The sequence below is a fragment of the Aeromonas sp. genome (assembly GCF_050252055.1).
Taxonomy (GTDB): Bacteria; Pseudomonadota; Gammaproteobacteria; order Enterobacterales; family Aeromonadaceae; genus Aeromonas; species Aeromonas caviae.
Genome location: NZ_JBFWLQ010000002.1, coordinates 457,855 through 540,425 on the forward strand (window position 1 = coordinate 457,855; position 82,571 = coordinate 540,425).

An 82,571-nucleotide genomic window follows, 5' to 3' on the forward strand; every position below is an offset into this window, starting at 1 on the left:
GCCATCAAGCAAGCCTTGGTGCGTCAGCTGTTCAGCCCGGTTCGCTGGACTGAAACGGTAGAGCGCATGGCAAACGACGGTGTTACCCTCGAGATCGAGATGGGCCCGGGCAAGGTATTGACCGGCCTGGCCAAGCGTATCGATGCGCGAGTGGAAGGTATTCACGCCAACGACGCCGCCTCGTTCGAGCAGGCGCTGGCCCAGATCAAGTAAACAGGAGCAAGTCATGAGTTTTACCGATAAGGTTGTGTTGGTCACTGGCGCCAGCCGTGGCATTGGTCGTGCGATTGCGGAGATGTTTGCTGCTCGTGGCGCCAAAGTCGTGGGGACCGCGACCAGCGAGAGCGGTGCCGAGGCGATCAGTGCTTACCTGGGTGAACAAGGCTGCGGCATGGCACTGAACGTGACCAGTCAGGAATCTATCGAAACCGTCTTCGCCGCCATCAAGGCGCGTTTTGGCGACATCGACATCCTGATCAACAACGCCGGCATCACCCGCGACAACCTGCTGATGCGGATGAAGGATGACGAGTGGAACGAGATCATCGACACCAATCTCACCTCCCTGTACCGTCTGAGCAAGCCGGCATTGCGTGCCATGATGAAGAAGCGTAACGGTCGCATCATCAGCATCGGTTCCGTGGTCGGCACCATGGGCAACGCCGGTCAGGTCAACTATGCTGCTGCCAAGGCTGGTCTGGTTGGCTTTACCAAGTCGCTGGCCCGTGAAGTGGCATCCCGTGGCATCACGGTGAATGCGGTTGCTCCCGGTTTCATCGAGACCGACATGACCAAGGCGCTCAATGAAGAGCAGCGCGCCGGCATCATGAATCAGGTGCCTGCCGCCCGTTTGGGCGATCCGAAAGAAATTGCTGCCGCTGTGGTATTCTTGGCATCGGATGATGCCGCCTATATTACCGGCGAAACCCTGCATGTTAATGGCGGGATGTACATGGTGTAATCAATTTGTCGTGAGTTCTGTTCAAATTTGCGATAATACGCCGAAGTTTGGCGAATTTCGTGGTTTGACCAGCGGCAAGTCACTTGCAAACTCACGTCAATTGAATACACTACCCCAACCAGACGCAATAGCGTATTTTTAAAGGAAAATTCAGGTCATGAGCAACATCGAAGAACGCGTAAAGAAAATCATCATCGAACAACTGGGTGTTAAAGAAGAAGACGTGAAGAACGCTGCCTCCTTCGTCGACGACCTGGGCGCTGACTCTTTGGATACCGTTGAACTGGTAATGGCGCTGGAAGAAGAATTCGATACCGAAATTCCTGATGAAGAAGCCGAGAAGATCACCACTGTTCAAGCGGCTATCGACTACATCACCGCTAATCAGGAATAAGTTCCTGTTCTGAAAGAAGCGGCCCAAGGGCCGCTTCTTTTATGTTTACCCCTTTCAAAACACCTCTCGGAGACTACCTCAGTGTCAAAACGCAGAGTCGTGGTGACCGGCTTGGGGATGCTTTCCCCGGTAGGCAACACTGCCGAATCCAGCTGGCAAGCCTTGCTTAAAGGGCAGAGCGGCATTTCCCTCATCGACCACTTTGATGCAAGCGAGTTCGCAACCCGTTTCGCAGGCCTGGTCAAGGATTTCGACCCCGAAGAGTTCGGCATTAACCGCAAAGAAGCCCGCAAGATGGATCTCTTCATCCAGTACGGCGTGGCGGCGGGTGTCCAGGCCCTGGAAGATTCCGGCCTGGTCATCAACGAAGAGAACGCGGAGCGGGTAGGCGTTGCCATCGGCTCCGGTATCGGCGGTCTGGGGCTGATTGAGCAAAACCACAGCAGCCTCATCAACGGCGGCCCCCGCAAGCTGAGCCCTTTCTTCGTTCCGTCCACCATCATCAATATGGTGTCCGGTCATCTTTCCATCATGAAAGGCATGCAGGGGCCGAACATCGCCGTGACTACCGCCTGTACCACGGGTACCCATGCCATCGGCATGGCTGGCCGGATGATTGCCTATGGCGATGCGGACGTGATGGTCGCCGGTGGTGCCGAGAAAGCCTCCACCCCCATGGGCATGGGCGGCTTTGCCGCTGCCAAGGCGCTCTCCACCCGAAATGACGAACCACAGAAGGCGAGCCGCCCCTGGGACAAGGATCGCGACGGTTTCGTGCTGGGCGACGGTGCCGGCGTGCTGGTGCTGGAAGAGTATGAACATGCCAAGGCCCGCGGCGCCAAGATCTATGCCGAGCTGGTCGGCTTTGGCATGAGCGGGGATGCCTATCACATGACGGCTCCTCCCTCGGACGGCGATGGTGGCGCACGCGCCATGAAGAACGCCATCAAGGATGCTGGCATCGCACCCGAGCAGATCGGTTACATAAATGCCCACGGTACCTCTACCCCCCTTGGGGATGTGGCAGAGCTGCGCGGCATGAAGAAGGTGTTTGGTGACCATGCCAGCGCCCTGATGGTCAGCTCCACCAAGTCCATGACAGGCCACCTGTTGGGTGCGGCTGGCGCCATCGAGGCGATCATCACCGTGCTCTCTCTACGTGACCAGATGGTGCCTCCCACCATCAACCTGGACAACCCGGATGATGAGTGCGACCTGGATCTAGTGCCGCATGTTGCCAAGGCCGGCAGCTTCGAATATGCCCTCTCCAATTCCTTCGGTTTTGGCGGCACCAATGGCTCCCTGATCTTCAAACGCGTATAATTCGCTCTGGGCGAATGATAAGGCCCGATACGGCAGTATCGGGCCTTTTTTATCGGAGGGATCCCCTTGCTGATTAATGGAATACCCACAGAAACACTGTCAGCCAGGGATCGTGGACTGGCATACGGTGATGGTCATTTCACCACCATGCTGGTGAGGGAAGGGAAGGTACTCTGGTGGCAGGACCATCTGGCCCGGCTGCAACATGCCAACGCCCGGCTTGGTTTTGGCGAGCACTCCTGGGACCTGCTTGCCGACGAGGCGGCGCAGCTGGCTTCTGGGCAGACACAGGCTGTCGTCAAGATAATGCTGACCCGGGGCGCCGGTGGGCGGGGATATGACGGCGCAGGCTGTGACACGCCCACTCGCATCGTCTCTTTGGCACCTTATCCTGAGCATTATCATGATTGGCAGCAAACCGGCATCAATGCCCTGGTATGCCAGCAGCAGCTTGGGGACAGTCCCATGCTCGCCGGTCTCAAGACGCTGGGGCGCCTCGAACAAGTGATGCTGAAGCGCGAACTTGCTGCGCGCGGCGGGGTCGAAGGTATAGTCTTGAACAGCCGGGGATTTCTGGTAGAAGGGGTCAGCGCCAATCTGTTTTGGCGTCGCGGCAGGACGGTGTTCACACCGGATCTCACCCGCGCCGGGATCGATGGCATCATGCGCAAGCGCGTGATGACGATGCTTAAACAGATGGGCATTGAACTGCGTGTCGTCGAGGCTCCATTGGAGTCACTCTGGCAGGCGGAAGAAGTCTGGCTGACCAATACCCTGATGGGCATAGTCCCGGTCACCCGCATCGGGGATATGCACTATCCCAGCCCGGTATTGATCCGCCGTTTACAGGAGCGCTTGGTCATTGAAGTTTAATCGGCTTTACACCCTGCTCGCGGGGGCGGCACTCTCTGTCGCCGTTGCCGGAGGGTACGTGTATCACAAGTGGCAACAGGTGGAGACGCTCACCAACAAGGGGCCAACCCGCCTCTTTACCGTCGAAAAAGGCGCCCATGCGGCGCGCCTGATTGCCGAACTGGGGGAGGGGGAAACCAGCCCCTGGGCGGTGCGCCTCTGGTTGCGCGGTCATCCCGAACTGGTGGCCATCAAGTCCGGTACCTATGAAATCAAGGAAGGGGCGCCGCTCAAGGAGACTCTCTCTCTCTTTGCTTCCGGCAAGGAGTTTCACTTCAGCCTGACCTTTGTCGAAGGGTCCCGATTTGAGGATTGGCTGAAGCAACTTTCCAGCGCCCCCTATCTGGAGCGCCTGACTCTGGAGCAGAGCGAAACCGAGCTGGCTCAGGAACTCGGCATCGAAAATGGCAAGCTGGAGGGGTGGTTCCTGCCAGAAACCTACGCCTATACCACTCATGCCAGCGATCTTTCCATTCTGCGCCGCGCCTATCAGGACATGAAAACGTTCCTGGAGGCTTCCTGGGAGAAGCGTCAGGCCAATCTGCCCTACAAGACACCCTATGAGGCGCTCATCATGGCCTCCATCATCGAAAAAGAGACGGGCCAACCGGATGAACGGGCCCAGATTGCTTCTGTGTTCGTCAACCGTCTACGCCTTGGCATGAAGTTGCAGACCGACCCTACCGTCATCTACGGGGTGAAGGACAGATACGATGGCAACATTCGCCGCAGCGATTTGACCGACGTGAACCCCTACAACACCTATGTGATCGACGGTCTGCCTCCGACGCCCATCGCCATGCCGGGCAAGGCCTCCATCGAGGCGGCGCTCAACCCCAAATCGACCGACTATCTCTACTTCGTTGCCAAGGGGGGCGGTGCCCACTACTTCTCCAAGACCCTCGATGAACACAATCGGGCGGTGCGTGAATACATATTGAAGAAACCCTAATGTCTAAATTTATCGTGATTGAAGGATTGGAAGGGGCAGGGAAGAGCTCTGCGGTGCGCTATGTCACCGACTATCTGCAAGCCCACGGAGTGGCGCGGATCGAGTGCACCCGGGAACCGGGCGGCACGCCGCTGGCGGAACGCATGCGGGCCATCGTCAAGGAAGTACACGACGAGCGCCTGACCGTCGAGGCCGAGCTGCTGTTGATGTACGCCTCCCGGGTACAACTGGTGGAGACCCGGATCAAGCCGGCCCTGGCAGACGGCATCTGGGTAGTGGGCGATCGCCACGATCTTTCCTCTCAGGCCTATCAGGGGGGTGGCCGCGGCATCGATGCGAACCTCATCGGCGCCATCAAACGGGCGGTCCTCGGGGATTTCAAGCCGGATCTGACGCTCTATCTGGACATTGATCCTGCCATCGGCCTGCAGCGGGCCCGCCATCGCGGCGAGCTGGACAGGATTGAGCTGGAGCAGATCGGCTTCTTTGAACGTACCCGCCTGCGTTACCTCGAGTTGGCGGCCGCCGATGATTCCATCCAGGTCATCGATGCCGGATTGCCCCCGGCGCAAGTCAAAGCCGCCATCGAGGCAGCCCTTGAGCATTATCTGGCAAGCGAGGGGCTATGTATCCCTGGCTGATCCCGGATTGGCATGCCTTGAGCGAGACGGCCCGGGCCGGACGGCTCGGCCACGCCTGGTTGCTGCTAGGAGATCCTGGTCTTGGCAAGGAGCAGCTTGCAGAACGACTGGCGCGACTGCACCTGTGTCAGCATCCACAACGAGGTGAGCCCTGCGGTCAGTGCCACTCCTGCCAGCTTTTTGAGAAGGGGCATCACCCGGATCTTGGCACCCTGGGGCCCGAGGGCAAGACCATAGGTGTCGAAGCCATCCGGGAGATTTGCAGCCGTCTCCAGAGCACGTCCCAGCTCGGTCGCGGCAAGGTGGTGATCATTCAGGAGGCGGAGCGCATGACAGAGTCTGCCGCCAATGCTTTGCTGAAGACGCTGGAAGAGCCGGCTGGCGACAGTCTGTTGCTGCTCATCGCATCCCGGGTATCTCGCCTGCTCCCCACCATCTTGAGCCGTTGTCACAAGCATGTCTGCCAGCTCCCCTCTGAGGGGGAGACCCTTGCCTGGCTCGCCGAGCAGGGCCATCAGGCCACCCAGGCCCAGGTGCGGATCTGCCAGGGTGCGCCGCTGCGGGTGCTGAGCTACATCGAAGCACAGCAAGATGATGCCAGACGGGCATTGCTCGACGGATTTGTCTCGCTAGCATCGGCCCCCACCCGTGCGGCGAATGTCTGCGCCCAGTTGGCCGAGGATAATCAGGTCCGGCTGCACTGGTTGCAGCTCTTCCTGTGCGATGCCCTCAAGCTTCAGGCTGGCTGCGGTCATCATCAACTGGCGATGCCGGATCTTGCATCACTCAGCCAGCAACTGGCAGAGAAACACTCCAGCGAACGGCTCCTGGAAGCTGAACAGCAGCTGGTTGTGCTGAAAGAGGCTTGTCAGCCAGGACAGCTTTCCAATCCCACCATCCATTTGATGAACTGGCTCAATCGCTGGTTATAAACAAGGTTGTCTATGTTACTCGTTGATTCCCATTGCCATCTCGATCGCTTGAGTTATGGCACCAAGCAGACCGACATGGCCGATGTGCTGGCCAAGGCGGCGCAGCAGAGCGTGGGATATTTTCTCTGCGTGAGTGTGACCCAGGCCCAATTCCCGACCATGATGGAGGCCATCGCCCCCCATCCCCAGGTGTTTGCCTCCTGCGGTGTCCACCCGCTCAATCAGGATCCCGGGGTGGATGCTGCCTTGCTGCTGACTCAGGCGGCCGATGAGAGAGTGGTGGCCATCGGCGAAACCGGGCTCGACTACTTCTATTCACCGGAAAACAAGGATGTACAGCAAGCCTCTTTCCGCGAACATATTCGTGTAGCCCGGGCACTGAACAAACCGCTCATCATCCACACCCGGGATGCCCAGGAAGACACGCTGCGGATCATGCGAGAGGAGGGGGCCGAACAGGTGGGCGGAGTGCTGCACTGCTTCACCGAGTCCCTCGAAATGGCCGAGGCCGCGATGGCAATGGGGTTCTATATTTCCATCTCGGGGATAGCCACTTTCAAAAACGCCTCAGCCCTGCAGGCAGTGGTCAAGGCGTTGCCCCTGGAGCGACTGCTGGTTGAAACCGACTCTCCCTATCTGGCACCGGTTCCGCACCGGGGGAGGGAGAACGAGCCGGCCTTTGTTCGCGACGTTGCCCAATTTATCGCGGATCTTCGCCAGATATCGCTCGCTGAATTGGCGGAGGCCACCAGCCACAATTTCTTCGAATTGTTCAAGTTGGCAAAGCGATAACAGACAACGCCCCGCATAGCGGGGCGTTTTACTATGACAATCAGCACTATCATTCCATCCAAAAACAATCATGCCAGGTTGTTATCTCTCACTATTTTTGCGGTGGATACTGATGAGATTAAAGCCACAATCCTGATAAAACGGAGCAGGGATGACAGGGTACTTGAGAAATAAATGAGGGAGCTGAGATGGGTTAAAAGCACTCTTCCTAAGTATCGATAATATTCATTATCGATACTTGATAGATCTGGAAGATCCTGTAAGATCCATCGAAACTCCGCTTTAAATCATAGAGTTAAGTGAACTACCCACGCCTTCAAAACCCAGTTCAGCAATCCTTGCAAAGCGTCTTCGATCCTCAGCTGAACAGCCGGGCAAGACGCTTTCTGCGTAGCGCCAAAGCCGACTCCACCCTCAATGCCTATCAGGCAGATACCCGTATCTTTGTCTCCTGGTGCCAGCTCCACGGGCTGGATCCCTTGCAGACGACACACCACGACATCATGAATTTTCTGGCGGATCAGGCCGACGGCATCCTGGCCAACTGGGTCTGGCTGGACAAAGAAGAAGGGAAGGGGGAGCTTCGCAACGGGGAACCTCGCAAACCGGCCACCCTGGTAAGACGGCTTGCCGGCATTCGCTATGCCTTCAAGCAGAAGGGGATCCACCCCATGCCGACCAAGCATGCGGAGATAAAGGAGATGATGCGGGGCATAGTACGGCTCGGTGATAACCGCAAACGCAAAACGGGGGCGCTGACCCTGAAACCATTGGCCTGCGTGCTGGACGAGATAGATACCAGCAACCTGGCGGGACTTCGGGATTACACCCTGTTGCTCCTGATGTTCAGTGGCGCCTTGCGTCGATCGGAAGCGGCCAGGATCGAGGTGAATGACGTGCAGTTTGTGGGGCAGGGGATACGCCTTCGTCTCAAACCAAGCAAACATCAGCTCCATGAATCGGAGATAGCACTCATTCCAGGTACCCGGTATTGCCCAGTGTCTGCACTGCAACAATGGCTGAAAAAAAGCCGAATTGCTGAGGGCCCCCTGTTTCGCCGGATGAATCGCTGGGGCCAGCTGATGGCAGATCCCCTGGGGCCGCAAGGTATCAACCTGATGATCAAGCGGCGAACCGGTCAGGCCATCGACGATCTCCACGTCAGTGGCCACAGTTTGCGGCGGGGGTTCATCACCTCTGCAGTGACGGCGGGCAAGCCGATGAACAAGATCATCGAGGTGACCCGACACAAGGACATGCGCACCTTGCAGGAGTATTTCGATGATGCCCACAAGTTCTCGGATCACGCCCTGGATGGGTTGTTATAGATAACCGCGTCTCTCCATTTTTTATGTTAAATGATATCCTGTTGATCTGATGGTATATTCAATCCGTCCTCCACAGACATCATGACGGTGGGGGAGTCGTAATCCGATTTACTTTCGTAGAAGATGCCAACGAAAAATGAGAGATAACATTCGCGACAATGATGTGTCAGAGGGTCATGGCAGCCAGGAATTGAAGAAAAGCGCCGCGCAAGAGAATGCCGAACGGCAGCGCCAGCACGTGAAGCGCAAGCAGGAAACCCACAGCCGGTTGCAATGCTGGATAAGCAATCGTCATGCAGAGCGGTTGGCCATGCTGGGGCAACAACTGGAAGACAGTCAGGCCTCCATCATCGAGCAGGCAATCGATCTGCTCTATCAGCACGAACTGCAACAAACGACCAACGCGCAGCAGAGCGATGTCCCCGAGTCGGCAGACATGCTCGAATAGACGATGGTATCGTGCCGGCATGGTTGAAAAAGGAAGACAAAAAAAGCCAGGTACGAATTCCTTGTACCTGGCATAGGGGAATTGGCTCCTTGCAGAGCCGTGCGCTAACTGGTATGCGGATAGCCTTAAGCTTAGACAAGGCTCTAGGCATTTCAAGAACCGGATAAAAGTTCAACCAGAGTGGGGGTTTTTCAGACTCGAACAGGCGCTGTTTTTGCTCGAGCGACCCCACTCTCACGCATTGAACAGGTTGTTGTCCCGTACCAGCTCCCGGGGCAGGGCATTCTTGATGCGACTCCCCACCCATTTCCCCATGCCGAGCGGGTGCCCCTGGTAACGAACGATCACTTCCCCAGTCCCGGCATCCTGCTCTGGCCAGACATCTCGTCCCATCATGAATTCACGGGCATTGGCGGCATCCAGCTCGACGCATCCCTTGCTCGCCTCATGGCCGTAAGCCAGAGCCCATTCATGGGTCAATCGATATCCCTTCTTGAAGGTCTCAGCCAGCTTGATGCCGATGCGATCGAAACGTAGCTTCCCCTGTACCAGCTCGAAGGCGTGAGGGAAGAGCCAGATCTCGTCATTGCGGCCAAACAGTTGGCCATGGGGCACGATGCCAAAATTCCCTTCAATCTCCCGCAACATGGGGCCGGCCTCTTTCTCTGGCAGCGGCGAGAAGGGGAACTTGCCGAGCTTGCCCGGTTTGAACATGGTGTTGGGCACGGAGTGATGCTTGCGCAACCGGGCGACGAAAAAGCCTTCACTGTCGAAGATCTGGGGCCAAACGTGCAAGTATCCCTCCGGTGTACAGGCTTTCTCCGCCCCCGGAAAGAGATCGGCCAACGAGTCAAAGCTGAAGGCATCACCGAACTTCTCCTGCAACGACTGACAGACGGCCTGATTCTCTTGCAGGCTCAGGGTGCAGGTGGAGTAGACCAGTACGCCGCCGGGTTTGAGGGCGTGAAAAGCGCTCTCCAGCAGGCCACGCTGCACCTCGGCAATCTCGTCGATGCTCTCGAGACTCCAGTTGCGCAGCGCGTCTTCATCTTTTCGCACCGTCCCCTCGCCGGAGCAGGGGGCGTCGAGCAGGATGGCGTCGAAGGTTTCAGGCAGCCATTGGCCAAAGACCTTGGCATCGAAATGGGTCATGCCGACGTTGGTCACACCGCAGCGCTGGATATTGGCGCTCAGCACTTTCAACCTGCTGCTGGAAAACTCGTTGGCGATCAGCATGCCGCGGTTTTCCATCAGCGCCGCGATCTGGGTAGTCTTGGAGCCAGGGGCGGCGGCCGCATCCAGCCACATGCCATCCCCTCGGGTTTGCTCACTGGCAAAGAGCGCCGTCACCGGCAACATGGAGCTCGCTTCCTGAATATAGAAGAGGCCGCACAGATGCTCGGCTGTGTTGCCAAGGGGGACGCTCTCATCGCTGCGGGTGAGCCAGAAGCCGGTTTCACACCAGGGCACGGGATCCAGCTGCCAACCAAGCGGCGCCATACGGGCGACAAACTCGGATACCGTGATCTTGAGGGTGTTGACCCTGATGCTGCGCCGCAGCGGCTGCCGGCAACTCGCCACGAATGCCTCCATGGAGAGATGGGATGGCATGAACTCCGCAATGTGACGCAGGAAGTGATCGGGGAGGTAGGTGTTGTCGTGCACGGCGCAATCTCGCTGACCCAAAATAAGGGGCGACATCTTACCACAGTGCGCGGCCCTTCTTGATGGGGGAGTCCATGAGGCCATAAAAAAACCGGCACAAGGCCGGTTTTTGACGAGCAGGGGAATAACTCAGGGCAAGATGCGGGGGCTCCACTCCAGCCACTCTTTCTCTGCCTTGGCATGAAGCGGATAACGATGGCCCGCCTTGACGGTCGCGCCCATTTCCCGCTCCGGCGTATTGAAGGCAATCCCGCCTGCCAGCAGGCTTTGCACCGTTTCGACCTCGATGGTGCCACCGGTCAGCCCGATATCGGCCTTGACCCCGGAGACATTCCAGAAGCGGCTATTGGCGCGTATCAGATGGGCGTACTGTCCATCCACATTCACATCGATCAGTACCTCACTGCCATCCCGGGCCAGGGTCACGCCGGTGACGCTGCCCACGACCATCTTGCGAAACAGCAGGGGGCTGCCCACGCTGATGCCATCGACGGAGGGGCTCTTGAGGGTCAGGGCAAGACCGGCGGGGCCACTCTGGCTCAAGGGGAAGGTCTCCTTGCCAGCCCCCCGGCCCGGTGTCGCCTCCACAAAGGCCCCCTTGATCAGGGTATCGAGGTGGGCAACCCCCCCCAGCCCGACCTTGGCCTGCACCAGGGCATAGCGTGCCCCGGATTGCAGGAAACGCGCGGCATATTGCTCATTCAGCTCGGCCTTGAAGCTTACCTGGCCCAGGGTTGGGTCCAGTTCCACCTGCTCTACTTTGCCGATGTCCACTCCGCGATAGCGGATGGGGCTGCCAACCCCGAGACCCGGGTTGTGATCCGCCGTGAGCGTGAGGGTACGCACCTGGGAGCTTGCCTGCTCCTTGCTGTCAAAGAGCTGATGACTGCTGCGACCTGTCCCCAGCTTGTCGAATTCGATGGCACCACGCAGCAGGGTGGCGAGGTTCCCCATCTTGACCTGCACGCCATCGAGCCGGATCTTGCCGTCGATGGCGGCCTTCTTCCAGAACTGGGGTTGCTGCTTGAGCAAAGGAGCATAGATGGCATCGATCTCCAGGGTGATGGCCACACCGCGATCATCGGCATCCAGCGCCTTGACCTTGCCCGCTTCCAGTCCCAGGTAGAGGACGGGGGAGCCCACACCGATACCATCAGCCTGAGCGGCACGCAGCGTCCAGCTGACCGCTTTGGCATGGCGGCTCCCAAGCAGGGCTAGCTCCTGGCTGGGGTAGAGGCGGTCAATCCTGTCACCCTTCGCAGCCTGTACCAGCTTGATGCCCCCCGCCAACCAGGCACTGGCCGGGCTGGTCTCCACCTTGATACCGCTGAGATCCGCCTCCACCTGCAAGGGGGCGGCGCGATAGAAGCGAGCCCGTTGCAGCAGATGGCGATAACGCTCGTTCACCAGCAACTCGACACTGGCATTGCCGCCGGCATCCAGGGTCAGTGCCCCGAGCTGACCTATCTGCAACCCCTTGAACCAGAGCGGAGCCCCTTCGCTCAAACCGGCGAGATCCTCTGCCTGCAGGGTCAGCTTGATGCCGCCGCGCTGTGCCTGGCTCTCCAGGGTCATGGTGTTGACCCGTTTACCGGGTTCATAGTCCAGACGAATGGCGGGCCCGGCCAGCAGGCGATCCGCATGCTTGATCCCGGCAGGGGAGAGAGAGACCGTCTCCCACACCAGACGACTCTTGCCGGTCACCCGGAACGCCTGTTCGGGGTTGATGAGGGCCGTCACGCTCCGTCCCTGTTCGGTGAGGCGAATAGGGTCGACTCGTCCAATCTCGATGCCCTCATAGAGGATGGGCATCCCTTCCTTGATGGGCAGAGTCCCAGCCTGGATGGTGATGCGCTCACCCCGGGCGGCCTCGGCCAACCCCTTGTAGAGGATGAAGTTGACCCCCTTTTGCGCCACGGGAGAATCCTTGGGGGAGTCAAACGCAATGCCGCCGCTCAGAATGGAGGTGAGACTGCCCGCTTCCACGCTGACGCCAGCCAGGCTGAAGGAGCCCTTGATGCCGCTGATGTTCCAGAATCGGGTATCCGCCTTGACGAGGTGCTCGAAGCGCGGCTCGATCACCAGATCCAGGATCACGTTCTGGTTCTCTTCCCCAAGACGGGTGTTGATGACACTGCCCACCTCCAGCCCGCGGAAATAGATCTTGGCGCCGATGCCCACCGACCCCAGAGAATCGGCTGTCAGGTGCAGGGTTCGCCCCTGGGCCTGATAACCGGGGGGAGGGCCATCCAGGGCATCGAACTCATCCTCCAGCGGGTTGTTCTCCCGTCCGGGTTGCAGGTTGATGTAGTTGCCTGACACCAGGGTGTCCAGGCCGGAGATCTCGGTCAGTGACGCCTTCGGACTCACCAGCCAGAAGTCGGAGCCCTTGCGTATGAGGGAGCGGGCACGGCTGTCCACCTTGGCCAGCACCGCAATCTTGCGACCATCCTGTGCCAGTTCCAGCTCCTGGACCACGCCGATGGCGACCCCCTGATAGCGCAACTGGGTCTTGCCCGGCAAGATACCGTTGCCCTGGGCAAAGTTGATGCGAATGAGTTGACCACTGCTCGTCCACTGCTGGTAGAGAAAGCCTCCCGCCAGCAAGAGGGCGATGAAGGGCAGCAACCAGACCGGTGATAACCAGCGGTGCTTCTCAATGACGGGCTCAGCCCCGACCATACCGACTCCTTACATTGGCTGTGATGCACAGCGCGTTCGACACAAAAAACATTAACGGGCCGCCTTGTCCCACAACAGGCGGGTATCGAGCATCCTGGCCGACATCATGGTGAGCACCACCACGCCGGCGAACGCCGTCGCCCCGGGGCCGGCACGCACGTTGAGCAGCACGCCGCGATCCACCAGGGCCACCATCAGCGAGATGACGAACAGGTCCAGCATGGACCAGCGTCCGATGAAATCGATGATGCGGTACATGACGAGCTGGCGTTTGCGGCGCACCGGCTTGCTGCGCTGCAACTGCCAGCAGATCCAGCCAAGACCCAGGATCTTGCCGATGGGCACGATGATGCTCGCGGTCAGTACTATGGTGGCGATGCCGGACATCTTGCTGCGATAGAGCGCCATGATACCGCTGAAAATGGTATCGGACTGCAATAATCCCTTGTTGTAGAAGTGGGTGATGGGCAGCAGGTTCGCAGGCAACAACATGAAGGTGGCCAGCGCCAGCAGGCCCCATGACCAGGCGAGGGAATGGGGGATGCGCATCTGCAAGGGGGTGTGACAACGAGGGCAGCTCATGCCGTGTTGATGGCGCACCAGCAACCCGCAGGTATGGCAGCGGCAAAGCCCCAGTTCACGAGCGCTGATCGGGGACATGGTCCGGCTCCCGGGAGGCATGTTGCAGCGGAATCCGCTCCCAGTAAGGGGCAGGATCAAAGAGGATCAGCAGCGTCATGTTGAGCAGCATCAGACAACCCAGGCTTAGCAGACCGCCTCCCAGGCGCACGTCGGCGATGTCGATAAGCTTGAACAGGGCGACAAGCAGGCTGACGATGTACACCTCCAGCATGGCCCAGTGGCGAAATACCTCGACCGCTTTGAGGGTCCACGCCAGCAGATGCCAGCGCTTGGCCAGGCCGGAGGCGAGGGCAAAGATCCCGAGCAGCAGCCCTGTCGGCGCCAGCACGGCGCACCAGAGCACCAGTGTTGCCACCCAGAGCTCGCTCTCGGCATACAGCATCATAATTCCCTTGATCAGGTTGGCGTCCGAGTTCACACCCGCCAGACGAAGATAGATCAAAGGCTCAAAAAACGCGGAAGGCAGCAACAGGAATCCGGTGATGGTCAGCGCCATCAACTGGGAAGGGCGAAAGGCATAACGCCCATACAGATGCTGATGACAGCGGGGGCAATGGGCGTGACGGCGCAGCGGCAGCAACTTGCGTTCGATCAGCAAGTCACAGGCCGGACAGACAATCACCGAGTGCGGATCCGACATACGATTCAACCTGTTGAAGGAATTGATGAAATTTACCTTAAAACGCCTGCCCTGTCTTGCCGCGCTGCACAGCCCCCTTTGAAAAGACGTGTTTTCCGCTGTGAACTGGCCGCCGCCAGCCAAGCAGGGGCTGGCGATGCATGCCGACATGCTGAGGGTATTTGCAATACTGTATATACGTACATATACTTGCAATCACAATCATCAGGAGGGCGCCGCGATGGCCGTTGAGATCAAGTATGTTGTGGTACGTGGGGGAGTGGAGAAGATGACCTTTGCCAGCAAGAAAGAGGCGGATGCCTATGACAAACTGCTGGACACCGCCGATGAGCTGATGACACTGCTGGCGGGCGCGCCGGTCGCGCTTGCACCGGAACAGCAGGAGAGTCTGGCCTTTTATCTGGCCGAGCAGCGGGATCAGTTGCAGCAGGTATTGCGCGGTGGAAAAGGGCAGGGGAATTCCCCCAAAGAAGACAAGCAGGATACTGAACTGCCAAAGGGGAAGCCCCTGAAGAGCGTGGCTTGAGACAAAAGGGCGGGGAAGGGGATGTGAGGCAGACCCGCTATCTCATTCATGAAAAGTGCAACTTAAGTCATTGTCACGACTCTTTTCCCCGAGAATTTTCCAACCAGACCGCATATTTATTGAATATGCCGATTGCTCGTCATCATGGGATATCACAGCAAGATGCCTCAGGTCGTTGCCCCCAAGGCGCACTGCAAGCCCTGATGCCGATAACCCCATTTATCGGCATCAGGGGGTTGCGGCCCCGTTCAAAACATTCAACCGACATCACACACCATCATGACTCATCCAGCACTTCCACCCGCCATGCCACTGTTCGATAGCGTGGACCACCTTGAGGCGGGCAATCCCCAGGTCAACCAGTACCTCGCCTCCCTGAGTCTTGGCAAGGTCCCCGACGCGGGGATCGTGTATGAGCTGGCCGTCGACTGGCTGCTGGAGCAGCGCCACAGCGAAAACAACTACAAGACCTATCGCAGTGAGCTGACCACTTTTTTGCACTGGTGTTTTTGCGAGGTGGCCATCAGCCCCAGGGATCTCACCAGGCGCATCATGATGCGCTATCTCGACTATTGCCAGGCGCCACCGTCCGGACTGATTGCCTATCGCAACGTCGCCCAGTTCGTGCTCGACAAGGAGTGGGGGGAACGGTTGCCAAACCCCCTGTGGCGTCCGTTTCTTGGCAAGCGGGAACTGGGCCGGGAGCTGCCGTATCGACTGAGTGAGCAGGCGATGAAGACAAAACTCGCCATTTTGTCCGCCTTCTTCCAGTTTCTCATCCAGGAGGAGTACATGGATCGCAATCCGGCTCTCCTGCTGCAGCGGGTTAAACGTGCGGGCCCCCAGGAGGCTGGTGAAGACGCGCAATCCTTCACCGAACTGCAATGGTCCTATGTGATGCAAGCCGCCGAACAGCTCGCTGCCGAATGCCCGGCACAACATGAGCGCAGCCGCTTTCTCATCTGTCTGATGTATGCCTGTTATCTGCGGATTTCCGAGGTGGCGGCCAGGCCGGGTTTCAGCCCCGTCATGGGCCAGTTTCGACGTGACGCCAAAACGGGCGTCTGGGGTTATGACATTCCCCGCAGCAAAGGCGGTAAACGTCGCACCGTAGCCGTTTCTCAGGCTCTGCTCGAAGCCCTGGCTCGCTATCGTACCTTTCTTGGACTTTCGCCACTGCCGGCCCCCGGGGAGCAGACCCCGCTGTTCGTACGCCACAAGGCGGCGGCCCATGGCCGCGAACAAGGCGAACTCAATGCAAATCTGGGTATCCGCCAGCTACGAGATTTGGTAATGGCGGTATTTGAACAGGCCGCAAGCCTCGCCGAACAAGACGGTTTTGATCAGGATGCCGCTGAAATGCGAACCCTGACGCCGCACTCCATTCGCCATACCGGTATCACCCATGACATCAATCTGCACGGCCGGCCTTTATCCCACGTACAAGCCGATGCGGGACATGACAGCATCGACACCACCTCCAAGTACCTGCACACCGGCAACCGGGAACGTCACGAGAGTGCCAGCCGCAAGCCGCTGGACCACTTGCTCGACCAGAACCGTACATATGACTGATAACCAATGGTGAACAATAAAACTGCACTCATAACCAAGACGCGGGACCTAAAGACAATCCTTGATTGACCATGCCCTGGGACTCATAAATCCGACACCGCGCATAATGTATATTATGTTAAATGATATATCTTGGTATTCTGTCACCCTCAACCGAACTGTGTATAATGGTGGCAATTGATCCTATCCCCGACCGGATGTCTTAAGTGGCTGAATTAACATCAGAACAATTAAAACCCGCTTTCTCGATTGAGCAGTTCCCCACACTTGGCGAACTCGACCCCATTCCGTTTGCCGCCCTGCAACCCAGAGCGATTTCGGGTATAAAACGGCTGGCCAGTTTTGATGGTGACTGCCCGGTCATGATCCTCAACGGTTTCCCCGGTGCAGATTACGAGAATGTCTGCCAGACCCTGATCGCCTCTTCGAATGGCAAGGATGGCGACCTGTTCGATCTCTGTTATACCGAGAATCTCAACAACCCTTTCAAACCCATCTGGCTGCGCCTGCAACCGGGCTCGGGTTTCGAGTTCTGCGAAATGGTCGGCGAGCTGCTCAAGCTGATGAGCCACCACCTCGACGCCGAGCGGCTGGTCACCCGGATCATCCGCAAACAGAACAACGACCCCAAGATCGTAGATTTCCTCTCCGATCTGGCCGCCCATGTCGCCCAGGGCCTCGAGTTCCAGCACCCGGTGCTCATCAACCTGCTGATCCATCATGAGGATCAGCAAGCCCCTGTCGTCTACGGCCGTGACCTGAACTGGGATACCTTGTTCGGTTCCATCAACTATCAGACGGAACAAGGCTCCGTTTACGCCAACCAGCATCTTTTGGAACCTGGTCTGCTGCGGGAAGCCAACGGTGGTTACCTGGTACTTCAGCTTGATGAGCTGCTGGATCAGCCTCATCTCTGGTTCAAGCTCAAGAACGCCATGCAAAAAGGCGAGCTGGACTGGAATGCCTATCAGGAAGGCAAGACGCTGACGCCCTTCTTCACCCCGGAGGCGACCCCCATCCGGTTCAAGTTGATCCTGGTCGGTGACAGGCTGGACGTGGCGGAATTCCAGATGCTGGACAGGGACATGGCGGAGCGCATCTTCCTGCGTGCCGATCTGGTCTCAGAAGTGAACATCGAGGAAGATCTCCCCGCCTTCCTGCAATATCTCGCCTGGCTGCGAGCGCGCTGGGCGCTGCTGGATTTCACCCCAGGTGCCCTCCTCGCCCTCTGTCGCCATGCCAGCCGCCTGTGTGACCACCAGGAGTGGCTATCCCTCTCCGAGGTACAGCTCGGCGCCATCATGCGCATGGCCGACAGCCTGGCCCGCGAGCTGGAAGCGACCTGCGTCACTGACGAACATATCCTGCTCGCCCTGGAAGAGCAGGATTACCGCCTCAACTATCTGGTGGAGCAATCGGATCAGGGTGTTATCGACGGCCAGATCCTGCTGCAGACCGACGGTGAAGAGGTTGGCCAGATCAACGGCCTTTCCGTCATCCAGGTGGCCGGCCATCCCTATGACTTCGGGGAGCCGGTACGCCTCACCGCGACCGTCCACCTCGGGGATGGCGATGTGGCTGACATCGAGCGCAAGGCGGAGCTCGCCGGGCACATTCACGCCAAAGCCATGATGATCATCCACGGTTACCTCTCCAACAAGTTCGGCGCAGAGAACCCCTCGCCGCTCTCGGCCAACCTGGTGTTCGAGCAGTCATACCACGAGATCGATGGTGACAGCGCCTCCCTGACCGGCCTGTGTGCCCTGCTCTCTGCCCTCGCCCGCCAGCCCATCTACCAGCACTTCGCTGTGACCGGTGCGGTCGACCAGTTCGGCAATGTGCAGGCCGTTGGCGGCGTGAACGAGAAGATTGAGGGCTTCTTCCGGGTGTGCAAGATCCACGGCCTCACCGGCAAGCAAGGCATTCTGCTGCCCGGCACCAACGCCCAGCAGCTCAACCTCTCTGATGAAGTGATCGCGGCAGTAGAGGCCGGCCAGTTCCACATCCACCCGGTGGATCACGTGGAAGAGGCTATCGAGCTGCTCACCGGCTGCGTTGCTGGCGAACCGGACATGCCGGATACCCTGTTTGGTCGCATCCAGGAGAGACTGGACGAACTCAATGGCACGGCAACCAAGAGTGGCGGCCTGCTGCGCAGCCTGCTGGATCGGCTGCTTGGCCGTTAAATGAAGTGATCGGAGTTGTTTAGCGAACATCTGTAAGCTAAATTGGCCCGGCTTTGACCCATATGAAGGATAAACAGCGTGACCCTAGATAACGACACCACTGATCCCCGCCTCTCCCTGTGCGAACAAGGCAAAGAGTCCTTTACCCGTGAAGAGCTGCTTGCCTGCAGCCGTGGCGAATTATTTGGTGAAGGTAACAGCCAGCTGCCCGCCCCCAACATGCTGATGATGGATCGCATCGTCAAGATCAACGACCATGGCGGCGAGCACGGCAAGGGTGAAATCCTGGCTGAACTCGATATCACGCCGGATCTCTGGTTCTTCGACTGCCACTTCCCCGGCGATCCCGTCATGCCCGGCTGCCTGGGCCTGGATGCCATGTGGCAACTGGTCGGCTTCTTCCTGGGCTGGAAAGGGGGTCCTGGCAAAGGACGTGCGCTGGGTGTCGGTGAAGTCAAGTTCACCGGCCAGATCCTGCCGACGGCCAAGAAGGTCACCTACAAGATCACCTTCAAGCGCGTCATCAACCGCAAACTGGTCATGGGCATTGCCGATGGCGTCGTGGAAGTGGATGGTCGCCCCATCTACAGCGCCACCGATCTGAAAGTGGGCCTGTTCAAAGACACCACCGCATTCTGATCCTGCTCCTGGGTGAGCAGAGACAACGTAAAGGGGCCACGATGGCCCCTTTCCTTTTGTAATGAGTGATGAAGTATCGGTTACTTCATGAAGAGGCCTGAGCCTCGCCCTTCCATGGCATCGCGCCAACCACCAAGCCAATGGCCCCTGGCATCCAGGCACTGGTACGGACACGCTTCTTTCTGTTTGCCGACTACGCCAGCCTGATAACCACGAGCGCGAGCTCTCTCCAGACGGTCCCGTTTCTGTCTCTTCATCATCTACGACCCTCTTCGTGGAACAAAAAAAGCGACCAGTTTTTCACCGGTCGCCTTCATCTTTACCCCAGGGGGGAGGCAGGGTCAAACAAAAAATTCCATGCTATTCAGGGGTTGTGACACAAGATACTGAACTGCATTAATTTTTGATGACACTTATTTATCGCTGATAGCGACGCAGCCAGGCAAAGGGCAGCGCCAGCAGAGTCAACCAGAACAGGCTGCCGCCACCGCCCTCGCCACCATCCTGACCGGTCTGGTTGTTGACCGGCGCATTGCTGACCACATAGCTGGCCGGGGCATTGCCCTGATAATCCGCCACGGCCGGCGTCAGTTTGACGGCGACCACGGTGGCGTTGGCGCGTTTGTTGAGGTCGCTCTCGCTGTCATAGCGATACGCCGTCGCGGCAATGGTGCCGTCGCTGCTGATGCCGCTGGCGTAAGCGATGTGATAGTACTTGCCGTTCTGGGCACACTGCTTGTTGCCGGCGTCATCCTTGCCACAGATGAGATCGTTCAGATACCAGCTGTTGGCCGGGGCGGCCGCGTTCAGCAGGAAGGCTTCCTGCATGCGGTTGGTACCATTGACCACCGGTTGGGTCTGATGGCGGGAGTCGCGCCAGCCGACCACCATGTTGTGCCCGTTGATGGCGGCCGCTTCCGAGCCTGCCCCCGAGACCGGCTTGTCCTGGAGAGGAAGGCTGGCCGCCGTACCCGGCTTGCTCAGGTTGAACAGGAACATCTCCACCGGGCGGTTCTGTCCCTTGTTAATGCGATAGCGCTGGTTGCCGATCACGTAGCCGTTGTCGTTGACGGCCACGGCCCAGCTGTGTTGCAGCTTGGCATCGTCCTTGCCAGGCTCGCCATCCGGCAGCGGGATGATCTTGGTGGTGCCCACGGTGCCGGCAGCCGTATCCAGGGTCCAGTAGCTGGCGAGGTTGCGACCATCCAGATCACCGGTGCCCACCTCGCCGGTAGAGCTGTAGCCCACGCCGTAGAGGGTGCCGTTGTACTTGGCCACGCCCAATGCAGAGGCGGTTTGCAGCACCTCGTCACGCTGATGGCCATAGGTACCGGCCTGCATCAGCTTGTTGAACCCGCCCGAGCTGTTGAGCAGCCAGAAGCTCGCCTGGGTATCGACCCCGGGACAGTAGCGGAAGTCACCGTACTGGCTGTCATTGCCCGTCTCGAAACACCACTTGTAGAAGTCACCGCCCACCTTGTGGCGATACTTGTCGCTGGCCGCGGTACCGGTCACCAGATACTGACCGTTGTCCAGCTTCTTGATGGAAGTGGGTACACTCAGGCCGTGGGTGCTGGCCGCATCCTTGAGCTCGACCGGGTTGCCGTCATTGACCACGGCAAAGGCGGTGCGCAGCTTGCCATTCATCTTGTAACCGACCCGATCCTCCGGGACATCCCCGAGGGCCGTCACCAGGCCATCAACCTCGGAGCTGGTCACGTAGCCCAGGTTGCTGCGTTGATCCACCTTGTCCAGGAAGTCGCGACGCCACTGGTAGGCAAAGCCCGAGTTGTCGCTCCAGAAGGAGTTGCAGACCGAGTTGGAGAGCATGCAACCCTGCTCGAAACGGAAACGATCGACCAGGAAGTCGGCAAACCGCACGGTGGAGAAGTATTCCGCCATGTTGTTTTTGGTGTTGAGCCCGATGAGGCCGTTGGCATCGCCGCTGATCCCGCTGGCATAGCCTTTGACTTCGTCATCGACGATGGTGAAAAAGGAGCTTTGTGCCGCCTGCGCGTTGAGGCTGGCGCCGACCAGGATGGCCAGCATGGATAATTGCTTTTTCATCTACTTCCTTAGTCTTGATGTTTCAACGCTTCCAACTCCTCCCAACGGGAGAAGGCGTGTTCCAATGCGGCCTCTGCCGCATTCAATGCATCCAGTTTGGGCTGGGTCTGCTCTGCTGGCAGAGAGAAGAAACCGGGGTGGTTAATCTCGGCCTGCAGGGCATCGAGTTCCATTTCCAACTGTTCCAGCCGGGCTGGCAGATTATCCAGCTCCAGTTGCAACTTGTAAGAGAGTTTTCGTGTTTTTTTCGCAGGCTCCGCTGCCGACGCGACAGGCTCTGCCACCTTGACCGGGGCCGGCTTGGCCGTCTGTTGGGCGGCCTGCAGGGCTCGTGTGGCCATCATGTCGGCGTAGCCCCCGACATAATCGCTGATCCGACCATCCCCTTCAAACAGCCAGCAGCCGGTCACGGTATTGTCGATGAAACGGCGATCGTGGCTGACCAGCAGCAGGGTGCCCGGGTAATCGGTGAGCAGCTCTTCCAGCAATTCCAGCGTTTCGACATCCAGGTCGTTGGTTGGTTCATCCAGAATCAACAAGTTACTGGGCTTGAGGAAGAGTTTGGCCAACAGTAGACGGTTTTTCTCGCCCCCTGACAAGGCCTTGACCGGGGTGCGCGCCCGCTTGGGCTCGAACAGGAAGTCCTGCAGATAGCCGAGGATATGTCGGGAGCGGCCGCGAACCATCACCTCCTGCTTGCCCTCCCCCACGTTGTCCACCACCGTCTTCTCGGGATCGAGCTGCTCACGGTATTGATCGAAGTAGGCCACTTCCAGGTTGGTCCCCTGGCGCACCGAGCCACGGCTCGCCTCGAGCTGACCCATCAGCAGCTTGATCAGGGTCGACTTGCCGCAGCCGTTGGGGCCAACCAGGGCAATCTTGTCCCCGCGCAGCACCTGCAGATCCAGTCCCTGGAACAGGGTGCGATCACCAAAGTCCAGCCCCAGCCCCTCGGTCTCGAACACCAGCTTGCCGGAGCGGCCCGCCTCGTCCAGTTGCAGCTTGGCCTTGCCCTGCAGTTCCCGGCGCTGGGTGCGCTCCATGCGCATCGCCTTGAGGGCCCGCACCCGTCCCTCGTTGCGGGTACGACGCGCCTTGATCCCCTGGCGCACCCATACCTCTTCCTGGGCCAGTTTGCGGTCGAACTCGGCGTTTTTCAGCTCCTCGACCCGCAGCCACTCCTCCTTGCCTTGCAGATATTCGTCGTAGTTGCCGGGCCAGGAGGTGATCACGCCGCGATCGAGATCGATGATCCGGGTCGCCAGCTTGTGGATGAACTCCCGGTCGTGGGAGATGAAGACGATGGCGCCGCGAAAGTCCTTGAGGAACTCTTCCAGCCAGTTGATGGCATCGATGTCCAGGTGGTTGGTCGGCTCGTCCAGCAGCAACAGATCCGGGTCACACGCCAGGGCGCGGGCCAGAGCCACCTTGCGCAGCCAGCCGCCAGACAGACTGTCGAGCGTCACATCAGGGTCGAGATCAAGCAGGGTCAGCACCTGATTGATGCGGGTCTCGTACTGCCAGCCGTTCTGATAGTCGAGCTGCTCCTGCAACTGGCTCATGGTGCGAATGTTGGCATCGGAAGGGTCGTGCGCCAGGGCGTGGGAGACATGGTGGTACTGCTTGAGCAGCTCCCCTACCCCGGCCAGCCCTTCTGCGGCGTAATCGAACACGGTGATCTCGCTCGAGGCGGGCGGATCCTGCTCGAGGCGGGTCACTTTCAAATCTTGTTGCAACACCAGACGGCCGTCGTCCAGCGGCAGTTCGCTGGCAATCACCTTCATCAGGGTGGACTTGCCCGCCCCGTTGCGACCAACCAGACAGAGGCGCTCGCCCCGCTCTATGGTGAGCTCGGCATGGTCGAGCAGCGGAAAATCACTGAACGACAGGGACGCGCCGTGCAATGTCAAAAGAGCCATGTTTGTTCCTTGTTGCTTATGAAAAAACGGGCGGCAGCGTGAGTCTGCCCCCGTTTTGTCGTCAAATCCTGCTCACCCCTGTGCCAGCCAGCCTTGCAGCTCTCCCAGGGTGAAGGGCCAGCCCAGCTCCCGGCCGGCACTGTCTTGCAGCACCGGGATGCGCACCCGGTAAGCCTCGAGCCAGGCCTCCTCCTCCAGGATGTCGCAGCGGCGGGTCTGCGTGGCCATCCCGGCTTGTTCCACCAGCGCCCACGCCTGTTCGCACAGGTGGCAGCCGTCGGTGTGAAACAGGGTCAGCATCAGCCTTGTGCCTCGGCGTGGGTGATGATCCAGCAGTTGTGGATATGCTGGTTGCGCTCGAAGTCCTTGGGCCGGGTCTTGTTCGTGATGTTCTGCGCCTTGAGACCGATGGCGTCAAGGCCGGCCAAGTCCATCTTGAAGTGGCGCTTGTTGTTGGAGAAGACCAGGGTGCCGTCCGCCGCGAGCAGGCGCTTGAGGTGCTGCATCAACAGCAGGTGATCCCGCTGCACGTCGAAGCTCTCGTCCATCCGCTTGGAGTTGGAGAAGGTGGGCGGATCGATGAAGATGAGGTCGTACTGCTCGTCGGCTTCCGACAACCACTTCAGGCAGTCCGCCTGCACGAACTTGTGCTCACGGCCCACCAGCGAGTTGAGGCGCATGTTGTCCTGGGCCCAGTTGAGGTAGGTGCGCGACATGTCCACCGTGGTGGTTTCGCGGGCGCCGCCGAGCCCCGCGTGCACGGTGGCACTGCCGGTATAGGCAAAGAGGTTCAGGAAGCGCTTGCCCTTTGCCATCTGGCCCAGCATGCGGCGGGTCTGGCGGTGGTCGAGGAAGAGGCCGGTGTCCAGATAGTCGTAGAGGTTGACCCAGAGGCGAGCACCATACTCCTGCACTTCCATCCGGTGCTGCTCTTCGGAGAGCTTCTGGTACTGCTGTTTGCCTTCCTGGCGCTCGCGCACCTTCAGGATCACCTTCTCGCCGTCCATGCCGGTCACCTTGATGGCGGCCTGCACCATGTCCAGCAGACGCTGGCGGGTCTTCTGGGCGGGAATGTCCTTGGGCGCCGCGTACTCCTGCACCACCAGATAGTCCTGATAGCGGTCGATGGCGGCGTTGTACTCCGGCAAGTCCGCGTCATAGAGGCGGTAGCAATCGAGGTTCTCCTTGCTCGCCCATTTCTCGAGGGTCTTCAGATTCTTGCGCAGACGGTTGGCAAAGTCCTGGGCCACCTCTTTCTGGGAAGCGACGGCATCGAGGGCGATCTGATAGTTGCGCAGCTGGCACTCGAGGGCGCCGTTGAACAGGCGATACTGCTTGTCGGCACGCAGGCGCAGGCAGCTCAGGAGTTCGGGAGAGGCGGAGAGAATGGTGACCTTCCACCCCTGGAAGCCACGGCGCAGGGCATCGCCAAGGGCCTGATGCACTTCCAGCAAAGCCGGGAACTCCCCAAGACGCTCGCCATAGGGCGGGTTGGAGATGAGCATGCCGACCTGACGGCTCTCCCCTTCCACAGCCGGCATCGGCAGCGGGTTTTCCAGCTTGGTGACATCGGCCTGCTTGAAGGTGATGAGATGGGCCACGCCGGCGGCCTTGGCGTTGTCACGGGCCTTCATCAGGACCCGGGTATCCGCATCGCAACCGAACAGTTTCACCTCGCAGCGTTGCATGCCGCGCTTGGCACGCACCTGGGCTTCCATCATCAGACTCTGCCACAGTTCACCATCGTGTTGCAGCCAGCGATCGAAACCGAAGCGTTCGCGGCGCAGCGCAGGCGCCATGTCGGCAGCGATGAAGGCCGCCTCAATGAGCAGGGTACCGGAGCCGCACATGGGGTCCATCATGGGCTCGCCGGCCCAGCCGCTGCGGGCAATCATGGCCGCAGCCAGGTTCTCTTTGAGGGGGGCCTCGCCGGTGCCCTGGCGATAGAAGCGCTGGTGCAGCGCCGGGCCTGACAAGTCCAGCGTGATATTGGCCTTGCCTTTGCCAAGGTGCGCCATGATGCGAATGTCCGGGGACTTCTTGTCCACATCCGGGCGCACGTGACCTCGCTTGGTGAAACGATCGACGATGGCGTCCTTGATCTTCAGGGCACCGTACTGGGTATTGCGAATGGAGGCGTTGGTACCGGTAAAGTCCACCGCGATGGTGGCGGTACCGGAGAAGTGCTCTTCCCAGGGAATGGTATGGGCCCCGAGGTAGAGGTCCAGATCATCGTTCATCTGGAACTCGGAGAGCACCAGCACGATTCGGGAGGCAAAGCGGCTCCACAGACAGGCCTTGTAGCCGATGGCCAGTTCGCCCTTGAAGTGGACGCCGGCCACGGTCTCACGGACCTGCTCCGCACCCAGATTGGTCAGCTCGACGGACAGCAGGTTTTCCAGCCCCTTGGGGCAGGTTGCAAAAAATTCTTTCATCACGCTCACGGGGATGCCATAAAAATAGTGCCGCATTATACCTTATCGGCCCGCACTCGGCACTCGAACCTTGGACAAAGGCGCCATATAAACGGCAAGAGGCGCGGCAAACTCTCTCCTCCCCCCTTGCGGGCGACAGGATCCCGCTCTTGGCTGGCAGCTGTCTACCATCACATTCGTAAAGAATTCGAAAATCTTGCCCGGGCCAGGCAGAAAACGGTCGTGACGACCAGACGAAGGAGAAAATACAAATAATGGAACAAGAGAGAGACTGAGCGCTTAAATATCAGACCAATATAGCAGGCCTATAACGGACTTATTCGTCGCCATATAACGGCCCCGTCGTCAGCCCACTTCCCGATATTGTGTCTGTGCCCGGACTCTGGCTTGCATCCGGTTATTCATCACCTTGATCACGGCAAAGCGCGGCAGCGTCTTGCTGTTGGTCAGCACCAGCTCCTCGGTCAGGTTCAGGCAAACGCTCGCCTGATCGCCGGCTTCGATGACCATGAATTCCCCCCGACCATGGGGCGTATCCATCCACACCAGGGATCCCATCTCCGGAATAACGTGAGCCTGCTGTTCATGAAAGAACCAGCTTTGCGGCATCAGGGGTTTATAAAAACGGCTGACGGCGATGGCATTGAGGACCAGCTGGACCTGGTGGGGCGTACTCCAGTCGAGTTCAGCGGCCTTGTCCATCAACTGGTAATAGAGGGCGGCATCATCCACACAAAAAGGCTGGGTGGTGAAAGAACAGGGAACAAGTTGCCGACCTTTATATTCGGTGGCAAATATCATGCGATCGGACAAATCCAACATCAGGCGATCATCCTGAGCGTCATAATGCCACTGCCAATTGTCATTGGGTTGAATACACATGGTGGTGCCCTTATCTAAGCCGTCCCTCGACTTTATTCCATGTCGAGAATTTGAGCAACGTTAAATAAGGGCAACCGGTTATTTTTTAAATATGGGTAACGATCTCTTTGACCAGACTCGGCCCTTTATAAATAAAGCCGCTGTAAATCTGGACAAGACTGGCACCCGCTGCCAGTTTTTCCCGAGCCGCCATGGCGCTGTCGATACCACCCACACCGATAATGGGCAGGGCGCCGTCGAGGGCCTTGGCCAGGTGGCGGATCACCTCGGTGCTCTTGTGCTGGAGCGGACGACCGCTAAGCCCGCCGGCCTCTGCGGCATGGGGCATGTCATATATCATCTCCCGCTCCAGAGTGGTATTGGTGGCGATGACACCATCAATACGGTTCTTGATCAAAGAGGCGGCTACCTGATCTATTTCATCGAGTGACAGATCCGGGGCAATTTTCACGGCCAGCGGCACATACTTTTTATATTTCTCGGCCAGCTCCTGTTGGCGCTGTTTCAATGCGGCCAGCAGTTCATCCAGTGCATCGCCATATTGCAATTGACGCAGACCCGGGGTGTTTGGTGAGGAAATATTGACCGCAATATAACCGGCATGGTCATACACCTTGTCCATGCAGAGAAGGTAATCATCCTTGCCTTGCTCGATGGGGGTGTCCTTGTTCTTGCCGATATTGATGCCGATCACCCCCTGATATTTGGCCTCTTTCACCTTGGCCACCAGGTGATCGACTCCCTTGTTGTTGAATCCCATGCGATTGATGATCCCTTCGGCCGGGATCACCCGGAAGAGACGAGGCTTGTCATTGCCGCTCTGGGGTCTGGGGGTCACGGTACCGACCTCGATGAAACCGAACCCCATGGCGCCGAAGGCATCGATGCACTCCCCGTCTTTATCCAGACCGGCGGCCAACCCCACCGGATTGGCAAAATTAAGCCCCATGACGGTGACGGGGCGTTTGGGCAGAGAGTGACGGAAGAAACAATCAAGCGGGGTACCGAGAAGGCGGGGCAAATATTTGATGGAGAGATCGTGAGCCTGCTCCGGATTGAGTTTGAACAGGAAATGCCTGGCGAGTGGGTACAGCATGCTTGCTCCTTAAAAAAAGCCCCGGCAACTGGCCGGGGCTTTTGGGGTTATGCCGAGGTTCGGCAATTCAACTGGAGCAGGTTCAACTCTCGCAAGGCCACCGAGAACTTGGCGAACTCGTGCGTGCTCGTGGTCTTGAAGTCGGCCAACATGTGGGTCCAACGGGACAAGAGTTGCTCATGCTCCGAAATCCAGTCGGCCAGTATGGTAGCGCATTCCCCCTGCTCTTTGCACCCTTCCAGTACCACGGAGGTGAGGCTGCGTTGCTGCCAGTCCAGATCTTCGCGGAAGGAGGCCCGCGCCATCGCCTGCCAGTGGTTGCCCACCGGCTGATGGTTGATCTGCTCGAGGAACCAATGCAGATCCAGCTTGGCACCCAGGCGATAGTAGACGTTGGCAACCCGCAGGATGTCGGTCTTGTGCTCCGCGGCAATCTGCGCCAGATCCAGACAGGAGAAGAGGCTGCTCATGTGGGCCACACGACGGGCGATGGCCTCCGGCACCTGTTTCTCCATCAGGGCAGCGACCGCCTGGCTGTGTTCGGCCACTTCGCTCTCGTCCATTACCTCATAAAGGTGCTGACTCAGGGTCTCGAAGGCCGGGCGGAAGAAGGCGATGTTCTCGCCGATGCTCCAGCTGCGGTTGCGGGCGCGCAGGAACCAACGGGTGGCGCGGCGCACGATGCGGCGGCTGTAGAACATCAGCTCGAGCTGGGTCTGGGCATCCACCCCGTTGTCACACCCTTCGATGTCACGCCACAGGTCGCCGAGGCCGAACACTTCCCGGGCCATGGCGAAGCAGCAGGCCACTTCCGCCACCGAGGCACCGGTCTCGTCCTTCATCCGGCTGGCGAAGTTGAGCCCCATGTCGTTGACCAGCATGTTGGCCACCCGGGTCGCGATGATCTCGCCTCGCAACGGATGCTGGGCCAGGGCCGCGCCAAATTGCTGCTGCAACTGGGTCGGGAAGCTGGTGACCAGCATGTTGGCGAGGAAGGGCTCGTCGGTCACTTCCGGGCAGTTGAGCTGCTCTTTGAGCACCATCTTGCCGTAAGCCACCAGCACCGCCAGCTCGGGTCGGGTCAACCCCTGCCCTGCCGCCATCCGCTCGGAGAGCTCCTCGTCGGAGGGGAGGAACTCGAGCGCCCGGTCCAGCTTGCCTTCCCGCTCCAGCCCCTGGATGAAGCGCTGCTGCTCTTTCAGCTGCTCGGCACCACGGAAGGCGGTCACCGAGATGGACTGGGACTGGCGGTAGGCGTTGGTGATGACCACCTGGGCCACCGCATCTGTCATCTCGTAGAGCATCTGGTTGCGCTGCTTGAGGGTCAGGTCACCGGCCGCCACCAATTGGTTCAGCAGGATCTTGATGTTGACCTCGTTGTCGGAGCAATCCACCCCGCCCACGTTGTCGGTGAAGTCGGTGTTGATGCGACCACCCTGACTGGCGTACTCCACCCGGCCAAGCTGGGTGAAGCCCAGGTTGCCACCCTCGCCCACGATGCGGGCACGCAGGTCACGACCATTGACGCGCAGCACGTCGTTGCTGCGATCCCCGACGTCGGCGTCGCTCTCGCGGGCACTCTTCACATAGGTGCCGATGCCGCCGTTCCAGAGCAGGTCGACGTTCAGGCAGAGCAGCGCCTTGATCAACTCGTTCGGGGCCATGCCGCTCTTGTCGGTGCCGAGCAGGGTCTGCATTTCCGGGCTCAGCTTGATGGACTTGGCAGAGCGCAGGAAGATGCCGCCCCCCTTGGATATGAGCTCACGGTTGTAGTCATCCCAGCTGGAGCCGGGCAGCTCGAACAGGCGCTTGCGCTCGACGAAGCTCCTGGCCGCATCCGGGGTCGGGTCGACGAAGATGTGCATGTGGTTGAAGGCGCCCACCAGCTGGATGTGCTCGGAGAGCAGCATGCCGTTGCCGAACACGTCGCCGGCCATGTCACCTATCCCCACGCAGGTGAAGTCGGTGGTCTGGCAGTTGATGCCAATCTCACGGAAGTGGCGCTTGACCGATTCCCAGGCGCCGCGGGCGGTGATGCCCATCTTCTTGTGGTCATAGCCCACCGAGCCGCCGGAGGCGAACGCATCGCCGAGCCAGTGGCCGTATTCAAGGCTTATCTCGTTGGCGATGTCGGAGAAGGTGGCGGTGCCCTTGTCGGCCGCCACTACCAGGTAGTAGTCATCCTCGTCGTGACGCACCACGGATTTTGGCGGGATCACCTCGCCGCCGATGATGTTGTCGGTCACGTCGAGCAGGCCGCGGATGAACAGACGGTAGCAGGCCTTGCCCTCCTCCTGAATGACGGCACGGGGGGCGCCTGCCGGCATCTGCTTGCAGTAGAAACCGCCCTTGGCACCCACCGGCACGATGACGGTGTTCTTCACCTGCTGGGCTTTCACCAGACCCAGCACCTCGGTGCGGAAGTCCTCCTTGCGATCGGACCAGCGCAGGCCGCCACGGGCCACCTTGCCCCAGCGCAGGTGTACCCCTTCCACTCGCGGGGAGTAGACGAAGATCTCGAACTTCGGCAGCGGCAGCGGCATATCGGTGATGCTGGAGGGGGCCAGCTTGAAGGAGATGTAGGGCTTGATGTTGCCCGCTTTGTCCAGCTGGTAGTAGTTGGTGCGCAGGGTGGCGTCGATCATCTCTACATAGCGGCGAATGATGCGATCGTCATCCAGGTTGGCGACCTGATCCAGCTTGGCCGCAAGCTCCTCGTGCAGCTTGGCGGATGCCTTGGCATCTTGCGATGGCACCTTGGCGTCCTGCTTGCCGGCCGGATCCAGGCGCTGTTCGAACAGAGTGAACAGCAGCTCTGCGATATCCGGATAACGGGTCAGGGTCTCCTCGATATAGGACTGGCTGAAGGAGACGCCGGTCTGGCGCATGTATTTGGCATAGGCCCGCAGCACGGATACCTGACGACCGGTGAGGCCGGCCCCCAGTACCAGACGGTTGAAGCCGTCATCTTCCAGGGTCTTGTTCCAGATGGCGGCGAAGGCCTGCTGGAAGCGCTGCTGGCTCTGCTCCAGATCGAACGGTTGCTCACCGCGCAGCAGCATGGAGAAATCGAGGATCCAGAACACCTCGCCGGTGGGGGTCCGTACCTGATACGGGGTCTCGCCGATGACGCGCAGTCCCATGTTTTCCAGCATGGGCAGGACGTCGGAGAGGTGGATGGGTTCGCTTCGGTGGAACAGCTTGAGGCGTACCCGGCGATCGTTCTCCTCCTCCTGGGCGCGGTAGAACAGCATGCCAAGCGGCTCGGCCTCGCTCAATCCATCCAGGGCCATGATGTCCGCGACGGCAGAGCCCGGCAGCACATCTTCCTTGTAGGCGCGGGGGAAGGCGGTGCTGAAACGGCGGCGCAGCTCGTTGCCACGGGCCTCGCCATAGTGGGAAAGCAGCACGGAATCCAGGCGGTCATCCCAGCTGCGGGCCGCTTCAATCAGGTTGTTCTGTACTTCGTTCACATCCACATCCACGTTGTTGTTGTTGACCCGCACTATGTAGTGGGTCCGTGCCAGCACCCCCTCGGTGAAGTAGACGTTGAACTCCACATCGATGCTGCTGCCAAAATATTTCTGCAAAATCTGCTGGGTCTTGACCCGCAGCGCCGTGTTGTAGCGCTCCTTGGTGACATAGACCATGCAGGAGAAGAAGCGGCCGTAGACGTCGCGGCGCACGAACAGGCGCAGCATGTCTCGCTCCTGCATCTCCAGCACCCCGAGACCGGTGGCCAGCAGCTCCTCTTCACGGGCCTGGATCAGCTCGTCGCGCGGGTAGGTTTCCAGCACGTTCAGCAACGCCTTGTAGGCATGGGAGCCCGACTCAAAGCCGGAGGCGGCCATGATGCGCTCGAGGCGGTGGCTGATGAGGGGGATCTGGGTCGCACTGGTGTTGTAGATGGAGGAGGCATACAGGCCGATGAAGCGATCCTCTCCCACCACCTTGCCGTGCTCGTCGAAACGCTTGATGCCGATGTAGTCCACATACGCCGGACGATGTACCCGGGACTTGCTGTTGGACTTGGTGAGGATCAGCAAGTCGGAACTGAGGGCCGCGTGACGGGCGCTGGCGGGCATGGTGCCGAGGCGCTGGCCTTCGTCCTTGATGGAGTTCTTCATCAGCCCCAGGCTGGACTCGGGCTGCGGCAGGATCTCGTGATCCCCCTCCACCGCCTTGACGTCGTAGCGGCGATAACCCATCAGGGTGAAGTTGTGGGCGGCCACCCATTTGAGGAAGGCGACGCAGGAGTCCACCTCGGCCTGGCTGACCGGGTTCTTGCGTTTGGGCAGCTCCTCGATGATCTCGTTCAGGCGCGTCAGCATGGGCTGCCAGTCTCCCACCGCCAGGGCCACTTCCCGCGCCACCGAGTTGAGCTCGGCAGTCAGGGCGTCCATCTCCTCTTCACCGGTCAGGTGATCGATTTCGATGAGGAAGGCGGTTTCCACCGAGGTCTGCTCTGCGGTGTTGTCCAGATCCAGGATGGCGCCAATCTTGCCGCCTTCGCCGCGGATCAGGTGCAGCGGCTGGTGCAGCATCATATGAGCGGTGATATTGAGACGCTTGAGCGCCATGCGGATGGAGTCCACCAGGAAGGGGGAATCCTGCAGGATGATCTCGACGATGGTATGGGGAGACTGCCATCCGTGGCGGGTCAGCTCAGGGTTGTAGACCCGGATATAGGGCTCGATGCCGGTACGGTGGTTGAGGGCATTCCACAGGCTGAGGGCGGCGCCATAGAGATCGCTGTCATTACGGTCATGCAGATCAGTGCTGGCCATGTTGCCGTAGAACTTGGCAACGAAACATTCGACCAGGGAGGCACTGTTTTTCGGCAATTTCTGGTGGATCAGACTGAGAACGTTTTCGAGCAGAACGGAGGTAGGGGCGTCTTTCAATGCCATTGCTAGTTTCCTTATCGGACGACATCACAGACACGGCGACATCCACCCAGGATGCCCACCGGTACAGAGTTGCAGCGAAGTGTAATGGCTTGGATCAAGGAAGGCGAGCAAAGGTGATAACGGGATGTTAAAAACAAGGGGCAGATCACGGCTTGGGTTGTGATAAATTTTGCCAAGTCGGCAAAATTCAGAAAATCGCACTGGATGCCGCGCCATTTACCGGATAGATAGTGACTTAAAGCAGATATTTACCCGGATTGATGTTCAAGTTTTGTTAATTTATGCGTTCCAGGGAAATGAAGCGATGATCATCCTGGGTTTTCAGTCGAAAGTAGCCGTGAACGCCGCTCTCCGACACAAAACGCCGGATTTTCTCCAACCCCAGCTCCAGGGTCAGACCCTGCTCGGTACGTACCACCAGGCGGTTCACCTGCCCCTGGTACATCAACATGATCTCGTCGCGGCCAAGGGAGAGCCGAAAAGTGTATTGCCTCATGTCACCTCCTGGTCATCCATGAAAAACGGGCAGGAGAGCCAGACTCCCCTGCCCGCCGTCGTGACGCTTACTGTGCCAGCGCCTTGCTCACCTTCTCGAACAGATCCCGCGCCAGCCCGTCCAGGTTGGCCAGGCGGGTCAGCTCGGCGCGAACCAGCGCCTTGCGCCCCTCATCGAGCCGCTTGAACTGGATAAGCGGGGTGATGAGGCGGGACGCCACCTGGGGATTGACCTCGTTGAGCTCGATCAAGAGATCGGTCAGGAAGCGATAGCCGCTGCCATCGGCGGCGTGGAACTGCACCTGGTTGTTCATGGCGAAGCTGCCGATGAGCGCCCGCAGCCGGTTCGGGTTGCGGATGCTGAAGGTCGGGTGCGCCATCGCCTGCTTCACGTCATCGAGCACATCCTTGGCCGGCTTGGCCCCCACCAGCCGCAGCCAGTTGTCCAGTACCAGGCCATCATGGGCCCACTTGCCTTCGAAGTCGGCCAAGAGCGCGGCGCGGCACGGCAGCAGATGGCTGTTGGCCACCTGGAGCGCCGCCAGGGTGTCGGTCATGTTGTCGGCGGCCCCGTACTGCTCGCGCACCAGGGTATCGGCCTTCGCGGCATCCAGCGCCGCCAGATAACCCAGCACCACCCCCTTGAGGGCCCGCTTGGCCATGTCGGCATGGACCACCTGATAAGCCGGCAGACGCAGGCTCTCGTAGCACGCCAGCAGGCGGTCGCCGAAGGCGTGGGCCAGTGCGGTCTGGATCCCGTTGCGCACCTGGTGGATGGCGTCGATGTCGGCTACCTCGAACAGCTCGGCCAGGGTCGCCTCTCCCGGCAGGGCCAGGATCTCTGCCTTGAGGGCGGGATCCAGCGCAGCCTCGTCCAGAATGGCGACAAAGGCCGCCAGCAGGGTGTGGGAGAGTTCAACCCCCTGCCCGTGCTGCACCCGCGCCACCCCGTCGATCACCGCCTTGTTGATCAGCATCTGGGCGGCGTCCCAGCGGGCAAACTCGTTGCGGGCATGGCGCATCAGGAAGGCCAGGGCCTCGTCGCTGTAGTCATAGTGCAGCTTGACCGGGGCGGAGAAGTCTCGCAGCAGGGAGGGGACCGGTCTGACCGGCACCCGATCGAATTCGAACGTCTGCTGTGCTTCCAGCACGTCCAGCACATTGCCGATGGCCTTGCCCTGATATTGCAGCGTAATGACGGCACCCTGTGCATCGTAGAGCTCGATGTCGAGGGGGATATGCAGCGGCAGCTTTTGTGGCTGATCCTGGGTCGGCGGGGTGTGCTGGCTCACGTGCAGACGATAGACACCGCTTTCGGTATCGTACTCGTCGGCCACGGTGAGCTCGGGGGTACCGGACTGGCTGTACCAGCGGCGGAAGCGAGCAAGATCCACCCCGGAGGCATCCTCCATCGCCTGCACAAAGTCGTCACAGGTGGCGGCAGAGCCGTCGTGACGCTCGAAGTAGAGGCGCATGCCCGCCTGGAAGGCGTCCTCCCCCAGCAGGGTGTGCATCATGCGGATCACTTCAGAGCCCTTCTCGTAGACGGTCAGGGTGTAGAAGTTGTTCATCTCGATCACCACATCCGGGCGGATGGGGTGGGCCATGGGGCCGGCATCTTCGGCAAACTGCGGACCGCGCACGGTGCGCACGTTGTTGATGCGGTTGACGCCGCGCGACCCCAGATCGGAGGAGAACTCCTGATCCCGGAACACCGTCAGCCCCTCTTTGAGGCTTAACTGGAACCAGTCGCGGCAGGTGACGCGGTTGCCGGTCCAGTTGTGGAAGTATTCGTGGCCGATCACCCGCTCGATGCCGTGGTAGTCCGCATCGGTGGCCGTGGCCGGGTTGGCCAGCACGAACTTGGAGTTGAAGATGTTGAGCCCCTTGTTCTCCATGGCCCCCATGTTGAAGAAGTCCACCGCCACGATCATGTAGATGTCGAGGTCATACTCGAGGCCGAAACGCTGCTCGTCCCAGCGCATGGAGTTGATGAGGCTCTCCATGGCGAAACCGGCGCGGTCTAGGTTGCCCTTGTCCACGAAGATCTCGAGCGCCACCTGGCGGCTGCTTTTGGTAATGAAGTGGTTGCGTTCCACATCGAAGTCACCGGCCACCAGGGCAAACAGGTAACTCGGTTTGGGGAAGGGATCCTGCCACTGCACGAAGTGGCGACCGTCGTCCAGATCGCCGCTCGCGACCTTGTTGCCGTTGGAGAGCAGATAGGGGTACTTGGCCTTGTCTGCGGTGATGCGGGTACTGTAACGGGCCAGGATGTCTGGCCTGTCCATGTAATAGGTGATACGACGAAAGCCCTCGGCCTCGCACTGGGTGCAATAGGCATCGCCGGATTTGTAGAGCCCCTCCAGCGCCGTGTTGGCGGCGGGATCGATGTCGGTGACCACGGTCAGCACGCACTCGGCCGGCAGGTTGAACAGGGTCAGGCTGCTCTCTCCCTGCTCGTATTGCTGATAGGGCACGCCATCCACACTGACGCTGACAAGGTCAAGCCCCTCGCCGTCCAGCACCAGGGGTTCGTTGTGATCGCCGCTGCGACGCAAACGGGAGATGGCGGTGACCCGGGTCAGGGGCTCTTGCAGCTGAAAATCGAGATCCAGGCTGTCACACCAATAGAGGGGAGCCTGGTAATCCTGGCGATATTTGGCCGTCATGGCCTGAGGTTGTTCAGTCATTATTGTGTGCTTCCACGCTTTGTTATTGACGTGTCAGAGGCTGTCACAAGGCTCGGACAGGGTCAAATAGTTTGCATTCAGGCAAAAGAAAGGGCGACCCGAGTCGCCCTTGTCATTCCATTGCCAGCATCAGCTCTTCTTGCTGAGGGTGGCCAGATCCGCCGTGATGTTGGCCGCTTCCACCTGGTATTCGTCAGGTGCCTCGAAATCGGTCGGCAGTTCATCCAGGCTCTTCACCGTCGGCTTGCCAAGACGAGTCAGCCGCTCGTTGGCTCGCGCCAGCGCCTTCTCGTCCTGTTTGGCCTGTTCAGCCAGCCGCTCGGCTTCGTTCAGGGAGACCGACTTCTTGTCCTTGTCCGCCTGATACTCCTTGATGTCCTGCAGCACATAGGCAAATTCCGGATCCTTGGTGATCCGCGCCTCGTGGGCCGATTTCAGCTTGGGCAGCAGGCTGGAGAAGTCCCCCAGTCGCTCGTAGCTGGCCGAGGCAATCTTGTCCCAGGGCAAGGCGTTGAACTCGCGGCTCTCCCCCGTCTCACCCGGCGCCACTGCGGTCGGGAAGGCGATATCGGGAGCAACCCCCTTGTTCTGGGTGCTGCCGCCATCGATACGGTAGAACTTGGCGATGGTGTACTGCACGTGACCCAGCGGCTGCTCGTAGAAGTCATAGACCTTGGCGAGGCTGCGATGCTGCTGCACCGTCCCCTTGCCGAACGAGTTTTCGCCGAGGATCAGCGCACGACCATAGTCCTGCATGGCGGCGGCGAAGATCTCGGAGGCCGAGGCGCTGTAGCGGTCGATCATCACCGACATGGGGCCACCGTAGTAGACATTGCCGTCGTCGTCGCCATTGACGGTGATGCGACCCATATGATCACGGATCTGCACCACGGGGCCGCTGGCAAAGAAGAGACCGCTCAGGGCGGAAGCTTCCGTCAGGGCACCGCCGCCGTTGCCGCGCAGATCGACGATGAGGCCGTCGATCTTCTGCTTGTTGAGGCTGGAGATCTCCTTGATCACGTCGTCGTGCAAGTTGACGTAGAAGCTCGGGATCTCGAGCACGCCGATCTTCTTGCCCTCGGCGGTGATCACCTTGGACTTGGCGGCTCTGTCTTCCAGACGCACCTTGTCACGCACCAGCTCCACCAGCTCGGTCTTGGCGGTCGCGCCCTTGCCGCGCTGGATCTCCAGCTTCACCTTGCTGCCCTTGGGCCCCTTGATGAGCTCGACCACGTCGTCAAGACGCCAGCCTATGACATCCACAATCTTGCCGTCGTCCTGCCCCACCCCGGTGATCTTGTCATCGGGTTTCAGATGATTGGACTTGGCCGCCGGGCCGCCGGGCACCAGGGAGCGGATGACGGTGAAGTCATCTTCCGCCTGCAGCACGGCACCAATCCCCTCCAGCGAGAGGTTCATCTCGGTGTTGAACCGATCGGCGCTGCGCGGAGACAGATAGCTGGTGTGCGGTTCAATGGCGCGGGCGAAGGAGTTCATGAAGAGCTGGAACACGTCCTCGCTCTCGGTCTGGGACATCCGCTTGATGGCGTTGTTGTAACGCTTGCCAAGCAGCTCCTTGATCTCGGGCCACTCCTTGCCGCTGAGCTTGAGGCTCAGGGCATCGAACTTGACCCGCTGACGCCACAGCTCGTTGAGCTCGGCTTCATCCTTGGGCCAGGGAGCCCCTTCCCTATCGAAGACATAATTGTCTTTCTGGGTAAAATCGAAGGGAGTGTCGAGCAGTTTGAGGGCGTATTCGAACCGCTCGTACCGCCGCTGCTGACTCAGGTTGAACATCTCGTAGGCCGGAGCCAGTCGCCCTCGCTCGAGGTCGGTGTCAAAACCGGTACGATATTTCTCAAAACGGCTGATGTCAGAGGCCAGAAACAGGTTGCGGCTGTAGTCCAGATTCTCCAGATACTTGTCAAAGATCACGGAGGAAAAGGCGTCGTCCAGCTTGAACTGTTTGTAGTGGGAGCGGGTAAACAGATTGGCAATTCGCTTGCTGGCCGTAGCATGTTGGCTCTCTTGAGCCAACACAGGCAAATCACTTTCCTTGAGCACCGGCTCGATGGCCTGTGCGAGCCCGGCAAGCGCCAGGCTACAGGCAACGAGTGAAAAACGAATCACGCCATGCTTCAACATTCGTCTCCTTAGAGAACCAGATGCTCGAACTTGACCCGCAACATCATGCCGGTCTGCAATTGAACCTGTACGTCATCCTTGGTCACTTCCTTGATGGTCGCAGGCACAGGGGACTTGCCCAGCACGACGCGAACGCCCTGCTCGACTTTCAGGGTAGCGGCATCCACTTTCACCAGCGGCGCATCGGCGACCGGTGCAGCCTTGGGAGCAGGGGCGGACTTGGGCTTGTCGGAGCGGGGAGCGTCAGCCTTGCGCGGCGCGTTGCGACGCGGCTGCTTGGGCTTGTCTTCCTTCTCCTTGGTGTTGGTGCGGCGGCTGGCAAAGACACGTTCCTTGCTCTCCTTGAGCGCCTGTTTGGCATGCTCGATGTGCTCTTCGGTGAGCAGCTCGCCCGGGTTGCCGTCCAGATCGACACGGGCCTGGCCAGCCTTGAGGCCATGCAGGTAACGCCAGCTGGAGGTGTATTGACGCAGAGCAGAGCGCAGCATGGTCTTGGAGACTCTCTCGTCATCAGCAAGACGCGCGGCCAGATCCTGGAAGATGCCAATCTTGAGTGGCTTGGCCTCTCCTTCAGCGATGAAGCAGGCCGGGAATTTCTCGACCAGGTAGGCGACGATCTCTTTACTGTTCTTCAGCTTTTCAGTGTTTTCCATGTATAACCTTGGCTTTCATATAGACGCACGGGCATGCCCGAACACAACAAAGGCCCCATTATAGAGAGCTTGGGACCTTTTGCGAACCATCTAGCAATGACTTAGAGCATGCTTTCCAAAATTTGCACCGTTTCTTCGAGGCCAATCCGGTCCTGCTCGTCAAAGCGGTTAAAAATTGGACTGTCGATGTCCAGCACCCCGATGATCTCCCCGCCACGGCGCAGCGGGATCACGATTTCCGAGTTGCTGGCACCATCGCACGCAATGTGCCCCGCGAACTGGTGAACGTCGTCCACCAGCTGGGTCTTGCCCTCGGCAACCGCAGTGCCACAGACGCCGCGCCCGACCGGGATGCGCACACAGGCCGGCTTGCCCTGGAACGGGCCGAGCACCAGGGTCTCGCCCTGCAGCAGGTAGAAACCAACCCAGTTGATGTCAGCCAGTTCCTGATTGAGCAGGGCAGACAGGTTTGCCAGGGTGGCGATCATGTCGGGTTCGCCCTCCAGCAATGCCTGGGCCTGCTGGTTGAGCGTGCGATAAAATGCTTGTTTTTCAATCATGATTAAATGAACTTCACTCCTTGATAATCAATGCAAGGTACCGTCCTGCCTGAAAATTTCAAATCAATTTTCATTTATCCCCCCTCCTGGGGCCCGATGAGAGTCCGTTCAACGTGCCGCACCCAACGTCAGTTGATGGCGCTGGCCGTTGCTCCACTCGATGGTCAGGAGCCAGTCCATCGCCTCGGTCGTACAACTTCCCACCTGGGTCACCCCTCGCCACCCCATTTGGCTGGGTTCAAACAGCACGGGGATGAGCCCCATGAACATCTCCTTGCCCTCGAGCCAGGCCTTGACCGGCGTGATGGCCGGCACACCCCCTTGAAGGCGCAGGACAAAGTCATGTTCAGGGCGGATCGGCAAGCCATCGATGCTGACCGTCAGCGGGCGATCCCCGACGATGAGGCGGCAGGGGCTGTGGGACAGATCACAAATCTGAACATTGGTGCCCTCTGCATGGTCGCTTCCAGTGCCTGAAAACCAGGTTCGATAGGCCATCAGGGAGAGCAAAATGACCAGCACCATGGACAGGTGGACGATTTTGCGTGAAGTGAGTCTCTCTTTCATGAAAAAACAGCTCTGTAAGGTACTTTGAAAATGTAATTTTCGTGATCTGGCGCAAGGTAAAAACTGGCGGACATGAGACCCGCTGGAGCCAAATATATCACTGTTTGTACTGTTATTTTACCGGTCATTTCAGTATCATTCTCAATGAATTTTCATTTAACCACCTTTTGCTTTTCCTTTTATTAACAGATGTTAACGAGAGGATTTTGCAAAACCGGGGTGAAAATGGCCCAGGACACCGGGCAACACAAACAACAGCATCGGAAGCGGAATACAACGATGAGCCATACAACAAACCACCCTGAGTACAACTACACCGTTGTGCGCCAGTTCACCGTCATGACGATTGTTTGGGGTATCGTCGGCATGTCGGTGGGTGTATTGATTGCAGCCCAGCTGATCTGGCCTGCCCTCAACTTCGACACCCCCTGGCTGACGTACAGCCGTCTGCGTCCCCTGCATACCAATGCGGTCATCTTCGCATTTGGTTGCAGCGCCCTGATGGCCACCTCCTTCTACGTGGTGCAGCGCACCTGTCAGGTCCGGCTGTTTGGTGGTCCCCTCGCCTCCTTCGTGTTCTGGGGCTGGCAGGCGATCATTCTGTCTGCAGCCATCTCGCTGCCGCTGGGGTACACCACCTCCAAAGAGTACGCCGAGCTGGAGTGGCCCATCGACATCGCCATCGCCGTGGTCTGGGTGAGCTATGCCATCGTCTTCTTCGGCACCCTGGTCAAGCGCACCACCTCCCACATCTATGTGGCGAACTGGTTCTTCGGTGCCTTCATCATCACGGTGGCCGTACTGCACATCGTCAACAACATGGAAGTGCCGCTCTCCGGCATGAAGTCCTATTCCATGTACTCCGGTGCCATGGATGCCATGGTGCAGTGGTGGTATGGCCACAACGCGGTGGGCTTCCTGCTGACGGCGGGCTTCCTTGGCATGATGTACTATTTCGTGCCCAAGCAGGCGGGTCGCCCCGTCTACTCCTACCGCCTCTCCATCGTGCACTTCTGGGCGCTGATCTCCCTCTATATCTGGGCCGGTCCGCACCACCTGCACTATACCGCCCTGCCTGACTGGGCCCAGTCGCTGGGCATGGTGATGTCCCTCATCCTGTTCGTGCCCTCCTGGGGCGGCATGATCAACGGCATCATGACCCTCTCGGGTGCCTGGCACAAGCTGCGTTATGACCCCATTCTGCGCTTCCTGATCGTCTCCCTGTCGTTCTACGGCATGTCGACCTTTGAAGGCCCCATGATGGCGATCAAGACCGTCAACGCCCTCTCCCACTACACCGACTGGACTATCGGTCACGTTCACTCCGGTGCCCTGGGCTGGGTTGCCATGGTGTCCATCGGTGCCGTCTACCACCTGATCCCGAACCTGTTCGGGCAGGGGCGCATGTACAGCATCAAGCTCATCAACGTCCACTTCTGGCTGGCCACTGTGGGCACCGTGCTCTATATCGTCGCCATGTGGATTTCCGGTGTGATGCAGGGCCTGATGTGGCGTGCGGTCAACGACGACGGCACCCTGACCTACAGCTTCGTGGAGGCGCTGCAAGCTTCCTATCCCTTCTACTTCGTGCGCTTCCTGGGTGGCTGCTTCTTCGTCACCGGCATGCTGCTGATGGCCTACAACGCCTATCGCACCGTCACTGCGCCCAAGGGTTCTCTGGAACCCGTCGCACAGCCAGCCTGATTTGAAGGGGTTTAAAGCATGAGCAACAACAACCGTCACGAGATTTTTGAAAAAAGCGTCCCCATGCTGGTGATTGGCATCATCTTCGCCATCAGCCTGGGGGGCCTGGTGGAAATCACCCCCCTGTTCTTCCAGAAGCAGACCAACGAGCCGGTGGAGGGCCTCAAGCCCTACACCGCCCTGCAGATGGAAGGACGCGACATCTACATCCGCGAAGGCTGCACCGTCTGCCACAGCCAGATGATCCGCCCGTTCCGCGCCGAGACCGAACGCTACGGCCACTACTCGGTTGCCGGCGAGAGCGTCTGGGAGCACCCCTTCCTGTGGGGCTCCAAGCGTACCGGCCCGGATCTGGCCCGGGTCGGCGGCCGCTACTCCGATGACTGGCATCGCGCCCACCTCATCAACCCGCGTGACGTGGTGCCCGAGTCCAACATGCCGGCCTTCCCCTGGCTCGAGACCAATGTGCTGAGCGGCGAGCTGACCGGCAAAAAGCTGGCTCTGTTCCGGGATCACTTCGGCGTGCCCTATACCGATGCCGACATCGCCGGTGCCGGTGAGGCCGTCAAGGGCAAGACCGAGCTGGATGCGCTGATCGCCTATCTGCAATCACTGGGCCATGCCCTGAAATAAGGAGTCGGGATATGGATTACGGCACATTTCGCGGCCTGTACACCCTGCTGCTGATGGTCATCATGATTGGCATCATCGTCTGGGCCTACAGCAAGCGCCGCAAGGCTTCTTTCGACGAGGCCGCCAACCTGGTTTTTGCCGATGACGAGCAACCCAGTGCTGATAACAAGAACGCAGGAGCGAAGCAATAATGAGCACTCTGTTTAGCATTTTTGTGACCGTCATAAGCCTTGGCACCATTCTCGGCTGCTTCCTGCTGCTGGCCTGGTGCATGAAGGACAAGATGGGAGCCGAAGAGGGCAAACCCATGGGTCACACCTTCGACGGCATCGAGGAGATCAACAATCCCCTGCCGAAGTGGTGGTCCTATATGTTCCTCTTCTTCATCGTCACCGGGCTCATCTACCTGCTCGCCTTCCCGGGCCTTGGCAACTTCAAGGGTCTGCTGGGCTGGCAGAGCTCCAACCAGGATGTGCGTTCCCTGGCCGAGTCCAAGGCGGCGGCCGAGTCTGCCAAGGCCGAAGGACGCGCGGTGGAATACGACCGGGAACTCGCCAAGGCCGACGAGATCTACGGCGCCAAGTTCCGCGAGCTGACCTATCAGGCTGACGGCAAGAGCTACAAGGAGATCACCGAGATCGCCAAGGATCCGGAAGCCCTGAAGGTGGGTCAGCGCCTGTTCCTGCAAAACTGTTCCCAGTGTCATGGCTCCGATGCCCGCGGTGGTCGCGGTTTCCCGAACCTGACCGACAGCGAATGGCAGTGGGGCGGCGCACCCGACCAGATCAAGACCACCATCATGGGCGGTCGTCAGGGGATCATGGCCGCCTGGGGCGAGATCCTGGGTCAGGACGGGGTGAAGGAGGTTGCCTCCTATGTGCTGAGCCTCTCCGGTCGCAAGGTTGATCTGGTGGAAGCCAAGAAAGGGGAGGCACGCTTTGCCATGTGCGCCGCCTGCCACGGTCCGGATGCCAAGGGCGGCATCGCCTTCGGCGCACCAGATCTCACCAACAACATCTGGCTCTATGGCGGCTCCCGTCAGGTGGTCGAACAGACCATCACCCACGGGCGCCACGGCGTGATGCCGGCCTGGAAGGACATTCTGGGGGAAGACAAGGTACATCTGCTCGCTTCCTACGTTTACAGCTTGTCCCACAACGATCGGCAAAATCAGCAGTAACATGTGATAAGCACGTGATTAATCAGCAAAAAGCCTCGACTCTTCGAGGCTTTTTGTTATCTTGTGTTGGCTGAATTACCGCCATTTCGTTAACCATTTGTTTCGGTAGCATCATGACTCAACCCTGGTATCGCCAATTCTGGCCCTGGTTCATCATCGCCCTCCCCTGCGCCGCCGTGGTAGGCAGCATCGCCACCGCCATCATTGCCAGCAAGGATGGGGTCAACCTGGTGGCGGAGGACTACTACAAGCAGGGCAAGGAGATTAACCAGGATCTCAGCAAGTTCGATCGCGCCGAGGCGCTCGGCATCCGTATCGCCCTCAATGTCAGCGACAAGGAGCTGACGTTAAATCCACTGTCCGGGGATTTCCCCCTCGGGCAGGCACTGCACCTCTCCCTGTTTCATCCCACGTTGGCGGGCCTGGACAGCGAACATCTGCTGACGGCCGATGGCAAGGGAGTCTATCGCCTGATGCTCGACAAGCCCCTCACCGGCAAGTGGCACGTGCGGGTCGATGCCTTCAACCATGAATGGCGCCTCCAGGAGACGGCACAACTGCCGACTCAGGCAGCGATTGAGCTCGATCCCAAGGGACGTTGAATCACGAAGGCAGGGTGATCGGCACGCCGGTCAGCCGCCCTTCTCCCCGACCCGGCCTGCAGGGCTGCATCAAAGAGGGATGATCACCATGACCGGCTGTTTTCACTGTGGTGAACCGGTTCCCACTGGCAGTAACTTTACTCTCGAGATCAAAGGCATCGTTCAGCCGATGTGTTGCCCTGGCTGTCAGGCCGTGGCACAGACCATTCTCGAATGCGGCCTCGCCAGTTATTACGAACACCGCACCGCTCCCGGCATCAAGGGGGAACTGGTGCCCGAAGAGCTCGCAGCCCTCACCCACTACGATCTGGCGGAGGTGCAGCAGGAGTTCGTCACCGACACCGGTACGGGTCGCGAAACGACGCGCGAGATCCAGCTGACGGTGGAAGGTTTGACCTGCGCCGCCTGTGCCTGGCTCATCGAGCGGCACCTGATGACCCTGCGCGGTCTGCGTTACATCAACGTCAATACCACCACCCATCGCGCCCGCATCAAGTGGGATCCGGCCCAGCTCTCTTTGAGCGACATTCTCAAGGGCTTTGCCAGGGTCGGCTATCGCGCCTATCCCTTCCAGACTCATCAGCAGGAAGCGCTCTACGCCAAAGAGGTGCGCAGCTACATGTTCCGCATGGCGCTGGCCGGCCTTGGCTCCATGCAGGTGATGATGTGCGCCGTGGCACTCTACATGGACCTCTTCATCAGCGTGGAAGAGGAGTTCATGATCTACTTCAAGTGGATAAGCCTTCTGCTCTCCACCCCCATCATGATCTACTCGGCCCAGCCTTTTTACGTGGGGGCATGGCGCAGCCTGAAGCAGGGGCACCTCTCCATGGATGTGTCGGTGTCGCTGGCACTGATCGGCGCCTTCGTCGCCTCCATCTGGGCCACGGTCTTCAACACGGGTGAGGTCTATTACGACTCCATCACCATGTTCGTCTTCTTCCTGCTGTTGGGCCGTCTGCTGGAACTGCGAGCGAGGCGCAAGGCGTCGGAGTCGAGCTCCAACCTGGCGCGCCTGGTGCCCATCATGGCGACCCGCATCGATGATGACGGCGAACACGAGGTGGCCGCCAAGACGCTGCGAGTCGGAGACAGGGTGCGGGTACTTGCGGGGGCCACCCTGCCGGCAGACGGCATCGTCACCCTGGGCCAGGCCAGCCTCAACGAATCCATGCTGACTGGCGAACAGTTGCCTCTGCTCAAACAGGCCGGAGATCCCGTCTATGCAGGCACCATCAACACCGATGCCCCCCTGGAGATCCGGGTCAGCCATTCCATTGAAGAGTCGCGCCTGGCCCAGATCATGCGCCTGCAGGATCATGCTCTGGACGACAAGCCCGCCATCGCCCAGCTGGCGGACGTGCTGTCGCGCCACTTTATCCTGGTGCTCCTGATCATTGCGGCCGGGGTCTGGACCTTCTGGCATTTTCATGAGCCCGAGCGGGCCTTCTGGGTCACCCTGGCGGTGCTGGTGGCGACCTGCCCCTGCGCCCTCTCGCTGGCCACCCCGACCGCACTGACCTCGGCCACTGCCAACCTGACCCGCAGCGGCATCCTGCTGCGCCGCGGCCACGTGCTGGACATTCTGACCCGGGCCAACCGCATCGTGATGGACAAGACGGGGACCCTGACCACGGGCAACATCAGCCTGGTGAGCACCCAGCCCCTCAGCGAGCTCGACGCAGCCCGCTGCCTCGCACTCGCCCATGCCCTGGAGACCTACTCCGAGCACCCCATCGCCCGTGCGTTTCGAAGCAAACCACTGGCGGACGGGGTGCCGCTCGCCGCCAGCGACGTCACCCCCGTCATCGGCCACGGCGTGCAGGGAGTGATTGAGGGCAAGCATTACCGCATCGGCAGTGCACGCTGGCTCGAACTGGCGCAAGAAGAGAATGCCGCTCAAGGGCTGACCATCTATCTGGCCGATGAACACGGACTGCTGGCCCGTTTCATCCTGGCCGACACGCTGCGCCCCGATGCCGGTACACTGATCCAGGCCTTCAAGGAGGCAGGCCTGCAAACCACCATTCTCACCGGCGACGGTTCGGACCAGGCGGACATGCTGGCCCGCGAGCTGGGGGTCGATGAGCTGGTAAAAGGGGTCACCCCGGACGGCAAGCTGGCCTATCTCAAGGCCCGGGAAGCGGCCGGGGATATCAGCATAATGGTGGGAGATGGCATCAACGACGCCCCTGTGCTGGCTGGCGCCCACGCGTCCTTTGCCATGGCGGGGGGCACGGATCTGGCCAAGAACAGTGCCGACGCCATCCTGCTGGCCGACGATCTCTCCCGTCTGCTGGCCGCCCGGGCCCTGGCCCTGCGCACTCGCAAGATCATCAAGGAGAACTTTGCCTGGTCCATAGGCTACAACCTGCTTGTGCTGCCGCTGGCGGCAAGTGGCTGGCTCCCCCCTTATCTGGCGGCTGCTGGCATGTCCCTGAGCTCCCTCATCGTGGTCACCAACTCCATGCGGCTCAACCGGTGAGCAGCCATCTGGCATCCTCCCGGGTGGCGGCACCTCTTGCCTCGCCGGGTTATCATCCCCCTTTCACCACAGGGTCCGCGCCATGAACATCATCTTCGTCCTTATCCCCATCGCCATCCTGTTCGTTGTCATTGCAGGAGCCGTCTTCTTCTGGGCCATCCGCTCCGAGCAGTTCGAGGATCTCGACAGGCAGGGCTCCAACATCCTGTTTGACGAGGAGCAGCGCCCCTTGCCCCCCCCTGAACAACAAGCAGAACAGGAAAGCAAGCCTCATGACCAGCAGCCTTGACCTCATGGGCGCCCTGCTGGTCGGGCTTGCCGGTGCCGGCCACTGTATCGGCATGTGCGGCGGCGTGTCCGCAGCGCTCTCCATGGCCATACCTGCCGAGAAGCAGCATTTTTGGGGCCGACTCGGTTATCTGCTCAACTACAACCTGGGGCGCATCCTGAGCTATGTGCTGGCGGGCGCGCTGGTGGGTGGTTTGCTCGCCACCACCACGGAGATAGGCGCTGGCAAACACGCCCTGGCAGGGCTTCGCTTCATCGCCGCCCTGCTGATGATAGCGCTCGGCCTCTACTTGGCTGGCTGGTGGCATGGCGTCTTGCTGCTCGAGCGCATCGGTGCGAAGTTCTGGCCTCTCATCAAGCCGCTGGCAGGCAGGTTTCTCCCGTTTACATCAGCCTGGCAGGCCCTCCCCTTTGGCATGGTCTGGGGCTGGCTCCCTTGCGGCCTCGTCTACTCCATGCTGACCTGGAGCGCTGCCGCAGGCTCCGCAAGTGGCGGGGCGCTCATCATGCTCTTTTTCGGCCTCGGCACCCTGCCGACTCTGTTTGCGCTGGGGGGGCTGGCAGACCGATTGCGCTACTGGCTCACCCTGCGCAGCCTGCGCCTTGGGGGCGCCTTGCTGCTTATTGCCTACGGGATCCACACCCTCTGGATCGGGATGGCGTCCTTTTGAAACCCTATCCAAAACGGATGAGATGGTGGTAAACTTGTTTGATATAAATCAATTATTCATTTGAGCCTATGATCCCGGACAAGAAACCTGGCAGACGTATTCAGAGCGGTGGCTGTGCAATTCATTGCCAGGATTGCAGCATCAGCCAGCTCTGCATCCCCTTCACCCTGAACGACAACGAGCTCGATCAGCTCGACAGCATTATCGAGCGCAAAAAGCCGATCCAGAAGGGTGAAGAGTTGTTCAAGGCCGGCGACGAGCTCAAGTCGCTCTATGCCATACGTTCCGGGACCATCAAGTCATACACCATCACCGAACAGGGTGACGAACAGATCACCGCCTTCCACCTCGCCGGTGATCTGGTCGGTTTCGACGCCATCCACAAGCAGGCCCACCCCTCCTTCGCCCAGGCGCTGGAAACCGCCATGGTGTGCGAGATCCCGTTCGATGTGCTCGACGACCTCTCTGGCAAGATGCCCAAACTGCGCCAGCAGATCATGCGACTGATGAGCAACGAGATCATGGGCGACCAGGAGATGATACTGCTGCTCTCCAAAAAGAACGCCGAAGAGCGCCTCGCTGCCTTCCTGCACAATCTCTCGGTTCGTTTCTCCGAGCGCGGCTTCTCCGCCAAGGAGTTCCGCCTCTCCATGACCCGTGGGGATATCGGCAACTACCTCGGTCTCACCGTCGAGACCATCAGCCGCCTGCTGGGCCGTTTCCAGAAATCCGGTCTCATCAGCGTCAAAGGCAAATACATTACTGTACTGGACAACGTTGCCTTGGGCGTCATGGCCGGAGCCACTCGTCCTCCCTGCGGTTAATCCCCGTTTATTCCCTTTTTTGCCGGATCGGATCACCCTGAAATTTGATCCGGCACACCTTCCCGTCTCCCCCCTTGGACTAAGCTGTAATAGCTAAAGAGTTGCCATCATTGGCCTTTTTGCCAAGGAGGAGAACATGGTCAAGTACCGAAACATTCTGGTGGTGATCAATCCCGAGGAGGAGCGCCAGATCGCGCTCGAGCGCGCGGTCAAGGTCGCCGAGCTGGATGAGGGCGCCCAGCTGACCCTGCTCCTGACGATTTACGACTTCTCTTACGAGATGACCGCCATGCTCTCGGCAGACGAGCGGGAAGAGATGCGCCATGGTGTCATCGCCCAGCGTCGGGAGTGGCTCGACGAGATCCTCACTCCCTATCGGGCCAGAGGGCTGGAATGCGAAGTGAAAGTGCTCTGGCACAACCGTCCCTTCGAGTGCGTCATTCAGGAAGTGCTGGAGCAGCGTCACGATCTGGTCGTCAAGGCGACTCACAAGCACTCCTTCCTGCAAACCTTCATCTTCACCCCCACCGACTGGCACCTGCTGCGCAAATGCCCCTGTCCGGTTCTGCTGGTAAAAGAAGGGCACTGGCAACGGGGGGGCAACCTGATTGCCGCCATCAACTGCTCGAGCGATGACAAGGAGCAGAAGGTGCTCAACGAGCGGATCACCCGCGAGGGGATCGCCATCGCCGAGCTGCTTGGTGCCAGTCTCTATCTGGTCAACACCTACCCGGGCACCCCGGTCAATGTCGCCATCGAACTGCCAGAGTTCGATCCCAACGCCTACAACGATGCCATTCGCAAACACCATGAAGATCTGCTGCGGGAACATGCCGATCAGTTCGGCATCAACCACATGTGGACCAAGGTGGCGGAAGGCTTGCCGGAGGAGGTGCTGCCGGACATGGCGGACGATCTGAATGCCACCCTGATGATCATGGGATGCGTCGGCCGTACCGGCCTCTCTGCCGCCCTGCTTGGCAACACCGCCGAGCACGTGGTGGACAGGCTCAACTGCGACATTCTCATCCTCAAACCCGACGATTACAGCTGCCCTGTGGATGACAGGCGTCATCCTGCATAAGCGTTTCTTGCCCTCCCCCGGGACATGGCTATAATAAGCCGCTTATTTTTGTCCCGGGTTTGAGGCCATGCTAGAAGAGCTTAACGCCAAAGAGAAATACAGTTTCAACAAGCTGCAGAAACGCCTGCGGCGCAACGTGGGCCAGGCCATCGCCGACTTCAACATGATTGAAGAGGGTGACAAGATCATGGTCTGCCTGTCTGGCGGCAAGGACAGCTTTGCCATGCTCGACATCCTGATGAGCCTGAAGGCCAGCGCCCCCATCCATTTCGATCTGGTGGCCGTCAACCTGGATCAGAAACAACCCGGCTTCCCCGAGCACGTGCTGCCTGAATACCTGAGCACCCTCGGCATCGACTTCAAGATCGTGGAAGAAGATACCTACTCCATCGTCAAGGAGAAGGTACCGGAGGGCAAGACCACCTGCGCGCTCTGCTCCCGCCTGCGCCGTGGCATTCTGTATCGCACCGCCCAGGAGCTGGGTTGCACCAAGATCGCCCTTGGCCATCACCGTGACGACATCCTCGAGACTCTGTTCCTCAACATGTTCTACGGTGGCAAGCTCAAATCCATGCCCCCCAAGCTGGTGAGCGACGATGGCAAGAACGTGGTGATCCGCCCCCTGGCCTACTGCAAGGAGAAAGACCTGGTGCGCTATGCCGAGGTCAAGGCCTTCCCCATCATCCCCTGCAACCTGTGCGGCTCCCAGGAGAACCTGCAGCGCCAGGCCATCAAACAGATGATGCAGGAGTGGGATCGCCGCTTCCCGGGTCGTCTCGAAACCATGTTCACCGCCATTCAGGACGTGATCCCGAGCCACCTGCTCGATCACCAACTGTTTGACTTCAAGAGCATCAACCGCGACTCCGGCATCATCGACGGTGGCGACAAGGCATTTGATCCGCCAGAGCTGCCCAAGGCGCCGCTGCTGGACATCGACGAGATGGACATGCTGGACGTGATTGAGGTGCGCTAAGCCCCGTCACCCACAAAAAAGGAGCGCCAGGCGCTCCTTTTTTCATTCTGGCAATCTGCGGACTCGGGTCGCTACTCCTTGTGCAGCCAGGGGGTCAGGCGCAGGCTCTCCCCTTGCAGTTGCAGCTTGCCCTGGGCAAACCCCTTCAGCTGCGCATTGCTGAGCAGCAGTTGCCCCTGCTGCCAGGAGACGGCCTCCTGACGGGCACCCTCTACAAGGTAGGCTGTGCCTGCGGGCGCCACCATGGAGATCCTCACTCCTTCCATCTTGGGCAGGAAATACTGGCCGACCATGCCGGCCATCTTGTCGAGCAATCGCTGCATCTGCTGCTGGCGCGAGACAAGTTCGACCAGCGGCACCTCGGGTGTGGCGGGGGCGTCAGCCATCACCTGTACCGACAGATCGCAGGCGGCGTGGGCCTCGGTGAGCCCCACCACCACGATCGCCTTGTCGAGGTTGAGATCATCGTCATAGGGCAGACGCAGTTCGCCATCCACCGTGACCTCGGCGGGCACATCCCTGTCCGGGGTCGAGACCCGGGCCGAGGTGAGCCCGCATCGCCGACCGTTCTGTTGACTGGCCAGATAAAAGCCCAGTCTGGCGTGGCCAAATTCCCCCTTGGCGAAGGTCTTCATCTGGCTGTAGAAGGTGCCGTAGTCGAGTTCAAGGGACGGCTCAGCCTGTCCCAGCATGGGTACCAGCAGGAGCGCCGCCATCCCGTATCGCTTGTTCATATGCCATCCTTTTGCATCATGCTCCGGGCGGGTCGACACCGGCTGACCCCTGGTATCCCGTTATGCGTTGAAATGATCCGGGCCCTGCCCGTCGTTGCCACTGGCAACCTCGGTCACTTCGACTGCCACCCCACACAGATCCCGGTAGAGAATGCCCTTGCAGTTGAAGTAGAGCGGCGCCACCCAGATAAGTCCCAGCCCCATGGGGATGAGCGCCAGGAAGAAGAGTGCCAGCATGACCCCGTGCAGCAGCACTATGCTGGGCCAGCCCCGGGCAAAGAGCTTGAGGGAGACCAGAATGGCCTGAGCCGGGGAAAGACCGCGCTCCAGCACCAGAGGTACGGTAAACACCAGCCCCATGCCCACCAGGGCGGAAGGGATGAAGGCCAGCATCACCGGCACGCCCAGCAGCTCGAACAGGGGGCCAAACAGGCTGGTGATGAGGCTGCCGAGCAGACTCAGGCTGCCCAGGCGCAGGAAGTGACGGAAGAAGTCGAATACCTGGCTCGGCCGGGCGCGCACCCCCACCGACTGCTGCAACCCCAGCATGTCGAGGGAGGAGGTCATGGGTGACATGATCACCGTGACCAGCAGGCTCAGGATCAGGGCCATATCCATATCCCCTCCTTCACGGGCGACATAGGGCGTCAGCAAGGTATTGCTCAGCAGGATCCAGATTGCCATGACCCCGGCGATGGCCAGCGCCAATCCGAAACCGGTGCGACGAGTCTGTTGCCACCCCTCTTTCAACACCCCTTGCAGGTCCAGACGATATCCCTGGCTGAGGGACTGTTCGAGGGTTCCACCGATCCGCATTCTATTACTCAATTGACTGTCCAACATTCACTGACGACTGATCCAAGGTGGCACATTATAGCGGTTTGAACCGGCATGCGTAGCCGTTTTTCCTGTTATCTTCCGTTCAGAAAGCCATTGATACCAAAGGCCTTGCAGCCCTTCTTGATGAGGTTCCCCTCACCCTTGGCCCCTCTGTCCAACGGGAGTAGGATGATGGCGTGCGCTGGCGGACGAGATGTCCACTGGCTCTTCTCTCTCACACAAGGAAAACGGTCATGTCCGAACTGACGCTCTATCTTGCCCCCGGTACCTGTGCCATGGCGGTACGCATCGCTCTGGTGGAGGCCGGTGCCCCTCACCTTGTCAAGCGCCTGGATCTGGCCGCTGGTGAACAGCGCAGCCCCGACTACCTCGCCATCAATCCCAAGGGGCGAGTCCCGGCACTGGTGACGGAGCATGGCGTGCTGACCGAAACACCGGCCCTGCTGCTCTACGTGGCCCAGCGTTTTCCTAACGCCGGGCTGGCCCCATTGGATGACCCCTTCCTCCTGGCCAGGATGCAGGAGGTACACAGTTTCCTCGTCTCCACCGTCCATGTCGCCCATGCCCATGGACGCCGTCCCGGCCGCTGGGCCGACGATGAACAGGCCATGGCTGCCATGCAGGCCAAGATGCCGCAGAACATGCGCGATGGCTTTGACCAGGTTGAGCGCCACTATCTGGCCGGCCCCTGGGTACTGGGGGAGCGCTTCAGCCTGGCCGACATCTACCTCTTCGTGATTGCAGGCTGGCTCGAGAGCGACGGGGTGGCCATCAGCGAGTTTCCCAAGGTGGCGGATCACTATCAGCGCATGCTGGCCCGCCCCGCAGTGCAGGCGGCGCTCGCCCTCTGATCTCCTCGCGCCGGGTACGCCTTTTTGTACGGGCAACATCCGGCTACGCCTCTCAGACGGGTGCTCTTATGGCACCCGTTTCTTCTGAAATTGACCTGTCACTGAGATCGTTTTCACATTTTCGTCATCACTGCCTAGACCCGTTAACGGTTAACACCTATCTTTCGCCCTAATGACGCAACCGGTTGCGTAACCGATTGCCCAACTCGATATCCATATGCGGTCCCAGGCCGCCGAGGTGCTGTATGAAACGAGGCAAGCTGCTCAATGCTCCCTTAAGCGCGCTGGTCGCGCAGATGGGCCACACCGACGAGATCACCGTCTGCGACGCTGGCCTGCCCATTCCGACGGGCCCCGAGCGCATCGATCTGGCGCTGATGGCGGGCACCCCCAGCCTTGAAACCGTACTGACCGCCTTGCTCACCGATCTGGTGGTGGAGAAGGTGATCATGGCAAGCGAGATCAAGGCGATCAGCCCCGCCACCCATCAGGCGCTGGTGGATCAGCTGGAGGCGCACGCCGTGGCTCAAGGCAAGCCCATCACCATCGAGTACTGCCTGCACGAAGCGTTCAAGGCTCGCTCCCGCCAGAGCAAGGCGATCGTGCGCAGCGGTGAGGTGACTCCCTACGCCAACCTGATCCTCTGCGCCGGTGTGGCGTTTTAAGCCTCTTCAAGGAAGCTGCAAATGAGCACAACCTCCCCCCTCTCACCCATTCTGGAGCTGACCGGGATCGTCAAGACCTTCCCCGGTGTGCGCGCCCTCGACGAAGCGGGTCTTCGGGTCTATCCGGGCCAGGTGATGGCCCTGCTCGGCGAAAATGGCGCTGGCAAGTCGACCCTGATGAAGGTGCTGACCGGCATCTACCAGGCCGATGCCGGCAGCATCAGCTATCGCGGCCAGCCGGTGCACTTCAAGGGCCCCCGCGACTCTCAGGATCAGGGGATCAGCATCATCCACCAGGAGCTGAACCTGCTGCCGGAATTGTCGATTGCCGCCAATATCTTCCTCGGCCGCGAACCGCGCACCCGTTTTGGCAGCATCGACCACAAGCAGTTGCGTGAGCGTGCCAGCGGTCTGCTGGCGCGACTTGGCGTCAAGCACGGCCCGGATACCCGACTCGGGGATCTCTCCATCGGTGAACAGCAGATGGTAGAGATCGCCAAGGCGCTGTCGTTCGATGCCAGCGTCATCATCATGGACGAGCCCACCGATGCCCTCACCGACACCGAGACCGAGCGGCTCTTCACCGTCATTCGTGAACTGCGCGAGCAGGGGTGCGGCATCGTCTACATCTCCCATCGCTTGAAGGAGATCTTCGAAATCTGCGATCGGGTCACCGTGCTGCGCGATGGCAAGTGGATCGGCGAGCAGGCGGTGAGCGATCTCGATGAAGACAGGATCATCGAGATGATGGTGGGTCGCCGGCTGGAAGAGCAGTACCCGCGCCTCGCCCGCGAGCTCGGCCCGGTCAGCCTGCAGGTGAACGATCTGGCTGGCCCCGGCGTGCGCGGGGTGAGTTTCTCCCTGCGTCAGGGGGAAATTCTGGGCTTTAGCGGCCTGATGGGCTCCGGCCGCACCGAGCTGATGAAGCTTATCTATGGCGCCAGCCCCATCAGCGCCGGTGAAGTGCAAGTTGACGGCCATGCGCTGGTGCCCAAAAGCCCGGCGGATGGGTTGGCCGCCGGCATCGCCTATATCTCCGAGGATCGCAAGGGCGACGGCCTGGTGCTGGAGCTGTCGGTGCGCGAAAACATGAGCCTGTGCGCCCTCGGCGAGTTCATTCGTGGCGGCAAGATTGACGGCAAGGCCGAGCGCCAGGCGGTAGGGGACTATGTGCGTCTGTTCAACATCAAGACCCCGAGTCAGGATCAGCTGATAAAACTGCTCTCCGGCGGCAACCAGCAGAAGGTGGCCATCGCCAAGGGGCTGCTGACCCGGCCCAAGGTGCTGATCCTGGATGAGCCGACCCGCGGCGTCGACGTGGGGGCGAAGAAGGAGATCTATCAGCTCATCAACCAGTTCAAGAAGGAGGGGATGAGCATCATCCTGGTCTCCTCCGAGATGCCGGAAGTGCTCGGCATGAGTGATCGCATCATGGTGATGCACGAAGGGCGCATCAGCGCAGAATTCAACACCCGCGATGCCAATCAGGAGAAGCTGATGGCAGCGGCAGTCGGTAAACAGTGGCAAGCAGAGCAAGAGGCAGCACAATGACAACCCAAACCCTTTCCCGCCGCGGCGTCATGAGCAAGGCCTGGTGGATCGAGAACAAGTCCCTGGTCGCGCTGCTGGTGCTGATCGGCGTGGTCTCCTTCCTGAGCCCCAACTTCTTCACCGCCGACAACCTGCTCAACATCCTGCGCCAGACATCGGTCAACGCCATCATGGCGGTCGGCATGACGCTGGTCATCCTCACCGCCGGCATCGATCTGTCGGTCGGCTCGGTACTGGCCTTGTGCGGCGCCCTGGCCGCCACCATGGTGGCCATGGAGCTGCCCATCGGCCTGGTGATCCCCCTCACCCTGGGGGCCGGCGCCCTGCTTGGCAGCATCAGCGGCCTCATCATCGCCAAGGGCAAGGTACAGGCGTTCATCGCCACCCTGGTCACCATGACCGCCCTGCGCGGCGTCACCATGGTCTACACCGAGGGGCGCCCCATTTCCACCGGCTTCAGTGACGGCGCCGATCACTTCGCCTGGCTCGGGACCGGCTACCTGCTGGGTCTGCCGGTGCCCATCTGGCTGATGGCCATCGTCTTCCTGCTGGCCTGGTACCTGCTCAACCATACTCGCCTGGGCCGCTACATCTATGCCCTCGGCGGCAACGAATCGGCCACCCGCCTCTCCGGTATCAATGTGGCTCGGGTCAAGCTCGCGGTGTATGGTCTGTGCGGCATGCTGTCGGCACTGGCCGGACTCATCGTCACTTCCCGCCTCTCCTCCGCCCAGCCCACTGCCGGCATGGGGTACGAGCTGGATGCCATCGCCGCCGTGGTGCTGGGGGGCACCAGCCTGATGGGGGGCAAGGGCCGTATCATGGGTACCCTGATCGGTGCCCTCATCATCGGCTTCCTCAACAATGCCCTCAACCTGCTCGACGTCAGCTCCTATTACCAGATGATCGCCAAGGCCAGCGTGATTTTGCTTGCCGTGATGATCGATAACAAAAGCAACCGTTAACAAGCCACGCCACACACAAGGAATGAAATGATGAAAAAGCTCAATACCCTGCTCGCTGCCGCCATCATGTCCGTGCTGGGCACCGCCCAGGCCGCGGATCACACCCTGGCGATGGTGGTCTCCACCCTCAACAACCCCTTCTTCGTCACCATGAAGGAGGGGGCCGAAGCCAAGGCCAAGGAGCTTGGCTACGAGCTGGTGGTGCTGGACTCCCAGAACGACCCGGCCAAGGAGCTCTCCAACGTGGAAGATCTCACCGTGCGCAAGGTCAACGCCATCCTGATCAACCCGACCGACTCCGAAGCGGTGGGCAACGCCATTCGCCTGGCCAACAAGGCGAACATCCCGGTGCTGACCCTGGACCGCGGCGCAGCCCAGGGTGACGTCAAGGCCCACATCGCCTCTGACAACGTGGCCGGTGGCAAGCTGGCTGGCGACTTCATCGCCGAGAAGCTGGGCAGCGGTGCCAAGGTGATCCAGCTGGAAGGGATCGCAGGTACCTCCGCCGCCCGTGATCGCGGCGAAGGCTTCGCCCTGGCGGTCACCGCCAACAAGCTGCAGGTGCTGGCCTCCCAGCCCGCCGACTTTGATCGCACCAAGGGTCTGAACGTCATGGAGAACCTGCTGGCCGCCCATCCGACCGTGCAGGCAGTGTTCGCCCAGAACGACGAGATGGCGCTGGGTGCCATCCGCGCCGTGCAGGCCGCCGGCAAAGAGGTGATGATCGTGGGCTTTGACGGCACCGACGATGGCAAAGCCGCCGTGGCCAAGGGTAAACTGGCCGCCACCGTGGCCCAGCAGCCCGCCCTCATCGGCGCCATCGGCGTGGAAACCGCCGACAAGGTGCTCAAGGGTCAACCGGTGGAAAAATCCATCCCGGTACCGCTGCAAATCGTCAACAAGTAAGTTGTTGGGGGGAGGTTCGCCTCCCCTCTCTTTTTCCGCCAGTGCCGCCTGGTCTAGGTCCACCCAGACCAGGATGTACTCAACCAAGGGTGATAGGAATGAATCGTCTCGTAGTCCTCGGCAGCGTGAATGCGGATCATGTGCTGCGCGTCCCCCACTTTCCCCGCCCCGGTGAAACCCTGACCGGCCACAGCTATCAGGTCGTTCCCGGCGGCAAGGGTGCCAATCAGGCGGTGGCCGCCGCTCGGTTAGGTGCAGAAGTCTCCTTCATCGCCCGCATCGGTGATGATGCCATCGGCCACCAGATGAAAACCGGGTTTGCCAACGACGGCATCGACGTCAGCGCCGTCGAACTCGACCCCAGGCTCCCCACCGGCATCGCCATCATCTATGTGAGCGACGAGGGGGAGAACAGCATCGGCATCTCCGCCGAAGCCAACGGCGCCCTCACCCCGGCCGTGGTGCAAGGTCACGAGGCGATGATCGCCGCCGCCCACACCCTGCTGCTGCAACTGGAAGTGCCGCTCGAGAGCGTGGAGGAAGCGGCCCGTCTGGCCCGTGCCCACGGCACCCGGGTGGTGCTCAACCCCGCCCCCGCGCGCCCGCTCTCAAGGGATCTGCTGGCGCTGGTGGACCTCATCACCCCCAACCAGACCGAGGCCGAGCTGCTGACCGGCGTCAAGGTGACGGACGAAGCGAGCGCCCGGGAGGCTGCCGCCCGCTTCCACCAGATGGGCATCGGTGAGGTGATGATCACCCTGGGGTCTCAAGGGGTCTATTGCAGCAAGGGGCAGCAACAGGCGCTCATGCCGGGTTTTCGGGTCAAGGCGGTGGATACCACGGCGGCCGGGGATACCTTCAACGGCGCCTTCCTGGCGGCCGAGCTAGCGGGCGCCGACTTTGACGCTGCCGTACGCTTTGCCCACGGGGCGGCGGCACTCTCCGTCACCCGGTTTGGTGCCCAGAGCTCCATTCCGAGCAAGCAGGAGGTCGATGCCTTCCTCCTTGAACAGACTGCGCAGGGGCACTGATGGCCAATATCAAGGAGGTGGCCGCGCTGGCGGGGGTGTCGACCACCACCGTCTCCCACGTCATCAACGAGACCCGCTTCGTCGCCGAAGAGACCCGGGAGCGGGTCTTCGCGGCCATGCGCGATCTCAACTATGCCCCGAGCCTGGTGGCCCGCAGCCTCAAGGTAAAGGAGACCAACAGCATCGGCATGCTGGTCACCACCTCCAGCAACCCCTTCTTCGCCGAGGTGGTGCGCGGGGTGGAGCGCTACTGCTTCGAGCAGGGTTACAACCTGATGCTGGGCAACACCGAAGGACAGGCCGAGACCGCGCTCTCCTACCTCAAGATGATGCTCAGGAAACGGGTCGACGGCCTGCTCATCATGTGCAGTGAAGGGCAGCAGGAGGTGTTCAACCAGCTCGACTGGCTCAAGAGCCTGCCGGTCGTGGTGATGGACTGGGGCATGGAGAACGGCGAGGTGGATCTCATCGCCGACAACTCCCATCGTGGCGGCTACCTGGCAACCCGCCATCTGCTCGGGCTGGGTCACACTGCCATCGGTTGCATCACGGGCCCCCACAGCCGCGCCCCGGCCAACCAGCGCCAGGCGGGTTTCGAGCAGGCGATGCAGGAGGCCGGGCTCACCGTCAATCCGGGCTGGATCCAGGAGGGAGACTTTGACTGCGCCAGCGGTGCCGCCGCCATGACCCGCCTGCTGGCACTGCCAGAGCGTCCCACCGCGCTGTTTGTCTGCAACGACATGATGGCCATGGGGGTCATCAGTGCCGCCCATCAGGCGGGCCTGGTGATCCCCCGCGATCTCTCCATCGTCGGCTATGACAACGTGGCGCTGGCCCAGTTCATGTCTCCCCCGCTCACCACGGTCAATCAACCGAAAGAGGAGCTGGGCCGCCTGGCCGTCACCCGGCTGCTGGCGCGTATCAACGGCGAGCCTATCGCGAACCGCATGATCACCGTGGACCCGGACCTGGTGATCAGACACTCCTGCGCTCCCTTTTCCTCACCGGACAGCAAACCAGTTTAAGTGTCAGCAAGCAGCAGAAGGGCGGCCATGAGCCGCCCTTCTGTGTATTGTCTCCTTGGTATCGGCCCCGAGACTGTATAAGCCACCACTCAACTCAGCTTGAGATCATCCTCTTGCTGCGCCTCTCCCCGGGGAGCCAGGCGCAGCAGCCCCAGCGCCGTTGCCAACGGCTGGAGCAGCGCCTCGTACCCGGAGGGTGCTGGCAGCCAGTAGCGAATTGGCCAGCCCGCCTGCAGCAGTTCGGGGGCGCTGCTGCCAAGCTCGCTCAGCGCCAGCATGCAGCCACACTCGCGCATCTTCTCAAGCAGGGTGGCATCCGGTATCAGCGCAGGCAATGCCAGAATCAGCCTCCTCTGTGGCAAGGGGGGCAGGCTCGCCAGCAGAGGGGTCAGTTGGGCAGGCTGATGAAGCCTTACCAGCAAGGTGCCACTGCATGGCTCTTCTGTCAGCCATCGCGCCATCACGGGCCCAAGGACACCACGCTCCTGCATCCAGCCCACGTCACAGGGCTGCTGGCTCACCCGCCAGCGCAGGCTGATCGCCGTCACCGGCACGCCCTGCTCGTCTCTCATCGGCTCGCAGAGGGTCTCCAGGGGGGAAGGGGCGGCCCCCGCCAGCCATTCCCGCAGTTGGTGCAACTGCCGCTGGGCCATGTGGAGGTCAGCCTTCATCGCACTCTGATACCACACCAGGGTGGTCCCCTCACGCTTGGCCTCGTTCAATGCCAATATGGCCTGCTCCAATAGCTCATCGGCATCCTCGCCACCCTCGCACCTGGCCACTCCGAAGCGACACGCCAGATCAAAGCTGCTTTCCCGGGTCACGAACTCAAACTGCAACAGGCTCACCATGGCCGCCATGCGGGCATCGAGATCTCCCTCTTCGTCGTCCAGCACCACGGCGAACTCATCGCCCCCCAACCGGTACGCACGGCCGGGGCATGCCTGACGCAACCGGGCCGCGACCGCCTGCAGCAGGCGATCACCAACCTGGTATCCGAGCAGATCATTGACCTGCTTGAACCGCTTCAGATCCAGCACCGCCAGCGCCTGGACCCGATCTTGCAGCAGGGATTGCCTGAGCTGCCCCTGCAAGGCCCGACGGTTGCCAAGCCGGGTCATGGGATCGAGCAGGGAGAGGCGACGATTCTGCAGATTGGTTCGAATGAGAGCAAAGACCAGCACACAGCCCATCACCAGCAGGATCAACTGCCAGATCTGGATCCAGAACAGGCTCTGACGCAACTGGTTGAGGGAGGCTTCCCGCTCCTGGCCGGAAAGGATCTGATCCCCAATCTGCTCCACCTGATGGATCAAACCGGTCAGCCGGACGAGGGCAAGATCGAGGGCTTTCCCCCTCTTCAGCTCCCCGGACTGCATCTGGGGATCCAGCCCTTTGAGTTCGTCAAAGAGCCGTTCAAGCACCTCCCCCAACCCATGCCTCGCCCGCGCATCGGCGGTCTCGGTACTGATCAGGAACACATCCAGCCGGTTCCACAACAGATCGTAATCCAGGCTCAGGGCCGCCATGTCGAGCGCCCCGGCACGGTAGAGGCGCACATCATAGAGAAAGCGCTGGGACTCCTGCATTACCTGGCTGATGTTCCAGTGGGTGTTGCGGTAGAACATGTCAACGAGCTGTTCGTGCCGACTCTGCAGCAGCAGCCCCCAGAGGGACGAGAAGAGAAACAGCAGGGAAATGGCTGCAAGCAGCAGGTTATCTCGCTGTCGTCGCGTCACGGGACAACCTCGATGCGGATCACCTGCCAGACCATGTTGTTGTGGATGGCGGACACATCCATGTCGGGATGAGCCGAGAGGGGGACCAGCAGCCAGAGCGGCCCTTTATTGCGACGGGTGAGCGGTTTGTCATCCTGGTAACGCACCAGGGTCAGCGGCACCTTGGCAAACAGGGAGAGATCGACCCGCTGCTGGTAGCCATTGAGTGCGGCGACATCGATGGCGCTGGCACTATCCACCTGCTGCGCCGCCAGCACGCTCTTCAAGGTCGGGCCACGATAGCGGTGAGTGCCGAGGGTCCAGGGCGTCGCCGTCTCGAACTCCACTTGTGGCAAGGCTGCCAACGCCGCCTCATCCAGGGTGATTTCCCGCTTGTCCGGCAGGATCAGTTGCAATAGCGAAGAGGAGGAAGCCTGGGTACCGAACGAGAAAAGCACCAGCAGGAGAGAGGCCATCCCGCGCGTTGGAAAGTTCATGACATGTTGTGCCAACTGCATCTTGAAGTTAGGTGTCAGTGTGGCGATTTCAGTGGGTCAATGCAACTGTGTGAAAAATCAATAGTTATGGGCCCCGCATCTCCATCCAGTTATGTCCCTCGACGGTGAGAGGCTGATGCACACCGCAACTTTGCAGGAGTTCATCCACAAAAGCGGGCACCAGCAAGGAAGCCGGACCATAACGTTTTTCATCAAACTGGCTGCCCACTTCGCTCGGCTCCAGATTGAGCTCCACCGTATGGGCACCGTTCAGGCCGGCCTCATGGACGAATCCGGCGGCAGGGTAGACCGCCCCGGAGGTCCCGATGGAGATGAAGAGATCGCACTGAGCCAGAGCCGAGTAGATGCGGTCAAGCCCGAGGGGCATCTCCCCGAACCAGACCACATGGGGGCGCAGCGGGTGGGGAAACTGGCAGCAGGAACACAGCTCTTCCTGATGGAGATCCCCGCGCCACTCGATCACCTGACCCGAGCCCGGGCAGCGGGCCTTGAGCAACTCGCCGTGCATGTGGATGAGGTTCTTGCTGCCGGCACTCTCGTGCAGGTTGTCGATGTTCTGGGTGACCAGGGTGACGCGCCCCGGCAGCAGGCGCTCCAGACGGGCCAATGCATAGTGGGCCGGATTGGGGTGGATCTCGGCGCGCTGCAACTGATGGCGCCGTGCATTGTAGAAACGTTGTACCAGTTCGGGATCCCGCGCATAGCCTTCAGGGGTGGCCACGTCCTCCACCCTGTGCTCTTCCCACAGGCCATCACAGGCCCGGAAGGTCTTGATACCGGATTCGGCCGAGATGCCGGCACCGGTGAGGATCACGATATGTTTGGCTGACTGCACCATGGTTGTTCTCCTCCAACGGGTAACAGGCTGACCTTAGCACAGGAGCAAGAAGCGGCCCATTCGCCCTTGGTCTTAGGTCGATGGGAGCACAAAGCTCGCCATGGGCGCGAGATCCAGCCTGGCAAAGACCATCTCCCGTCCTGTCACCAGGGTAAGCGGCAACCCGAGCCCCTTGAGCAGAGCCAGCATGGGGCGATTCTGGCCGAGCACTTCCGCCGTCCACTCCCGGATCCCCTCCCCGTATGCCAGTCGCGCAAGCGCCAGCAGGATGCGACGCCCGGCGCCGCGATGCTGAAAATGATCCGCGACGATGCAGGAGAACTCGGCCCTGTCCGGGTGCAGGCGCCGGCGCACGGACTGGGCCATGGCAAGCGGCGTCCCCTGCTCGTCGGTCAGCAGCAATCCTATCTGGGGTTCTCTGGGGTAGTCGAGAAAGAAGGTGAGCTGCTCGGCCGTCGCAGGCTGCTTGGCCCGCATGAAGCGCAAATAGACGCTCTGCTCGCTCAGGGCGTCATAGGCCGCGCTTATCCGCTCCGGGTCGCTGCCCGCCAGCTCCTGCAAGCGGCAAATCAGCCCCCCCACCACCATCGTCATCGGCAGGTCGCCCCGTGAGGCGGGAGCCGTCCAACCCGTCATCCCCTGCCACAAGCGCGTCTCATCGAGCGGCCAGCAAAGATAGCGAGCCATTCACCAGCGCCCTGCCACGCCGCGATCCTGCCACTGGGCGGCATCCTGCAGGTTGAAGGGGTCGTCGAGGTAGAGCGCGATGCCAAGCTCCCGGGAGCGCTGGATGAAGCGGGCCAGCAAGGAGTCGGCTGCCATCGCCTCCAGCTCGGGCAGCAGGTGTTGCCCGAGCAGCAGGGATTGCAACGGCAGACGCTCGATGAGATCAAACGGCAGGTGCTGGGCATGATCGAGCAGCAGCGCGAGTCTGGCCCCCGCGAGGCTCGCCTGCAGCACCAGGGCGAAACGGTCCGCCTGGCTCAGCAGGTGATCCCGTCGGTGGATGACCAGGGTCAGCTCGCTTGCTTCTCGTCCATGCTGCTCGAGCCAGAGCTTGAGCGGCTCCCAGTGAGGGGAAAGGCCGCTCAGGCTCAGCCAGATCGGCAGCGTGCAGGAGGCCGCATCTGCCAGCAGCCCAAGCTGTCCTCTCGCCTCTCCCTGCCAGCTACGCACGGTGCGCTTGAGCCCGCCCAGCCTGCGCTGACGCTGGGGGCCAAGATAGAGCATCTTGAGCAGACGTAGCAGATCGTCGCTTTGCAGCGGCTTGGCCAGGGCGGCCAGCACGTTGAAACCCGCATCGTGCAGGAGACGCCGGGCGCCGTCTATCAGGGTCTGATCATGAGCGGAAAGCAGGATGATGGGCAGACCGCTGTGGCGATACTGGGGATGGCTCATCAGCAGGCTGATGGCATCCTGCTCCGCCAGACTGAGATCACAGATAAGCAATCTCACGCCCCCCTCTTCCAGCGCCTTGAGGCACCCTTCGCCATCCTGAACCCAGTGGCAGGGCAACCCCAGTCCCTGGATCTCCTGCTGAATACAGGCTCCCTGGAAGGGGTGATCTTCGAGCAGCAGGATCTGGCACTGGGCGAGCCAGGCACGCCACCCCTGCTCCCGTGCCTGCAACCCCTCGAGCCAGGGATCGCTGAGGCGATAGATCCCCACCCCGGGAGCCAGCAGATGAGGCAGATAGTCGGCCCCCTGATGAGAGGCAGGATCGAACAGGGCGATGGCCCCGGCGGCAAACAGCCCTTCCCATTGCCAGCCGGCATCGGGTCGGGTGCGGTGCAGATTGGCATAGGCCGGCAGGCCCGCCCCCTTGACCGCCTGATGGGAGACGGCGTCCAGGGCATAGACGCTGACCGGGTAAAACGTTGGCTCCTGGCTGTCATCAGACTCCAGCAAGGCCATCAACTCTTCATCTGTGATGATCATGTCATGCTCTCTCGCCCAGTTGTCGGCAGACCTCTTCCACGCACTGCCTCAAGGCGGCTCCAAGGGGATGCCCGGGGGCCTCCTGCCAACGGTCGATCACCTCTACCAGGGGGGTAGCCCCCACCATTTTGGCGGCCCCCTTCATCTTGTGTAAAGCCGTATTGAGGGCCTTCTCGTCCCCTTGTGTGACACACCGCTCAATGTCGGCCAGATCCTGGTGAACCGATGCCAGATAGATGTCAACGAGGGCCGGGCTGAGGGACACGGGCAGGGAAAGGGCTGCCGTTGGCTGCGGTGCCTTCCCCCCGTCATGGGGGCCAAAGACGGTACGAAGCAGTACGGCCAGATCCCTGAGCAAGACGGGTTTGTCCAGATGGCCCTGACAGCCGCATTCCGCCAGTCGCTGCGCCGCCTGCTCGCTGAGATCCGCAGTGATCACGTAGACGGGTAGATGCTGCCAGCGTTCATCGGCGTGCAATTGCCTGCAGAGCTCGGCGCCGTCCATCACCGGCATCTGCAGATCCGTCAGCACCAGATCCACCGACTCCGATTGCAGGATCTCCAGTGCCAGACGGCCATTGGCCGCGCTCAATACCCGGGCCCCCAGCTGACCCAGCTGCATGCTGATCAGCATTCTGTTCACCTCGTGATCTTCCACCAGCAGCACCCGCCTGCCTGCCCCCGGCAGGTCCGTGATCTCCTCGGCGCCACGGACGAGTCTGGGCTGCAGCAGGCTGACCACGGAGCCCGGGATCCAGGGTTCCCCCTGCCAGTACCAGGCGCGCAAGCCCCCATCGTCCTGCATGGCCCCAAGGCAAGGTGCCGCCGGATCCTCGGCCACGCCAAACTCTGCGAGCCAGGCCCGCATATATTCGAGCTCCCCGGGCAACAGTTGCAGGGAGACCGTCTTGACGCGCGGTTGCCAGGGCGCCTTCTCCTGCGCATGCCTGAGGGGCAACGAGCAGAGGAAACGGCTACCCCCGCGAGCCAGAGGCTCGACCCGGATCTCGCCCCCCATCTGCTCCATCAACTGGCGGCAGATGGCTAGCCCAAGCCCGGTTCCCTGGGCTCTGGGCTGGCCAGGCTCCTCCCCTTGTTCGAAGGGCAGGAACAACCGGGGCAACAGCTCGGCACTGATCCCGGGCCCCTCGTCATCCACCCCGCACACAATCCACTCCCCTTGTCGCCGGGCCCAGAGCACCACCTCTCCCCGCTCGCTGAACTTGATGGCGTTGGAGAGCAGGTTGTGCAGCACCTGTTGCACCCGGTGGGGATCGAGTTCCATCAAGGCGGGCAGCGCCGGGTCGAGCGCCAGGCGCAGTTGCAGATGGCGGGATCGCGCCTTGGACCAGTGCACCGCCGCCACGTGCTCGCACAGCTCCACCAGATCCGTGGGCTGTACGGAGAGGCGCAACTGACGCGTCTCGTTGCGGCTGAAGTCGAGCACATCGTTGAGCAGTCCGAGCAGTTCATTGCCCGCCTGTCTGACATGGGCCAGAGCCGAGGCCTGCTCTGCATTGAGTCCGGTCTGCTCGAGCCACTCCAGCAAGCCGAGCATGGCGTTCATGGGGGTGCGGATCTCGTGGCTCACGGCGGCCAGGAAGCGTCCCTTGGCAAGCACGGCCTGCTGGGCCTGCTCGTGGGAAAGTTGCAGGGAGTGCTCCTGCTCCACCCTGGCCGTCACATCCTGCACCACCCCGTAGATCCGCCACCCCTCCCCCTGACGGCGCCCCCTGCCGGAAAATTGCAGCCAGCGAGTTCCCTTGGCGGGGTGCTGATAGCGCAGCAGATGGGAGAAAGGTCGCCCGGCTTGCAGCATGGCCAGCATGGGGGCTCGCATCTCGCGCCTGTCCTGGTGGGAGATGCGAGTCAGGGTCTCGTTGGGATTGACCCGGATCTGCTGGCTCGCCAGCCCCAGCAGTTCGTGACTGCCCCGGCTCACAAACTCCACACGGGTGATGGCTCCCCCCAGCAGGGTGAATTGCAGCACCACACCGGGCACCGTATTGGTGAGGGCGCGCAGGCGCCGCTCTGCCTGACGCAGCAGGCGGGTACGCTCGCGCAGGGCGCTGATGTCGGAGAGGGCGATCAGATCCCCTGCCGGTGCCTGGGGGCCCAGTCGCAAGGGGATCTGGGCATAGGAGTAGACCTGCTCGTGCAGCGCCAGCTCCCCTTCGGCGCCCTGCAACTGTGGCGCGGGCAGCACCAGATCGGCGGCGTAGCGCGCCTCCATGCGCTTGGCCCGCTTGTTGCGCTTGATCACCTCCCCTTTGTTATTGCGCAAGAACACGGGAACGGGGAGCGCCTGGAAGAGAGACTCCCTGAACTTGCTTTCCAGCGCCAGCGCCTGCTCCACCTTGTGACGCTCGCGGGCCTCCTGGGCCAGTTGCTGACGGGATCGCCAGACTGACCAGATCACTGCCATGCTGATCAGCAGTGCCAGCAACACGGAGCCAAGCCAGAAACCGTAGCTGACCCCTTCCTGCTGGTTGACCACCAGGCGGCGCCAGCGTTGCACCAGCTCGTCCACCTGCCGATCATTGAGGGTCATCAGGCTCTGATCCAGCACCCCTGCCAGGCTGGTCTGTTCCGGCCGGATGGCAAAGCCGAGGCCGAAACGCTCCGGCAATTCGGTGATGGTCAGCTCGCTCAACTGGTTGTTTCGAATGGGATATTGGAGCTGATACAACTCCGCCAGCATGGCCTGGGCATCCCCATGCCGCACCGCCACCAATCCCTGCAGCAGGTTGTCGGTCACCTCCCACTCATGCTGGCCGAACCGGGCAAGCAGGCCGGGATCATAGAGCATTCTCGGGACCACCACCTTGCCACTGACGTCCGCGAGGGAGACAGGCCCCCTCTTGCTGCGACTGACCAGAGCATAGCGGCTGGTCGCCACCATCCTAGTGAAGTCGAACTCCTTGTTCAGGGCGGCGGACTCCATCAGCCCGACCATCATGGCGGCATCGCCACTGCGCAGCAATGCCAACGCCTCCTCCCGGCTAGCGGCGGGCACCAGCTCGAAGCGCAGTCCCGTCTGCCGACTCACTTCCCGCAAGACGTCCGCACTCCAGCCAATGAGCTCTCCCTGCTGGTTGACGCCGCTGTATGGCATGAAACCGGGATCCGCCACCATCTTGATGGTGTGGGCCTTGCCGACCAACCAGGCCTGCTCCTTGTCGGTAAAATGCAGGGGATTCACATCCTGCTCACCCTGAGGCAGATACTTGCCCAGATCCCGGTAGAGACTGCCCGGCGGCAAATAGCGGATGGCCGTATCCACCAGCTCCAGCAACTCGGGCTGGTTGCGCATCATCAGCCGGTAGCTGATGACCAGATCATCGCTGCGAAGACGGCGAAGGCGCAGCCCTTCATCCGGGAATTCCCGCATCAGATAGCGCAGTTGCAGATAATCGCCGAGATAGGCGCTGCCCTTGCCGGCCACCAGGGCACCATACCAGTTCTCGGCATCGGTCAGCTGTTGCTGGGATGAACCAGGATAGAGACGCTTCAGGATCTCCTGGGCCTGCCAGATAGGTGACACCAGAAACTGCGCCTGATCGAGCTCACCCCGATAGAGGATGGCGGACTCCGCTTCCATCATGGCCCGACTCAAGACGGTATCGCTCGAGTTCGACCGGGCAGGCCCGACGTGAGGAATGAGATCGCAGCGCCCGTTCAGCAGATCCTGCGTCATGGCTGCCCAGCTCGGCCGCTTCTCGACATGCACCGGTACCGGCAACAGCTCTGCCAACCGCGTCATGCGATCGATAAGCAGGCCCCCCTCCGCCTCCAGATAGGGAGGACGTTGCAGGGCCGGGTAACAGAAGGTCAGTCCGGTGAGCGAATCGGCATAAGCCTGGGCACCCGGTGACAGCGGGAGTATGGCAGCACGCAGTGGCAAGGCCAGCAGCGCGCCGGACAACAGAAGGATTTTTATCATCTGAATGGAAAAGCCAGGCGATTGCCTGGCTTTTTGTCACTCGTTGGGTTCAACATTTTCTACCCTGGCCTTGAGCTTCTGGCCGGGCCGGAAGGTCACCACGCGACGGGCGCTGATGGGAATATCCTCCCCCGTCTTGGGGTTGCGTCCGGGACGCTGGTTCTTCTCGCGAAGATCGAAGTTACCGAAGCCGGAAATCTTGACCTGTTCGCCACGCTCGAGCGCCTGTCTGATCTCCTCAAAGAAGGCTTCCACCATATCTTTGGCTTCACGCTTGCTCATCCCGAGCTGGGTGAACAGGTGCTCTGCAATGTCGGCTTTGGTAAGCGCCATAGATCAATCCCTCAAGGATGCATTCAACTCTTCACCGAGGGCCCGCACGACATTGTCCACGGTCTCGGCGATCTCTTTCTCCTCCAGGGTGCGCTGGGTGTCTTGCAACACCAGGCTGATGGCCAGGCTCTTCTTGTCCTCTGCCATACCAGCGCCCTGGTATACGTCGAACAAGTTTATTCCAACTAACTGATTTCCGCCAACTTTTTTAATTACTGCCAGAACGTCGCCTGCCAGGATCTGTCTGTCAACCACCACGGCGATGTCGCGACGGTTGGCCGGGAACTTGGATACTTCGGCAGCAACCGGCACCTTGGCCGGCGTCAGTTTGTCCAGCTCCAGCTCGAACATGACAGCGCGGCTCTTGAGCCCCAGCTTCTTCTCGAGGCTCGGGTGGATCACGCCGATGTGGCCGATCACGACGCCATTGCGCAGAATGGCTGCACTCTGGCCCGGATGCAGGGCACTGTGCTCGGTGCGCTCGAAGGTGAAGGTAGCCCCTTCTGCAGTCAGATCCAGTACCGCTTCCAGGTCACCCTTCAGATCGAAGAAGTCGACGGGACGGGCCTTGACATCCCAGTGCTCGTCCCCCTGGTTGCCGGTGATGATGCCGGCCAGCATGGGTTCCTGACGGATGCCGTTCTCGGCATTCTCGTCCTTGATGAAACGCAGGCCCTGCTCAAACAGGCGCACGCGTGGCTGCTGACGGTTCTGGTTGTAGACCACCGCCTGCACCAGACCCGGGAACAGAGAGACGCGCATGGCGGACATCTCGACCGAGATCGGGTTCGGCAGCACGATGGCATCGCTCTGCGGGAACAGGGTCTGCTGAGCCTTGGGATCCACGAAGCTGTAGGTGATCGCTTCCTGGAAACCGCGGTCAACCAGCAGGTCGCGCACCCGCTTCAGGGTCACCTGTCCTTCAGCCTGCTCCACCATCGCCAGAGAGGCGGCGGGTTTCAGGTTCGGGATGTTGTTGTAGCCGTAGATGCGGGCCACTTCCTCGATGAGGTCTTCCTCGATGGCGATGTCGAAACGCCAGGAGGGAGCCAGCGCGGTCCAGCCGTCAGTATCCACGGTTACCTGCATGCCCAGACGAGTCAGAATTTCGACCACCTGCGCATCCGCCACGCTGATGCCGATCACCTTGTCGAGCTTGGTGCGGCGCAGCTTGATGGGGGCAGCCTTGGGCAAATGGGCATCGGATTTGACTTCGATGACCGGACCCGCTTCACCGCCGCAGATGTCCAGCAGCAGACGGGTGGCACGATCCATCACCTTGGCCTGCAGCTCGGGATCCACCCCGCGCTCGAAGCGGTGGGAAGAATCGGTATGCAGACCGTAGGCACGGGCACGGCCGGTGATGGAGAGCGGCGCGAAGAAGGCGCACTCCAGCAGGATGTCGGTGGTGGTCTCGGAGACACCGGTGCGATCGCCGCCGAAGATGCCGGCCATGCAGGCAGGGCCTTTGCCATCGGCAATCACGAGCGTGGTCTCTTTGAGCTTCACCTCGTTGCCATCGAGCAGGGTCATGGGCTCGTCGGCACGGGCGCGACGCACCACCAGTTCCCCTTCAAGCGTCGCCAGGTCGAAGGCGTGCATCGGCTGGCCGTATTCCAGCAGCAGGTAGTTGGTGATGTCAACGATGGCGTCGATGGAACGAATACCGCCACGGCGCAGCTTCTCCTGCATCCAGAGCGGGCTCTGGGCGTGCAGGTTCAGCCCCTTGATGACACGGCCGAGATAACGGGGGCAATCTGCCGGCGCTTCAACCCGGATCGGGAAGGTTGCATCGATAGTGGCAACAGCCGGCGCCCAGGTTGGCTCGACCACATCCACGCTGTTGAGCACGCCGATTTCACGGGCAAGACCCGCGATGCCGAGGCAGTCGGCACGGTTCGGGGTCAGATCCACATCGATGCTGACGTCGTTGAGCGCGAGGTATTCACGGATATCGGTTCCGATGGGGGCATCAAGCGGCAGCTCGATGATGCCATCGGCTTCGACGTCGATGCCCAGCTCGCTGAAGGAGCAGAGCATGCCGTGGGACGGCTGGCCGCGCAGCTTGGCTTTCTTGATGGTGAAATCACCCGGCAGGGTCGCCCCGACCTTGGCCACGCACACTTTGAGGCCGGCGCGGCAGTTCGGCGCACCGCAGACGATGTCCAGCAGCTCGGCCTCGCCCACATTGACCTTGGTCACCCGCAGCTTGTCGGCGTCCGGGTGCTGGGCGCACTCGACCACTTCACCCACCACCACATTGTTGAACTGGCCGGCCACCGCTTCCACGGCGTCCACTTCCAGACCGGCCATAGTGATCTGCTCGGCCAGTACATTGTCACTCAACTCGGTGCGGACCCACTCCATCACCCAGGATTTACTGAATTTCATGTTCTCTCGCCCTTACTTGAACTGCTTGAGGAAGCGCAGGTCGTTTTCGAAGAAGGCACGCAGGTCATTGACCCCGTAACGCAGCATGGTCAGGCGCTCAACGCCCATGCCGAAGGCAAAGCCGGAGTATTTTTCCGGATCGATGCCGACCGAACGCAGCACGTTCGGGTGCACCATGCCGCAGCCCAGCACTTCCAGCCACTTGCCGTTCTTGCCCATCACATCCACTTCGGCGCTCGGCTCGGTGAACGGGAAATAGGAAGGACGGAAGCGAATCGTCAAGTCTTCCTCGAAGTAGTTGCGCAGGAAGTCGTGCAGGATGCCTTTCAGCTCGGTAAAGCTGGCATGTTCGTCAACCAGCAGGCCTTCGACCTGGTGGAACATCGGGGTGTGGGTCATGTCGTAGTCGTTACGATAGACACGGCCCGGCGCGATGATGCGGATCGGCGGCTGCTGATGTTCCATGGTGCGGATCTGCACGCCCGAGGTGTGGGTACGCAGCATCAGATCAGGATTGAAGTAGAAGGTGTCGTGATCGGTACGCGCCGGGTGGTGAGCCGGGATATTCAGCGCATCGAAGTTGTGGAAGCCATCTTCAATCTCGGGACCACGGGCAACCTTGAAGCCCATCTCGCCAAACAGGCGCTCGATGCGCTCGATGGTACGGGTCACCGGGTGCAGACCGCCATTCTCGATGCGGCGGCCCGGCAGGCTGACGTCGATGGTCTCGGCGGCCAGCTTCTGGTTCAGCACGGCGATTTCGAGGGCTTCACGACGCGCGTTCAGGGCATCCTGAACCTGCTGTTTGGCCTGGTTGATCACGGCGCCCGCTGCGGGACGCTCTTCAGCGGACAGGGCGCCCAGTCCCTTCATCTGCTCGGTAAAAAAGCCCTTTTTACCCAGATATTTGACCCGGATTTCGTCGAGGGCGGCGATGTCGCTTACGCCCTCAATTTCGGCCTTGGCCTGGCCGACTACTTCTTCAAGCTGTTGCATGTCTTCCTCGTCACCACTCCCGGAACAGGAGCCTTTAGGCTAAATAAGGTCAAGAGGGGAATAATACAAAAAAAGCCCCTTGGCTGACCATAGTTATGACGGGCTTTTCTCCCTGCAAATCATTTTGTTATATGGAAAAGCCACAAGCCAGATGCAACAGGATTGAAACAAGCATCGTTTGTTCTAGTTTGTTGGCATATGGAAGGATAAAGCATTTATGAACGTGGCATGCTACCTGCCAACGCTCAAAAATGAGCAACAAAAAAGGAGGCCTGAGCCCCCTTTCCATGTCTAATAAAAACAACAACATAGATAAATATCAATGAGTTACGAGCGACTTGAGGGTACATCAAAAGCCCCGTGGCGACCCTGTTTGGGGCAATTTGTGGACATTTTATCATGCGGAAGGCAGTGGGTTTTCCAGCGGGTTGAAGCGCACCGCATCGCTCAGATAGTCCGGTGCGAAGTGGGCATAGGTCATCGTCTGCTGGATGTTGTGGTGGCCCAGAATTTTTTGCAGCGCGAGGATGTTGCCCCCGGACATCATGAAGTGTGATGCAAACGTGTGGCGGAACACATGCACCGCCTGCCCTGCTGGCAGATCCGGCGCCACGGTCTTGAGCACGTCACGCACCACCAGATAGTCAAGGTCACGGAACAGCGGGCCCCGGTTCACCCCGCTCGTTATCTCCTGGCACAGCTCGGCCAAGATCGGCACGGTGCGGTTCTTGCCATTCTTGGTGTTGATGTAGGTCACCCGGCTGGCCAGCACATCCTCGCGGCGCAGATTGGCCGCTTCACTCCAACGCGCCCCCGTGGCCAGGCAGAGTTTGACCACCTTCAGGTTATCCCCGGATAGCGCGGCCAGCACGTCGCCGATTTCGTCCTGGGTCAGGTAGCCCATCGACCGCTCGACCAGTTTGACCAGTTTGACCTTCTTCATCTCTTTGAGCGGGTGCTCATGGTGATAATGGCCGAGATCAATGAGCACCGAGAACACCCCGCCCAGCATCTCCTGCTCACGGTTCACCGTCTTGGGTTGGCGGCCAGCTTGCAACCGCTGCGCCCGATACTCGGAGAACAGCGCCCGGGTCACCTGTCTCGCCAACGGGTGGCGCAACGCAGCATCGATATTGTGGAGTTTCTTCCGCACCGCCTCCCCTGCTTTCAGGGTCTGGCCATGGTAGCGCCACCAGAGCTCGATAAGCTCGGAGAGCGGCCGGTTGTCTGCCGGGCGGTCCACCCACTCTTTGTTGTGCTCGGTGGCGATCACCCAACGTTCGAACTGCTGGGCCTCAGACTTGGTCTTGAAGCGCTTACGGATCCGCTTGCCCTCCCTCCCCTGCGGGCGGATATCGACCAGATACCCCTCGGGCGTGGACTTGATGCTCATCGTCCCTCCTTATACAGGAAGGCGTTTACCCATCCCCGCAGCCCGCACATTAGCCCCGCACCCAACCACTGCAGTTTCACTGTCATCACCCTCCATTAATACACTGTTTTTTTATACAGTATAATATGATGGTTAGCAGTGTTTAACTGAGGCTACGATATACATAGGTGGCTGGGTATGATGGGACCCATCGCGGTGGTGGCGGTCACAGACGAGGAGCCAGCTATCTGCCAGCTCCTCACTCTTAGTAGCAACGGTTTACCCTGATGAGGCCGTTAACTTCTCGGCCAGCAACAATTTGGGCTTGTCGTCATATTGATTCAAGTTGAGGTGCCTGCTCCGATACGTGTTGCCGCTCAAATGGACTATAAATTTCGATGGAAGATGAACCGTCTGATAGAGTTGTTGTCCGCGCGAAACTTCCATTTTGGAGAAGAGTAACAAACTCCACCTGCGTAAGCGTTATTCGCTCAATTTCGACCAAGCGTTCACCATCTGGCTGAGATACTGCGATCGTTACAGTCCCTTCATCATAGGCTTGAGAATTGATTGCCAAAGGGATTCGGTCTTGCGAACGCTCACCCTGAGCAGAGCTGGCGTTATTCCTACGCAGTACGCCAGTAAACTCCCCCTCTATACGATCAACAGTGTCATATCCCGCAGGGGTTGAAAACTTAACAGATAGTACTCGTTCATTCGTCATTTTAACAAATTCAGACCATGGACCTCGATGGCCTGATACGTGACTACAAATCAGTTCGCCACCGATAAAATTAAAAGCGTGGCCTTGAGTCCAGACGCTTTTTGATATTTTCTCTTTTGGCCTATCAGGATTTGATGTTGATAACACCGTCTGCTTTATATCCAGTGCAGGTCTATGTGCTTCATGCACACAAAATCTCCAACCAGCAGCATAACCATCAACAAAGCGGGCAATTAAGCATTGTCGTCTGGGCAGAGTTCGCCAAGTAGTAAAAGTGTCTCGGATATAATCAATATCATTGCTGGGCTCAGTCGATGGAGCCCCCATAATCAGGTCATATTCACCGACCTCGGGTAGCTCACCAGTCGTAATGAGGGCTGTAAACTGTTGCTCAGTCAATGCTAAAGCACCGTTATCACGCGCCTTAGCAGTTTTTGTTGGGCCTGTATTAGGTCCACAGCATAAATAAGCCAGTCGCTTTGTTACATCTTTCTTGATGCTTAATCCAGCATCTGCAGCCTGTCTCTCTAAACGATCTCGATCCATTTTGGAGAAACCAGTAAAGGCTATTTCAGCCTTATCTGAATGTTGTGGAATAGCCTTTTTCAAAGATCTTGATGATGATACAGCCTTCAATGAAGGGACATCAGCATTTCGCAATCCCCCTTCTTCCTCAAACATTGCAATTATTCTATCAATGCGAAATGTTCTAAATTGCCTTTGAGGCAGTGCAACTCCTTGTAGATGGTGGTCAGAGATGCTGACATTTACAACATGATAGCCTTCAATGCTGCCATCAGTTTTCTCGTAAATAAAAAATGCCTGCTTATCAATAATTTTAGAGTTATCAAACATTACATACCCCGTGCTAAGTTATCTTTCGAATCTTATACATAACTCAAACCTCTGACCGGCTATAACGGCTCGGAGGCAATCCGTACCCAATCTTCTTCATTGATGATTTGGATGTTACATCCTTCATTTCTGGCTTTGATAGCCGCCTCTATCTTTCGGCCATGACTGGTGAACATCCAGTCTCGACTGGCCAGGCCACCAATGATCAGCACATTGACCATTTTGCTCATCGATTTCACCGGTTCGGCTCCCAGAGCCTTGGCTTGCTGTTCAAGGTTGAAGCGAGTATCAGAGAAAAACTTGCCAGTGAAACAGACACGCTTGCCAAAGATGCTCATCACGTCACCATCTGCGAAAACTTTCGTTGCCATGCCAACAGCCAGCCCTGTCTCGGTGAAATTCTCACCAGTGATTTGCTTGATGAGGCCAAGTAACTCGCCACGCTCCTCATCGGAGATGCTACCCTCCTCGATAATACGCTGGAGTCGCTTATTGAGCAGGTTGCCAGGCCATATAACCGAGGCCGAATCTGTCGCTACAATATGGGCAAGCAGGGCTATCTCTTTATCTAAAAGGTGGTTATCAGCACTGATCCCTTGCAAAAATCCGAGCAAAAGGTTCACAACTCCATCGGTATCCTGTGGCCTTTTATCATCGTCTGCATCTCTGAATACCTTTTGAAGCAACGCATATAGCTCATCTTTCTCATCAGCAGTGATGATCCCGTCCTCTAGCACAGCCTCTACTGCTTGCTGGATAGCTTGAAAATCTCGATCGCGATTCAGTGCGGTGTTTGATTTAAGCCATGTGGCCAAGAACAGTATTTCTGTTTCATTTAGCCGGCGATCCGCCGTGAGCCCCCATAAGATGCCACGCAGGCCTAATAGTAATTTTTGCTTATTGCGCTTGGCGGTAAAGACGGCGGGCACATCGTAAAACTCTGGCATCTATTCTCCTTGCTGGCTCTCACCTAGGCCAAGAGGTATAAGAAATAAAAAACAGGGCGCATTAGCGCCCTGTTTGTCTTTTTCTATATGATCTGTGCTCTACCATCACGCCGATGATCTGGATGTGCTGCCGGTCGGAGTGCATGGTGGGAAAATCGTCATTGAGGGGGACCAGTTCAAACACCTCCTGCCCGCTCTCGTCGATGCCGCGAGGCCGGTATTTCTTGAAGGTAGCCTCTTCGCTGCCGTTCTTGGCTACGACGAAATCCCCTGGTTGGGGCGCTTCGTCGGGGTCAACGATGATGAGGTCGCCTTCCTTAAAGAAGGGTTCCATCGACTGGCCACGCAACCAGAGGCCGAAACCACAAGGGCCAACATCCACCCCCGCCGTCACATACTCGACGTTGCCATCAAAGGCCGTGGCCTGCTCACACATATCGTGCCAGTGGCCGGCCTGAACATAGCTCAGCACAGGCACGCGCGTACCTTGTGGGATCACGGCCGGTTCGACGTTGTGATATCCGGGCATCGCCTCTGGTGCAGGTTGTCCCCTCGACTCCCCGTCTCCAGTCAAAAGCCAGTCAACAGTGACCCCCAGCGCTGCCGCTAAATCATTGAGATAGCGACCCTTTGGCTGGTTAAGTCCCGACTCCCACTTGCTAACAGACGCATGGGAAATACCAACACGCCGGGCAAGCTCAGCCTTACTTATTTTCTGTGCCTGCCGGCTGGCAGTTATGCGGTCATTGATCGTTTCCATGAAACCTAAGTTACCACTCCAAAATCGCACTTAAGTATCAAACTCTCTTGACTCCCGTTTATTACATAAGTTACGCCTCGGCCATCAATGATCCTTAAGTTATACTTTGTGAGATCGAGAATGCAGAAACATGACGTCTTAGAACACTTCGGCAGTATCACTGCCATTGCCCGGGCTATTGGGATCTCTCACGCCGCTGTCAGCAAGTGGGACGAAACCATCCCCCAAGGCCGCGCCTACCAGATCGAGGTGCTGACCGGCGGCAAATTGAAGGCCGGCGCGCACAGCCCCCCGCAACAACCCACCCCCAGTGTTTGAACCCCCTGAGAAGGATTCACCATGGTTACTCGAATCAAACCCATCCGTATCCCGAGCGATGTGAGCCAGTTGCCGCTTGATTACCCCTTTGGCAATCGCGTCAGTGAAAGCCTGGAGGAGTACGCCAAGCGTCAGGGCTTAACGATTGGGGCAGTTAAAAAGCGCGCCGACCGCGGCCAGTTGCCCATCTTGCAAGACGGCCCGGGCGCACCTCGTGAGGTCAACCTTTTCGCCCTGTACATGCAGGCCCGTTATCAGGGTGAGCGCTACGTCACCATGACGCTCGCGTGAACCTGCCAACACCATAACGGGTCAAGGAGACGTTCGCATGTTTACCGAATACGCCAGCAAACATCCGCACTGGATAAGCGCCTGCCAACGCTTTGCCGCCAGTCACAACATGGCCGAGATCGCCCAGCGGGTAGGCATGAATCCGCAGCTCCTGCGCAACAAGTTAAACCCCGATCAGCCCCACGAACTGACGGTGGCCGAGCTGATTGCCATCACCCAGGCGAGTGAGGGCGATGAAACTCTGTTCGATGGCGCCCTGTTTGGCTGTGGCTTGACGGCCGTTGCCATCCCCCAGGCAGAACGGGCCCCTTCCCTGCCCCATCAGGCCATCGATCTGAACGCCAAGATTGCCAGCATTGGCCAACGCGCGCTGGAGCTGACCGACCGCGGCCGGATCACCCGCTCGGAGCGCAACACCCTGGTGAGCGTGGCCACCTCGGCAATGGGATCGCTCGCCATCTTGATCCACGACATCGAGGCCCGCTTTCAGGCGGTGCCCGCCCTGGCCTGCGCATCAGACATCCTGATGCAGGCCGCGACCATGTGAAGGGGAAACCACCATGCAACGCATTGAACATGAACAACGCAATTTGGCGGGCCTGACGCCCACCGAACAGCTCGCCATGAATACCGCCGGCTGCCTGCTGTTGCGCGAGCTGTTCAGCAAGACACGCTCAAGTCTGGATAACGACTGGCTGGCACTGAGCCAGACCAAGAAAGCGGCCATCTGTGCCATTGCCCGCCAGCCACGGGGCGAACTGATGACCGCCACCCTGTCAGCCCTGCCCCATGCACAGCGTGAGGCGATCAGGCTGGCGGTGATCGCGCTGGAGTATCAGAAAGCCTTTCACGGCGGTTGTGACAGCAAAGTCTGGCATCCGGCACTGAACACCAGATCCATCGGAGATATCGAGAGGGAGAAGAAAGAGAGAGCGGCAAAGCTTCGCTTGAAGCGCGCCGTGCTGGCGGCAAGCCAGATGACCGGGCAAGGCCCGCGCCCTATCGGGCAGTAAAAAGCCCGCATAACGGAGCGGCAACTCCAAGCGGGCCTCTATCAACAACGTATGAGGAAGTCGACATGGCAACTTTAGCGATCCCCTGCGCCCTGCGCAACCTTCGCATCCAGCAACGCAAGCTGACGGGCCGCTATGGCACCCGTCTTAGCCAACACCCTGACGGGATTGCGCTTATGGAACGCACCACCGCACTGGCTTGGGCTTCTCTGTTCAGCCGCATCAATCCCTGCACTCTTTCACAAGGAGCCTGACCATGCACACCCAACCAACCCAGATCAACCTGCTCAACCACCATGCGGCCAAGCGCCTGCGCCAGTTGCGGGAGCAGTTGAAACTGAGCCGCCCCAAGTTTGCCGATCAGCTCGGTATTCCAGCCACCACGCTCAAGAACTATGAGCTGGGATACCGCGAGATCGGCGGCGGTGCAGGCATGAGCCGAATCTTTCATCCCATATCGGAACAGGAAGCACTGGCCCGGGCGGCAGAGCTGCCCCTTAACCTCGCCAGATTAACCCGTGTGCGTTTGCGCGGGTCGGAAGGGCGCAACCTGCGTGCCCAGGGCAAAACCAGCCAAGGCTGGCACCAGCTCTTTGTCACCTTGAACCGGAGGGCCTGCCCATGAGCGACGCCATCAAGATTGCCCGTCAGGCCCCCAAGCTCGTCGAAGGGCTGCTGGCCGACATGTTCGCAGCCAATGCCGAAGATAACCGCATCGCCCTGGGCGGGATTTACTCCGGCCAGCAATACATCCAGCTCCAACTGGTCGCCACCTGCAATCCGGCCGCCCTGCTGGATGACGACAGCGGTGAGGACGATGACGAAGAGGGGCCAGCCATGGCCCCGACTCATGGCCCGCTGGTCACTCACTGGCTGGCAGCCCGCGCCGAGTTTATCGCCGCCGGTGGTGAAGCCCGGGGGGATAGAGACATCGCCCGGGAGCTGCTGGCACTCGGGGCCGTGCGATCCGTCTATTGGCTGGCGTTGGGTCAGGGTGAAACCGCCCTGGCCCGGGAGATTGGCGACTGGTGGCGCGAGTGCGCCCCGCTGCACGGACAAGGTGAGGTGATCCAGTGACCCATCACCTGCAACAGGAGCTGACCAGCCTGATGCACCGCTGGCAAGAGACCTATCGGGAAGACGCAGCGCGGCTGCGTCTTTATCAACGGGAGCTGGCCAATGCGCGCAGGCTACCAGTCCGACCCCGGGGCAGTATCACGCTACTGCTGCGCCAGTGTGCGACAGCCCGCCGCATGAAAGCCCATGCGCAGCAGCGCATCCAGGGCTGCCAATCCCGCATCAGCTTGTTATCTGGTACCGCCATCCAATGAGTCGAACAACCACCAGGCTGCCGCTGTCGAAAAGGACACTGCGGCAGCGCATCGATACCCTTTCCAATGCTCTACCCGGCGTCAAGCTTGACGCCGCTTTCGTTGGCGTACCCGGCCAATCTGATCTGGCGTGGGCAGTGCAAGTTCTCGATGGCCTCTCCCCCCAGCTCAGCCAGACCCTGTTCAAGCAATACGTGCGACGCCGCAAAGATGGCAGCACCCGCCATGCCCGCAATGGCAACATCTGGCTTCGTGAGCGGACGAAGCTGGTGCGCGGCCTTATCCAGGCCCTGCCGGACCCACAGGCCCTGCGCGATGAAGAGAGCCGCAAGCGGGTGGCGCATCAGTTCGCCAACCAGACGGCCGCCATCTGGCACAACATCGAGCAGGGCATCAAAGCCGGCGATGAGCCGGATCTGCTGCTGACATGGGAAGCCATCCGCCAGCCTGCCGACCAGTGGGGCTTTATAGGGGAGTTGCCCGAATTCAAAACCGAGGAGGTGCGTGATAACTGGATCCTGAGCGTGATGGTGCGCCTGCTCTCTGCCAAGTGGTGGGAAAAACGCATCAACCGCACCTGGGACAGACTGCAGGAGCACATCAACATCGTGCTCGGCAAGGTGCGCAAGGGGGTGTCGGCGTATGTGTCGAACGCCACCATGAAGGTAGTGCGTGAGCGCAAGCGGGCCATGATGCGCTGGTTGGCCGAGTCGGAGGTAATGAACACCCAGCATGACCTGGTGATCTCGATGAAGGATTGCTGGGAGGCCAGCAACGCCAACCCGGTGAACCGCTGCAATGAGATGATGGTGCGGATACGCGGCTTTGAAGATTACGCCGAAGAGCAAGGGCATGTGGGGGTCTTCTTCACCTGGACGGCACCTTCCCGCTTTCATGCCTGGACACAGAAACACGACGGCAAGACCGTCGAGAACAAGCGCTATGAAGGGGCAACGCCGCGGGAAACCTGCGCTTATCTGGCCAAGCTATGGAGCCTGACCCGGGCCGCCCTCAAGCGGGCCGATGCCCCCGTCTACGGCCTTCGGGTGTGCGAACCACATCACGACGGTACCCAGCACTGGCACATGCTGCTCTATTATGCGCCCTGCCAACAAATGGCGGGTAATCAGCACCCTGCAACGCTATGCCCTCACCGATGATCATCAGGAGCTGGTGCGCGAGATCCAGGGGCGCCCGCCCTTCACCGACATCAAACCCCGCTTTGACTGGAAGGAGATAGACCCGGCCAAAGGGGACGCCACCGGCTACATCGCCGCCTATATCGCCAAGAACATCGACGGTGAGCATGTGGATGGTGATCAGGAGTCTGACACCCCGGCTGATCAAGGTGCCCAGCATGCATGTGCCTGGGCCAGTTGGTGGGGGATCCGCACCTTCCAGCAAATTGGCGGCGCCCCTGTCGGGGTGTGGCGCGAGCTGCGCCGCATCAGCAACGCCAAGAAGCATGGCGATCTGGTGGGCCCCCCCAAGCCGGTGTTGCAAGACCCACGCTTTGAGGCCGCCCGCTTTGCCGCTGATAACGGCATCTTCCGCTGCTACCTGCAGGCCATGGGCGGCGCCCTGGCGACCCGCGCCGAACACCCCATCAAATTGGCCCACCTCATCGAGGAGCAAGCCAACGCTTATGGCGAAGACATCAAACGCCTGATGGGCCTGCACACCGCCCGCCTGGGTGTACGCACCCGTTTGACAGGGTGGGAAGTAGTGCCCGCCGGTACCTTCGAGGCCACCAAGGCCGCCGAGGGTTCGGCTTGGGGTATTGGGGTTAAGACGGGCGACAGCCCGGCACCTTGGAGCTCTGACAATAACTGTACGCGGCCAGAATCTGATGCCTTCGCAAACCAGATCATGAGGGAACAATGGGGGTTATCGACCTTCTCCATCGACCGCTTGCGGGCTGGTGCCAGTGTCACAGCGGACGGTTTCACCCTCTGGCTTGAGAACGGGCAGGTGCAGTCGTGCCGCTTGACCCCATCGGGCGATGACGACCCTCTTATCGAGCTGGAATGGCTGCGTGCCATGGTCGGTATACCAGAGCTGGACGAACAGCCCGACGCCGTTCCCCCAGATGATGAGCATTGGCCGGCGCTGGTGATGGATTGCTACGAATTGTTCAATGCTTGCGGATTCATGGCATGCCAGCAGTGGATCGCAGCGCTGCCCAATCCATATCGGTGTGAGCTCTGGCGCGTGCTTGATAAATTAGACTGGGCAGACCGACATGAAGTGGAAAGCCCGTTGTTTGACGAACTTATGAGCGCGGTAGCGTTTGACTGACCTATTTTCAAAGCTGGAAGCCCTGCAGGGCGAACGACCCGATACGCCCCCTACAAATAGCAGCTCATGGGCAAACTCTACTTTCTTGATAACAGGTATAAGTGAACATCGACAAGAACGGCGGTATAGATTTTGCCAGCACTGGCAGTACAATCTAGAAGTCTTCGGATAGCCCAACCAATCGGCTGCCAAATGTCCCGAACCCATATACATGCCAACATTGTGCCGGTGCAGTCGTGACCTATCGTCAGATGTAGAGACCGCCTATAAATCACCCAAAGTAAAACGATCATAACCCTGGCCTGTGTGTATTGATTGAGCTTTCGAACTGACGCATTTGCACGCAGCTACTGAAGCCAATAGAGAAGGTCTAATGAATACGTCTAGACAATCGACACAGGTTAGTAATACCATTGTTAAGATATGTCCTTACCAATTACATGAACAGTATGTGGTGAAATGGAAAACTATGTTATGAGTTGGCATTTTTCCCACCTAATCGCTGTTAGCTTTAAAAAACGGAAAAATTAAAGCATAGGAAAAATAATTAACTCACCCAAAATCAGATTAATGATTACATTACTACTAACAATTCTAATTGGGGTTTTCTCTAGCTTATTAGCTACTGAAATTGCTCCTGGAGGGGAAATAGATTACAAGTTAGTAAATGACGCATTTTCATTTTGGGCATTGCTAGTACTTAGTTTCATATGGATTTACATGCACGTTGAATTCTTGAAGCATGATGAAAACATTCTGAAATTTACTGACGATGCACACTGTATAGGTTACATCAGAAAAACTAAGCTTGATGCTTTTGCAGCACTAGTAAAGCTTGATCCTCAACAAGTAAAGCTGATAAATGTTTCTGATTTGCTTAAGGAATTAAAGGTTAAAACAAAATGAATTTACTGATTTCCGAACATTGCATCAATGACCTTATAAACAACGATGTTCCTGCCTCGATATCTGAGATCACACACCTTTTATCTAGCTTGGATCCTCAAACATTTAAAACCAGACCAGATGTAAGTAGATTGTCTGGCACTAATGAGGAAATATACGTTTTACGCTATAAATCCATTTGGTTGTTTTTCACGTATAGTGAAGAAAATTTAGTGTTGATAGGGACAACTTGTTATTAATCTCTTCAAGAGAGACTATCACCGTGTAGTGTTTAAAATGCTGTACAGATCTAGTTATCACCTGACACCGGCCTCAAACCGGTGTCTTGTTTACGCTACTTTAGTGCGCACTTCCTTCGGTATCAATTTCAGACCCTTTTTGAACATGCTGTAGGGAGTCTGTCCTT

At 59.7% G+C, this 82,571-nt stretch carries 74 protein-coding genes and 2 pseudogenes (1 of these 76 running past the window's edge); 43 read left to right on the top strand and 33 right to left on the bottom strand.

Annotation, left to right across the window (positions count from 1 at the left end):
- From fabD to AB7E19_RS05740, 11 genes are all read left to right on the top strand, one after another.
- On the top strand, window positions 1–213 hold the final stretch of the coding sequence (gene fabD / locus AB7E19_RS05690) for an ACP S-malonyltransferase (RefSeq protein WP_042017641.1). It extends 723 nt beyond the left edge of the window; only the last 213 of its 936 coding nucleotides appear in the window; its start codon lies off the left edge, out of view; its stop codon occupies window positions 211–213.
- Between the two features lie 13 nt (window positions 214–226).
- Complete coding sequence (fabG, locus tag AB7E19_RS05695; protein WP_427934717.1) at window positions 227–961, top strand: 3-oxoacyl-ACP reductase FabG; 735 nt, start codon at window positions 227–229, stop codon at window positions 959–961.
- A gap of 157 nt (window positions 962–1,118) precedes the next feature.
- Window positions 1,119–1,355 carry an acyl carrier protein gene (acpP, locus tag AB7E19_RS05700; RefSeq protein WP_005300909.1) on the top strand — a complete coding sequence of 79 codons (237 nt, stop codon included), beginning with the start codon at window positions 1,119–1,121 and terminating at the stop codon, window positions 1,353–1,355.
- 81 nt (window positions 1,356–1,436) lie between these two features.
- Window positions 1,437–2,678 carry a beta-ketoacyl-ACP synthase II gene (gene fabF, locus AB7E19_RS05705; RefSeq protein WP_319862942.1) on the top strand — a complete coding sequence of 414 codons (1,242 nt, stop codon included), beginning with the start codon at window positions 1,437–1,439 and terminating at the stop codon, window positions 2,676–2,678.
- Between the two features lie 66 nt (window positions 2,679–2,744).
- Window positions 2,745–3,551: an aminodeoxychorismate lyase gene (gene pabC / locus AB7E19_RS05710; RefSeq protein ID WP_045524866.1), complete on the top strand. Its 807-nt coding sequence runs from the start codon at window positions 2,745–2,747 to the stop codon at window positions 3,549–3,551.
- The gene (gene mltG, locus AB7E19_RS05715; protein WP_042017642.1) at window positions 3,541–4,542 is read left to right on the top strand and encodes an endolytic transglycosylase MltG; all 1,002 of its coding nucleotides are present in this window, start codon (window positions 3,541–3,543) and stop codon (window positions 4,540–4,542) included. Before pabC ends, mltG begins: the two co-directional genes overlap by 11 nt.
- The gene (tmk, locus tag AB7E19_RS05720) at window positions 4,542–5,183 is read left to right on the top strand and encodes a dTMP kinase (protein WP_103260128.1); all 642 of its coding nucleotides are present in this window, start codon (window positions 4,542–4,544) and stop codon (window positions 5,181–5,183) included. The genes mltG and tmk overlap by 1 nt, the downstream gene beginning before the upstream one ends.
- Window positions 5,168–6,115 (top strand): DNA polymerase III subunit delta', encoded by a 948-nt coding sequence (holB, locus tag AB7E19_RS05725; protein WP_124243814.1) that lies wholly within the window; start codon window positions 5,168–5,170, stop codon window positions 6,113–6,115. The genes tmk and holB overlap by 16 nt, the downstream gene beginning before the upstream one ends.
- Before the next feature lie 12 nt (window positions 6,116–6,127).
- Complete coding sequence (locus AB7E19_RS05730; RefSeq protein WP_151027388.1) at window positions 6,128–6,907, top strand: TatD family hydrolase; 780 nt, start codon at window positions 6,128–6,130, stop codon at window positions 6,905–6,907.
- 299 nt (window positions 6,908–7,206) lie between these two features.
- Window positions 7,207–8,235, top strand: a complete 1,029-nt coding sequence (locus AB7E19_RS05735) for a site-specific integrase (RefSeq protein WP_427934718.1) — start codon at window positions 7,207–7,209, stop codon at window positions 8,233–8,235.
- A 136-nt stretch (window positions 8,236–8,371) separates the two neighbouring features.
- Entirely contained in the window at window positions 8,372–8,683 is a 312-nt protein-coding gene (locus AB7E19_RS05740; RefSeq protein WP_322131736.1) for a RepB family protein, read from the top strand.
- Window positions 8,684–8,917: 234 nt separating this feature from the next.
- On the opposite strand, the gene rsmF is transcribed toward AB7E19_RS05740, so the two are convergent.
- The 4 genes from rsmF to AB7E19_RS05760 form a co-directional block, all read right to left on the bottom strand.
- Window positions 8,918–10,348, bottom strand: a complete 1,431-nt coding sequence (rsmF, locus tag AB7E19_RS05745) for a 16S rRNA (cytosine(1407)-C(5))-methyltransferase RsmF (RefSeq protein WP_427934735.1) — start codon at window positions 10,346–10,348, stop codon at window positions 8,918–8,920.
- 129 nt (window positions 10,349–10,477) lie between these two features.
- A complete protein-coding gene (locus AB7E19_RS05750) occupies window positions 10,478–13,030 on the bottom strand; it encodes an MlaD family protein (protein ID WP_041205787.1) in 2,553 nt (850 codons plus the stop codon).
- Between the two features lie 51 nt (window positions 13,031–13,081).
- A complete protein-coding gene (locus tag AB7E19_RS05755; RefSeq protein WP_010674753.1) occupies window positions 13,082–13,690 on the bottom strand; it encodes a paraquat-inducible protein A in 609 nt (202 codons plus the stop codon).
- Window positions 13,668–14,312, bottom strand: a complete 645-nt coding sequence (locus AB7E19_RS05760; RefSeq protein WP_322131737.1) for a paraquat-inducible protein A — start codon at window positions 14,310–14,312, stop codon at window positions 13,668–13,670. Before AB7E19_RS05760 ends, AB7E19_RS05755 begins: the two co-directional genes overlap by 23 nt.
- Before the next feature lie 220 nt (window positions 14,313–14,532).
- On the opposite strand from AB7E19_RS05760, the gene AB7E19_RS05765 reads away from it, so the two are divergent.
- The 4 genes from AB7E19_RS05765 (at window position 14,533) to fabA (ending at window position 19,238) form a co-directional block, all read left to right on the top strand.
- Window positions 14,533–14,838, top strand: a complete 306-nt coding sequence (locus tag AB7E19_RS05765) for a YebG family protein (RefSeq protein WP_128271377.1) — start codon at window positions 14,533–14,535, stop codon at window positions 14,836–14,838.
- A 279-nt stretch (window positions 14,839–15,117) separates the two neighbouring features.
- Window positions 15,118–16,413 carry a tyrosine-type recombinase/integrase gene (locus AB7E19_RS05770; protein WP_268453792.1) on the top strand — a complete coding sequence of 432 codons (1,296 nt, stop codon included), beginning with the start codon at window positions 15,118–15,120 and terminating at the stop codon, window positions 16,411–16,413.
- A 206-nt stretch (window positions 16,414–16,619) separates the two neighbouring features.
- Entirely contained in the window at window positions 16,620–18,599 is a 1,980-nt protein-coding gene (locus AB7E19_RS05775; RefSeq protein ID WP_042017065.1) for a Lon protease family protein, read from the top strand.
- A gap of 78 nt (window positions 18,600–18,677) precedes the next feature.
- A complete protein-coding gene (gene fabA / locus AB7E19_RS05780; protein WP_010674758.1) occupies window positions 18,678–19,238 on the top strand; it encodes a 3-hydroxyacyl-[acyl-carrier-protein] dehydratase FabA in 561 nt (186 codons plus the stop codon).
- An 80-nt stretch (window positions 19,239–19,318) separates the two neighbouring features.
- Here fabA and rmf read toward each other — a convergent pair whose 3' ends face one another.
- The 14 genes from rmf to AB7E19_RS05850 form a co-directional block, all read right to left on the bottom strand.
- Window positions 19,319–19,498 (bottom strand): ribosome modulation factor, encoded by a 180-nt coding sequence (gene rmf / locus AB7E19_RS05785; protein ID WP_005315693.1) that lies wholly within the window; start codon window positions 19,496–19,498, stop codon window positions 19,319–19,321.
- A 157-nt stretch (window positions 19,499–19,655) separates the two neighbouring features.
- Window positions 19,656–21,305 carry a DUF3466 family protein gene (locus AB7E19_RS05790; RefSeq protein WP_427934719.1) on the bottom strand — a complete coding sequence of 550 codons (1,650 nt, stop codon included), beginning with the start codon at window positions 21,303–21,305 and terminating at the stop codon, window positions 19,656–19,658.
- Window positions 21,306–21,313: 8 nt separating this feature from the next.
- Entirely contained in the window at window positions 21,314–23,224 is a 1,911-nt protein-coding gene (gene uup / locus AB7E19_RS05795) for an ATP-binding cassette ATPase Uup (protein WP_029314544.1), read from the bottom strand.
- Between the two features lie 72 nt (window positions 23,225–23,296).
- Complete coding sequence (locus tag AB7E19_RS05800) at window positions 23,297–23,524, bottom strand: glutaredoxin family protein (RefSeq protein ID WP_103858454.1); 228 nt, start codon at window positions 23,522–23,524, stop codon at window positions 23,297–23,299.
- Window positions 23,524–25,695 carry a bifunctional 23S rRNA (guanine(2069)-N(7))-methyltransferase RlmK/23S rRNA (guanine(2445)-N(2))-methyltransferase RlmL gene (gene rlmKL / locus AB7E19_RS05805; RefSeq protein ID WP_202042468.1) on the bottom strand — a complete coding sequence of 724 codons (2,172 nt, stop codon included), beginning with the start codon at window positions 25,693–25,695 and terminating at the stop codon, window positions 23,524–23,526. The genes AB7E19_RS05800 and rlmKL overlap by 1 nt, the downstream gene beginning before the upstream one ends.
- Before the next feature lie 309 nt (window positions 25,696–26,004).
- Window positions 26,005–26,541, bottom strand: coding sequence for a cell division protein ZapC (locus AB7E19_RS05810; RefSeq protein WP_427934720.1), 537 nt, complete (start codon window positions 26,539–26,541; stop codon window positions 26,005–26,007).
- An 85-nt stretch (window positions 26,542–26,626) separates the two neighbouring features.
- Window positions 26,627–27,637, bottom strand: a complete 1,011-nt coding sequence (gene pyrD / locus AB7E19_RS05815; protein WP_039040791.1) for a quinone-dependent dihydroorotate dehydrogenase — start codon at window positions 27,635–27,637, stop codon at window positions 26,627–26,629.
- Window positions 27,638–27,684: 47 nt separating this feature from the next.
- Window positions 27,685–32,547, bottom strand: a complete 4,863-nt coding sequence (locus AB7E19_RS05820; protein WP_427934721.1) for an NAD-glutamate dehydrogenase — start codon at window positions 32,545–32,547, stop codon at window positions 27,685–27,687.
- 274 nt (window positions 32,548–32,821) lie between these two features.
- Window positions 32,822–33,043: a DUF2835 family protein gene (locus AB7E19_RS05825; RefSeq protein ID WP_010674767.1), complete on the bottom strand. Its 222-nt coding sequence runs from the start codon at window positions 33,041–33,043 to the stop codon at window positions 32,822–32,824.
- Window positions 33,044–33,110: 67 nt separating this feature from the next.
- Window positions 33,111–35,735, bottom strand: coding sequence for an aminopeptidase N (pepN, locus tag AB7E19_RS05830; protein WP_427934722.1), 2,625 nt, complete (start codon window positions 35,733–35,735; stop codon window positions 33,111–33,113).
- Window positions 35,736–35,864: 129 nt separating this feature from the next.
- Window positions 35,865–37,880: a carboxy terminal-processing peptidase gene (gene prc / locus AB7E19_RS05835; RefSeq protein ID WP_045524882.1), complete on the bottom strand. Its 2,016-nt coding sequence runs from the start codon at window positions 37,878–37,880 to the stop codon at window positions 35,865–35,867.
- A gap of 8 nt (window positions 37,881–37,888) precedes the next feature.
- Window positions 37,889–38,533: an RNA chaperone ProQ gene (gene proQ / locus AB7E19_RS05840; protein WP_010674770.1), complete on the bottom strand. Its 645-nt coding sequence runs from the start codon at window positions 38,531–38,533 to the stop codon at window positions 37,889–37,891.
- A 101-nt stretch (window positions 38,534–38,634) separates the two neighbouring features.
- On the bottom strand, window positions 38,635–39,093 hold the full coding sequence (locus AB7E19_RS05845; RefSeq protein ID WP_010674771.1) for a GAF domain-containing protein: 459 nt from the start codon (window positions 39,091–39,093) through the stop codon (window positions 38,635–38,637).
- 108 nt (window positions 39,094–39,201) lie between these two features.
- Entirely contained in the window at window positions 39,202–39,660 is a 459-nt protein-coding gene (locus AB7E19_RS05850; protein ID WP_323897209.1) for a hypothetical protein, read from the bottom strand.
- Window positions 39,661–39,939: 279 nt separating this feature from the next.
- Here AB7E19_RS05850 and ccoN point away from each other — a divergent pair, with 279 nt between their 5' ends.
- The 11 genes from ccoN to ttcA all read left to right on the top strand — a co-directional run bounded on the left by ccoN (window position 39,940) and on the right by ttcA (window position 50,107).
- A complete protein-coding gene (gene ccoN, locus AB7E19_RS05855) occupies window positions 39,940–41,364 on the top strand; it encodes a cytochrome-c oxidase, cbb3-type subunit I (protein WP_010674773.1) in 1,425 nt (474 codons plus the stop codon).
- Between the two features lie 18 nt (window positions 41,365–41,382).
- Window positions 41,383–41,997 (top strand): cytochrome-c oxidase, cbb3-type subunit II, encoded by a 615-nt coding sequence (gene ccoO, locus AB7E19_RS05860; RefSeq protein ID WP_010674774.1) that lies wholly within the window; start codon window positions 41,383–41,385, stop codon window positions 41,995–41,997.
- 11 nt (window positions 41,998–42,008) lie between these two features.
- Complete coding sequence (locus AB7E19_RS05865; RefSeq protein ID WP_010674775.1) at window positions 42,009–42,188, top strand: CcoQ/FixQ family Cbb3-type cytochrome c oxidase assembly chaperone; 180 nt, start codon at window positions 42,009–42,011, stop codon at window positions 42,186–42,188.
- The gene (gene ccoP, locus AB7E19_RS05870) at window positions 42,188–43,177 is read left to right on the top strand and encodes a cytochrome-c oxidase, cbb3-type subunit III (protein WP_039040785.1); all 990 of its coding nucleotides are present in this window, start codon (window positions 42,188–42,190) and stop codon (window positions 43,175–43,177) included. Before AB7E19_RS05865 ends, ccoP begins: the two co-directional genes overlap by 1 nt.
- Window positions 43,178–43,290: 113 nt before the next feature.
- On the top strand, window positions 43,291–43,779 hold the full coding sequence (locus AB7E19_RS05875) for a FixH family protein (RefSeq protein ID WP_010674777.1): 489 nt from the start codon (window positions 43,291–43,293) through the stop codon (window positions 43,777–43,779).
- A gap of 88 nt (window positions 43,780–43,867) precedes the next feature.
- Entirely contained in the window at window positions 43,868–46,264 is a 2,397-nt protein-coding gene (locus AB7E19_RS05880) for a heavy metal translocating P-type ATPase (RefSeq protein ID WP_427934723.1), read from the top strand.
- An 82-nt stretch (window positions 46,265–46,346) separates the two neighbouring features.
- Entirely contained in the window at window positions 46,347–46,553 is a 207-nt protein-coding gene (gene ccoS, locus AB7E19_RS05885; RefSeq protein WP_124243799.1) for a cbb3-type cytochrome oxidase assembly protein CcoS, read from the top strand.
- A complete protein-coding gene (locus tag AB7E19_RS05890; RefSeq protein ID WP_202042463.1) occupies window positions 46,537–47,223 on the top strand; it encodes a sulfite exporter TauE/SafE family protein in 687 nt (228 codons plus the stop codon). The genes ccoS and AB7E19_RS05890 overlap by 17 nt, the downstream gene beginning before the upstream one ends.
- A gap of 68 nt (window positions 47,224–47,291) precedes the next feature.
- Window positions 47,292–48,047, top strand: coding sequence for an FNR family transcription factor (locus AB7E19_RS05895; RefSeq protein ID WP_041215139.1), 756 nt, complete (start codon window positions 47,292–47,294; stop codon window positions 48,045–48,047).
- 136 nt (window positions 48,048–48,183) lie between these two features.
- Entirely contained in the window at window positions 48,184–49,131 is a 948-nt protein-coding gene (gene uspE / locus AB7E19_RS05900; RefSeq protein WP_039040780.1) for a universal stress protein UspE, read from the top strand.
- Between the two features lie 67 nt (window positions 49,132–49,198).
- Window positions 49,199–50,107 carry a tRNA 2-thiocytidine(32) synthetase TtcA gene (gene ttcA, locus AB7E19_RS05905; protein WP_010674783.1) on the top strand — a complete coding sequence of 303 codons (909 nt, stop codon included), beginning with the start codon at window positions 49,199–49,201 and terminating at the stop codon, window positions 50,105–50,107.
- A gap of 71 nt (window positions 50,108–50,178) precedes the next feature.
- Here the strand turns inward: ttcA and AB7E19_RS05910 are convergent, their stop codons facing one another.
- Window positions 50,179–50,841 (bottom strand): DUF2987 domain-containing protein, encoded by a 663-nt coding sequence (locus AB7E19_RS05910; protein WP_322131050.1) that lies wholly within the window; start codon window positions 50,839–50,841, stop codon window positions 50,179–50,181.
- Between the two features lie 60 nt (window positions 50,842–50,901).
- Window positions 50,902–51,657 (bottom strand): hypothetical protein, encoded by a 756-nt coding sequence (locus tag AB7E19_RS05915; RefSeq protein WP_042017089.1) that lies wholly within the window; start codon window positions 51,655–51,657, stop codon window positions 50,902–50,904.
- Window positions 51,658–51,914: 257 nt separating this feature from the next.
- Between AB7E19_RS05915 and AB7E19_RS05920 the strand changes: the two genes are divergently transcribed.
- From AB7E19_RS05920 to AB7E19_RS05950, 7 genes are all read left to right on the top strand, one after another.
- Complete coding sequence (locus AB7E19_RS05920) at window positions 51,915–52,532, top strand: glutathione S-transferase family protein (RefSeq protein ID WP_103243105.1); 618 nt, start codon at window positions 51,915–51,917, stop codon at window positions 52,530–52,532.
- Window positions 52,533–52,777: 245 nt separating this feature from the next.
- Window positions 52,778–53,197: a D-ribose pyranase gene (gene rbsD / locus AB7E19_RS05925; RefSeq protein ID WP_319859599.1), complete on the top strand. Its 420-nt coding sequence runs from the start codon at window positions 52,778–52,780 to the stop codon at window positions 53,195–53,197.
- Between the two features lie 21 nt (window positions 53,198–53,218).
- Complete coding sequence (gene rbsA / locus AB7E19_RS05930; protein ID WP_322131049.1) at window positions 53,219–54,748, top strand: ribose ABC transporter ATP-binding protein RbsA; 1,530 nt, start codon at window positions 53,219–53,221, stop codon at window positions 54,746–54,748.
- On the top strand, window positions 54,745–55,713 hold the full coding sequence (gene rbsC / locus AB7E19_RS05935; protein WP_042879504.1) for a ribose ABC transporter permease: 969 nt from the start codon (window positions 54,745–54,747) through the stop codon (window positions 55,711–55,713). The genes rbsA and rbsC overlap by 4 nt, the downstream gene beginning before the upstream one ends.
- A gap of 30 nt (window positions 55,714–55,743) precedes the next feature.
- Window positions 55,744–56,619 (top strand): ribose ABC transporter substrate-binding protein RbsB, encoded by an 876-nt coding sequence (gene rbsB / locus AB7E19_RS05940; RefSeq protein WP_010674790.1) that lies wholly within the window; start codon window positions 55,744–55,746, stop codon window positions 56,617–56,619.
- 98 nt (window positions 56,620–56,717) lie between these two features.
- Window positions 56,718–57,650 carry a ribokinase gene (gene rbsK, locus AB7E19_RS05945; RefSeq protein WP_128342452.1) on the top strand — a complete coding sequence of 311 codons (933 nt, stop codon included), beginning with the start codon at window positions 56,718–56,720 and terminating at the stop codon, window positions 57,648–57,650.
- Window positions 57,650–58,675, top strand: a complete 1,026-nt coding sequence (locus AB7E19_RS05950; RefSeq protein WP_041211440.1) for a substrate-binding domain-containing protein — start codon at window positions 57,650–57,652, stop codon at window positions 58,673–58,675. The genes rbsK and AB7E19_RS05950 overlap by 1 nt, the downstream gene beginning before the upstream one ends.
- An 89-nt stretch (window positions 58,676–58,764) precedes the next feature.
- Here the strand turns inward: AB7E19_RS05950 and AB7E19_RS05955 are convergent, their stop codons facing one another.
- From AB7E19_RS05955 to AB7E19_RS06015, 13 genes are all read right to left on the bottom strand, one after another.
- Complete coding sequence (locus AB7E19_RS05955) at window positions 58,765–60,414, bottom strand: GGDEF domain-containing protein (RefSeq protein WP_322131048.1); 1,650 nt, start codon at window positions 60,412–60,414, stop codon at window positions 58,765–58,767.
- Window positions 60,411–60,890 carry a hypothetical protein gene (locus tag AB7E19_RS05960; RefSeq protein ID WP_029314555.1) on the bottom strand — a complete coding sequence of 160 codons (480 nt, stop codon included), beginning with the start codon at window positions 60,888–60,890 and terminating at the stop codon, window positions 60,411–60,413. Before AB7E19_RS05960 ends, AB7E19_RS05955 begins: the two co-directional genes overlap by 4 nt.
- Window positions 60,891–60,975: 85 nt before the next feature.
- Window positions 60,976–61,749 carry a Sir2 family NAD+-dependent deacetylase gene (gene cobB, locus AB7E19_RS05965; RefSeq protein WP_041215132.1) on the bottom strand — a complete coding sequence of 258 codons (774 nt, stop codon included), beginning with the start codon at window positions 61,747–61,749 and terminating at the stop codon, window positions 60,976–60,978.
- Between the two features lie 72 nt (window positions 61,750–61,821).
- On the bottom strand, window positions 61,822–62,436 hold the full coding sequence (locus AB7E19_RS05970) for a GNAT family N-acetyltransferase (protein WP_202042456.1): 615 nt from the start codon (window positions 62,434–62,436) through the stop codon (window positions 61,822–61,824).
- Complete coding sequence (locus AB7E19_RS05975) at window positions 62,437–63,687, bottom strand: response regulator (protein ID WP_322131047.1); 1,251 nt, start codon at window positions 63,685–63,687, stop codon at window positions 62,437–62,439.
- Window position 63,688: 1 nt separating this feature from the next.
- Window positions 63,689–67,612, bottom strand: coding sequence for an ATP-binding protein (locus tag AB7E19_RS05980; RefSeq protein WP_322131058.1), 3,924 nt, complete (start codon window positions 67,610–67,612; stop codon window positions 63,689–63,691).
- 54 nt (window positions 67,613–67,666) lie between these two features.
- The gene (gene ihfA / locus AB7E19_RS05985; RefSeq protein ID WP_005300715.1) at window positions 67,667–67,963 is read right to left on the bottom strand and encodes an integration host factor subunit alpha; all 297 of its coding nucleotides are present in this window, start codon (window positions 67,961–67,963) and stop codon (window positions 67,667–67,669) included.
- Between the two features lie 3 nt (window positions 67,964–67,966).
- Window positions 67,967–70,354, bottom strand: coding sequence for a phenylalanine--tRNA ligase subunit beta (gene pheT / locus AB7E19_RS05990; protein WP_427934724.1), 2,388 nt, complete (start codon window positions 70,352–70,354; stop codon window positions 67,967–67,969).
- Between the two features lie 12 nt (window positions 70,355–70,366).
- Entirely contained in the window at window positions 70,367–71,350 is a 984-nt protein-coding gene (gene pheS, locus AB7E19_RS05995; protein ID WP_043155490.1) for a phenylalanine--tRNA ligase subunit alpha, read from the bottom strand.
- A 397-nt stretch (window positions 71,351–71,747) separates the two neighbouring features.
- A complete protein-coding gene (locus AB7E19_RS06000; RefSeq protein WP_427934725.1) occupies window positions 71,748–72,743 on the bottom strand; it encodes a phage integrase in 996 nt (331 codons plus the stop codon).
- A gap of 310 nt (window positions 72,744–73,053) precedes the next feature.
- The gene (locus tag AB7E19_RS06005; protein WP_427934726.1) at window positions 73,054–74,301 is read right to left on the bottom strand and encodes a hypothetical protein; all 1,248 of its coding nucleotides are present in this window, start codon (window positions 74,299–74,301) and stop codon (window positions 73,054–73,056) included.
- A gap of 59 nt (window positions 74,302–74,360) precedes the next feature.
- Window positions 74,361–75,248, bottom strand: a complete 888-nt coding sequence (locus tag AB7E19_RS06010; protein WP_427934727.1) for a BRCT domain-containing protein — start codon at window positions 75,246–75,248, stop codon at window positions 74,361–74,363.
- A gap of 61 nt (window positions 75,249–75,309) precedes the next feature.
- On the bottom strand, window positions 75,310–76,008 hold the full coding sequence (locus tag AB7E19_RS06015) for a LexA family protein (protein WP_427934728.1): 699 nt from the start codon (window positions 76,006–76,008) through the stop codon (window positions 75,310–75,312).
- A 120-nt stretch (window positions 76,009–76,128) separates the two neighbouring features.
- Here AB7E19_RS06015 and AB7E19_RS06020 point away from each other — a divergent pair, with 120 nt between their 5' ends.
- The 10 genes and pseudogenes from AB7E19_RS06020 (at window position 76,129) to AB7E19_RS06065 (ending at window position 82,165) form a co-directional block, all read left to right on the top strand.
- A complete protein-coding gene (locus AB7E19_RS06020) occupies window positions 76,129–76,326 on the top strand; it encodes a Cro/CI family transcriptional regulator (protein ID WP_427934729.1) in 198 nt (65 codons plus the stop codon).
- Window positions 76,327–76,347: 21 nt separating this feature from the next.
- Window positions 76,348–76,617: a DNA-binding protein gene (locus AB7E19_RS06025; protein ID WP_253584939.1), complete on the top strand. Its 270-nt coding sequence runs from the start codon at window positions 76,348–76,350 to the stop codon at window positions 76,615–76,617.
- A 37-nt stretch (window positions 76,618–76,654) separates the two neighbouring features.
- A complete protein-coding gene (locus AB7E19_RS06030) occupies window positions 76,655–77,164 on the top strand; it encodes a phage regulatory CII family protein (protein WP_323881393.1) in 510 nt (169 codons plus the stop codon).
- Window positions 77,165–77,177: 13 nt separating this feature from the next.
- Window positions 77,178–77,630 (top strand): hypothetical protein, encoded by a 453-nt coding sequence (locus AB7E19_RS06035; protein WP_048207735.1) that lies wholly within the window; start codon window positions 77,178–77,180, stop codon window positions 77,628–77,630.
- A gap of 65 nt (window positions 77,631–77,695) precedes the next feature.
- The gene (locus AB7E19_RS06040; protein WP_048207736.1) at window positions 77,696–77,884 is read left to right on the top strand and encodes a hypothetical protein; all 189 of its coding nucleotides are present in this window, start codon (window positions 77,696–77,698) and stop codon (window positions 77,882–77,884) included.
- Window positions 77,885–77,886: 2 nt separating this feature from the next.
- A pseudogene (locus AB7E19_RS06045) lies at window positions 77,887–78,084 on the top strand (helix-turn-helix domain-containing protein); the annotation flags it as partial.
- Window positions 78,085–78,251: 167 nt separating this feature from the next.
- Window positions 78,252–78,707 carry a hypothetical protein gene (locus tag AB7E19_RS06050; RefSeq protein ID WP_373871044.1) on the top strand — a complete coding sequence of 152 codons (456 nt, stop codon included), beginning with the start codon at window positions 78,252–78,254 and terminating at the stop codon, window positions 78,705–78,707.
- Entirely contained in the window at window positions 78,704–78,961 is a 258-nt protein-coding gene (locus AB7E19_RS06055) for a hypothetical protein (RefSeq protein ID WP_427934730.1), read from the top strand. The genes AB7E19_RS06050 and AB7E19_RS06055 overlap by 4 nt, the downstream gene beginning before the upstream one ends.
- A pseudogene (locus AB7E19_RS06060) lies at window positions 78,958–81,259 on the top strand (replication endonuclease). Before AB7E19_RS06055 ends, AB7E19_RS06060 begins: the two are co-directional and overlap by 4 nt.
- A 720-nt stretch (window positions 81,260–81,979) precedes the next feature.
- Entirely contained in the window at window positions 81,980–82,165 is a 186-nt protein-coding gene (locus AB7E19_RS06065) for a hypothetical protein (RefSeq protein WP_427934731.1), read from the top strand.
- Window positions 82,166–82,571 lie beyond the last annotated feature (406 nt).

What these genes read in the sequence shown, in the direction of transcription:
- prc (WP_045524882.1), bottom strand. Translation starts at nt 37,880, where the DNA reads ATGTTGAAGCATGGCGTGATTCGTTTTTCACTCGTTGCCTGTAGCCTG.
- AB7E19_RS05970 (WP_202042456.1), bottom strand. Translation starts at nt 62,436, where the DNA reads ATGGCTCGCTATCTTTGCTGGCCGCTCGATGAGACGCGCTTGTGGCAG.
- AB7E19_RS05790 (WP_427934719.1), bottom strand. Translation starts at nt 21,305, where the DNA reads ATGAAAAAGCAATTATCCATGCTGGCCATCCTGGTCGGCGCCAGCCTC.
- AB7E19_RS05800 (WP_103858454.1), bottom strand. Translation starts at nt 23,524, where the DNA reads ATGCTGACCCTGTTTCACACCGACGGCTGCCACCTGTGCGAACAGGCG.
- AB7E19_RS05750 (WP_041205787.1), bottom strand. Translation starts at nt 13,030, where the DNA reads ATGGTCGGGGCTGAGCCCGTCATTGAGAAGCACCGCTGGTTATCACCG.
- AB7E19_RS05920 (WP_103243105.1), top strand. Translation starts at nt 51,915, where the DNA reads ATGTCCGAACTGACGCTCTATCTTGCCCCCGGTACCTGTGCCATGGCG.
- AB7E19_RS05850 (WP_323897209.1), bottom strand. Translation starts at nt 39,660, where the DNA reads ATGAAAGAGAGACTCACTTCACGCAAAATCGTCCACCTGTCCATGGTG.
- AB7E19_RS05825 (WP_010674767.1), bottom strand. Translation starts at nt 33,043, where the DNA reads ATGAGGCAATACACTTTTCGGCTCTCCCTTGGCCGCGACGAGATCATG.
- AB7E19_RS05865 (WP_010674775.1), top strand. Translation starts at nt 42,009, where the DNA reads ATGGATTACGGCACATTTCGCGGCCTGTACACCCTGCTGCTGATGGTC.
- acpP (WP_005300909.1), top strand. Translation starts at nt 1,119, where the DNA reads ATGAGCAACATCGAAGAACGCGTAAAGAAAATCATCATCGAACAACTG.
- AB7E19_RS05760 (WP_322131737.1), bottom strand. Translation starts at nt 14,312, where the DNA reads ATGTCGGATCCGCACTCGGTGATTGTCTGTCCGGCCTGTGACTTGCTG.
- AB7E19_RS05890 (WP_202042463.1), top strand. Translation starts at nt 46,537, where the DNA reads ATGACCAGCAGCCTTGACCTCATGGGCGCCCTGCTGGTCGGGCTTGCC.
- AB7E19_RS06065 (WP_427934731.1), top strand. Translation starts at nt 81,980, where the DNA reads ATGCACGTTGAATTCTTGAAGCATGATGAAAACATTCTGAAATTTACT.
- uup (WP_029314544.1), bottom strand. Translation starts at nt 23,224, where the DNA reads ATGGCTCTTTTGACATTGCACGGCGCGTCCCTGTCGTTCAGTGATTTT.
- rbsC (WP_042879504.1), top strand. Translation starts at nt 54,745, where the DNA reads ATGACAACCCAAACCCTTTCCCGCCGCGGCGTCATGAGCAAGGCCTGG.
- ccoN (WP_010674773.1), top strand. Translation starts at nt 39,940, where the DNA reads ATGAGCCATACAACAAACCACCCTGAGTACAACTACACCGTTGTGCGC.
- AB7E19_RS05960 (WP_029314555.1), bottom strand. Translation starts at nt 60,890, where the DNA reads ATGAACTTTCCAACGCGCGGGATGGCCTCTCTCCTGCTGGTGCTTTTC.
- tmk (WP_103260128.1), top strand. Translation starts at nt 4,542, where the DNA reads ATGTCTAAATTTATCGTGATTGAAGGATTGGAAGGGGCAGGGAAGAGC.
- pepN (WP_427934722.1), bottom strand. Translation starts at nt 35,735, where the DNA reads ATGACTGAACAACCTCAGGCCATGACGGCCAAATATCGCCAGGATTAC.
- AB7E19_RS05910 (WP_322131050.1), bottom strand. Translation starts at nt 50,841, where the DNA reads ATGAACAAGCGATACGGGATGGCGGCGCTCCTGCTGGTACCCATGCTG.
- AB7E19_RS05915 (WP_042017089.1), bottom strand. Translation starts at nt 51,657, where the DNA reads ATGCGGATCGGTGGAACCCTCGAACAGTCCCTCAGCCAGGGATATCGT.
- AB7E19_RS05845 (WP_010674771.1), bottom strand. Translation starts at nt 39,093, where the DNA reads ATGATTGAAAAACAAGCATTTTATCGCACGCTCAACCAGCAGGCCCAG.
- pheT (WP_427934724.1), bottom strand. Translation starts at nt 70,354, where the DNA reads ATGAAATTCAGTAAATCCTGGGTGATGGAGTGGGTCCGCACCGAGTTG.
- AB7E19_RS06025 (WP_253584939.1), top strand. Translation starts at nt 76,348, where the DNA reads ATGGTTACTCGAATCAAACCCATCCGTATCCCGAGCGATGTGAGCCAG.
- AB7E19_RS05755 (WP_010674753.1), bottom strand. Translation starts at nt 13,690, where the DNA reads ATGTCCCCGATCAGCGCTCGTGAACTGGGGCTTTGCCGCTGCCATACC.
- rbsB (WP_010674790.1), top strand. Translation starts at nt 55,744, where the DNA reads ATGAAAAAGCTCAATACCCTGCTCGCTGCCGCCATCATGTCCGTGCTG.
- AB7E19_RS06005 (WP_427934726.1), bottom strand. Translation starts at nt 74,301, where the DNA reads ATGTTTGATAACTCTAAAATTATTGATAAGCAGGCATTTTTTATTTAC.
- AB7E19_RS06035 (WP_048207735.1), top strand. Translation starts at nt 77,178, where the DNA reads ATGCAACGCATTGAACATGAACAACGCAATTTGGCGGGCCTGACGCCC.
- rmf (WP_005315693.1), bottom strand. Translation starts at nt 19,498, where the DNA reads ATGATGAAGAGACAGAAACGGGACCGTCTGGAGAGAGCTCGCGCTCGT.
- AB7E19_RS05875 (WP_010674777.1), top strand. Translation starts at nt 43,291, where the DNA reads ATGACTCAACCCTGGTATCGCCAATTCTGGCCCTGGTTCATCATCGCC.
- AB7E19_RS06010 (WP_427934727.1), bottom strand. Translation starts at nt 75,248, where the DNA reads ATGCCAGAGTTTTACGATGTGCCCGCCGTCTTTACCGCCAAGCGCAAT.
- AB7E19_RS05730 (WP_151027388.1), top strand. Translation starts at nt 6,128, where the DNA reads ATGTTACTCGTTGATTCCCATTGCCATCTCGATCGCTTGAGTTATGGC.
- AB7E19_RS06000 (WP_427934725.1), bottom strand. Translation starts at nt 72,743, where the DNA reads ATGAGCATCAAGTCCACGCCCGAGGGGTATCTGGTCGATATCCGCCCG.
- AB7E19_RS05770 (WP_268453792.1), top strand. Translation starts at nt 15,118, where the DNA reads ATGACTCATCCAGCACTTCCACCCGCCATGCCACTGTTCGATAGCGTG.
- AB7E19_RS06030 (WP_323881393.1), top strand. Translation starts at nt 76,655, where the DNA reads ATGTTTACCGAATACGCCAGCAAACATCCGCACTGGATAAGCGCCTGC.
- AB7E19_RS05810 (WP_427934720.1), bottom strand. Translation starts at nt 26,541, where the DNA reads ATGTGTATTCAACCCAATGACAATTGGCAGTGGCATTATGACGCTCAG.
- rlmKL (WP_202042468.1), bottom strand. Translation starts at nt 25,695, where the DNA reads ATGCGGCACTATTTTTATGGCATCCCCGTGAGCGTGATGAAAGAATTT.
- proQ (WP_010674770.1), bottom strand. Translation starts at nt 38,533, where the DNA reads ATGGAAAACACTGAAAAGCTGAAGAACAGTAAAGAGATCGTCGCCTAC.
- AB7E19_RS05950 (WP_041211440.1), top strand. Translation starts at nt 57,650, where the DNA reads ATGGCCAATATCAAGGAGGTGGCCGCGCTGGCGGGGGTGTCGACCACC.
- AB7E19_RS06050 (WP_373871044.1), top strand. Translation starts at nt 78,252, where the DNA reads ATGAGCGACGCCATCAAGATTGCCCGTCAGGCCCCCAAGCTCGTCGAA.
- pyrD (WP_039040791.1), bottom strand. Translation starts at nt 27,637, where the DNA reads ATGCTGTACCCACTCGCCAGGCATTTCCTGTTCAAACTCAATCCGGAG.
- pheS (WP_043155490.1), bottom strand. Translation starts at nt 71,350, where the DNA reads ATGCAACAGCTTGAAGAAGTAGTCGGCCAGGCCAAGGCCGAAATTGAG.
- AB7E19_RS05820 (WP_427934721.1), bottom strand. Translation starts at nt 32,547, where the DNA reads ATGGCATTGAAAGACGCCCCTACCTCCGTTCTGCTCGAAAACGTTCTC.
- AB7E19_RS05880 (WP_427934723.1), top strand. Translation starts at nt 43,868, where the DNA reads ATGACCGGCTGTTTTCACTGTGGTGAACCGGTTCCCACTGGCAGTAAC.
- ccoP (WP_039040785.1), top strand. Translation starts at nt 42,188, where the DNA reads ATGAGCACTCTGTTTAGCATTTTTGTGACCGTCATAAGCCTTGGCACC.
- ccoS (WP_124243799.1), top strand. Translation starts at nt 46,347, where the DNA reads ATGAACATCATCTTCGTCCTTATCCCCATCGCCATCCTGTTCGTTGTC.
- ccoO (WP_010674774.1), top strand. Translation starts at nt 41,383, where the DNA reads ATGAGCAACAACAACCGTCACGAGATTTTTGAAAAAAGCGTCCCCATG.
- AB7E19_RS05975 (WP_322131047.1), bottom strand. Translation starts at nt 63,687, where the DNA reads ATGATCATCACAGATGAAGAGTTGATGGCCTTGCTGGAGTCTGATGAC.
- AB7E19_RS06040 (WP_048207736.1), top strand. Translation starts at nt 77,696, where the DNA reads ATGGCAACTTTAGCGATCCCCTGCGCCCTGCGCAACCTTCGCATCCAG.
- ihfA (WP_005300715.1), bottom strand. Translation starts at nt 67,963, where the DNA reads ATGGCGCTTACCAAAGCCGACATTGCAGAGCACCTGTTCACCCAGCTC.
- AB7E19_RS05740 (WP_322131736.1), top strand. Translation starts at nt 8,372, where the DNA reads ATGAGAGATAACATTCGCGACAATGATGTGTCAGAGGGTCATGGCAGC.
- uspE (WP_039040780.1), top strand. Translation starts at nt 48,184, where the DNA reads ATGGTCAAGTACCGAAACATTCTGGTGGTGATCAATCCCGAGGAGGAG.
- fabG (WP_427934717.1), top strand. Translation starts at nt 227, where the DNA reads ATGAGTTTTACCGATAAGGTTGTGTTGGTCACTGGCGCCAGCCGTGGC.
- AB7E19_RS06020 (WP_427934729.1), top strand. Translation starts at nt 76,129, where the DNA reads ATGCAGAAACATGACGTCTTAGAACACTTCGGCAGTATCACTGCCATT.
- AB7E19_RS05895 (WP_041215139.1), top strand. Translation starts at nt 47,292, where the DNA reads ATGATCCCGGACAAGAAACCTGGCAGACGTATTCAGAGCGGTGGCTGT.
- cobB (WP_041215132.1), bottom strand. Translation starts at nt 61,749, where the DNA reads ATGGTGCAGTCAGCCAAACATATCGTGATCCTCACCGGTGCCGGCATC.
- ttcA (WP_010674783.1), top strand. Translation starts at nt 49,199, where the DNA reads ATGCTAGAAGAGCTTAACGCCAAAGAGAAATACAGTTTCAACAAGCTG.
- holB (WP_124243814.1), top strand. Translation starts at nt 5,168, where the DNA reads ATGTATCCCTGGCTGATCCCGGATTGGCATGCCTTGAGCGAGACGGCC.
- rbsA (WP_322131049.1), top strand. Translation starts at nt 53,219, where the DNA reads ATGAGCACAACCTCCCCCCTCTCACCCATTCTGGAGCTGACCGGGATC.
- rbsK (WP_128342452.1), top strand. Translation starts at nt 56,718, where the DNA reads ATGAATCGTCTCGTAGTCCTCGGCAGCGTGAATGCGGATCATGTGCTG.
- AB7E19_RS05765 (WP_128271377.1), top strand. Translation starts at nt 14,533, where the DNA reads ATGGCCGTTGAGATCAAGTATGTTGTGGTACGTGGGGGAGTGGAGAAG.
- rbsD (WP_319859599.1), top strand. Translation starts at nt 52,778, where the DNA reads ATGAAACGAGGCAAGCTGCTCAATGCTCCCTTAAGCGCGCTGGTCGCG.
- AB7E19_RS06015 (WP_427934728.1), bottom strand. Translation starts at nt 76,008, where the DNA reads ATGGAAACGATCAATGACCGCATAACTGCCAGCCGGCAGGCACAGAAA.